This is a genomic window from Streptomyces sp. STR69, assembly GCF_024519455.1.
GTDB lineage: Bacteria > Actinomycetota > Actinomycetes > Streptomycetales > Streptomycetaceae > Streptomyces.
The window spans coordinates 55,641-145,427 of record NZ_JALJRY010000024.1 but is presented as its reverse complement, the minus strand read 5'-3'; the positions used below and the strand labels follow the sequence as shown (position 1 = coordinate 145,427).

At 69.9% G+C, this 89,787-nt stretch carries 90 protein-coding genes (1 of these 90 cut by a window edge); 40 read left to right on the top strand and 50 right to left on the bottom strand.

Annotated elements, in window-relative coordinates:
• Positions 1 to 2,083, bottom strand: a 2,083-nt coding sequence (locus OC490_RS36155) for a M4 family metallopeptidase (protein WP_262062277.1), incomplete at its 3' end; no start/stop codon positions are given.
• 283 nt (positions 2,084 to 2,366) lie between these two features.
• Here OC490_RS36155 and OC490_RS36150 point away from each other — a divergent pair.
• The 3 genes from OC490_RS36150 to OC490_RS36140 all read left to right on the top strand — a co-directional run bounded on the left by OC490_RS36150 (position 2,367) and on the right by OC490_RS36140 (position 4,972).
• Positions 2,367 to 3,611, top strand: a complete 1,245-nt coding sequence (locus OC490_RS36150) for an MFS transporter (protein ID WP_262062276.1) — start codon at positions 2,367 to 2,369, stop codon at positions 3,609 to 3,611.
• A gap of 113 nt (positions 3,612 to 3,724) precedes the next feature.
• On the top strand, positions 3,725 to 3,907 hold the full coding sequence (locus OC490_RS36145; protein ID WP_262062275.1) for an antitoxin: 183 nt from the start codon (positions 3,725 to 3,727) through the stop codon (positions 3,905 to 3,907).
• 153 nt (positions 3,908 to 4,060) lie between these two features.
• Complete coding sequence (locus OC490_RS36140) at positions 4,061 to 4,972, top strand: MHYT domain-containing protein (protein WP_262062274.1); 912 nt, start codon at positions 4,061 to 4,063, stop codon at positions 4,970 to 4,972.
• A 7-nt stretch (positions 4,973 to 4,979) separates the two neighbouring features.
• On the opposite strand, the gene OC490_RS36135 is transcribed toward OC490_RS36140, so the two are convergent.
• Entirely contained in the window at positions 4,980 to 7,274 is a 2,295-nt protein-coding gene (locus OC490_RS36135) for a zinc-dependent metalloprotease (RefSeq protein WP_262062273.1), read from the bottom strand.
• 88 nt (positions 7,275 to 7,362) lie between these two features.
• On the opposite strand from OC490_RS36135, the gene OC490_RS36130 reads away from it, so the two are divergent.
• Entirely contained in the window at positions 7,363 to 8,871 is a 1,509-nt protein-coding gene (locus OC490_RS36130; RefSeq protein WP_262062272.1) for a metallophosphoesterase family protein, read from the top strand.
• A gap of 72 nt (positions 8,872 to 8,943) precedes the next feature.
• Positions 8,944 to 9,972, top strand: coding sequence for an LLM class flavin-dependent oxidoreductase (locus OC490_RS36125; RefSeq protein ID WP_262062271.1), 1,029 nt, complete (start codon positions 8,944 to 8,946; stop codon positions 9,970 to 9,972).
• Positions 9,973 to 9,980: 8 nt separating this feature from the next.
• Here the strand turns inward: OC490_RS36125 and OC490_RS36120 are convergent, their stop codons facing one another.
• The gene (locus OC490_RS36120) at positions 9,981 to 10,955 is read right to left on the bottom strand and encodes a TauD/TfdA dioxygenase family protein (RefSeq protein ID WP_262062270.1); all 975 of its coding nucleotides are present in this window, start codon (positions 10,953 to 10,955) and stop codon (positions 9,981 to 9,983) included.
• A gap of 159 nt (positions 10,956 to 11,114) precedes the next feature.
• Here OC490_RS36120 and OC490_RS36115 point away from each other — a divergent pair, with 159 nt between their 5' ends.
• The gene (locus tag OC490_RS36115; RefSeq protein ID WP_262062269.1) at positions 11,115 to 11,945 is read left to right on the top strand and encodes an aldo/keto reductase; all 831 of its coding nucleotides are present in this window, start codon (positions 11,115 to 11,117) and stop codon (positions 11,943 to 11,945) included.
• A 98-nt stretch (positions 11,946 to 12,043) separates the two neighbouring features.
• Positions 12,044 to 12,478: a cupin domain-containing protein gene (locus tag OC490_RS36110; protein WP_262062268.1), complete on the top strand. Its 435-nt coding sequence runs from the start codon at positions 12,044 to 12,046 to the stop codon at positions 12,476 to 12,478.
• A 9-nt stretch (positions 12,479 to 12,487) separates the two neighbouring features.
• Here OC490_RS36110 and OC490_RS36105 read toward each other — a convergent pair whose 3' ends face one another.
• The 3 genes from OC490_RS36105 to OC490_RS36095 all read right to left on the bottom strand — a co-directional run bounded on the left by OC490_RS36105 (position 12,488) and on the right by OC490_RS36095 (position 15,736).
• Positions 12,488 to 14,824, bottom strand: a complete 2,337-nt coding sequence (locus OC490_RS36105; RefSeq protein ID WP_262062267.1) for a SpoIIE family protein phosphatase — start codon at positions 14,822 to 14,824, stop codon at positions 12,488 to 12,490.
• A gap of 64 nt (positions 14,825 to 14,888) precedes the next feature.
• Complete coding sequence (locus OC490_RS36100) at positions 14,889 to 15,356, bottom strand: peroxiredoxin (protein WP_315986723.1); 468 nt, start codon at positions 15,354 to 15,356, stop codon at positions 14,889 to 14,891.
• Complete coding sequence (locus tag OC490_RS36095; protein WP_262062266.1) at positions 15,353 to 15,736, bottom strand: DoxX family protein; 384 nt, start codon at positions 15,734 to 15,736, stop codon at positions 15,353 to 15,355. Before OC490_RS36095 ends, OC490_RS36100 begins: the two co-directional genes overlap by 4 nt.
• A gap of 126 nt (positions 15,737 to 15,862) precedes the next feature.
• Between OC490_RS36095 and OC490_RS36090 the strand changes: the two genes are divergently transcribed.
• From OC490_RS36090 to OC490_RS36035, 12 genes are all read left to right on the top strand, one after another.
• Positions 15,863 to 17,029 (top strand): acyl-CoA dehydrogenase family protein, encoded by a 1,167-nt coding sequence (locus tag OC490_RS36090; RefSeq protein WP_262062265.1) that lies wholly within the window; start codon positions 15,863 to 15,865, stop codon positions 17,027 to 17,029.
• Positions 17,030 to 17,797 (top strand): SDR family NAD(P)-dependent oxidoreductase, encoded by a 768-nt coding sequence (locus OC490_RS36085; protein WP_262062264.1) that lies wholly within the window; start codon positions 17,030 to 17,032, stop codon positions 17,795 to 17,797.
• Positions 17,798 to 17,895: 98 nt separating this feature from the next.
• Entirely contained in the window at positions 17,896 to 18,699 is an 804-nt protein-coding gene (locus OC490_RS36080) for a FadR/GntR family transcriptional regulator (protein ID WP_262062263.1), read from the top strand.
• Between the two features lie 82 nt (positions 18,700 to 18,781).
• The gene (locus OC490_RS36075) at positions 18,782 to 19,582 is read left to right on the top strand and encodes an enoyl-CoA hydratase/isomerase family protein (RefSeq protein WP_262062262.1); all 801 of its coding nucleotides are present in this window, start codon (positions 18,782 to 18,784) and stop codon (positions 19,580 to 19,582) included.
• A gap of 2 nt (positions 19,583 to 19,584) precedes the next feature.
• On the top strand, positions 19,585 to 20,556 hold the full coding sequence (locus OC490_RS36070) for an acyl-CoA dehydrogenase family protein (RefSeq protein ID WP_262062261.1): 972 nt from the start codon (positions 19,585 to 19,587) through the stop codon (positions 20,554 to 20,556).
• On the top strand, positions 20,553 to 21,692 hold the full coding sequence (locus OC490_RS36065) for an acyl-CoA dehydrogenase family protein (protein ID WP_262062260.1): 1,140 nt from the start codon (positions 20,553 to 20,555) through the stop codon (positions 21,690 to 21,692). The genes OC490_RS36070 and OC490_RS36065 overlap by 4 nt, the downstream gene beginning before the upstream one ends.
• 15 nt (positions 21,693 to 21,707) lie before the next feature.
• Complete coding sequence (locus tag OC490_RS36060) at positions 21,708 to 23,291, top strand: FadD3 family acyl-CoA ligase (RefSeq protein WP_262062259.1); 1,584 nt, start codon at positions 21,708 to 21,710, stop codon at positions 23,289 to 23,291.
• 1 nt (position 23,292) lies between these two features.
• Positions 23,293 to 24,492: a CaiB/BaiF CoA transferase family protein gene (locus OC490_RS36055; RefSeq protein WP_262062258.1), complete on the top strand. Its 1,200-nt coding sequence runs from the start codon at positions 23,293 to 23,295 to the stop codon at positions 24,490 to 24,492.
• Positions 24,489 to 25,319, top strand: coding sequence for an enoyl-CoA hydratase/isomerase family protein (locus OC490_RS36050; protein ID WP_262062257.1), 831 nt, complete (start codon positions 24,489 to 24,491; stop codon positions 25,317 to 25,319). The genes OC490_RS36055 and OC490_RS36050 overlap by 4 nt, the downstream gene beginning before the upstream one ends.
• Positions 25,319 to 26,470, top strand: coding sequence for a thiolase family protein (locus tag OC490_RS36045; RefSeq protein ID WP_262062256.1), 1,152 nt, complete (start codon positions 25,319 to 25,321; stop codon positions 26,468 to 26,470). Before OC490_RS36050 ends, OC490_RS36045 begins: the two co-directional genes overlap by 1 nt.
• 11 nt (positions 26,471 to 26,481) lie before the next feature.
• Positions 26,482 to 27,630, top strand: coding sequence for an acyl-CoA dehydrogenase family protein (locus OC490_RS36040; RefSeq protein ID WP_262062255.1), 1,149 nt, complete (start codon positions 26,482 to 26,484; stop codon positions 27,628 to 27,630).
• Positions 27,631 to 27,676: 46 nt separating this feature from the next.
• Positions 27,677 to 28,402 (top strand): SDR family NAD(P)-dependent oxidoreductase, encoded by a 726-nt coding sequence (locus OC490_RS36035; RefSeq protein WP_262062281.1) that lies wholly within the window; start codon positions 27,677 to 27,679, stop codon positions 28,400 to 28,402.
• 3 nt (positions 28,403 to 28,405) lie between these two features.
• On the opposite strand, the gene OC490_RS36030 is transcribed toward OC490_RS36035, so the two are convergent.
• Positions 28,406 to 29,662, bottom strand: coding sequence for an amidohydrolase family protein (locus OC490_RS36030; protein ID WP_262062254.1), 1,257 nt, complete (start codon positions 29,660 to 29,662; stop codon positions 28,406 to 28,408).
• Positions 29,656 to 30,642, bottom strand: coding sequence for a CoA transferase (locus OC490_RS36025; RefSeq protein WP_262062253.1), 987 nt, complete (start codon positions 30,640 to 30,642; stop codon positions 29,656 to 29,658). The genes OC490_RS36030 and OC490_RS36025 overlap by 7 nt, the downstream gene beginning before the upstream one ends.
• A gap of 133 nt (positions 30,643 to 30,775) precedes the next feature.
• On the opposite strand from OC490_RS36025, the gene OC490_RS36020 reads away from it, so the two are divergent.
• The gene (locus tag OC490_RS36020; protein WP_262062252.1) at positions 30,776 to 31,741 is read left to right on the top strand and encodes an enoyl-CoA hydratase/isomerase family protein; all 966 of its coding nucleotides are present in this window, start codon (positions 30,776 to 30,778) and stop codon (positions 31,739 to 31,741) included.
• Between the two features lie 59 nt (positions 31,742 to 31,800).
• Here OC490_RS36020 and OC490_RS36015 read toward each other — a convergent pair whose 3' ends face one another.
• The 7 genes from OC490_RS36015 to OC490_RS35985 are packed head-to-tail and all read right to left on the bottom strand — an operon-like array spanning position 31,801 to position 38,020.
• Positions 31,801 to 32,529: an enoyl-CoA hydratase-related protein gene (locus OC490_RS36015; RefSeq protein ID WP_262062251.1), complete on the bottom strand. Its 729-nt coding sequence runs from the start codon at positions 32,527 to 32,529 to the stop codon at positions 31,801 to 31,803.
• On the bottom strand, positions 32,526 to 33,821 hold the full coding sequence (locus tag OC490_RS36010; protein WP_262062250.1) for an amidohydrolase family protein: 1,296 nt from the start codon (positions 33,819 to 33,821) through the stop codon (positions 32,526 to 32,528). Before OC490_RS36010 ends, OC490_RS36015 begins: the two co-directional genes overlap by 4 nt.
• A gap of 26 nt (positions 33,822 to 33,847) precedes the next feature.
• A complete protein-coding gene (locus OC490_RS36005) occupies positions 33,848 to 34,165 on the bottom strand; it encodes a hypothetical protein (RefSeq protein WP_262062249.1) in 318 nt (105 codons plus the stop codon).
• Complete coding sequence (locus OC490_RS36000) at positions 34,131 to 34,514, bottom strand: hypothetical protein (RefSeq protein WP_262062248.1); 384 nt, start codon at positions 34,512 to 34,514, stop codon at positions 34,131 to 34,133. The genes OC490_RS36005 and OC490_RS36000 overlap by 35 nt, the downstream gene beginning before the upstream one ends.
• Positions 34,511 to 35,218: an ABC transporter ATP-binding protein gene (locus OC490_RS35995; protein ID WP_262062247.1), complete on the bottom strand. Its 708-nt coding sequence runs from the start codon at positions 35,216 to 35,218 to the stop codon at positions 34,511 to 34,513. Before OC490_RS35995 ends, OC490_RS36000 begins: the two co-directional genes overlap by 4 nt.
• Positions 35,215 to 35,925, bottom strand: coding sequence for an ABC transporter ATP-binding protein (locus OC490_RS35990; protein ID WP_262062246.1), 711 nt, complete (start codon positions 35,923 to 35,925; stop codon positions 35,215 to 35,217). Before OC490_RS35990 ends, OC490_RS35995 begins: the two co-directional genes overlap by 4 nt.
• A complete protein-coding gene (locus tag OC490_RS35985) occupies positions 35,906 to 38,020 on the bottom strand; it encodes an ABC transporter permease (RefSeq protein ID WP_262062245.1) in 2,115 nt (704 codons plus the stop codon). Before OC490_RS35985 ends, OC490_RS35990 begins: the two co-directional genes overlap by 20 nt.
• 210 nt (positions 38,021 to 38,230) lie before the next feature.
• Between OC490_RS35985 and OC490_RS35980 the strand changes: the two genes are divergently transcribed.
• Genes OC490_RS35980 through OC490_RS35965 form a run of 4 tightly spaced genes read left to right on the top strand, consistent with a single transcriptional unit; the run spans position 38,231 to position 41,350 of the window.
• Positions 38,231 to 38,626, top strand: a complete 396-nt coding sequence (locus OC490_RS35980) for a nuclear transport factor 2 family protein (protein ID WP_262062244.1) — start codon at positions 38,231 to 38,233, stop codon at positions 38,624 to 38,626.
• The gene (locus tag OC490_RS35975; RefSeq protein WP_262062243.1) at positions 38,623 to 39,738 is read left to right on the top strand and encodes an acyl-CoA dehydrogenase family protein; all 1,116 of its coding nucleotides are present in this window, start codon (positions 38,623 to 38,625) and stop codon (positions 39,736 to 39,738) included. Before OC490_RS35980 ends, OC490_RS35975 begins: the two co-directional genes overlap by 4 nt.
• Positions 39,739 to 39,740: 2 nt before the next feature.
• A complete protein-coding gene (locus tag OC490_RS35970; protein WP_262062242.1) occupies positions 39,741 to 40,526 on the top strand; it encodes an acyl-CoA dehydrogenase family protein in 786 nt (261 codons plus the stop codon).
• A gap of 20 nt (positions 40,527 to 40,546) precedes the next feature.
• Positions 40,547 to 41,350, top strand: a complete 804-nt coding sequence (locus OC490_RS35965) for an acyl-CoA thioesterase (protein ID WP_262062241.1) — start codon at positions 40,547 to 40,549, stop codon at positions 41,348 to 41,350.
• A 21-nt stretch (positions 41,351 to 41,371) separates the two neighbouring features.
• Here OC490_RS35965 and OC490_RS35960 read toward each other — a convergent pair whose 3' ends face one another.
• From OC490_RS35960 to OC490_RS35950, 3 genes are read right to left on the bottom strand one after another with little or no spacing between them, the layout of a single operon-like run.
• Positions 41,372 to 42,133, bottom strand: a complete 762-nt coding sequence (locus tag OC490_RS35960) for an SDR family NAD(P)-dependent oxidoreductase (RefSeq protein WP_262062240.1) — start codon at positions 42,131 to 42,133, stop codon at positions 41,372 to 41,374.
• 57 nt (positions 42,134 to 42,190) lie between these two features.
• Entirely contained in the window at positions 42,191 to 43,339 is a 1,149-nt protein-coding gene (locus OC490_RS35955; RefSeq protein WP_262062239.1) for a thiolase family protein, read from the bottom strand.
• Entirely contained in the window at positions 43,332 to 44,747 is a 1,416-nt protein-coding gene (locus tag OC490_RS35950) for a class I adenylate-forming enzyme family protein (RefSeq protein ID WP_262062238.1), read from the bottom strand. The genes OC490_RS35955 and OC490_RS35950 overlap by 8 nt, the downstream gene beginning before the upstream one ends.
• 66 nt (positions 44,748 to 44,813) lie before the next feature.
• On the opposite strand from OC490_RS35950, the gene OC490_RS35945 reads away from it, so the two are divergent.
• The 3 genes from OC490_RS35945 to OC490_RS35935 all read left to right on the top strand — a co-directional run bounded on the left by OC490_RS35945 (position 44,814) and on the right by OC490_RS35935 (position 46,649).
• A complete protein-coding gene (locus OC490_RS35945) occupies positions 44,814 to 45,575 on the top strand; it encodes an SDR family NAD(P)-dependent oxidoreductase (RefSeq protein WP_262062237.1) in 762 nt (253 codons plus the stop codon).
• A gap of 23 nt (positions 45,576 to 45,598) precedes the next feature.
• Positions 45,599 to 46,342, top strand: a complete 744-nt coding sequence (locus OC490_RS35940; protein WP_262062236.1) for an SDR family NAD(P)-dependent oxidoreductase — start codon at positions 45,599 to 45,601, stop codon at positions 46,340 to 46,342.
• A 124-nt stretch (positions 46,343 to 46,466) separates the two neighbouring features.
• Positions 46,467 to 46,649, top strand: a complete 183-nt coding sequence (locus OC490_RS35935; RefSeq protein ID WP_262062235.1) for a hypothetical protein — start codon at positions 46,467 to 46,469, stop codon at positions 46,647 to 46,649.
• Between the two features lie 12 nt (positions 46,650 to 46,661).
• On the opposite strand, the gene OC490_RS35930 is transcribed toward OC490_RS35935, so the two are convergent.
• Genes OC490_RS35930 through OC490_RS35890 form a run of 9 tightly spaced genes read right to left on the bottom strand, consistent with a single transcriptional unit; the run spans position 46,662 to position 56,144 of the window.
• Positions 46,662 to 47,480, bottom strand: a complete 819-nt coding sequence (locus OC490_RS35930) for an SDR family oxidoreductase (RefSeq protein ID WP_262062234.1) — start codon at positions 47,478 to 47,480, stop codon at positions 46,662 to 46,664.
• Positions 47,477 to 47,932: a VOC family protein gene (locus OC490_RS35925; protein ID WP_262062233.1), complete on the bottom strand. Its 456-nt coding sequence runs from the start codon at positions 47,930 to 47,932 to the stop codon at positions 47,477 to 47,479. The genes OC490_RS35930 and OC490_RS35925 overlap by 4 nt, the downstream gene beginning before the upstream one ends.
• On the bottom strand, positions 47,929 to 48,987 hold the full coding sequence (locus OC490_RS35920) for a CaiB/BaiF CoA transferase family protein (RefSeq protein ID WP_262062232.1): 1,059 nt from the start codon (positions 48,985 to 48,987) through the stop codon (positions 47,929 to 47,931). The genes OC490_RS35925 and OC490_RS35920 overlap by 4 nt, the downstream gene beginning before the upstream one ends.
• Entirely contained in the window at positions 48,984 to 49,940 is a 957-nt protein-coding gene (locus OC490_RS35915; RefSeq protein WP_262062231.1) for an LLM class F420-dependent oxidoreductase, read from the bottom strand. The genes OC490_RS35920 and OC490_RS35915 overlap by 4 nt, the downstream gene beginning before the upstream one ends.
• A 31-nt stretch (positions 49,941 to 49,971) precedes the next feature.
• A complete protein-coding gene (locus OC490_RS35910; protein ID WP_262062230.1) occupies positions 49,972 to 50,370 on the bottom strand; it encodes a cobalamin B12-binding domain-containing protein in 399 nt (132 codons plus the stop codon).
• A complete protein-coding gene (locus OC490_RS35905; protein ID WP_262062229.1) occupies positions 50,370 to 51,971 on the bottom strand; it encodes a methylmalonyl-CoA mutase family protein in 1,602 nt (533 codons plus the stop codon). Before OC490_RS35905 ends, OC490_RS35910 begins: the two co-directional genes overlap by 1 nt.
• The gene (locus tag OC490_RS35900; RefSeq protein ID WP_262062228.1) at positions 51,968 to 53,395 is read right to left on the bottom strand and encodes a FadD3 family acyl-CoA ligase; all 1,428 of its coding nucleotides are present in this window, start codon (positions 53,393 to 53,395) and stop codon (positions 51,968 to 51,970) included. The genes OC490_RS35905 and OC490_RS35900 overlap by 4 nt, the downstream gene beginning before the upstream one ends.
• Positions 53,392 to 54,570, bottom strand: coding sequence for an amidohydrolase family protein (locus OC490_RS35895; protein WP_262062227.1), 1,179 nt, complete (start codon positions 54,568 to 54,570; stop codon positions 53,392 to 53,394). The genes OC490_RS35900 and OC490_RS35895 overlap by 4 nt, the downstream gene beginning before the upstream one ends.
• A 35-nt stretch (positions 54,571 to 54,605) precedes the next feature.
• Complete coding sequence (locus tag OC490_RS35890) at positions 54,606 to 56,144, bottom strand: AMP-binding protein (RefSeq protein WP_262062226.1); 1,539 nt, start codon at positions 56,142 to 56,144, stop codon at positions 54,606 to 54,608.
• A 64-nt stretch (positions 56,145 to 56,208) separates the two neighbouring features.
• On the opposite strand from OC490_RS35890, the gene OC490_RS35885 reads away from it, so the two are divergent.
• From OC490_RS35885 to OC490_RS35875, 3 genes are read left to right on the top strand one after another with little or no spacing between them, the layout of a single operon-like run.
• Positions 56,209 to 57,237, top strand: coding sequence for a ferredoxin--NADP reductase (locus OC490_RS35885; RefSeq protein WP_262062225.1), 1,029 nt, complete (start codon positions 56,209 to 56,211; stop codon positions 57,235 to 57,237).
• Between the two features lie 4 nt (positions 57,238 to 57,241).
• On the top strand, positions 57,242 to 57,961 hold the full coding sequence (locus OC490_RS35880) for an enoyl-CoA hydratase/isomerase family protein (protein ID WP_262062224.1): 720 nt from the start codon (positions 57,242 to 57,244) through the stop codon (positions 57,959 to 57,961).
• Positions 57,954 to 58,751 carry an alpha/beta hydrolase gene (locus OC490_RS35875; protein WP_262062223.1) on the top strand — a complete coding sequence of 266 codons (798 nt, stop codon included), beginning with the start codon at positions 57,954 to 57,956 and terminating at the stop codon, positions 58,749 to 58,751. Before OC490_RS35880 ends, OC490_RS35875 begins: the two co-directional genes overlap by 8 nt.
• Here OC490_RS35875 and OC490_RS35870 read toward each other — a convergent pair.
• From OC490_RS35870 to OC490_RS35810, 13 genes are all read right to left on the bottom strand, one after another.
• On the bottom strand, positions 58,717 to 59,289 hold the full coding sequence (locus OC490_RS35870) for a TetR/AcrR family transcriptional regulator (RefSeq protein WP_262062222.1): 573 nt from the start codon (positions 59,287 to 59,289) through the stop codon (positions 58,717 to 58,719). The two genes, OC490_RS35875 and OC490_RS35870, sit on opposite strands and share 35 nt — an antisense overlap.
• Positions 59,290 to 59,384: 95 nt before the next feature.
• Complete coding sequence (locus tag OC490_RS35865) at positions 59,385 to 59,573, bottom strand: ferredoxin (protein WP_262062221.1); 189 nt, start codon at positions 59,571 to 59,573, stop codon at positions 59,385 to 59,387.
• Positions 59,570 to 60,865, bottom strand: a complete 1,296-nt coding sequence (locus OC490_RS35860) for a cytochrome P450 (RefSeq protein ID WP_262062220.1) — start codon at positions 60,863 to 60,865, stop codon at positions 59,570 to 59,572. Before OC490_RS35860 ends, OC490_RS35865 begins: the two co-directional genes overlap by 4 nt.
• A gap of 70 nt (positions 60,866 to 60,935) precedes the next feature.
• On the bottom strand, positions 60,936 to 61,787 hold the full coding sequence (locus OC490_RS35855; protein ID WP_262062219.1) for an NAD(P)-dependent oxidoreductase: 852 nt from the start codon (positions 61,785 to 61,787) through the stop codon (positions 60,936 to 60,938).
• Positions 61,787 to 62,347 (bottom strand): DoxX family protein, encoded by a 561-nt coding sequence (locus tag OC490_RS35850; protein WP_262062218.1) that lies wholly within the window; start codon positions 62,345 to 62,347, stop codon positions 61,787 to 61,789. Before OC490_RS35850 ends, OC490_RS35855 begins: the two co-directional genes overlap by 1 nt.
• Positions 62,344 to 63,261: an alpha/beta hydrolase gene (locus tag OC490_RS35845; RefSeq protein WP_262062217.1), complete on the bottom strand. Its 918-nt coding sequence runs from the start codon at positions 63,259 to 63,261 to the stop codon at positions 62,344 to 62,346. Before OC490_RS35845 ends, OC490_RS35850 begins: the two co-directional genes overlap by 4 nt.
• Positions 63,258 to 64,919: a thiolase C-terminal domain-containing protein gene (locus OC490_RS35840; RefSeq protein ID WP_262062216.1), complete on the bottom strand. Its 1,662-nt coding sequence runs from the start codon at positions 64,917 to 64,919 to the stop codon at positions 63,258 to 63,260. Before OC490_RS35840 ends, OC490_RS35845 begins: the two co-directional genes overlap by 4 nt.
• The gene (locus tag OC490_RS35835; RefSeq protein ID WP_262062215.1) at positions 64,916 to 66,292 is read right to left on the bottom strand and encodes a cytochrome P450; all 1,377 of its coding nucleotides are present in this window, start codon (positions 66,290 to 66,292) and stop codon (positions 64,916 to 64,918) included. Before OC490_RS35835 ends, OC490_RS35840 begins: the two co-directional genes overlap by 4 nt.
• Before the next feature lie 35 nt (positions 66,293 to 66,327).
• On the bottom strand, positions 66,328 to 66,522 hold the full coding sequence (locus tag OC490_RS35830; protein WP_262062214.1) for a ferredoxin: 195 nt from the start codon (positions 66,520 to 66,522) through the stop codon (positions 66,328 to 66,330).
• 60 nt (positions 66,523 to 66,582) lie between these two features.
• Complete coding sequence (locus OC490_RS35825; protein ID WP_262062213.1) at positions 66,583 to 67,950, bottom strand: ABC transporter substrate-binding protein; 1,368 nt, start codon at positions 67,948 to 67,950, stop codon at positions 66,583 to 66,585.
• 41 nt (positions 67,951 to 67,991) lie between these two features.
• Positions 67,992 to 69,197 carry a CaiB/BaiF CoA transferase family protein gene (locus OC490_RS35820; protein WP_262062212.1) on the bottom strand — a complete coding sequence of 402 codons (1,206 nt, stop codon included), beginning with the start codon at positions 69,195 to 69,197 and terminating at the stop codon, positions 67,992 to 67,994.
• Positions 69,194 to 70,633 carry an aldehyde dehydrogenase family protein gene (locus tag OC490_RS35815; RefSeq protein WP_262062211.1) on the bottom strand — a complete coding sequence of 480 codons (1,440 nt, stop codon included), beginning with the start codon at positions 70,631 to 70,633 and terminating at the stop codon, positions 69,194 to 69,196. Before OC490_RS35815 ends, OC490_RS35820 begins: the two co-directional genes overlap by 4 nt.
• Positions 70,630 to 71,361: an SDR family oxidoreductase gene (locus OC490_RS35810; RefSeq protein ID WP_262062210.1), complete on the bottom strand. Its 732-nt coding sequence runs from the start codon at positions 71,359 to 71,361 to the stop codon at positions 70,630 to 70,632. The genes OC490_RS35815 and OC490_RS35810 overlap by 4 nt, the downstream gene beginning before the upstream one ends.
• A gap of 236 nt (positions 71,362 to 71,597) precedes the next feature.
• Here OC490_RS35810 and OC490_RS35805 point away from each other — a divergent pair, with 236 nt between their 5' ends.
• From OC490_RS35805 to OC490_RS35785, 5 genes are read left to right on the top strand one after another with little or no spacing between them, the layout of a single operon-like run.
• Positions 71,598 to 72,302 carry an SDR family NAD(P)-dependent oxidoreductase gene (locus tag OC490_RS35805; protein ID WP_019069971.1) on the top strand — a complete coding sequence of 235 codons (705 nt, stop codon included), beginning with the start codon at positions 71,598 to 71,600 and terminating at the stop codon, positions 72,300 to 72,302.
• The gene (locus tag OC490_RS35800) at positions 72,299 to 72,931 is read left to right on the top strand and encodes a carboxymuconolactone decarboxylase family protein (protein ID WP_262062209.1); all 633 of its coding nucleotides are present in this window, start codon (positions 72,299 to 72,301) and stop codon (positions 72,929 to 72,931) included. The genes OC490_RS35805 and OC490_RS35800 overlap by 4 nt, the downstream gene beginning before the upstream one ends.
• A gap of 4 nt (positions 72,932 to 72,935) precedes the next feature.
• Complete coding sequence (locus OC490_RS35795) at positions 72,936 to 74,201, top strand: aromatic ring-hydroxylating oxygenase subunit alpha (protein ID WP_262062208.1); 1,266 nt, start codon at positions 72,936 to 72,938, stop codon at positions 74,199 to 74,201.
• Entirely contained in the window at positions 74,188 to 74,508 is a 321-nt protein-coding gene (locus tag OC490_RS35790) for a hypothetical protein (RefSeq protein ID WP_262062207.1), read from the top strand. Before OC490_RS35795 ends, OC490_RS35790 begins: the two co-directional genes overlap by 14 nt.
• 6 nt (positions 74,509 to 74,514) lie before the next feature.
• Positions 74,515 to 75,735 (top strand): metal-dependent hydrolase family protein, encoded by a 1,221-nt coding sequence (locus OC490_RS35785; protein ID WP_262062206.1) that lies wholly within the window; start codon positions 74,515 to 74,517, stop codon positions 75,733 to 75,735.
• Between the two features lie 31 nt (positions 75,736 to 75,766).
• Here OC490_RS35785 and OC490_RS35780 read toward each other — a convergent pair whose 3' ends face one another.
• Positions 75,767 to 76,363 (bottom strand): TetR/AcrR family transcriptional regulator, encoded by a 597-nt coding sequence (locus OC490_RS35780; RefSeq protein ID WP_262062205.1) that lies wholly within the window; start codon positions 76,361 to 76,363, stop codon positions 75,767 to 75,769.
• Between the two features lie 118 nt (positions 76,364 to 76,481).
• Here OC490_RS35780 and OC490_RS35775 point away from each other — a divergent pair, with 118 nt between their 5' ends.
• The 4 genes from OC490_RS35775 to OC490_RS35760 are packed head-to-tail and all read left to right on the top strand — an operon-like array spanning position 76,482 to position 79,683.
• Positions 76,482 to 77,504, top strand: a complete 1,023-nt coding sequence (locus tag OC490_RS35775; RefSeq protein WP_262062204.1) for a zinc-binding dehydrogenase — start codon at positions 76,482 to 76,484, stop codon at positions 77,502 to 77,504.
• 8 nt (positions 77,505 to 77,512) lie between these two features.
• A complete protein-coding gene (locus OC490_RS35770; protein ID WP_262062203.1) occupies positions 77,513 to 78,040 on the top strand; it encodes a nuclear transport factor 2 family protein in 528 nt (175 codons plus the stop codon).
• Positions 78,037 to 78,858, top strand: coding sequence for an NAD(P)-dependent oxidoreductase (locus OC490_RS35765; RefSeq protein ID WP_262062202.1), 822 nt, complete (start codon positions 78,037 to 78,039; stop codon positions 78,856 to 78,858). Before OC490_RS35770 ends, OC490_RS35765 begins: the two co-directional genes overlap by 4 nt.
• A 24-nt stretch (positions 78,859 to 78,882) precedes the next feature.
• Complete coding sequence (locus tag OC490_RS35760) at positions 78,883 to 79,683, top strand: SDR family NAD(P)-dependent oxidoreductase (protein ID WP_262062201.1); 801 nt, start codon at positions 78,883 to 78,885, stop codon at positions 79,681 to 79,683.
• A gap of 19 nt (positions 79,684 to 79,702) precedes the next feature.
• Here OC490_RS35760 and OC490_RS35755 read toward each other — a convergent pair whose 3' ends face one another.
• From OC490_RS35755 to OC490_RS35730, 6 genes are read right to left on the bottom strand one after another with little or no spacing between them, the layout of a single operon-like run.
• Positions 79,703 to 80,512: an enoyl-CoA hydratase gene (locus tag OC490_RS35755; protein WP_262062200.1), complete on the bottom strand. Its 810-nt coding sequence runs from the start codon at positions 80,510 to 80,512 to the stop codon at positions 79,703 to 79,705.
• Between the two features lie 21 nt (positions 80,513 to 80,533).
• A complete protein-coding gene (locus tag OC490_RS35750; RefSeq protein ID WP_262062199.1) occupies positions 80,534 to 81,682 on the bottom strand; it encodes an acyl-CoA dehydrogenase family protein in 1,149 nt (382 codons plus the stop codon).
• Entirely contained in the window at positions 81,679 to 82,530 is an 852-nt protein-coding gene (locus OC490_RS35745; protein WP_262062198.1) for an acyl-CoA dehydrogenase, read from the bottom strand. Before OC490_RS35745 ends, OC490_RS35750 begins: the two co-directional genes overlap by 4 nt.
• The gene (locus OC490_RS35740; protein WP_262062197.1) at positions 82,520 to 83,491 is read right to left on the bottom strand and encodes an NADPH:quinone oxidoreductase family protein; all 972 of its coding nucleotides are present in this window, start codon (positions 83,489 to 83,491) and stop codon (positions 82,520 to 82,522) included. The genes OC490_RS35745 and OC490_RS35740 overlap by 11 nt, the downstream gene beginning before the upstream one ends.
• On the bottom strand, positions 83,488 to 84,510 hold the full coding sequence (locus OC490_RS35735) for a phosphotransferase family protein (RefSeq protein ID WP_262062196.1): 1,023 nt from the start codon (positions 84,508 to 84,510) through the stop codon (positions 83,488 to 83,490). Before OC490_RS35735 ends, OC490_RS35740 begins: the two co-directional genes overlap by 4 nt.
• A complete protein-coding gene (locus OC490_RS35730; RefSeq protein ID WP_262062195.1) occupies positions 84,507 to 85,787 on the bottom strand; it encodes an acyl-CoA dehydrogenase family protein in 1,281 nt (426 codons plus the stop codon). Before OC490_RS35730 ends, OC490_RS35735 begins: the two co-directional genes overlap by 4 nt.
• 145 nt (positions 85,788 to 85,932) lie before the next feature.
• On the opposite strand from OC490_RS35730, the gene OC490_RS35725 reads away from it, so the two are divergent.
• Positions 85,933 to 86,598, top strand: coding sequence for a TetR/AcrR family transcriptional regulator (locus tag OC490_RS35725; protein ID WP_262062194.1), 666 nt, complete (start codon positions 85,933 to 85,935; stop codon positions 86,596 to 86,598).
• A gap of 432 nt (positions 86,599 to 87,030) precedes the next feature.
• On the opposite strand, the gene OC490_RS35720 is transcribed toward OC490_RS35725, so the two are convergent.
• From OC490_RS35720 to OC490_RS35710, 3 genes are all read right to left on the bottom strand, one after another.
• Positions 87,031 to 87,459, bottom strand: coding sequence for a hypothetical protein (locus tag OC490_RS35720; RefSeq protein ID WP_262062193.1), 429 nt, complete (start codon positions 87,457 to 87,459; stop codon positions 87,031 to 87,033).
• Positions 87,460 to 87,787: 328 nt separating this feature from the next.
• A complete protein-coding gene (locus OC490_RS35715; RefSeq protein WP_262062192.1) occupies positions 87,788 to 88,309 on the bottom strand; it encodes a MarR family winged helix-turn-helix transcriptional regulator in 522 nt (173 codons plus the stop codon).
• Between the two features lie 109 nt (positions 88,310 to 88,418).
• A protein-coding gene (locus OC490_RS35710; RefSeq protein WP_262062191.1) for a carboxylesterase/lipase family protein crosses the window boundary here: on the bottom strand, positions 88,419 to 89,787 show its 3' portion. 284 nt of this gene lie beyond the right edge of the window; only the last 1,369 of its 1,653 coding nucleotides appear in the window; its start codon lies beyond the right edge, outside the window; the stop codon is at positions 88,419 to 88,421.

The window sequence follows — 89,787 nt, the reverse complement described above, 5'->3', positions numbered from 1 at the left end:
CGTAGCCGTCGAGCCAGGCCTTGTACGAACCGGTGCGGGCCGCCTCACCGGTGTCATTGGTGATGACACCGCTCGTCGCGGTCCAGGTGGTGTTCCCGGACTCGAAGCCCGCGTTGCCCAGCAACTGCGTCGAGGTGCAACTGCCGCCCCCGCCACTGGAACTGACGGTCCAGGTGAAGGACGCGGTACCGGTCGCCCCGGTGCTGTCGGTGACGGTCACGGTGGTGCTGTAGGTGCCCGCGGTCGTCGGGGTGCCGGTGATGGCGCCCGTGGTGCTGCTGATCGACAGGCCCGTCGGCAGTCCGGTCGCCGCGTACGTCAGCGAACCGCTGTTGGTGCTGCTGGCCGCGACCTGAAGGCTCACCGCCGTGCCGACGGTGGAGGACTGGCTGCCCGGGTTGGTGACCGTGACACCGCTGGTCGGCACGGTGATGTGGCTGCCGACGTTGATGCCGGCGAAGGCATTGCCGACTCCCGCGTACTGTGCGGACGTTGTGCCGTACAGCGCCCCGGCGGCGCTGAGCGCGGCGGTGCGGGCCCCGGCGTAGTTGGTGGTGGACGTCATGTACGTCGTCAGCGCCTTGTACCAGATCTGCAGGGCCGCGGCCCTGCCGATACCGGCGACGGCCACGCCGTCGGAGGTGGTGCTGGTGTAGGTGGTGCCGTTGATGACCTTGGTGCCGCTGCCCTCGGAGAGCAGGTAGAACATGTGGTTCGCCGGGCCCGAGGAGTAGTGGACGTCGAGGTTGCCGACTCCCGAGTACCAACTGTCCGCGCTGCCGCCGTCCTTGCTCGGCTTGTCCATGTAACGCAGCGGTGTGCCGTCGCCGTTGATGTCGATCTTCTCGCCGATGAGGTAGTCGCCCACATCGGTGGAGTTGTTGGCGTAGAACTCGACACCCGTGCCGAAGATGTCGGAGGTCGCCTCGTTCAACCCACCTGATTCACCGGTGTAGTTGAGGCCTGCCGTGTTCGACGTGACACCGTGGCTCATCTCGTGGCCGGCCACGTCCAGCGAGGTCAGCGCGTGCGTGGAGCCCGAGCCGTCGCCGTACGTCATGCAGAAGCAGCTGTCGTCCCAGAAGGCGTTGACGTACGCCGTGCTGTAGTGGACGCGCGAGTAGGCGGCGACGCCGTCGTTCTTGATGCCGCTGCGCCCGAAGGTGTTCTTGTAGAAGTCCCAGGTCGTCTGGGCGCCGTAGGCCGCGTCGGCGCCCGCGGTCTGGGTGTTGGAGCCCGCGCCGGTGCCCCAGACGTCGTCCGCGTCCGTCATCAGGGTGCCGGTGCCGGACGTGGCGTTGTTGAGGCTGTACGTCTTGTGACCGCCGCGCGTGGTGTCGTACAGCTGGTACGTCGAACCGGACAACGTGGTGCTCAGCGAGACCGCGCCGCTGTACTGGGTGTTGCCGGTGCCGGTCTCGATGCCCTGGAAGCGGGAGAGCTCCTTGCCGCTGGTGGCGTCGGTGATGACGTGCAGCTGGCTCGGGGTGCCGTCGTCCTGGAAGCCGCCGATCACCGTCTCCCAGGCGAGCTTCGGCGTGCCGTCGCCGGCCCAGATGACCTTCCGGGCGCTGTCGGTGCTCGGCGCCTTGGCGTCGAGGGCCTTCGCGGTGGTGAGCGCCTTGGTCTCGGCGGCCGACTTGGCGACGGACGCGGTGGTGGAGGGCACCGTGAGGGTGTGCTTGTTGTTGAAGGTCGCGCTCACCGTGCCGGTCGCCTGCGCGGCGGGCGGGGTGTGCACGACGAGGTCGCCGCCGAGGACGGGGAGACCGGCGTAGGTGCGCTCGTAGCGGGTGTGGACGGTGCCGTCGTTGTCCTTGACGACGTCCTTGACTACCAGCTTCTCCTTGGCGCCGAGGCCGAGGGTGCGGGCGGTCTTCGTGCTGTTCGCGGTGGCACTCTTCACCAGGGCGGTGCGCTGCGCCGGGGTGAGCTTGGCCTCCAAGCTGCCGGTGCGCACCGGGCTGGGGTGGGGGGACGCGGGCTTCGCGCTCGCCGGAACCGACTGGATGCCGACGGCGAGGAGCGCGGCGGTGGAGATCAGGGCTCCAACCGCGGTCCGCTTGCGGGGGATGCGTCTCACTCGTACTCCTCCTGCGACGGCCGCGGACGCGGCCGGTGACAGACCGGACAGCCGGGTCTGCTGTCCGGGAGAGCTGAGCTGTGCGGGGCCGACCGAACTTTGACCGATCCATGGAGGATCCGTGGGGTAACTGCGTGGAGGATGACAGCGTTGACCCGTCCATGTCACGCAGGGCTGGGGCACTCAAGGGTTTTCCCTCTGTCCCCCGGCCCAACTGGTGTCGCGGACCAGCCACTTGCGATCGCCGGAGGTGACGGGGGTTCTGGCCGGGTACGGTCCGATCATGCCGCGTCTGGTGGATGTTCCCGGGTACGCACGTTTCTGGACCGCCTCCGCGGTCTCGGCGTTCGGCTCCCAGGTGTCGGGGCTCGCCCTGCAGATCCTCACCGCCGTCACACTGAGCGCGTCCGCCACCGAGGTGGGTCTGGTCAACGCGGCCCGCTGGGCGCCCTACCTGCTCTTCGGCCTCGTGGCCGGGGTCCTGGTGGACCGTTGCCGGCGCAAGCCGATGATGGTGGCCATGGATCTCGGCCGGGCCGCTCTGCTCGGCGCGATTCCGCTGCTGTACGCACTGGACCGGCTCGACATCGCCACCCTGTGCGCGTGCGTCTTCGCCTTCGGGGTGCTCTGTCTCTTCTTCGACGCGGCCAACCACTCCTACGTGCCGCAGCTGGTCCCCGGGGAGCTCCTCAACGCGGGGTACGCCCGGGTGGGACAGGCCGACGCGGTGGCCGGATCGACCGGACCGCTGATCGCCGGCGTGCTGATCAAACTGCTGGGCGCACCGCTCGCCGTGCTCGTGGACGCGGCCAGTTATCTGGCCTCCGGTCTGCTGCTCACCTCGGTGCGCGCCCATGATCCGGTGCCCGACCGGGGGGCGCGGCGCGGTCTCCTCGGCGAACTGCGGGAGGGGGTGGCCTGGGTCTACCGTCACCGGACCCTGGCGTCGATCGCGCTGACCTCACACCTGATGCTCCTCTTCAACACCGTGGTCAGTACGGTCTTCGTCGTCTTCGCGCTGCGTGACCTGAGGATCGGGGACTTCGGTCTGGGGGTGGCCTACGCGTGCGCGGGGCTCGGCGGAGTGCTCGGCGGCGCGTTCTCTGGACGGGCGGCGAAGCGGTTCGACGTCGGTGCCACCCTGATCGCGGGCCGTCTCGTCGCCGCCGTCGGCTGGCTGCCGCTGGTCCTCGCCCACCGCGGGCCGTGGGCACTGGTCTCCGTATCGGCCGCCTTCTTTGTGGTGTCCGCGGCGATCTCGCTCGAAAGCCCGGTGGAGATGAGTTACCGCCAGGCGGTCACGCCCGACCGGCTGCGGGGCCGGACGAACGCCACGATCCGCTCGTTCAACTGGGGAATGGTGGCGATCGGGGCACCCCTGGGCGGGCTCCTCGCCGACCACGTCGGCTACCGGTTCGCCCTGTCCGTGGGTCTCACCGGAGCGATCCTCCAAGCACTCGCGCTCGCCGTGTCCCGCACCCGCGATGCCCGTGCCAGCGACGAACACGAACCGCTCGTGCCCGCCTGATGCCGGAACCGTCCGGGACCAGGGGCGACCGGCCCGCGCCCAGCACCGAAATGCGGCACGCGCGAACGCGGGGGATGCTGGGAGGGCCAACGCACGTCCGAAGGAGGACAGCCATGTCGTTCATGGAAAAGGTCAAGGGAATGCTCGGCCAGAACCCCGACAAGGCCAAGCAGGCCGTGGACAAGGCGGGCGACATGGTCGACGAGCGCACCGGCGGCAAGCACGCCAAGCAGGTCGACATGGCGCAGGACAAGGCCAAGGACTTCATCGACCGCGAGAAGCCCCAACAGCCCTGACCGCATCTGTCCGCGTATCGCCCTCGATGCGCCTCAAGTGGTCCATGAAAGTGGAGACTTCGTCAAGTACAGATGTGAAAGCGGTGCGCGGCCCGGCGCCGATTCGTACATACTCCCCCCACGGGAAGCCAGGACTCTGGGGGGAGTTGGCACATGCAAGGCACGATCGACGGGTTCCGCTACGGTGCGGTGACTCCGGTGGCGGCCTATCTGATGGCCTGCCTGGGAGGTGCTCTGGGACTGCGCTGCGTGGTGCGGTCCCTGCACAACGAACATTCCTGGAAGGCGGGTTGGCTCGCGCTGGGCGCGACATCCATCGGCACCGGCATCTGGACGATGCACTTCATCGCGATGATCGGCTTCCAGGTCGAGGAGACCCGCATCGGCTACGACGTCGGCCTCACAGTGCTGAGTCTGGCCGTGGCGATCGTCATGGTCGCCCTCGGGGTGTTCGCCGTGGGGTATCGCGGCGCCACCACCGGCACACTCTCCGCCGCGGGCGTGATCACCGGCCTCGGCGTAGCCGCGATGCACTATCTGGGCATGGCGGCCCTGCAGTTGAACGGCAGCATCGAGTACCGGACCAGCACGGTCGTACTCTCCATCGTGATCGCGATCGTCGCCGCGACGGCGGCCCTGTGGGCGGCCGTCTCCATCCGGGGCTTCCTCGCGAGTCTGGGCGCCAGCCTGGTGATGGGCGTGGCCGTGTCCGGGATGCACTACACGGCCATGGCCGCCGTGAGCGTCCATCTGCACGGCACCGGCGGGGCCTGGACGGGCGACTCGGCCACCTCGCTGCTGCTTCCCATGCTGCTGGGGCCGATCATCTTCCTGCTGCTGGCCGGGGTCGTCGTGATGTTCGACCCGCTGCTGGTGATGGGCGAGGGCACCTGGGACCGCTCCTTCGCCCGGCATCCCATCGACCCGAGAACCGCTGACAAGCACCCGGCACGGCAACCGGATTCGGCCTTCACCGCACGGGACGCCGGAACACCCGAGCGCGTGTCGACCAACAGCGGTCGCCACGGACCGAGTTCGACCACCGGCCGCCGCAGACCCCGATAGCGGCGCCTCAGTTGGGTGCGCCCGGCGGCACCCGGGGCGGCGGATCGAGCCGTACCGAGCCGGGGTCGGCGAGGAGGGCGCGGATCAACTCCCCTGCCTCACGGGCCTGTTCGTCGCCCTGGCAGCGCAGCTCCGTCGCGAGCCGCCGCACGGCGCCGCGCAACGACATGCGCACCGGCGTGTGCAGCGCGGTGTCGTCGAGCAGGGTCAGCAGCTGGTTCAGGAGGGTCCAGTCCGCCGCGTGCTGCACCGCGGCCCCGCCGGGCAGCTCCCCGGGCACGGGGTCGCTACGGCGCCAGGTCGCGTCCAGGAGCGCGTCGACGATGTCGGCGACACCGGGCATCCCGGGGTCGGCCGCGTGCTGCCAGGCCACCCGGTTGAGCCGGGCCGGATCCAGCAACTGCTGGGCCACCAGGGCGGTCGCGGCCCGTACGGCTTCGAAGGGGTCGAAGATCCGTCCGGCGCCCGTGTCGAGGTACTGCTCCGTCCGGCCGTAGCGGATCGCGGGCGGGGTGAGCGTGTCCAACACCGCGTGCGGCAGGGCGAGTTGTTCGGCGCGCAGCAGTTCGGCGAGTCGGGTCAGCGCCGTGTGCTGCGTGGCCGCGTCGACGGACTCCGCGCCCCGGCCTGCCTCACCCGCGAGGCCGTACGCGTAGCGCACCCCGCCCACCAGCCGGGCCACGGCCGCCGCCTCGTGCCGGTGCACCAGGTGCAACAGCGCGGCGCGTTCCTCCAGTTCACCGGTCTGCCGGTCGGGCGGCAGCACTCCTGGGGAGAACCCGTCGAGGGCGATACGGCGGACCCGCAGCATGGTCTCCAGTGACCGCAGGGCGTCCGCTCCGGTCACCCAGGGCACGGCGTCGGCGTGCGCGGCGTGCGGACCCTGCGCGTCCTCGTCGGAGATGTAGGTCAGACCGGCCTCGGCGGCTTCGCGGCGCAGTGCGGCGAGAGCGGTGTCCTCCTCGCCCTCGCCTTCGCCGAACCGTCCGTAGGCGTGCGCGACCAAGTAGTGGTCCCACGGCCCGAGTTCGGTGCCGTACGCGGCGGAGAGGTCGAGTTCGCCCTCCTCGGTGACGCGGATGCGGGCGTGCGGGTAGTCCATGACGGACGGTTCGGGGTGCCCCGTACCGGCGAAGTTGTGCATGAAGCCGAGTGCGTGGCCGATCTCGTGCGCGGCCAGCTGGCGCAGTCGGGCGAGCACCAACTCCTCGACGGTGGCGAGCCGTTCGGCCTCGTCAGGGTGGCCGTAGGGGGCGAGGAGTGCCTCGCCGAGCGCGCGGACCTGCTCGACGCGCTGGGAGCCGAGCCGTACCCGGGCGTGCAGGATCTCGCCGGTGCGCGGGTCGGTCAGCCCCTGCCCGAGGGACCAGCCACGGCCGGCCCGGTGCACCCAGACCACTCCGTTGACGCCGGGGTCGTAGGGGTCGAAGTCGGCGCCACCGGGCTCGACCCGGTAGGCGTCCGGGAGTCCGATCCGGGCGAAGGCCCGCTGCCACCAGTTGCCGCCCTCGACGACCGCCGAGCGGAAGGGCTCCGGGATGGCCGGATCGACCTGGAAGACGATCGGGTCGCCGCCGGGTTCCGCGCGGAAGCGGGGCTGGAACTTGACCTGGGTGCCCGCCCGGCCGACCAGGCCGTGATCGGCGTAGCCGATGCCGTAGCCGCCCGAGGCGGGGTGGTAGCGGCGGACGGGCAGCGGGGTCGCGGGCAGCCGCATCAGGTTGAGCTGCTGGACGACGGTGAGGGCTCGCGGGTCGGCGGCCACGGCCTGGACCGCCCGGCCCCGGCCGGGGCCCCGGAAGGTGAGGAGCGCGGGCAGCCGGACGGCGCGCGGGCCGGTGCGGCTGTCTGCGAGGAGCGGGAGGCTCGCGGACTCGTCGATCGTGTAGTCGCCCTGCTCGTGTGCGTGCAGATGCTCGGCGACCCGGTCGTGGTCGGCGACGACCAGGCCGGTCGCGTCGACGACCGCCGCCCCGTCCTCCTCCCGCAGCACGGGCCCGCTCCACACCACCGACAGCGCGAACGACTCGTCCCCGGCCCGTACGGCGGCCTCGTCGCCGGAGGTGAGGAAGTGCTTGTTGCGTACGGCGAACAGGACCCGGTCGCCGATCCGGCGGAACTCCGCGAGCCGCGCCTTGCCCGCCCTGCCCCGGTCCAGCCACAGGTCGCTGGAGCCCAGGCCCTGGGAGAGGGAGACGGTGACCAGGAAGGGTTCGTCGAAGTGGCGGATGCCCAACAGCAGCCGGTCCGACCGGAGTTCGGGGTCGGGGAGCACATCGATGAAGTCGGCTTCGCCGGGCATACGGGGGCCTTTCGGTTGAGCGTCGTCGAGTTGATGTTGCCAGGCCCCCGCCTCTCGCCCCGCCATGGCTCGTTGTTACGGTTCGCCGGTGTCTGAATCTTCACGCGATACCGCCGAAGGCGCCGGTTGGGGATCCCCGGAACGCGGCGCGTACCAGCAGCTCATGCCGTCCCATGTCGAGAAGGTCTCGTGGCTCGATCCGAGGACCCTGTGGGCCGCGCGCAACGGTGTGCTGGCCTCCTGGTTCGGGGACCCGACCGGCGACACCCGCAGCCGCTGGGTCGCGCAGCGCACGGCCGCCGGCGCCCCCGCCGACAAGGTGATCCGGCACGACGACGCGGACACCTTCTCCTTCATGGTCATCGGCGACACGGGCGAGGGCGACGATCCCCAATACGCCGTCGTGCCGGGCTTCCTGAAGGTCAGTCAGGGGACGGACTTCGCGGTCGTCACCAGCGATGTCATCTATCCCGTCGGCACCGCGGACGACTACGGCACGAAGTTCTTCCGTCCGTACCAGGACTATCCGGCACCCATCTACGCGATACCCGGCAACCACGACTGGTACGAGGGCCTCGGCGGCTTCATGCGCGTCTTCTGCGACGACGCGCCCGCGCTGCCTGCTCCGGAGTCGGGGCCGCGCCCGCTGACCCGGGCCTGGTGGCGCGCCCTGCTGTGGCACCACCCCCGCCCGACCGACGGCGAACACCTGGACAAGGAACGGGAGTTGCGCTCCTCCCCGCTCCAACAGGCGGTCCAGCCGGGCCCTTACTGGGCGATCGACGCGGGACCGGTGCGGATCATCGGTATCGACACCGGCCTGTTGGGCACGATCGACGCCGAACAGGGCGCCTGGCTGCGGGAGGTGGCGAAGGGGCCGACGCCGAAGATCCTCGTCACGGGATCGCCCCTGTACGTGGACGGCAAGTACGACCCCTGTGTCATCGAGGGCGGCGGCACGGTCGACGACATCGTCCGCGATCCGGACCACCACTTCGTGGCGGCGATCGGCGGCGACATCCACAACTACCAGCGCTATCCGGTGCGGTTGGACGACGGGCGCACGCTTCAGTACGTGGTCTCGGGCGGCGGCGGCGCGTTCATGCACGCGACCCACACCGTTCCGCGCGTCGATATCGGCAACGTCACCGAGCAGGACTTCCGCTGCTACCCCCTGCGCGGCGACTCCCTCGCCTTCTACAGCAGGCTGTACGGGCGCCGACTGCACCTGCGCCGCTTCTTCACCCTCACCGAGGCCGAGGCGTCGGCCGTGATCTGCGAGCGCCTCGGCATCCCGCCGACCCGCACCCCGGGCCCACCGGTCCGCGTCACCCGACGGATCCGGCTGGTCGCGAGTCTGCTGGGCGCCGGCGGCCGTCCCGACCGCACCTCGCGCTTCCGGCTCCCGGTGCGCAAGATCTACACGCAGCTCTTTTCGCCCAGCTCGGTGACGTACAGCCCGCCGTTCTTCAAGTGCTTCCTGCGGCTGGACGTCACCCCGGAGGCGGTCCGGCTGCGCTGCTTCGCGGCCACCGGCAACCGTGCCCAGGAGCTCGACCCGCCGGTCGAGGACGAGATCACCATCCCGCTGCGCTGATCACACGCCCGCAATGTTCACCTGTCACAATCGGGACAGAACAGAACTGACGTACGACCGCCGGAGGAGCCCGTGCCGCCCACCTCACGCCCGTTGCGGAAGCTGGGCTTCCTGACGATCGGCCTCTTCGACGAGGCCGATCCGCGCCGGGGCCACGAGTCGACGCTGGAGATCATCGAACTCGGCGAACGGCTCGGCTTCGACAGCGCCTGGCTGCGCCACCGCCATCTCCAGTACGGCATCTCCTCCCCCGTCGCGATCATGGCGGCGGCCTCGCAGCGCACCAGCCGCATCGAACTCGGCACGGCGGTGATCCCGCTGGGCTGGGAGAACCCGCTGCGGCTGGCGGAGGACCTGGCAACCGTCGACATCCTCTCCGGCGGCCGGATCAACCCGGGCGTCAGCGTCGGCCCGCCGATGCACTACGACCAGGTCAGGGAGGCGCTGTACCCGGACACGGCCGACGCCGAGGACTTCGGCTACGAGCGGGTGCGACGGCTCGTGGACTTCGTGCGCGGCAAGCCTGCCACCGACTTCAGCGGCGTCGAGGGCTTCGAGGTGTTCTCCGACCGGGTCCAGCCGCACTCCCCCGGTCTGGGCCGTCGCCTCTGGTACGGCGGCGGCAGCGCGGGCTCGGCGAAATGGGCCGGCGAGCACGGCATGAACTTCCTGACGAGCAGCGTCGTCAAGGCCGAAGGGCCGGACGAGTCAAGGGACTTCGCGGAGATCCAGCTCTCCCACATCCGTACGTTCCGCGCCCACCACCCGGACGGGGAGTCCGCCCGCGTCTCCCAGGGGCTGGTCGTGATCCCCACCGACTCCGCGTCGCCCGAACAGCGGTCGAAGTACGAGGAGTTCGCCCGCAGGCGCACTCCCCGTACGACGTCACCGCAGGGCCCGGCCCGACTGATGTTCGCGCCGGACATCGTCGGCACCTCGGAGGAGATCGCCGAACTCCTGGACGCGCACGCCGCGTTCAGGGAGATCGACGAGGTGGCGTTCGCGCTGCCGTTCACCTTCGAGCACGAGGACTACGTGCAGATCCTCACCGACATGGCGACCAAGCTCGGACCGGCGCTCGGCTGGCAGGCATCAGCCTGACCTCGGGCTCACCAGCGGCCCGGCTCGGTGCCGACGATCGGCTCGGACGGCTTGCCGTCGACGCCCACCGGAATGTCGCCGGTGAGCATTACCCGGTGCATGGTCCGGGGGAAGCCTAGGTGGGCGTTGTCGCTGGGGGCGAGGTGGATGGTGGCCCGGTTGTCCCAGAAGGCCACGCTGCCCGACTCCCAGCGGAACCGGACCGTGTACTCGGGCCTGGTCGCCTGGGCGAGCAGCAGCTCCAGGATCGCGGCGCTCTCCGCGCGGGAGATGTCGGTGATCTGCTCCAGGTAGTAGCCGTTGACGAACAGCACCCGCTCCCCCGTCTCGGGATGCACCCGTACCAGCGGGTGCACAGAGGCGACCTGGTGGTCCAGGAGGTGGCGGACGTACGCGTCGTCGCCGGGCCGCGGCTGGTAGCCGACGCCGAGCCGGTGCTCGGCCCGCAGCCCGTCCACGAACTCCCGTACCGGCTGGGACAGTCCGGCGTAGGCGGCGGCCAGGTTGGACCAGGTGGTGTCGCCGCCGTACGGCGGAACGGTCTCCGCGCGCAGGATCGTCGCGGCCGGCGGGTCGATACGGGCGCCGTGGTCGCAGTGCCAGCCGCGCAGCAGGGTGTGCCGACGGCGCTCCAGCCACTCGTCGTGCTCCATGCCGAACCTGCCGCCCAACTCCAGCCGGTCGGCGGTCGTTTCGACCTCGGGGAAGCCGGCCGGTGAGGCGCTGCCGCGACGGCCGAGCACGACCGGTTCGCCGAACCTGCGCGCGAACGCCACATGCCCGGCGTGGTCGAGCCGTTGGTCCCGGAAGAACACGACCTTCCAGCGCAGCACCGCCGCCCGGATCGCGGCCACCACGGCGTCGTCGAGTTCTCCGGCCAGATCGACGCCGGTGATCTCGGCCCCGATGTGCCCGGCGGCCGGCTTCACCTCCAGGCCGTCCACCCGCGCCGCCTCGTCCGTCGTCCCGCTGTCCGTCGTCATGCGCGCTCCGTCGTCGTACCTGCTCGGTCGGTCGTGCCTACCGGCTCGTACCCAGGTCGTACCGGGTTCAAGAAGATCGTGACAGCGATCACCGCACCGGGCGACAGGGCTCCCGGGCGCCCATACTGGCCGTACCGCACAGTCAAGGGAAGGTCGACCGTGATCAGCATCCCGACGCACACGCTCAACGACGGAACGCAGCTCCCCGCCATCGGCCTGGGCACCTGGCCGATGGACGACGCGACGGCCGAGGAGGCCGTCGACGGCGCGTTGCGCATGGGCTACCGCCTGGTGGACACGGCGACGAACTACCGCAACGAGACCGGCGTCGGCCGGGGCATCGCGCGCAGCGGTGTGCCGCGCGAGGAGATCGTCGTGACGACGAAGCTGCCGGGCCGCCACCACGGCCACGACGAGACCCTCGCGTCCTTCGAGGAGTCCCGGGCGCGGCTCGGCGTGGAGTACGTGGACCTGTATCTGATCCACTGGCCGCTGCCCCGCGTCGGCAAGTTCGTCGATTCCTGGAAGGCGATGATCGAGCTCCGCGAGGAGGGTCTCGTCCGGTCGATCGGCGTCTCCAACTTCACGCCCGGGCACATCGAGCGGCTGGAGAAGGAGACCGGGGTGCTGCCCTCCGTCAACCAGATCGAGCTGCATCCGCTGTTCGCGCAGGACGAACTGCGTGCTTTCGGCGCCGAGAAGGGCGTTCTCACCGAGAGCTGGAGTCCTCTCGGGCGCGGTTCCGAGCTGCTCAACGACCCGACTGTCGTGACGGTCGCGGAGGCCTTCGGTGTCACGCCGGCGCAGGTGGTGCTGCGCTGGCACACCCAGCTCGGGGCGGTCCCGATCCCCAAGTCGGCCGACCCGGAACGGCAGCGCGCCAACCTCGACATCTTCGGCTTCGAACTCGGCCCGGCCCAGCTGGCCGCCCTCTCCGACCACGCCCCGCAGCGGCTGGGCGCGGACCCGGAAACACACGAGGAATTCTGAGAGTTCCGGGGTGGAAGTTGCGTGTTTCCGCCCCCAACTCGCCTTCCCTGCCTCTATGTTCACGGCGGAGGCTCAAGATCTCACCGGAAGGTTCCCGTATGCGCACCGCGTTCCGTACCGCCGTGACCGGAGCGGTGGCCACCGCCGCCCTGCTGGCCGGTGGCACCGCCCAGGCGACCCCCGCCGGGCCCGGCGTCACCGCCAAGCTGATCAGCCAGACCACGATCGGCGACACCGACTACACGGTGCGCGAGATCACCATTCCGCCCGGTCAGGCCACCGGCTGGCACTACCACGACGGCCCCCTGTACGGAATCGTCAAGCAGGGCACGCTCAGCCACTTCGACTCCAGCTGCGCCTCCGACGGCGTCTACCGCAAGGGCAGCACCATCCAGGAGCCGGCCGGCGCGGGCAACGTGCACATCGGCCGCAACCTGGGGAAGACGCCTCTCGTCCTCGACGTGCTGTACGTCCTGCCGCACGGATCCCCGTTCTCGGAGGACGCGCCGAACCCCGGCTGCCCCTTCGAGTGAGCTGTCCGGTCAGTCGGGCGGCAGCGGCTGCTCCGCCCAGATCGTCTTGCCGCTGCCGGTCTGTCTGCTGCCCCACCGCTGGGTGAGCTGGGCGACGAGGAGAAGTCCGCGTCCGCCCTCGTCGAATGCGTGGGCGCGGCGCAGATGCGGTGAGGTCGAACTGCCGTCGGAGACCTCGCAGATGAGGGCGCGGTCGCGGATCAGGCGTAGCTGGATGGGCGGTTGGCCGTAGCGGATGGCGTTGGTGACCAGTTCGCTGACGACGAGTTCGGTGACGAAGGCCTCCTCCTCCAGTCCCCAGGCGGCGAGTTGGTCGGTGGCGGCCTGCCGGGCGCCGGCCACGCGGGCGGGGTCCGGTTCGATGTCCCAGGTGGCGACCCGGTCGCCGCCCAGCGCGCGGGTGCGCGCCAGCAACAGGGCCACGTCGTCGCTCGGTTCCTCCGGCATCACGGCCTTCAGCACCGAGTCGCAGAGCGCGTCCAGGGACTCGGCGGACGCGGTGAGCGCGCGGCACAGTTCGGCGGTGGCGTGGTCGACGTCGCGGTCCCGGTCCTCGATCAGACCGTCCGTGTAGAGGGCGACGACTGCGCCCTCGGGGAGCTCCAACTCGACCGCCTCGAAAGGGAGTCCGCCGACTCCGAGCGGCGGTCCCGCGGTCATGGGGACGAGGCTCGCGGTCCCGTCGGGCAGGACGAGGGCCGGCGGCGGGTGTCCGGCGGCGGCCATGGTGAGGCGGCGCGAGACGGGGTCGTAGACGGCGTAGAGGCAGGTCGCGCCGAGTTCCGCGACCTCGTCGCCGGTGTCGTCGGTCGCGAGGTGGGTGACCAGGTCGTCGAGGTGGGTGAGGAGTTCGTCGGGCGGCAGGTCCACATCGGCGAGTGTGCGGACGGCCGTGCAGAGGCGGCCCATGGTCGCCGAGGACGCGATGCCGTGTCCGACGACGTCGCCGACGACGAGGGCGACCCGGCTGCCGGACAGCGGGATCACGTCGAACCAGTCGCCGCCGATGCCGGCGAGCGAACCGGAGGGCCGGTAGCGGTGCGCCACCTCGACCGCGGCCTGGCCCGGTAGGCCTCTGGGCAGCAGGGTGTGCTGCAACGCCAGTGCGGTGCTGCGTTCGCGGGCGAAGCGGCGGGCGTTGTCGATGCAGACGGCGGCCCGGCTGGCCAGCTCCTCGGCGAGTACGGCGTCGTCCTCCGCGTAGTCGTCCGGGTGTGCCATGCGGACGGCCACCGCGACGCCGAGGGTGGTGCCGCGTGCCCGCAACGGCACCGCGATCATCGAGTGGACGCCCTCGCGGTGCGAACGGCCTTCGGGAGAGCGGGCGTTGCGGTCCTCCACCCAGCGGACGAAGTCGGGTTCGCCGGCCTGGCCGCGCACCGCCCGTCCCTCGCGCAGGGCCCGCACGGGTGGTGAGGAGAGCGGGTAGACGTCCGCCTGCCCGAGGTGCACGGCGGCGTCCGGCGCGCCCTCGGTCACGGAACCGTGGGCGACGCGGCGCAGCACGATCTCGTCGTCCGGGGCCTGCGGCGGTTCGTCGGCGCCGAGCACCCACGGCAGCAGGTCGACGCTGGCGAAGTCGGCGTAGCGGGGCACCAGCAGCTCCACCAGTTCCTCGGCGGTGCGCACCACGTCGAGGGTGGTGCCGATGCAGGTCGCCGCCTCGTTCAGCAGGGCCAGCCGCTGCCGGGCGAGATACTGCTCGGTGCTGTCGAACGCCGCGAGGGCGACCGCCGTCAGCTCACCGGAGGGGTCCCTGAGCGGCCACATCTCGATGCTCCAGGCGTGCTCCCGGTTCAGGGCGGGGGCGCCCGCCCAGCTGTCGTAGCGGACCGGTCTGCCCGTCTCGACCACCTGGCGCAGATTGTGGAGGAAGCCCCGGCTGTGTTCGGCGTCCTCGACGCTCTCCGGGAAGAACCGGCCGATCAGCACGTCCTCCGGGACTCCCATCACGCGGCAGGCGACGTCGTTGACGCGGAGATAGCGCTGCCCGGTGTCGAAGACGGAGAGTGACATCGACGCCTGCTCGAAGGCCTGCTCGGCGAGGGTGGGGCCGGCTGCGGGGGATTCGGCGGTGAGGACGTATCCGTCCGGTGCGCCGTCCGCGCCGAGCACCGCGCAGGCCCGCACGGTAAGCGCGAGCGGGGAGCCGTCCCGGTGCCGCAGGACCACCGGGCCGGCCAGTGCGGCCACGGACGTGGCGGCGGGGGGTTCGGCGAGCAGTGCCGCCACCGACCGGCCCACGGCCTCCTCGGCCGGGTATCCCGTCAGTGTGCGGGCACCCTCGCTCCACCCCGTCACGATGCCCCGGGCATCGATGACCGCCGCGGCGGAGGCCTGCTCCATATCGTCCAGGATGGTCCCTGTACCGCGCCGCATCAACCGCGATACGGCATTTGCGGCCCCTGTATCACTTCCGGTGGGCGCGAAGCGCGGCGAGGGCGCGGTCGGCGTGGGTGTTCATCCGGAGTTCGCTGGAGACGACCTCCAGGATGGTGCGGTCCTCGCCGATGACGAAGGTGGCCCGCTTGGTGGGTGCCAACGAGAACCCGCGCTTCACCCCGAACCGCTCCCGGATCGCTCCGTCGACGTCCGAGAGGAGGGGCATGCCGAGGGTGTTCTTCCCGGCGAACTCCTTCTGCTTGTCGACCGTGTCACCGCTGATGCCGACGGGCCGGGCACCGACGGCCGCGAACTCGGCCGCCAGATCACGGAAGTGGCAGGCCTCCGCGGTGCAGCCGGCGGACAGGGCGGCCGGGTAGAAGAAGAGCACCACGGGCCCCTCTGCGAGCAGTTCCGTGAGGCTGCGTTCCGCGCCGGTCTCGTCCGGCAGCGTGAAGTCCTCGACCTTGTCGCCGACGTTCAGGCGATCACTCATGACTGTTCCTCCCCATTGTTCTTCGCGACACTACGGGCCCACAGCACGAGGGGTATCTGCAGGGGCAGCCGTCCGAGGGCCGCCGCCTTCTGCGGGGCCGGGCGGTCCCGCCAGTCCAGCGCCATCTGCACATTGGCGGGGAACACGCCCACGAAGAACGCCGCCGCGGCCAGTGCGGCCGTACGCCGGGTGCGCGGCGCCGCGATCCCGGCGGCCAGCGCCAGTTCGACGGCACCGCTCGCGTACGTCCAGGCCCGGGGCGACCCCGGCAGCGCGCGCGGGATCGTCGCGTCGAACTGTTTCGGCGAGGCGAAATGGGCGACTCCCGCGGTCGCCAGCAGACCGGCGAGCAGCAGCGACGAGCGTTCGGACCGTGGCACGGTTCCTCCTCTGATGGCCTGCCGCGCGATATTACTCGACGGTAGGCGGCACCCATTGACGGGCCCTTACCCTTTCGGTCTGACCTTTGATATGTTTCGCAGCCGGAACCGGAGAAGGGTCCGTGCATGGACTTCGAACTGACCGAGGACCAGGAAACGATCCGCAAGTCCGTCGCCGGACTGCTGCGCGACTTCGACGACCAGTACTGGATGGAGAAGGACCAGGCGCACGAGTTCCCGACGGAGTTCTACGAGACCCTCGCGGGCGGCGGCTGGCTCGGGATCACGATCCCGGAGGAGTACGGCGGCCACGGCCTCGGCATCACCGAGGCCAGCCTGCTGCTGGAGGAGGTGGCGCGGTCGGGCGGCGGCATGAACGCGGCCAGCGCCATCCATCTGTCCATCTTCGGCATGCATCCGGTGGTGGTGCACGGCTCCGAGGAGCTGAAGCGGCGGACACTCCCGCGTATCGCCAACGGCGATCTGCACGTCTGTTTCGGCGTCACCGAACCGGGCGCGGGACTCGACACCGCGAGCATCACGACATACGCGCGACGGGACGGCGACCACTACGTCACGAGCGGCCGCAAGGTGTGGATCTCCAAGGCGATGGAGTCGGAGAAGATCCTTCTCCTGACCCGCACCAGCAAGGCCGACGAGGTCGCCAAGAAGACCGACGGGATGACGCTGTTCCTGACGGACATCGACCGCGACCGGATCGACATCCGCCCCATCCCGAAGATGGGCCGCAACGCCGTCACCTCGAACGAACTCTTCATCGACGACCTGCGCATCCCCGTCGAGGACCGCGTCGGCGAGGAGGGCCAGGGCTTCCGCTACCTCCTCGACGGCCTCAACCCGGAGCGCATGCTGATCGCGGCCGAGGCCCTGGGCATCGGCCGGGCCTCGCTCGACAAGGCGGTGCGGTACGCCAAGGAGCGGGTCGTCTTCGGCCGCCCGATCGGCATGAACCAGGGCATCCAGTTCCCGCTCGCGGACTCCCTGGCCCACCTCGACGCCGCCGAACTCGTGCTGCGCAAGGCGACATGGCTGTACGACAACGGGCGGCCCTGCGGGCGGGAGGCGAACACCGCCAAGTACCTGTGCGCCGACGCCGGGTTCACGGCCGCCGACCGCGCCCTGCAGACCCACGGCGGCATGGGCTACTCCGAGGAGTACGGCGTGTCCCGCTACTTCCGCGAGGCCCGCCTCATGCGGATCGCACCGATCAGTCAGGAAATGATCCTGAACTACCTGGGATCGCACACGCTGGGACTCCCAAGGAGCTACTGAATGACCGACAGCACAGGGCTGTTCGACCTCACGGGCCGGTCGGCGCTGGTCACCGGTGCCGGGGGCGGCATCGGTTCCGCGGTCGCCGAGGCGCTCGCGCGCGCGGGTGCCGCGGTGCTGGTGACCGACGTCGACGAGTCGGCCGCGGCGGCCGTCGCCGGGAAGATCAACGCGGCGGGCCTGACTGCGGACAGCGCCGCCCTCGACGTACGGGACCGGGCCGCAGCCGATACGGCGGCGGCACGCGCGGCGGCGCTCGCCGACGGGACGCTGCACATCCTGGTCAACAACGCCGGGGTCATCGCCCCGGCCATGTTCGACAAGCTGGAGGAGGAGGCGTTCCGGCGGGTCCTCGACATCCATGTGATGGGTACCTTCCACTGTGCGCAGGCAGCGCTGCCGTTCCTGCCCGACGACGGGAAGGGCCGGATCATCAACGTCACCTCGTCGGCGGGCCTGGTCGGCACGCTCGGGCAGGTCAACTACTCGGCCGCGAAGGCCGGGATCATCGGGCTGACCAAGTCCCTGGCCCGCGAACTGGCCCGACGGCGCGTGCTGGTCAACGCGCTCGCCCCGCTGGCGGCCACGCCCATGACGGAGACCATCCGCACCAACGAGAAGTTCGCGGCCCAGATGCTGGCGCGGATCCCGCTGGGCCGGTGGGCCGAGCCGGCCGAGATCGCGGGCAGTTTCGTGTTCCTCGCCTCGGACGCGGCCTCCTTCATCACCGGGCAGGTGCTGCCGGTGGACGGCGGCATGGTGATGTGACGGGCGGTCCGGTGATGTGACAGGGGGCGCGCGTGCTGTGTTGAATGGTTCAGCCAAAGAGGCCGAAGAGCGCGGCTTTCGACGAGAGGCCTGAACCTGTGCAGAGCGCCGAGCACCCTTCTTCCCGCACCGTCCGGGGGCGCGCCGCGGCCGGTGAGCCCCGGCCGCGCTTCGACACGCTCACGGTTCCCAAGGCCTCCGACGTGCTGGCGGCGGAGGTGCGCGAGCGGATCCTCTCCGGTGAGTTCACGGAGGGCATGGCGCTGCCGCCGGAACGGCAGCTGGTCGAGCAGACGGGGCTGAGCCGGGCGACGGTGCGCGAGGCGCTGCGGGTCCTGGAGGTCGAACGGCTCCTGGAGATCCGGCCGGGACGCGGGGGCGGCGCCTTCGTGCACCGGCCGGGCCGTGAATCGCTCGCGAACACCGTGCGATTGGTGATCCGGGGGCAGCGGATCCGGCTGGAGGACCTGCACGAGACCCGGGAGGCGATCGAACCGGCGTGCGCGGCGCTGGCGGCCAGGCGCCGCACGGACGCCGACCTCGCGGAGCTGGACGACGCCCACACGGAGCTTGTCGCGGCGGGCGCGGACATCCAACGGTTCCTGCGCGCCAACGTCCGCTGGCACAACGCCGTGGCGAGGGCCGGCGAGAACGAGCTTCTCATCGGTTTCATGAGCGCTCTCTCGCAGTCGATCCACGCGGCCACCGACATCGAGCAGTTCATGGACGCTGACATCCGCAAGCTCACCGCCCGCGCGCACGACCGGATCACCGAGGCGATCCGGGACCGCGACAGCGAGGCGGCGATGCGCCGTATGACCCGCCATGTGTGCGGCTTCGCCCGGGCGGCGGCCGAGGTGGACCGCCGGGACGGCGTGGAGCTGGCCGATCCCGAGAACTGAACCCATCGAGGATGAGAATGTGATTCTCTTCTTCATGCAACACCATTGACAGTTTCGGTCTGACCTTTAATACCATCGCGGTATGAGCAAGGTGAGTTCCGTGCTGACCGTGGCCGCCGACGGAGACGTCCGCATCGTCACCCTGAACCGCCCCGACCGGTTGAACGGCGTGTCCGAGGAGCTGCACCGACGGCTGTCGGAGGTGTGGCGCGAACTCGCTGACGACACCAAGGCCCGGGCCGTCGTCCTCACCGGCGCGGGACGGGCGTTCAGCGCGGGCGGCGACTTCGACCATCTCCTACGGCACCACACGGACCCGGAGCTGCGGGAGCGGTCCATCCGTATCGACCGCACCATCCAGACCGAGATGATCCGCTTCCCGCTGCCGGTGATCGCCGCCGTCAACGGCCCTGCGGTGGGCCTGGGTTGCAGCCTCGCCCTGGCCTGCGATCTCGTACTGGTCGCAGAGGACGCCTACTTCGCGGACCCGCATGTGTCGGTCGGCCTGGTGGCAGGCGACGGCGGAGTCACCCTGTGGCCGCTGCTCACCAGCCTGCTGCGGGTGAAGGAGTACCTCTTCACCGGTGACCGCATCCCGGCTGCCAAGGCGGTCGAGTTCGGCCTCGCCAACCGCACGGTCCCGCCCGACGACCTGATGCGCGAGGCGCTCGCCCTGGCCCACCGGCTCGCGGCCCAGCCCGCCGAAGCCCTCCGCGCCACCAAGCTGGCCCTCGCCGCCGTCGTCGAGCAGGTCTCGCGCGGCGGCATGGAGGCGGCCCTGATGGCCGAGCGGGCCACGATGACCAACCCGGACCACATCCGCATCATCACCGACCTCGCGGCCCGCGCCGAGCGGCGCGCGAACCCCCCTGAGGAGCGCTGAACATGGAGCGCGAGGAGTTCGTCCTCGTCCGCGACATGGTGCGCTCACTCGCACCCCGCTACGGCTTGACCTCGGCGGACGAGGTGAAGCCGGCCACCCGCTCGGCCGCCCAACAGGCCCTGCACGACATGGGTTTGAGAGATCTACGGCGTTCCTCTCCCCCGGCGGCGACCACCCAGGAGTGCGCACTGCTCGCGGAGGAACACGGCCGCCACCCGCTCACGACGTCCCTGCTCGGTACGGTCCTGCTCGCTCCGGAGCTGCTCCGGCTGCTCGGCGACGACACCTCGCGGGGAACCCCCACCGTCGCGCTCACCCGCGAACTCCGCTTCCCCGGGCAGGCGTTGGCAGATCTCGTCGCCTGGGACTGCGAGGGAGCCGACAGCGCGCTCTGCGTCACCACCGACGGGACCGTCTCCCGGGTCGAGTTGGGCCCGGCGGCACCGAGCACGGACCTGCTGCGTACGATCCGCGCCGTCCCCGCCGACACGCCCGTGGAGACCATCGGCCGTCTCACAGCACCGGACCGACTCCGTTGGCAGGCCTACGCACTCGTCCTCGTGACCGCCGAACTCGTCGGCGCTGCGGGCTCGTTCGTGGAGCAGGCGGTGCAATACGCCCGCGTCCGCCGCCAGTACGGGCAGGCGATCGGCTCCTTCCAGGCCGTGCAGCATCTCCTCGCGGACGCGACGGTCCTGGTGGAGGCGGGCACCAGTGTCACGCGCTACGCGGCCTGGTGTCTCGACAACGAACCGCCGGAGCGGGCCCTGACGGCCGCCCGCATCGCCAAGGCGGAGGTCAACTCCGCGGCGCTGGAGGCGGTGTACGCGGGGATGCAGGTCTTCGGCGGTATCGCCCAGACGTGGGAGCACATCGCGCACCTGTATCTGCGCAAGGTGCGTCTGGGCACGACGCTGCTCGCCACGACGGACGACCTGCTCCCCGCGCTGGCCGCACCGGAGGTGCCGCGATGACCGACACCCCGCTGGACTTCGGCGACCCGGCCGACCTGGACCGGCTGCGCCGCGAGTTCCGTGCCTGGCTGGCCCAACACCCGCTCCCCGAACGGGAGTCGGGCGAACCGGTACCGGTCTTCCTGCACCGCTGGCACCGGCTGCTGCACTCGGGCAGCTGGGTCGGCCTCGACGTCCCGGAGCGCTACGGCGGCCGGGGCCTGACCGCGCTGCACCAGGTCGCGATCAGCGACGAACTCGGCGCCTGCCGGGCCCCGGGCGTCCCCCGGATCGGCTATCTCGCCCACGCGCTGCTGGAGTTCGGCTCGGAGGAGCAGCGACTGCGGTTCCTGCCACGGATGTTGGCCGGTGACGAGGTGTGGTGCCAGGGCTTCAGCGAACCGGGAGCCGGCTCGGACCTGGCGGGCATGAGCACCTTCGCCGAACGGCACGACGGCCACTACACGGTGCGTGGCCAGAAGCTGTGGACCAGTTACGCCCAGTACTCCGGCCTGTGCCTGCTGCTGGCCCGCACCGACCGTTCGGCACCGGCCCACAAGTCGATCTCGGCGTTCGCCCTGCCCCTGGACCGCCCCGGCGTGACGGTACGGCCGCTGCGCGCGGCCAACGGCGACGACGAGTTCTGCGAGCTGTTCCTGGACGACGTCCGCATCGAGGAGTCCGAGCGCGTCGGCGCCGAGGGCGTCGGCTGGGCGCTGGCGATGACGACGGTGTCGTACGAGCGCAACGCCCTCGACACCGGGCACATCTCGAAGTACGGGCTGCTCGTCGAGCGGCTGCGGCGACACGCGGCCGAGCGGGGTGGCGACCTTCCCGACGGGCTGCTGTCCCGGATCGGCCGGTGTGTCGTGGACTACGAGGTCCTCGTGGCGCACGCCCGCCGCCGCACCGCCGAACGCCTCGCCGGACAGGTCGCCGGTCCCGAGTCGTCCGTGGACAAGCTGTTGATGACGAGGACCGAACAGCGGCTCTACGACACGGCACTTGAGGTGTTCCCGTCCGAACTGGCCGGTGAGGGCGGTGAGTTGTTCGGCGACTACCTCTACTCCCGTGCGGCCTCCGTCTACGGCGGCACCTCCCAGATCCAGCGGAACATCATCGCCAAGCGGATCCTGCATCTCCCCTCGAACGGCTAGCCCTGGAGCCAACTGATGCGCTACGACGACGAATTCCTGAGCATCCCCCACGTCATCAGGCTGGCGGCCGACCGCTTCGGGGACGCCACGGCACTCATCGACGGAGACCGCCGGTGGACGTTCCATGAGCTGGCGGAGCAGATGGTCGACACGGTCCGCGCCACCATCGCGCTCGGAATCAAGCCCGGGGACCGGGTCGGGCTGTGCGCCCCGAACTCGGCCGAGTGGATCTTCGCCGCGCTGGGCATCCACGGCGCCGGGGGCGTACTCGTGCCGCTGAACACCCGGTTCAAGGAGCGGGAGATCTCGTACATCCTGCGGAAGTCGGAGGCGGCCGCCGTGTTCGCCTCGCCCTTCCTGGGCAACGACTACATCGGCGAACTGCGGAAGGCCGATCCGGAACTGCCGGCCCTGCACAAGACGGTGTCGGTTCTCGGTCCGCAGGGGGCGGCCGAGCTGGCGTGGAGCGACTTTCTCGGTGCGGGAGAGGGCGTTTCGGCCTCCTCCGCCCATGAGTCGATCGACCGATTGACGCCGGACGACGTGTCCGACGTGATGTTCACGTCCGGCACGACGGGCCACCCGAAGGGCGTGATGCTCACGCACGGCCAGTCCCTGCGCGCCTACGGGTGGATGGCCGAGGAGTACACGTTCCGGGAGTCCGACACCTTCCTGGTGATCCCGCCGTTCTTCCACTGCTTCGGGTACAAAGCGGGGTGGCTGGCCTCCCTGATGCACGGGGTGACCGTCATTCCCATGGCCGTCTTCGACGCCGGGCAAGCACTGGACCTCATCGCACGGGAGCGGGTGAGCATCCTGCTCGGGCCGCCGACGATCTTCCACGACCTGGTCCATCACCCGGCCCGTGCCACGCACGACCTGACCTCGCTGCGGGTCTCCATGACGGGCGGTACGACGATTCCGGAATCGCTGATCCGCGCCATGAAAACGGAGTTGTCGTTCGACATCGTGATGAGCGCCTACGGCCTCACCGAGTCCACGGCGCTGGTGACCACGACCCGGGTCGGGGACTCGGAGGAGACTGTCGCCCACACCACGGGGAGCGCCATTCCCGGTGTCCAGGTCCGGATCGTCGCCGACGACGGTCTGGACGTCCCGATCGGGCTCGACGGCGAGATCCTCGTGCGCGGCTACAACGTGACCCGCGGCTACTGGGACGATCCCGACGCCACCGCTGCGACGATCGACGCCGAGGGCTGGCTGCACACCGGGGACATCGGACGGCTCGACGACGACGGCAATCTCTCCATCGTCGACCGCAAGAAGGAGATGTACATCGTGGGCGGCTTCAACGCCTATCCGGCGGAGATAGAGAAGCTGCTTCTCGGCTGTGAGAGCGTCCAGCAGGTCGCCGTGATCGGCGTTCCCGACGAACGCCTCGGCGAGGTCGGCTGCGCCTTCGTGGTCGCGTCTCCGGAACAAGCCCCGTCCGAGACCGACGTCATCGCCTGGGCCCGGGAACACATGGCCAACTTCAAGGTGCCCCGACACATCCGCTTCGTCGGCCAACTCCCGCGCAACGCAAGCCAGAAGGTACTGAAGGACGAACTCCGTGCCACTTTCACGGCCGTGGGCTGAGATGACGACAACGACCGGGCCACTGGCAGGAATCACCGTGGTGGCGTTGGAGCAGGCGATCTCCGCTCCCATGTGCACCCGCACGCTCGGCGACTTCGGCGCCCGCGTGATCAAAGTGGAGAACCCCCGGGGCGGAGACTTCGCCCGGCACTACGACGACGTGGTCAAGGGACTCGGGGCGCACTTCGTCTGGGTCAACCGGGGCAAGGAGTCGGTGGCCCTGGACCTGAAGACTCCCGGCGGCATGGGCGTCCTGCACCGCCTGCTGGAGCGCGCCGACGTCCTCGTCTCCAACCTCACACCCGGCACCACGGCCAAACTCGGCATCTCCCCCGACGACTTGACAACCCGTCACCCCGAACTGATCGCCGTCGAGATCGACGGCTACGGCCCCGGCGGCCCCCTCTCCCACAAGCGGGCCTACGACCTCCTCGTGCAGGCCGAGTCGGGCGCCTGCTCGGTGACCGGGCACCCGGGAGCACCGGCCAAACCCGGCCCGCCGATGGCCGACGTGTGCAGCGGCCTGTACGCCGCGCTGTCGGTCGTCGCGCTGCTCTGCGGCAGGGAACGCGGGATGGGACCGGCGGCCTCGTCCGTCGCGGTGAGCCTGTTCGACACGATGACGGAGCTGATGGGCTATCCGCTCACGTACACCCGCCACTCCGGTGTCGAGCAGCAGCCGCTCGGTCTGAGTTCGCCCGCCGTGGCACCGTACGGCGCGCATCGCACCGCCGACGGCCACACCGTGATCCTCGGGACGACGAACGACCGCGAATGGCAGCGCCTGGCAAGGGAGTTGCTCGACCGTCCCGACCTCGCGGACGACGCGCGCTTCCGGAGCAACGCGGGACGGGTGGAACACCGCGCCCTGCTGGAACCGGAGATCAGCGCCTGGTGCGCACGGCACGAGCTCGCCTACGTACAGGATCGCGCGGACGCGGCCGGGATCGGCAACTCCCGCTACAACACGACCAGTGATGTCATCGCCCACCCGCATCTCCAGGCGCGGAACCGGTGGCGTGAGATCGACACGCCGTCCGGTCCGGTGCCGGCGCTGCTGCCGCCCCCGGTCATCGCCGGGTACGACCCGCCGATGGGCGCGATTCCCGCCCTCGGCCAGCACACCGACGCCGTACTCACCGAACTCGGCCTCACGGACGAGGAGATCACCGTTCTCCGGGCACAGGGAGCGGTGCGATGAGCGGGCCGCCGGTGCTTCTGACGAGCGACGCCGACGGTGTTCGCACGCTCACCCTGAACCGGCCGGAGCGCAAGAACGCGATCGACGCCGAGCTGTGGGACGCCCTGCGATCGTCGCTCACCGCAGCGAGCGACGATCGTTCGGTGCGTGCACTGGTGCTGACCGGTGCCGGTGGTGCGTTCTGTTCCGGGGCCGACATCAGCAAGGGTGTCAGCGGCGAGCATCCGCTGTACCGGATGCGGACCTTGAGCGAGGTCACGCTGCTCCTGCACGAGTTGCCGATCCCCACGATCGCCAAGGTGCACGGCGTGGCGGTCGGCGCCGGCTGGAACCTCGCCCTGGGCTGCGACTTCGTCGTGGCCACCCCGGAAAGCACGTTCTCGCAGATCTTCGCGCGCCGCGCCCTGTCCCTGGACTGCGGCGGCTCGTGGCTGTTGCCGAAGCTGGTGGGGTTGCAACAGGCGAAACGGCTCGTGCTCCTGGCCGAGACGATCGACGCCGAGGAGGCCCGCGCGCTGAACCTGGTGACCTGGGTCGTGGACGCCGACAAGATCGACGCCTTCGTGGACGACCTGGCCGCCCGGCTGGTCGCCGGGGCCCCGGTCGCTCTCGCGCAGAACAAGGCGCTCCTCAACGAGAACGCCGATCGCACTCTGCGCGAGGCCCTTGCCGGTGAGGCTCGGGCACAGGCCATGAACTTCGCCACGGCCGACGTCCCTGAGGCGTACGCCGCGTTCACGGAGCGGCGTGCGCCGCACTACACCGGCCGCTGGGCGGTGCCGCGGACCGCGGCGCCGAAAGGGAGCAACGGAGGACAGGACACGTGATGCGTGAGGCAGTGGTGGTGGAGGCGGTCCGCACCGCCGTCGGCAAACGGAACGGCGGACTGGCAGCCGTGCACGCGGCCGACCTCTCCGCCGTCGTCCTCCAAGCCCTCGTCGACCGCACGGGCCTGGATCCCGAGGTCGTGGACGACGTGGTGTGGGGTTGCGTGGGCCAGCTCGGCGACCAGTCGAGCAACATCGGCCGCTACGCGGTGCTGGCCGCGGGCTGGCCCGAGACCATCCCGGGGACCACGGTGAACCGAGCCTGCGGATCGAGCCAGCAGGCCCTGGACTTCGCCGCCCAGGCGGTCATGTCCGGCCAGCAGAACGTCGTGGTGGCGGGCGGCGTCGAGGTGATGAGCCGGGTGCCGCTCGGTGCCTCGCGGGCCGGTGGGATGCCGTACGGTCCCCAGGTCCTCGCCCGTTACGAGGACTTCTCCTTCAACCAGGGTGTCTCGGCCGAGCTGATCGCGCGGAAGTGGGGACTGGGCCGGGGTGTCCTCGACGAGTTCGCCGCGCTGTCGCACGAGCGGGCGGCGACCGCGCAGGACGGCGGGGCGTTCGACGCGCAGATCGTGCCGGTGACCGCCGACACGGGCACGGACACGGTGACCGTGGACGAAGGCATACGGCGAGGTACCAGCAGCGCCACTCTCGCGAAGTTGAAACCGTCCTTCCAGGAGGACGGGGTGATCCACGCGGGCAACTCCTCCCAGATCTCCGACGGTGCGGCGGCCCTGCTGGTGACTACCCCGGAGAAGGCCCGTGAACTGGGGCTGACGCCGATCGCGCGCTACCGGGCGGGCGTGGTCACCGGTTCCGATCCGGTCCTGATGCTGACCGGGCCGATCCCGGCGACCGAGAAGGTCCTGCGCAAGGCCGGAGTGGCACTCTCCGAAGTGGGCGTCTTCGAGGTCAACGAGGCCTTCGCGCCGATCCCGCTGGCCTGGCTGGCCGAGACCGGGGCCGACCCGGCGCTGCTCAATCCGCTCGGGGGCGCCATCGCGCTCGGGCATCCGCTCGGCGCGTCGGGTGCCGTCCTGATGACGCGCATGCTCCACCACATGCGGGACCACGGGATCCGCTACGGCCTGCAGACCATGTGCGAGGGCGGCGGCACCGCCAACGCCACCGTCGTCGAACTCGCTTCCTGACAGGGGATGTTGTGCGCCGAGACGTCTTCACCGACGACCACGAGGCATTCCGCCGGCTCGCCAGGGACTTCATCGCGAAGGAGGTCGTCCCGCACTACGCCGAGTGGGAGGAGACCGGCCGGCTCCCCCGCACGCTCTTCGAACAGCTGGGCTCGCTGGGCCTGTTGGGCACGGCGGTCCCCGAGGAGTACGGCGGAGCGGGTCTCGCCGACTACCGCTACAACGTCGTCCTCCAGGAGGAATCGGCCCGCGCCCTGGTGACATTGGGCACCGTCCGCACCCAACTCGACGTCGTCCTGCCGTACTTCCTCACCTACGCCGACCGTGATCAGCGCGAACGCTGGTTCCCCGGCCTGGCCTCCGGGACGCTGCTGACGGCCGTCGCGATGACCGAGCCGGGCACGGGTTCCGATCTCGCCGGGATCCGTACGACCGCCGTGCGCGACGGGGACTCGTACGTCCTCAATGGTGCGAAGACCTTCATCACCGGCGGACTCCTCGCCGACCTGGTGATCGTCGTGGCCCGTACGTCGACCGACCCGGACAACCGCCGCGCGGGCCTCACCCTGCTGGTCGTCGAGGACGGCATGCCCGGTTTCACTCGGGGCCGGGTACTGCACAAGCTGGGCATCAAGGTGCAGGACACGGTGGAGTTGGCCTTCGACGACGTGCGGGTACCGGTCGCCAACCGGCTCGGCGAGGAGGGTGCCGCGTTCGGCTATCTCGGCCACAACCTCCCGCAGGAGCGGATGACGGTGGCGGTCGGTTCGGTCGCACAGTCGCGGGCCGCCCTGGACACGACGATCGCCTACGTCAAGGAGCGCAAGGCGTTCGGGAAACCGGTCGCCTCCTTCCAGAACACCAAGTTCGAACTCGCCGCCGTGGCCGCCGAGATCGAGGCCTCGCAGGCCATGCTCGACCGGGCGGTGCTCGAACTCGTCGCCGGTGAACTGAGCGGACCGGACGCCGCCAAGGTCAAGCTCTTCTGCACCGAGATGCAGGCCCGGGCGGTCGACCGCTGTCTGCAACTGTTCGGCGGCTACGGCTACATGCTGGAATACCCCATCGCCCGGCTCTACGCGGACGCACGCATCACCCGCATCTACGCCGGAACCAGCGAGGTCATGAAGGTCATCATCGCCAAGTCCCTCGGATTGTGAGGCGGTTACGGTGCCGGACTTCTCCAGCAGACCAGGTGTCGCGTTCGTGGCGGGCGGCTCGGGCGGTATCGGGGCGGCGGTCGTACGGCTCCTCGCCGAGCGGGGCAGCGACATCGTCCTCACCTACCGGGCCAACCAGGAGGCGGCGGACGCCGTCGCCGCCGAGGTCACGAAGCTGGGCCGTCAAGTGCGGTCGATACAGCTGGACTTGACCGCCGAGTCCGCCACTGCCGAGGCCGTGTCCGAGGTGGTCCACGGCATCCACACGCTCGTGTACGCGTCGGGCCCGCACGTACCGATGAGGCACCTGAGCAGGGTCTCGCCGGGCGAGTACCGCGCCCAACTCGAAGGCGACGCCGTGGCGTTCTTCAATCTGGTGCATCCCGCGCTGCCGTTGCTGCGCAGGAGTCGCGGCAACATCGTCGCCGTGACGACCGTGGCCACCCGCCGCTTCCCGGTACGGGACGGGCTGTCGTCGGGCGCGAAGGGCGCGGTCGAGGCGGTGGCCCGGGCACTGGCCGCCGAGGAGGGCCGCTACGGCGTCCGCGTGAACTGCGTGGCGCCCGGCATGCTCAACGACGGTATCGCCGGCCGTCTGATCAGCTCCGGCGAACTCGACGAGGACGCCCTTGCAGTCACCCGGCGCAACATTCCGCTGCGCCGTTTCGGCGACGCCACGGACATCGCGGAGGCGGTCGCGTTCCTCGCCTCGGACCGGGCCGGGTTCATCACCGGGCAGGCGTTGGGAGTTGACGGCGGCTACAGCGTGTAGGGGTCATACGGGCGCGATGCGGCGGCCCGACACGTATGCGGCGCGCACCAGTTCACCGGACAGCGCGTCGAGGGCCGCGCGCAGTGGTGCGTGGAGCAGGCACAGGTCGGCGAGCGCGCCGACTGCCACCGTCCTTGTCCGGGCGGGGTGTTGAGGCTCGCCGGTGAACAGCCGCAGCGCCGCCTCGGGTTGGAGCCGCTCGACGTCGTCCCGTTCGGTCGCCGCCCGCATGACCGCCCAGGGGTCCGGGGTGCCGTAGGGCGCGTCGGTGCCCGCGGCGACGGGGATACCGGCCTCGGTCAGGGTCCGGCAGCGGTAGAGGTGGGGTCGGTCGTCGGCGTCCACGTCGGTGGCGTACGCATGGCCCCGTTCGGCGGGGAAGTGCGGCTGGGTCACGACTGTCACCCCGAGCCGTCGCAGCCACGGGATCGTCTCGGCCGGGATGACCGACCCGTGCTCGATCCGGTCGCCGTCCGCCGGACCCACCTCGTCCAGGGCGAGCAGCGTCACCAGCAACTGCACCCGGGTCACACAGTGCACGGCGACCGGTCTGGGCCTGATCTCCCCTATGGTGCCGGCGAGTTGGGCGGGGGTGGGGAGCGTCGGATCGTCGAGCATCAGCTTCACGGGCTCGTCGACGCCCATCACCAGGAGGCGTTGCGGGAGGACCGACAACATCTGGGTGAGTCCGCCGGCCGGGTGCGGGTCGGCGTTGGTGAACCCTGTGACGCCGAGTGCCGCCGCCCGCCTCCCGACGCCCTCCAGATCCAGCCGTACAGGCGGTACGAATCCGCGCAGCCGCTCGTCCTCGCGCCAGAACCGTCCGTCGCCCTCCAGCCCGGCCGCCCGGAGCGCGGCGCTGTTCCACACCCACAGCGCGCCGGTGCGATGCTGCACCCGCACCGGGCGATCGGGGACGAGCACGTCCAGCGTCCACCGGTCCAACTCCCCCGCGACGCCCTCGTGGTAGCCGACGGCCCGCACCCACTCCCCCGGCGGCCCGCTCGCCAAGGCTGCCGCGAACGCCGTACGGTCTCGTACGTCCGTCGGCCCGACGCGTACGGAGGCGGCTTCGGCGGCCAGTGCCGCGAGGTGGACGTGATGGTCGTGCAGGCCGGGCAGCAACGCACCGCCACGACCGTCGACGTCACCCTGACCCCGTCCCGTCAACCCCGGCCCGATCTCGGCGATCCGCCCGGCCGCGATCCGTACGTCCACCGCCACTCCGTGGCCCGCGACCTCCACGTTCCTGATCAGCACGGCGGGCGGACCCCTGTGTGCGCCTCGGCGAGGGTCGCGGCGCAGGCGGCCATGGAGACGCAGAGGAGTTCTCCGCCGCCCGCGGCGAGGGAACGGGCCACGGCGTGGGCGGCGAAGACGCCGGTGACGGGGTCGGCGAGCGCATCACCTAGGAAGACGGGGTCCCCGTCCGGGTCGAGGCCGGTCAGTCCGCCGGCGACGGCAGCGTCGTCCCCGAAAGCGATACGGTCGTTCTCGCGTCCGTAACCGGTGATGCCGACCCAGACCCGGCCGGGCCGCGCGGCGAGGAACTCCTCGGCCCGGAGGCCGAGTCGGCGCAACGCGCGTGGTCGTGACGCCTCGATGACGATGTCGGCCTCGGCGACGAGTTCGTCCAGCGCACCGGGGGCGAAATCCACGACCATGTTGTCGTGCCCGTCGTGCAGCCAGCGGTAGAAGGCGGGGGTCCCCAGGCGGGCGCCGTCCGGTCGCGTCTCGCTCTCCACCTTGACCACCCGCGCGCCCGCCAGCCCCAGCAGCCGCGCGCACAACGGCCCCGCCCAGAGCGCGGAGAAGTCGACGATCCGCAGACCGGCCATCTCGCGCACACGCCGTTCACCCCACCGCTCGATGCGCACCGCAGGCCGTCCGCCCAGGGCCGATCCGGGCACCGCGGCGGCAATGCCGATCAGCCACGCGGCCTCGGCAGCCTCGGCAGTCGTGACCCGTCTTACGGCCGTGGCCAGGCCCCCGGTCTCGGCGACCGGCGAGCCGAGCAGTGACAGCAGTGCGGGTACGGCGGCGAGGTCGTCGGGGCGGGCGAGGTTCACGGCGGTCCAGCCGTCGGCGGCCTGGAGGAGATGGCAGGAGCCATTGGCCGAGGTCCTCCCCGGACGTTCCAGACCGGCGAGTTGGGCCCTGCGGAACAGCGCGCTCGACAGATCCACCGGTACGCCCGTCAGGTCGGTGAACGAGCGGGCGACGTCAGAGAGGGGGACCACGTAAGGCTCGACTGTGTCCATCCAATCGCGGAGAGCACGATTCTCCATGAGCCGAACCCCCTTCTCTCCACAGGTGATCTCAAATTACACTCCGGTCCACGCCTGGAGGGAGATCACCGTGGAGTCGCCCTTCGTGACAGTCGATCTCGACCGGATCCCCGCGCGGGAGCCGGCCGCCCGTGACCGCGACCGGGATCGTGTCGTCATCGGCGTGACCGCAGAACCCAGGAACGCGGTCGAGGGGTACGACGTACTGCTCACCGACATCCCCGATCCCCCCGCGCCGTGGGTGTGGTGCGCGGATCCCCATGCCACGGCTCGGGAGCTGGGGCATGTCGTCCGGAGTCGGCCCGCCGCGGCCGTCGCGCTGGTGCAGGTACTGAGGATGGGCAGCGGGCTCTCGGTCCCGGACAGGCTGGTTCTCGAATCCCTTGCCTATTCGACACTGCAGGGCGGAACGGACTTCCGGTCCTGGCTGGCCGCCGCTCCCCGGCGTACACACCGCCCTGCCGAGACTCCCGTACGGCTCGACCGTGCCGGGTCCCGATTGTCCATCACGCTGGACCGGCCCTGGGTGCGCAACGCCTTCGACGCGGCGACGCGGGACGCACTGTGCGAGGCGCTCCACGTGGCCGTGGCCGACCCGTCGATCACCCGTGTCGACCTGTACGGCAACGGTCCCGCGTTCTGCAGCGGGGGCGACCTCGCCGAGTTCGGTACGTCCCGGGATCCGGCCCGGGCCCATCTGGTGCGGGTCCGTCGCAGCCCGGCCACGCTGCTGCACCGGTGCGCTCCACGTGTGACCGCGCATCTGCACGGCGCCTGTGTCGGCGCGGGAATCGAGCTCGCGGCATTCGCGGGGAGGGTCGTCGCCGCGGACGACACGGTGATCCGGTTGCCTGAGATCGAGATGGGGTTGATTCCGGGAGCGGGCGGCACGGCGAGCATCCCGATACGGGTCGGCCGGGAGCGAACTGCGTATCTCGCCCTGTCCGGGGCGGAGTTGGGCGCCGAGCAGGCGCTGCGTTGGGGGCTCGTCGACGAGATCAGCGACAGTGACGACATGACTGCCGACCCGCAGCAGGCGGTCCGTTCCTGAGCTTCACTCCGGTGTCCCCGACAGCCACCAGGACGGTCGTCGAAGACACCGGAGTTCGGTCACTTCCCGGTCCACACAGGACTACGGCGTTCGGCGAAGGCTCGTGCCCCCTCCGCCGCATCGGCGCTCCGGAACACCGCCTCGACCTCTCCCGGTTCGGCCCAACGGCGTTCCCGCATCAGCTTCTTCGTCATCGCGACACCGAGAGGACCGTTCTCGGCAATGCGTCCCGCCAGAGCCAGCGCCGTCTCCCGCACCTTCTCGGCCGGTACGGCGCGGTTCACCAGGCCGAACTGCTTGGCGTCTGCTGCCGTGACGAGTTCACCGGTCAGCCCCATCTCCAGGGCGACCGCCAGCGGCACCCGGTCGGCCAGGGTCGTACCGCCACCGGCCGCGAACAACCCCCGCCTGACCTCGGCGATCCCCAGCCTGGCGTCCTCCGCGGCGACCACCAGATCGCAGGCCAGGGCGAGTTCGAAGCCACCGGCGAGTGCCGAGCCGTTGAGGGCCGCGATCACCGGGGTGGCGATGCCCTCGCGGAAGAACCACACCAGCCCGTCGAACCTGCCGCCGCCCTTCGCGAACGCCTTCAGATCCATGCCGGAGCAGAAGACCGTTCCGGCACCCGTCAGGACGATCGCCCGGACCGCCGGGTCGGCGTCCGCCTCCCGCAGCACAGCTGACAAGTCGTCAATCAGCTCCGGGCTCATGGCATTTCGGACCTCGGGACGGTTCAGGGTCGCCACGAGGACGGCACCGACCCGTTCCGTCAGGACCAGGTCGCTCATCGGGCCGCCGCCACGGCCGCCCGCGCCTTGGAGCGGAAGGCCTCCAACTTCTCGGCGGGCTCGATGAGTTGGTGGCTGCGGGAGCGGGTGGTGACGTCGTGCCCCCCGGCCGCCTTGCGGAGCGCGCCCACAGTGGCCTGTTCGCGCGGGATGTGGGCGAAGGGGTCGAAGGAGTACCAGCGCATCGCGTTCTCGAAGGTGATCTTGCGGGCGTCGTCGTCGGGCACGTCGCAACTCGACAGCACGTCGTGCAGCTGCTCGGGGGCGTCCGGCCACAGGGAGTCGCTGTGCGGGTAGTCGCCCTCCCAGCAGATGTTGTCGATGCCGATGTCGTGGCGCAGCCGTACACCCAGCTTGTCGGTGATGAAGCAGGTCAGGAAGTGCTCCCGGAAGACCTCGGAGGGCAGCTTGCCGCCGAAGTCCTGGAGGGTCCAGGTGGAGTGCATCTCGAAGGTGCGGTCGAGGCGCTCCAGGAAGTACGGGATCCAGCCCGTTCCGCCTTCCGAGAGGGCGATTTTCAGATTCGGGAACTGCTTCACCGGCTGCGACCAGAGCAGGTCTGCCGCGGCGGAGACGATGTTCATCGGCTGGAGCGTGATCATCACGTCGGGCGGCGAGTCGGCGGCCGGGACGGCGAGCCGGCCGGAGGAGCCGATGTGCACCGACATGACGGTGTCCGTGTCGGACAGCGCGCGCCACAGCGGGTTCCAGTACGGGTCGTGGAAGCTCGGGTAGCCGAGGACGGCGGGGTTCTCGGTGAAGGTGAGGGAGTGCACGCCCTTCTCGGCGACCCGGCGCACCTCGGCCGCGCACAGCTCCGCGTCCCAGATGGCGGGCAGCGCCATCGGGATGAAGCGGCCCGGGTAGGCGGCGCACCACTCGTCGATGTGCCAGTCGTTGTAGGCCCGGACGAGTGCGAGGGAGAAGTCGGCGTCCTCGGTGGCGAAGAGCCGGGCCGAGAAGCCGGGGAAGGACGGGAAGTTCATCTGGGCGAGGATGCCGCCCGCGTTCATGTCCTTGATCCGCTCGTGCACGTCGTAACAGCCGGGGCGGATCTCGTCGAGGCCCTGCGGTTCGACGCCGTACTCCTCCTTGGGCCGGCCGGCCACGGCGTTGAGCGCCGAGTTGGTGATGGTCGTGCCGCGGAACTGCCATACGTCGGTTCCGTCGTCCCGGTGCACCAGTTGCGGCGCGTCTTTCTTGTAGCGCTCGGGCAGGTGGTTCACGAACATGTCGGGCGGCTCGATGATGTGGTCGTCGACGCTGATGAGGATGAGGTCGTCGCGGTCCATGACGGCTCCTTACGGGGGTGGGTCGGTCAGTCGGAGGCGGGCAGCGGCTTGGCCGCCTTCAGGGTCATGGGGGCGCCGTCACAGGTCAGTTCGCCCGCGCCGGAGGCGGTGCAGAGCAGTTCGAGCGTCCCGGTGGCGTCGACGTACCGCTTGCCGATCAGGGTGGTGGTGCCGGCCGGTCCGGACTTCGCCGGGGGCGCGTCGGCCGCGGGCACCAACGGGCTGCCGCCGCAGGCCAGTTGGGGCTGCACGTCGGCGGGTGCGCGGATGACGACCACGCGGGTGCCGCAGACGGTGCTGGCGAGTTGGTCACCGGGGCGCGGCGTCGGTGCCGGTGGGGTCATGGCGGAGTTCCCTTTCGAGCAGGCGGTCGGCGAGGAGTTCCACGTCGTAGGACTGGCGGGCCATCCAGTACCGCAGGAAGCCGGTCAGCGAGTACCGCAGGAAGAGCGCGGAACCGACGACGCTTCCGGCGACCGCGGCCAGGCCGAGGGTGAGAGCGTCGTTCTGCACCAGCGGGTCGCTGGTGTTGTGCGAGATGAAGTAGGCGCACACGCCGAGGACGACGCCGATCGTCATCAGGGCGGCGCCCGCGCGCAGCCAGAGAACGGCCCTTCCGGCGGCCGGGTCCGGGATTTTCAGGACGGTGAGTTCGCGGACGAAGCGGTCCGCTCGCGTCTCGGTGGACGTCATGTGGAACTCCCCAGATAGAGAGCGGACAGTTCGGCGCGCAGGCCTCCGTCGGGGTGGCCCTGCCGTTCGACCCGGCCGCGTACGAGGACGGCGGCATGGTCGCAGATGTCGAGGACTGCGGCGGCGAACTGCTCGACCACCAGGACTGCCACGCCCTGCCGGGCGATTTCGCCGACCTGTTCGTAGAGCCGGCCGACGACCAACGGGGCGAGCCCCATGGAGAGTTCGTCGAGCAGCAGTACGGCGGGGTCGGTGGCGAGGCCGCGGGCGAGGGCGAGCATCTGCTGTTCGCCGCCGGAGAGGGTGCCCGCGGCCTGTCCGGCGCGCCGGGCCAGGACGGGGAAGCGGGTGAACGCGATCTCCTCGATCTCTTCGCGGCTGCGGCCGGTGAAGGTCATCATGAGGAGGTTGTCGCGGACGGACAGGTTCGGGAACACGCCTCGTCCTTCGGGGATGAGGCAGACCCCGGCGCGGGCCAGGTCGCGGGGGTCGGCGCCGGTCATGTCCCGTCCGCCGAGCACGAGTTGGCCCGATTCCACGGGGTGGACTCCGGCGGCGACGCGCAGGGTGGTGGTCTTTCCGGCGCCGTTCGGGCCGAGCAATGCCACCACCTGTCCGGCGGCGACGTCGAGGTCGACGCCGTGCAGGACGGTGATGCGTTCGTGGGCGGCGCGGATGCCGCGCAGTTCGAGAAGTGCGCTCACGCGTCCCCCAGATAGGCGGCGAGAACCGTTTCGTCGCTGCGGATCACCTCGGGCGGGCCGACGGCGATGATCTTGCCGAGGTCGAGGACGTACACCTCGTCGCAGACGGCCATCACGAGGCTCATGTCGTGCTCGACGAGGACGACGGCGGTGCCGTCGTCGGTGAGGGCGCGCAGGAGTTCCGCGAAGCGTTCGGTCTCCTCCGCGTCCTGTCCGGCGGCGGGCTCGTCGAGGAGAAGCACCTTCGGGCGGATCGCGAGGGCCCTGCCGACTTCGACGAGGCGGCCGACTCCGGTGGGGAGGGCGTCGGGCGAGGTGTCGGCGAGGCCGGTGAGGCCGAGGCGGTGCAGGATCTCGGTGACGACCATGTCGGCCCGGCGGCGTTCGGGGCCCAGTTCGGCGGCGACGAGCAGGTTGTCGCGCACGCTGAGCCGGCCGAAGAGCTCCAGGCGCTGGAAGGTGCGGGCGAGTCCGTGCCGGGCGCGGGCGGAGGGCCGGGCCCGGGTGACGTCCCGGCCGTCCAGCCGGACCTGTCCCGAGGACGGTCTGCGCAGTCCGGACGCGACGTCGAACAGGGTGCTCTTCCCTGCCCCGTTGGGTCCGATGAGTCCGGTGACCCGGCCCGCCTCGGCGGTCAGGGCGACCCCGTCGAGAGCACGGTTTCCGCCGAAGAAGACGGTCACTCCACTAACCTGCAGCGATGCCACGGGCCAACACCTCCTCGTCCTCGGGGCGCCAGTCACGCCGTAGGCCCCACCACTCGACGGGGATCTCCGGCTCGACCGGAACGGCCTGCCGGGCGTCCGCCCAGGTGCGCAGCGCGAAGGCGAGAACGAGTGAACTTCCGTAGTACGTCCAGTCGTTGATCACATCGCCGAAGCGCAGCGCCCAGGCCAGGGCGAGGACGCAGAGCAGGGCGGGCAGTGCGATGCGGTCGCGGGCGAGGGGCTCCCACTGGCGGCGGAAGCGGGAGACGATGCCGTCGGGGTTGTGGCCGAGCCCCACGCCGGCGAGGCCCGGAAGCAGGGCGACCAGGTTCGCGGTGCCCGGGGCGATGGCGATCAGGGCGTTCGTCGGGCCGACGAAGGCGGTGCCGGCGAAGAGTCCGTTGCCGACCGCGCCGAGTCCGCCGACCACGGCGACGAGGAAGATCGGCAGTCCTGCGATGAGGCTGAACTGGTCGGCCGTGACGGTGCGTTGCTGCATTCCGTACAGCGCTCCGCCGAGTCCGGCGATACCGGAGGCGAGGGCGAACACGGCGACCTTGGCGACCAGCAGGTTGCCGCCGAGGGTGGCGTACGCGGCCTCGCTGTCGCGCAGGGCGATGAGCCGCCGTCCGAAGCGGCTGCGCCGCAGGGCCGCCACACAGATGGAGGCGAGGGCGAGGCAGACGGCGGCGAACACCATCAACTCCCGCCCGCTGTCCAGCCGTAGACCGAGGAGGTGGGGTCCTGAGATGTCCACCGAGCCCTGGTCGAACAGGGCGATCCGCAGGCCGAAGACGTGGAAGGCCGGGATGGTGAAGATCCAGCGGTCGAGGATCACGGCGAACGCGGCTGTGCCCAGGGCGAGATAGACACCGGAGAGCCGTAGTGCGGGCAGTGCGACCAGTGCTCCGGCTGCCGCCGAGACGAGGATCGCGGCGCCGAGCGCCCACAGTTGGCCGTGGGCGCCGAGGTGTCCCCAGACGACCGCGCCGATGCCGGCCATGCTCAGCTGACACAGGGAGACCTGTCCGGCGTACCCGGCGAGAGGGACGTACGAGAGTGCCACTACGCCCAGCGAGAAGATCGCTCCGTAGGTGATGAGGTCGGCTTCTCCGAGCAGGGAGGCCAGTACCGCGCCGAAGGCGATGACCACCGCGGCGAACACGAGTGTGCCGCGCGCGCTCGGCACCGGTACGCGGGCGAGCCGTCGTTCCCGGCCGCGCAGGCGTCGGTGCGGGAAGACCAACAGGGCGAAGAAGAGCAACAGGGCGGGGGCGGCGAGCCGTAGTCCGGGGAGGTATTCGTTCTGCGGCAGGTAGCCCGTCAGATAGCTCTCCATGCAGCCGACGACGACGGCGCCGAGGAAGGTGAGCGGCAGGCTGCGCAGTCGGCCGAAGACGGCCGCTGTGTAGGCGCTGACGATCAGCAGGGAGAGCTGGGCTGCGTCGAGCGTGACGGTCGGGGCGATCAGGATGCCGCCGATCGCGGCCAGTTGGGTGCCGAGGACCCAGGAGATCCGGCCTGCCCGGACGGGGTCGGCGCCGGTGAGACCGACGAGTGCCCGGTCGTCGACGGCGGCGCGCATCTCGGCTCCGGCGCGGGTGCGGTAGAGCAGGATGCGCAGGCCGATCGCGACGGCGACGGCCACCCCCATGGTGATCGCCTGGTGCCAGGTGATGACGGCCGGCCCGAGGTGGAACGGCTTGCGGCCGGCGAAGAACATCGGCAGCGGACGGGCGACGTTCGGGTCCCAGATCCAGCGCGCCGCCGCGATGAGTCCGCTGAGCAACGCGACCGTCATGACCAGCCGTTCGGCTTCGCCGAGGGCCTGGACGGGGCGCAGTACGAACCGCTCGACGAGCAGCCCGAAGCCCGGGGCGAGCACGAGCAGCACCACGACCAGGGCGACCGGAACGGGCCAGCCCCAGCCGACGGTCAGCTGCCAGTACATGAACGCGGACAGCATGCCGGCCGCGCCGTGCGCGAAGTTGAACACACCGGTGGTGGTGTAGGTGAGCACGAGCCCACTGCCGATGACGGCATAGATCGCGGCCGTGCTCAGGCCGACGATCCCGAAGGTGAGGAACTGGTCCATCGCGTCGGATCTCCCCTCTCCATCGCTGGAAACTAGCTTCTCATCTACGGAGAATCAACCATTCAGACAGAGACTGTTGACGTCGCCTCACGCGTCGTGGAAATCTGCCACTCATCTGAGAGAATGCCATTCTCGCTCATGGTGAAGGGTGGAAAGTCCTTGTCCTCCTTGCCTGTTCCGGCTCCTCCCCCTGGTCCGACCGACGACCTGATGGAGATCCAGCAGCTCCTGGCCCGCTACGCGGTGTGCATCACGCGCGGCGACCTGGACGGGGTGCTGGGTGTCTTCACGCCCGACGGCACGTACAGCGCCTTCGGGGACTCCTACGGCCTCGACGAGTTCCCGGCGCTCGTAGCCGCCGCCCCCAAGGGGCTGTTCCTCACGGGCACGCCGGCCGTCGACCTGTCCGGCGACACGGCCACCGGCACCCAGCCGCTCTGCTTCGTCGACCACGCCACGCACGACCTGCGGATCGGCTACTACAACGACACCTACGTCCGCACGGACGCCGGGTGGCGGCTGCGCACCCGCGCGATGACGTTCATCCGCCGCAGCGGAGCGCACGACTCGGGCCGCCCGCACGCCTATCAGCGTCCGGGAACATGAACGCCGCCTCCGCGCCCGAGTACGCGAACGTCGCCGACTTCCGCTCGGACCTGCGCGGCTGGCTGGACGAGCACGACCTGTCCCCCGGCCCCGACCACTCCCTGGACGCCCAGGTCGCTCAACTGGCCCGGGTCCGCCGGGCGTTGTACGACGCGGACTGGATGCGGTACGGCTGGCCCGCCGAGGTGAGGGGGCTCGGCGGGCCCGCGGTGCTGAGGGCGGTGCTCGGCGAGGAGGTCGCCACCCGCGAGTTGGCCGAGCCGGGGATCTACTCGATGATCGAGGTCCTCGCGCCGACGATGATCTCCTACGCCCCTCCCGCGCTCGCCGCCGAGATGGTCCCGCGCCTGCTCAGCGGCCGTGAGCAGTGGTGCCAGGGCTTCTCCGAACCCGGCTCCGGCAGCGACCTCGCCTCCCTCACCACGCGGGCCGTTCCGCGCGACGACCACTGGGTGATCAGCGGACAGAAGGTGTGGACCAGCCTGGCCCAATTCGCGTCCCGCTGCGTCCTGTTGACCCGCACCGCGCCGGGCCACAACGGGATCACCGCGTTCCTCCTCGACATGGACACCCCCGGCATCACCGTCCGGCCGCTGCGCACCATGCACGGCGTGGACGAGTTCGCCGAGGTGTTCTTCGACGACGTGATCGTGCCCGCCGAGCGGATGCTCGGCCGCCCCGGCGACGGCTGGCGCCTGGCGATGGACCTGCTCCCGCACGAGCGCTCCACCTGCTTCTGGCACCGGATCGCCCATCTCTACACACGACTTGACCGGCTGCTGGCCGAGACGAGCATCCCGGACGACGCCGAACTCGGCACCGCCTACCTGGCGTTGCACACCGTCCGCTGCCGCTCCCACGCAACCCAGCGACGCCTGGGCGAGGGCGAGCGGCTGGGCGCGGAGACGTCGGTCGACAAGGTGCTGCTGGCCACCGCCGAGCAACGGCTCTTCGAGACCGTGCGCGATCTCCTGCCCGGCGTACTGGAGTTGACGGACACGCCGTGGCGCTCGGAGTACCTGTATGCGAAGGCGGCGACCATCTACGGCGGTACGGCCGAGATCCAGCGGAACATCATCGCGCGCCGACTGCTCGACCTGGGGAAGGAGTAGCCGTGGACGCAGCCGAGCGGGACCTGCTCGCCGAGACGCTCCGCAAGACGATGACGGCGGCCTCGGGGCAGGCACTGGACACCGCCCTGGCCCACCTCGGCTGGACCGAACTCCTCGCCGAACAGCCGGACATCGCCGTACCGCTCACGTTCCGCCTGCTCGGCGAGACGGGTGCCCACGCGCCCCTCCTCAACGACGTCCTGCTCGGCGCGGCGGGCCGTCCGCTCGGCGGCACACTGCCGCTGCCGTACACCGGCGGTACGTGGGTCGTCTGGGAGCGCGACGACAGTGCGGCCGGGGCCGCCCTGGACGCCGAACTGCCCCTGTGTTCCGTAGCCGCGGGAGCCCCCGTCCAACTCGCCGCCGGTCGGGCGGCGCTCGGCTGGTGGCTGCTCGGGACGGGCCGCGCCATGCTCGCGCTGGCCCGCCAACACGCCGTGGACCGCACACAGTTCGGCCGCCCGCTCGCCTCCTTCCAGGCCGTACGGCACCGGCTCGCCGAGACCCTCGTGGCGCTGGACGGCGCCGAGGCCACCCTCGTGGCCGCCACCGACGATCTGGGCGCGCTGCTGGCCAAGGCCGCGGCCGGGCAGGCGGCCCTGACCGCGGCCCGGCACTGTCAGCAGGTTCTGGGCGGGATCGGTTTCACCGCAGAGCACGATCTGCACCGGCATGTGCGGCGGGCCGTGGTCCTGGACGGGCTGCTGGGCAGCGCACGGGAGTTGACGCGCGAGGCGGGGGCGTTGCTGCGGGCCGGCGGGTCGGCGCCGCGGCTCGTCCACCTGTGATCGACCGAGGAGTGACTTCAGTGACCGATCTGTGGAGCGACCTGCTCTCCTGCCTGGACCTCGACGCCCGGCCCGGTGCCGTGTTCGAGGGCCGCAACCAACAACTCGGCTATCACCGCATCTTCGGCGGGCAGTTGCTGGCGCAGAGCGTCCGGGCCGCCCAACTGGCCTGCCCCGACAAGGCGGTCAAGAGCCTTCACGTGCAGTTCGCACGGGCGGGACGGCCGCAGGAGCCGGTGCGCTACGAGGTGACGTGTCATCACGAGGGGGGTTCCTTCGCCACGTTGACGGTGGTGGCGCGCCAGACACAGGGTGTCGCGGCCGTTGCGGCCGTGTCGCTGCACTCCCACGAGGAGGGCCCGGACCAGCAGATCGCGTTCCCGATGCCGTCGGTTCCGGGGGTGGAGCACGACGTGGACCTCTCGCTGCTTCCCTGGGACACCCGGGCCACCGTGGACGTGGACTCGCCGAAGTCGGAGCCGCCCGAGTACGACCTGTGGATGCGCACGCCGTGGGTCGCGCCTGAACTCGCGCCCGCGTTGACGGCGTACGCGAGCGATCTGAGTCTGATCGGTACGGCGCTGCGCCCGCTGGAAGGGGTCACCCAGCACGATTCGGGAACGACGTTCTCGTCCGCCGTCACCGCGCACACGGTGTGGTTCCATCGCCCTTTCACGACGGACGACTGGCTTCTCCTGCGCCAGCAGAGCCCGCTGCTCGCCCACGGCCGCTGCTACGGCCGGGGCGATGTGCTCACCGCGCAGGGGTCCCTGGTCGCCTCCTTCGCGCAGGAGGCTCTGCTGCGCTTCCGTACGGTCGCGTAGCGGCCCGTTGCCGCCGCGCGCTCAGCGCATCACGGTGCCGCCGTCGACGTTGATCACCTGGCCGTTGATCCAGGCTCCCGCGTCGGACATGAGGTGGGCCACCATCGCGGCGATGTCGTCGGCCCGGCCGTGCCGGGTACTGCGGGTCCGGGCGAGCAGTGCCTCCAGCAGGTCCGGCGCGGCGCCCTCCTGGATGGCCGGGGTCAGGATCAGACCGGGGGCTACCGCGTTGGCCCGGATGCCCTCCCTGCCCCAGCGGGAGGCGACATGGCGGGCGAGGGCGTTGATGCCCGCCTTCGTCGCCGAGTAGGCGGGGCGTGCGGCCTCGCCGGTGAAGGCCGCGATGGACGAGGTGTAGACGAGCGCGCCGCCGCCCCGGGTGAGGAGTTCGGGAACGGCGTATCGCGTGACGAGCATGTGGCCCCGCAGATTGACGGCGAAGGTCCGGTCCCAGACCGCGAGGTCCATGTCGACGACATCGGTGTCCTTGGAGACCGCGCCCATGTCTCCCGCGTTGATATGTACGGCGTCCAGGCCGCCGTATGTCCGCACGGTGGTCGTCACCAGGTCGCCGACCGAGGCCTCGTCGGCGATGTCGAAGCCCACCGCGACCGCCTCGCCACCGGCGTCTCCGATGACCGAGGCGGTCCGCCGGGCACCCTCGACATCGAGATCGGCGACGACGACCCTGGCGCCCTCGTCCGCGACCCGCCGGGCTGACGCGGCGCCCAACCCAGTGGCCGCGCCGGCCACGAGAACGACCTTCTCCTTCAAACCCTCCATGACATTCCCCTCATCGCATCGACTCCCCGCCCCCACTGACACCTGAGCACCCGGGCGTTACGGCGCCAGCACCTCGACAACCGTGGCCGAGCCCATCCCACCGCCTGCGCACATCGCGGCGACGCCGATACCGCCGCCTCGGCGGCACAGTTCGTGCACCAGCGTGACCAGCATCCGGGCCCCGGTCGCGGCGACCGGGTGGCCGAGGGAACAACCGCTGCCGTTGACGTTCACGCGGTCGGGGTCGAGCCCGAGCAGCTTCACCGCGGCGACGGGCACGGCGGCGAAGGCTTCATTGATCTCGAAGAGGTCGACGTCGGATGTCGAAAGTCCCGCGCGGGCAAGGGCTTTGGGGATCACCTTCACCGGGGTGAGGCCGGTCTCGGCGGGGTCGGCGCCGACCGAGGCCCAGGAGCGGACGACGGCGAGTGCCGGCAGGCCCAGTCGGTCGCTGGCCACCACCAGTGCGGCGGCACCGTCGTTGGCGCCGCCCGCGTTGCCCGCCGTGATGGAGAAGCCGTCGATCTCCGGGTGGAGCGGCTTGAGCGAGGCCAGCTTCTCCAGGCTCGTGGTGCGGCGGGGATGTTCGTCGATGGAGAACAGGCCGTGCGGTGTGTCGATGGGCACCAGCTCGGCGTCGAAACGCCCTTCGTCGATGGCGCGAATCGCGTTCTGGTGCGAGCGCAGCGCCCAGGCGTCCATGTCGGCGCGGCTCAGGCCCGCTCGTACGGCGGTGTTCCAGCCGACCGTGATCGACATGTCCAGGTTGGGGGCGTCGGGGCGGTCGGGATGCGTGGGCGGACTCCACGGCTCGACCCACTCCCCGTCCACGCGGAAACGCTGTTTCGGGGAGGTGGAAGCCGAGTTGACGCCGCCGGCGATGACGAGTTCGTCCATGCCGGCGCGAATGCTGCCCGCCGCGCTCTGCACCGCCGCGAGGCCGGCGGCACAGTGGCGGTTGTGAGCGAGGCCGGGTACGGCGGTGAGTCCGACGGTCAGTGCCGCGTGCCGGGCCACGACCCCGCCGCCGTACAGGCCCTCGCCGAGGATGACGTCGTCGACCGCGTCCGGATCGAGACCGTCCGTGGCGGCAGCGGCGGCGACGATGTGGTGGGCCAGGTCGAACGCGGTGGTGTCGCGGAGGGTGCCCTTGACGGCGGTGCCGACAGGGGTACGCAGGGCGGACACGAGGACTGCTTCAGGCATGGGTGGTCTCCAACTCGGCCAGCAGGGTGCGGCGCAGCAGCTTTCCGGTCTCGGTCTTGGGCAGTTCGGCGCGGAAGACGATCGTGTCGGGGGTCTTGGAGGAGCGCAGCCGGTCCCTGACCCACTGGCGGACCTCCGCCGGATCGCCCTCACCGACCACGACGGCGACGATCCGCTGCCCCCACTCGGGGTCGGGCACGCCGATCACCGCGGCCTCCACGATTCCGGGGTGGGCGACGAGAACGTCCTCTATCTCGGCGGGAGCGATGTTCTCGCCGCCGCGAATGATGGTGTCGTCGGCACGCCCCTCGATGAACAGGTAGCCGTCGGCGTCCAGGCGGCCCCGGTCCCGAGTGGGGAACCAGCCGTCCGCGTCCAGGGCGCTGCGTCCGCCGTATTCGCCGGAGATCTGATCGCCGCGCACGAAGACGAGCCCGGTCTCCCCGGCACGGGCCGGTTTCCCGTCCTCCCCGCGGATCTCGATCTCCACTCCGGGCAACGGCCGCCCCACGGAGCCGAGCCGGTCCCGTACGGCCGGGTCGGCCGATGCCAGCGCCTCGCGGTGGTCGTCGGGCCCCAGCACCGCGACCGAAGAGGCCGTCTCGGTCAGACCGTACGCGTTGACGAACCCCGTTCCGGGGAAGATCCGCAACGCCCGCTCCACGACGGGACGGGGGGTCCTGGCACCGCCGTAGGCCAGGCTGCGGAGTGTGGGCGTGCCGGCGTCGTCCGCCGGGACCTCGGCGACGATGCGGGCCAGCATGGTGGGCACGACGAGTGCGTGCGTGACCTGCTCGCGGCGTGCGGTCTCCAGCCACTCCCCCGCGTCGAAGGCGGAGAGGTACACGAGGCGGCGGCCCGAGTAGAGGTTCGTCAGCAGGTTCATCAACCCCGCCACGTGGTACGGCGGGACCGCCACCAGCGCCGCGTCGCCTTCTTCGGCGGAGGCGAACTCCTGGGTGTTGAGCACGTATGCCAGCAGGTGCCGGTGGCGCAGCAGGGCCGCCTTGGGTTCGGCGGTCGTACCGCTGGTGTAGAGGACCACCGCGACGGAGTCCTGGTCCGGGACCAATTCCGGTACGGCGGTGTCCTCTTCGGCGCTCAGCAGGGCGTCGAGGCCGGCGGGGCGCAGCACGAGGGCGCCGGGGTGGCGGGCCAGGAGTCGGTTCAACTGGTGTTCGCCGAGGCGGTAGTTGAGGGGGATGAACGGGATGCCGGCCAGAGCGGCACCGAACAGGGCCACCGGGTAGGCGAGGTGACTGGGGCTCAGATAGAGCACGGCCGGGTGGCCTTGGAAGCGGTGCGCGGCGGTGCGGGCGCGGGCGAGCAGTTCCGAGGCGGTCAGGGAGCGGCCGTTCGCCGTGACCACCGGTCGGTCGCCGCCCGAGGCCACCATCTCGAGAATCATGGTTATATTCATGAGAATGCTATTCTCGTCTCACTAGAGCGCTGTTCGCAAGAGAGGAAATCCTTGATGCAGATCAGTGGGAGCTCCGCGGTCGTCGTCGGCGGGGCGGGCGGCCTGGGCGAGGCCACCGTCCGTCGGCTGCACGCGGCGGGAGCGAAGGTCGTCGTAGCCGATCTGGCCGACGAGAAGGGCAAGGCCCTGGAGCAGGAGTTGGGTGTGCGCTACGTGCGCACCGACGCCACCGTCGAGGACGACGTCCAAGCGGCGCTGGCCGAGGCGGAGTCGGCGGGACCGCTCAGGATCTCGGTGGACGCGCACGGCGGCCCGGCGAGCGGTGGCCGACTGGTCGGCAAGGACGGTTCTCCCCTCGACCTCGCGGGCTTCCGCACGACGATCGACGTGTACCTCACCGGCGTGTTCAACGTGATGCGCCTGGCCGCCGCCGCGATCGCCCGTCAGGAGCCGTTGGACGGCGGCCGGGGTGTCATCGTCAGCACGGCGTCGATCGCCGCGTACGAGGGCCAGATCGGCCAACTCCCTTACGCCGCCGCCAAGGGCGGGGTCGTCAGCATGACCCTGGTGGCCGCGCGCGATCTGTCCCCGCTCGGCATCCGGGTCGTCACGATCGCGCCGGGCACCTTCAACACACCGGCCTACGGCAAGGCGGGCGACCAGTTGGAGGCCTACTGGGGGCCGCAGATCCCGTACCCGAAGCGCATGGGACTGCCGGTCGAGTACGCGGGGCTGGTGCAGCACATCGTCGAGAACGACTATCTCAACGGCGAGGTCGTCCGTCTCGACGGCGCCCTCCGGTTCCCGCCGAAGTGACCGGCGTGGGTGAACTTACCGGTGTGAGCGGCTCGTTGAAGGGCAAGGTCGCGTTCGTCGCGGGCGCCAGCCGTGGCATCGGCCGTACGGTCGCGCTGGCGCTCGCCGAGGCGGGCGCCTCGGTCGCGGTCGCCGCGCGCTCCGAGCGGGAGGGCCGGCTGCCCGGGACGATCCACTCGGTCGCGGACCGGATCGTGGCGACGGGCGGGCGTGCGTTGCCGGTGCCCTGCGATGTGAGTGACGAGGCGTCGGTCGACACGGCCGTCGCCGCCACGGTCGCGGAGTTCGGCGGAATCGACATTCTCATCGCCAACGCCGGGGTGCTGTGGCTCGGCCCGGTCGAGTCGACACCGCTCAAGCGTTGGCAGCTGTGTCTGGACGTCAACCTGACCGGGGTGTTCCTGGTGACCCGGGCGGTGATTCCCCACGTACGCGCGCGTGGCGGTGGGTCGTTGGTGGCCGTGACGACCGGCGGAGTGGGCATGACGGACCGGGGCGCCAACGCGTACTGGGTGTCCAAGGCGGCGGTCGAGCGACTCTATCTGGGGCTCGCCGCCGACCTGCGGCAGGACAACATCGCTGTCAACTGCCTTGCCCCGTCACGGGTGGTGCTGACGGAGGGATGGCAGGCCGGCGGTGGAGGCCGGGAGATCCCGCCGGAGATGGTGGAGCCGCCGGAGGCGATGGCGAGGGCCGCGGTTCTCCTCGCGGGTCAGGACGCCACGGGCCTCACGGGTAGCGTCCAGCGCTCGGAATCCCTTGCCTGAACGGCAGTTGGGCCGGAACGCGCGAGACGCGGCGGGCACGACTGATCGGCGCCATCGGGGGCACACGGAACGACGAGCCGCCGGGGTCACCGGTGGCTCGTCGTCCATTCGTAGGGGTTTTCAAATGCTTGCCTTCGTGGCTGCCGCGTTCTTCGTCATCGCCTTCCTCATCCGTGTCACCGAGACATCGACCCAGCTGGTCTTCACCCCGACGAGCCTCATGCTCCTCGGACTGGCCTTCCTCGCCGCGCACTCGGCCGGCCTGGGGACTGGCTGGTCCGCGCGCCGCAGCGGGCGTCGGCGCTGACGTGGTAGGGCGTTACCGGACCGCCGCACACACCCCACCGTCGACGAGAACGTCGATCCCGGAAATGAAGGCGGCCTCGTCTGACAGCAGGAACGCCACCGCCGCCGCGACGTCCTCGGCTCGCCCCGTCCGGCCGAGCGGCGTCCGTTCGACGAGCGCGGCCATCGCGGGCTGGGCCTCTGCCTCCTGCCGCCCCTGAGGGGTGTCGATGACACCCGGTGAGACGGAACACGCGCGGGCACCGTACGGCCCCAGCCGTACCGCCTCCCGTCGTACGAACCGGTGCACTCCGTGCTTGGCCCACGCGTAGGCGAGCCCGGTGTTCTCGACGGCGGGCCCGAGGGCGTCCCGGAGCCGGTCGAGGAAGTCGTCCTGGAGCGGGTCGTCGAGGATCGCCGCTACGGCGGCATCGGCCTCCAGGTTGCCGAGCAGCGGGGCCATCGAGGCGAAGCACACCAGTGCCGTTCCCTCGGTGGCGAGCGGGCGGAGGGCCTCCGCGAGCCGGGCGGTGCCGACGAGGTCGACCTCGAAGATGCGCCGCCAGTCGGCCATCGTGGGCGAGATCCCGGCGGCGTGGGAGACGGCCCGGAGTGTGCCCAATTCAGCAGTACGGGAAGCGAGTTGGCCGAGTCCGGCGGGGTCGGTGATGTCGAGGACGAAGGGTTCGATCCGCACCTCCCCGTCCGCGGCGGACAGTTCCTTCGCCGCGGCGGTGACGGCCGACTCGTCCCGGTCCACCAGCAGCAGTGCGTCCACCAGGTCGGTGAGGCGCCGCGCACAGGCCAGTCCCATGCCGCGCCCGGCCCCGGTCGCGATGCCCACGGTCGTCATGCGGTCCCTCCTGTGTGGCTCCAGTACTTCTCCAGTCCCGGCCGCGCCACCCGGTCCACGAGTTCCACGAGCAGACCGCTCGGACCGCGCAGGAAGGCGAAGGGCGCGCCCCCGGAGCCGGCCCGGCGTGCCTCGGTCACGAAGCCCTGCCGGGTGAGTTCGGCGGCGTCGGCGGCGACGTCGTCGGACCAGTAGCCGACGTGGTGCACTCCCCCGCCGGCCGCCGGTTCCCACAGGGTGCCCGGTATCCGGCGGATGATCTCCAGGCGAGGGAGTGTCCGGGAGTAGGCGCAGCTGATGTCGAGAACGGCGTTTCCGGTCGGCAGGGTCAGCGGAACCGCTCCCCCGATCTCGGCGCACCACTCGTACCCGAACGCGCCCGAGAGCTCGGCCAGGGTCGCTTCGAAGTCCTCGACGACAAGCCCGAGATGGAACTGGTCCTCGGCCCTCACGACTCCACCACCGCTCCGGAAGCGTCATGCTCCCCGAGGCGGGGCGGCGGCCCGTAGTCGGGCTCGTATCCGGCCACCCTGACGGGGCTGCGGACCAGTAGGAAGTCCCCGGCCGTCACCACGGCCTCCGGGGTGGCCGCCAGCGCCTGCGGCAGTGTCCGTACGGCGGCGGCCGGCACCCCGAGGGGACGCAGCCGTGCCTCCCAGGACGCGGCGGTGTCGCCGGCCAGGGCGTCCGTGACGGCGGCGAGTACTTCCTCCCGGCGCTCCGCTCGTTCGGCCATGGTGGGGAATCCCTTGAGGCCGGCCTCGGTGGCGAAGGACTTCCAGAATCCGTCGTGGGTGATGAAGAGCGCCAAGTAGCCCTCGGACGTGGGGAAGAGCTGGGCCGGTACGTAGAAGGAGTGCGCGCCGAGCGGCAGTCGGCGGGGCTCGACGCCTTCGTTGAGGTAAGCCGAGGCACGGTAGTTGAGCTGGGACAGCATCACGTCCCGTAGCGATACCTCTACTTGGCCGCCGCGACCGGAGACGATGTGGGCGAGGAGTCCCAACGCGGCTGTCAGACCTGAGGAGTTGTCGGCGGAGGAGTATCCGGGCAGGGTCGGCGGACCGTCCGGGTCGCCGGTGAGGGCGGCGACGCCGGTGGCCGCCTGGACCACGTAGTCGAAGGCGGGTTCGTCGCCCGCAGCCAGTCCGTATCCGGTGAGCGCGACGCACACGATCCGCTCGTTCCACTTCCGCAGCGTGTCGTACGTCAGCCCCAGCCGGTGGATCGCCGACGGCTTGAGGTTGACGAGCAACGCATGGGCGTCTGCGACGAGTTCACCGAGTCCGGTCTGTCCGTCGGCGGTCGTGAGGTCGAGGCGGACGCTGCGTTTGCCGCGGTTGAGGCTGGCGAAGTAGGCGTCGCTCACCTGGCGCGAGATGTCCCCGCCGGGCGGCTCGATCTTGGTGACCTCGGCGCCGAGGTCGGCGAGCATCATCGTGGCGTAGGGGCCGGCCAGCATGTGGCCGACCTCCAGGACGCGGATGCCGTCCAGCGGTCCGGCGGTCATCGCAGGTCCGCGGCGAGGGTGGCGAGCATGTCGCGGGTGCGGTACTTGGAGGCGACCAGCTCGTCGCGGTTGTCGCCGATGGGCAACAGCCGTACGGACAGGTCGGTCACCCCAGCGTCCGCGAACCGTTTGAAGCGGGCGGCAATCGCGTTCTCGTCACCGGCCGCGCACAGGTCGCCGACGTCGCGGGCGTCGCCGTAGTCCAGCAGGCGTTGGTAGTTGGGCGAGATCTCGGCCTCGCCGAGGATGCGGTTGGCGCGCTCGCGTGCCTCGTCGACGCGGTCGGGTGCGCACAGGCAGACCGGGATGCCCGCGACGATCCGGGGTGCCGGGCGTCCGGCGCTCTCGGCGGCCTTGGTGATGCGGGGCACGACATGTTCGGCGACCGCGCGTTCGTCGGCCATCCACAGCACGGTTCCGTCGGCCCGTTCCCCGGCGAGGCGCAGCATGACCGGGCCGAGGGCCGCGATCAGGACCGGGAGCCGGGAGACGGGGGTGAGGGTGAGTGGGTTGTGGACGGTGAAAGTGTCGTTCTCGACATCGACAGCGCCCGTTCCGGCGAACGCGGCGTCCAGGACGTCCAGATGGTCGCGGGTGAGCGCGGCAGGTTTCTCGTAGGGCAGCCCGAGCATGTCCCGGATGATCCAGTGGTGGGACGGGCCGAGGCCCAGCGCGAGACGTCCGCCGGTGGCGGCCTGGGCCGAAATGGCTTGCCGGGCAAGGGCGATGGGGTGCTGGGCCTGCAACGGCACGACAGCGGTGCCCAGTTCGATCCGCTCGGTCCGCGCGCCCATGAGCGCGATCGCGGTGAGGGCGTCGAAGTCGGTCGGGATCTGCGGCACCCACACGGTGTCGAAGCCGGCCTTCTCGGCCCATGTCACGTCGTCGATCATGCGCGTGACCTTGCGGACCGAGTCCCCGCGCTCGGGCCCGATCATCACTCCGATGCGCACGCTGCCTCCAGGTTTTCGGGTTGCTGCCGGGTCATGGCGAGGTGACGGATGTCAGGGCGCGCATCCTGGTGACGAGGGCGTCGAGCGGTGTGCCCGTGGGGAAGACCGCGGCGGCTCCGGCCGTGAGGAGTTTCGGTACGTCGACCGGTGGGATGGTGCCGCCCACCACGACGGCGATGTCCTCGGCACCCGTGGCGCGCAGCGCCTCGATCACGCGGGTGGTGAGAGCGAGATGTGCGCCGGAGAGAATGCTGAGGCCGACGACGGCCACGTCCTCCTGGACGGCGACGGCCACGATGTCGTCGACGCGCTGCCGGATCCCGGTGAAGATCACCTCGAAGCCCGCGTCGCGCAGTGTCCGCGCGACGATCTTGGCTCCGCGGTCGTGCCCGTCGAGACCCGGTTTGGCGACCAGTACACGGGAGTTCATCAGAACACCACCGGCTGCTGGAACTCGCCCCAGACCGCCTTGAGCGCGGCCACCATCTCGCCGACCGTGCAGTAGGCGTTGGCGCAGTCGATCAGGATGGGCATGAGGTTGTCGGTACCTGCCGCGGCGCGGGCCAGTTCGGCGAGGCGTTGCCGTACGAGGGTTGCGTCGCGGGTGGCCTTGACGTCGGCGAGCCGTTTCAGCTGCCGGTCACGGCCCTCCGCGTCGAGTTCGTACGTGGCGAGGTCGGGCGGTGGTTCGTCGGAGACGAAGCGGTTGACGCCGACCACCGGCCGGGTACCGGCCTCGACCTCGCGGTGCAACTGGTAGGCCTCGTCGGCGATGAGGGTCTGCAGATAGCCGTCCTCGATGGCCCGGACCATGCCGCCGTAGCGTTCCAGGTCCTCCATGATCTCGACGATGCGCGCTTCGGTGGCATCGGTGAGGGCCTCGACGAAGTACGAGCCGCCGAGCGGGTCCGCGACTCTGGCAACGCCCGTCTCATGGGCGAGAATCTGCTGCGTGCGCAGCGCGAGCGTCGCCGACTCCTCGCTGGGCAGGGCGAACGGCTCGTCCCAGGCGGCCGTGAACATCGACTGGACGCCGCCGAGCACCGAGGCGAGTGCCTCATAGGCGACCCGGACGGTGTTGTTCTGCGCCTGGGGTGCATAGAGGGAGGCGCCTCCGGCGACACAGCCGAAGCGGAACATGGCCGCCTTGTCACTGTCCGCGCCGTACCGCTCGCGCACGATGGTCGCCCAACGCCTGCGTCCGGCACGGTACTTGGCGATCTCCTCGAAGAAGTCGCCGTGCGTGTAGAAGAAGAAGGAGACCTGCGGGGCGAACTGATCGATCGTCATACGGCCCCGGGCGAGCACCGTGTCGCAGTAGGTGACCCCGTCGGCGAGGGTGAACGCCATCTCCTGGACGGCGTTGGCGCCGGCGTCGCGGAAGTGCGAGCCGGCGACGGAGATCGCGTTGAAGCGCGGCACCTCGGTCGCGCAGAACTCGATGGTGTCGGCGATGAGTCGGAGGGACGGTTCGGCCGGCCAGATCCAAGTGCCCCTGGAGGCGTACTCCTTGAGGATGTCGTTCTGGATCGTTCCGGTGAGTTTCGCCCGAGGCACGCCCGCCCGTTCGGCGGCGGCGACGTAGAAGGCGAGCAGGATCGCCGCCGTGCCGTTGATGGTGAAGCTGGTGCTGATCCGGTCCAACGGGATGCCCTCGAAGAGGACTTCGGCGTCGGCGAGCGTGTCGACGGCGACGCCCACCCGGCCGACCTCCTCGCCGACTTCGGGGTCGTCGGAGTCGTAGCCGCACTGGGTGGGCAGGTCGAGCGCCACCGACAGTCCGGTGCCGCCCTGTTGGAGGAGGTAGTGGTAGCGGCGGTTGGACGATTCGGCGGTGCCGAAGCCGGAGTACTGGCGCAGTGTCCACAGCCGCCCCCGGTAGCCGGTGGCGTAATTGCCGCGCGTGAAGGGGAAGTTGCCCGGCGCGGGCGGATCGGCCTTGACGTCGTCGGGACCGTAGACCGGTTTGAGGGGCAGGCCGGACGCGGTCCGGACAGGGTCGTCGCCCTGGGGCGGTGTGGGAGGCGTCATCGCAGGAGGTCCTTCATCACCTTTCCGGTGGCGTTCAGCGGCAGTTCCGTCAGGAACTCCACGGACCGGGGCACCTTGAACCCGGCCATCCGGAGCCGGCTCCACTCGATCAACTCGTCGGCGGTCAGCGGTTCCCGCAGGACGACGAAGGCCTTTCCGACCTGCCCCATCCGTTCGTCGGGGACGCCGATCACCGCGGCCTGGGCGACCGCCGGGTGTTCCATCAGGAAGCCCTCGATCTCGGCCGGGTAGGCGTTGAAGCCGCCGACGATGAACATGTCCTTCTTGCGGCCGACGATTCTCAGATAGCCGCGCTCGTCGAGCGTGCCGAGGTCCCCGGTGTGCAACCAGCCGTCCTCGTCGATGGCTTCGGCGGTCGCCTCGGGGTCGTTGAAGTAGCCGCGCATCACGCTGTAGCCGCGGACCAGTACCTCGCCGTCGTCCGCGATCCGGACCTCGACGCCGTCGCACGGGGTGCCGACAGTGGTGGCGACGTCCTCGAAGGAGTCGCCGGGGCGGGTGGCGGTGGCGGTACCCGCCTCGGTCAGGCCGTAGCCCGTCATGATCGAGGTGAAGGGCAGTTCGGTCATCACCCGGCGGATCAGTTCGACGGGGATGTCGGCGGCCCCTGTCACCGCAACTCGCAGCGAGGACAGGTCCCTTGAGCCTCGGTCGGTGAGCAGGGAGTGGTAGAGCGTGGGCGGGCCGGGCAGGACCGTCACCCGCTCGCGCTCGACCAGTTCGAGGACGTGGTCCACGTCGAAGACGGGCACGGGCAGGATGGTCATGCCGCGGATGAGCGACGCGACCATGCCCGCCTTGAAGCCGAAGATGTGGAAGAACGGGTTGACGATCAGATAGCGGTCGCCCTCCCTGACCCCGGCCAGGTCGCACCACTCCGCGTACAGGCGGAGCGTCTGGGCGTGGGTCATCAGCACGCCCTTGGGCCGGCCGGTGGTGCCGGAGGTGAAGACGATGTCGCTGACCTGGTCGCCGGTCACCTTCCGCTCGAAGGGTGAACCGCTCGCCAGGAAGCCGGACTTGAGGTCGATGACCGGCACACCGGGCGGTGCCTTGAAGTCCAGGCCGAGGAAGCCCTCCTGGACGAGAACGGCCTTCGCACCGCTGCGCACGATGATGTCGTGCGCCTCGTCCGCCTTGAAGCGGGTGTTGACGGGCACGACCACACCGCCCGCGGTCATCAGACCGAAGGCGGCGACGATCCACTCGGCGGAGTTGGGCGCCCAGATCGCGACCCGGTCGCCCTGCTCCACTCCGGCCGACGCGAACGCTCCCGCAGCCACACGCACCCGCTCGACCAGCTCGGTGAACGTGAGGCGGAGCGGGCCGTCCACCACGGCTTCGGCGTCACCGAAGCGGTCGGCCGCGCTCAGTACCATCTGCGGGATGCTCTCCCAGGTCATACGCCGATCAGGCGGGCGAGGTTGCCGCCCATGATCTTGGCCTGGTCGGCCTGCTTCATGCCCTGGATGGCGTCGATGTAGGAGACCGGGTCGGCCAGTCCCTCGGGGTGGGGGTAGTCGGACCCGAACAGGACCCGCTCCACGCCGACGACCTCGGAGAGGGCGGCCATGTCCTCCTCCCAGAACGGGCTGATGTGGATGCGGTTCCTGACCTCTTCGACCGGGTCGCCCAGGAAGCCCTTCGGCTGCTTCTTGTAGGTGCTGGCCAGCTGGTCGAGCAGCGGGAGCAGCCACGAAGAGCCGTTCTCGATGACCGAGACCTTGAGCTCCGGGAAGCGGAACAGGGCTCCATGGCAGACCCAGGACGCCACCGCGTCGGTGACCGGGCGCCACTCGGACATCATCCGGAAGACCTGCGCCTGGAAGGGCGTCATCTCCTGGCTCTTGCCCTCCCAGTCGCTGGAGTAGCGCGAGTAGCCGCTGTCGGAGGAGTGCATGGCGACCAGCACGCCCGCCTCCTCGACACGCTTCCAGAACGGGTCGAACTCCGGCAGCGCGAACGACCGCGAGCCGCCGTAGCCGGGGACGGGTGCGGGCCGGACGAGAATCGCCCGTGCTCCGCGCTCCAGGCACCACTCCAGTTCGGCGATCGCCTTGTCCAGGATCGGCAGGCTGATCACCGGGGTGGTGAAAATGCGGTTCTTGTAGTTGAACTGCCAGGTCTCGTGCAGCCATTGGTTGAGGGCGTGGACGACGACATGGATCAGCTCCGGATCGTCCCGCATCCGCTCCTCGACGAGGCTGGCGAGCGTGGGGAACATCAAGGTCTGCTGGATGCCCAGGTCGTCCATGAGGGCCAGGCGCGGCCCGGGTTCGCGGAACGCGGGTATCGACCGCATCGGCTCGCCGAACAGCTCCCGGTGGGACTTGCCCTCCGGGTTGCCCTCGCGGAAGTAGTCCTCCCAGGCGCCGGGGCGGGCGACGACCTCGAACGTGGGGTTGGGGATGTAGTCGCTGATCTGACCACGGATGGCGATCTTCGTACGCCCCTTCACCTGCACGTACTGGATGGCGCTCGCGTACTGCTTGGGCAGGTACCGGGTGAGCGCGTCCTCGGTCTCGTACAGGTGGTTGTCCGCGTCGAACAGCGGATACGGCGGCACACGCGATGGCATGAGATCCTCCTTCGCAGATTGCGAGAATCCTATTCTCACTCTTGATGGGCGGCAATATCCTTGCGGAGAACGAACTTCTGGACCTTGCCGCTGGCGGTGCGCGGGAAGTCCTCGACGACGTGCAGTTCCTCCGGCCACTTCTGGCGGGCCAGGCCCGTCGCGGCGAAGTGGACACGGAGATCGTCGAGGGTGGGTTCGGGGTGGCCGGTCCGCAGTCGTACGACGGCTGCCGCGTGCTCGCCGAGGCGGGCGTCCGGCGCCGCCACGACCGCGGCCTCGGCGACGGCCGGCAGGGCGAGGAGAACCTCCTCCACCTCCAGCGCGCCGATGTTCTCGCCGCCGCGGATGATGATGTCCGCCTTGCGGTCGGTGATGGTGAGGTAGCCGTCCTCGTCGAGGCGGCCGATGTCGCCGGTGCGGTACCAGCCGTCCGCGTCGAAGGCGCGCTCGGTGAGGGCGTCGTCGGTGTAGCCGAGACACAGGTCGGGTCCGCGGCTGAGGATCTCGCCGTCCTCGGCGAGCCGGATCTCCACTCCGGCCAGCGCGTCTCCGTCGGTGTAGAGCCGCTTGTCCTCGGGTGCGGTGTGGCTGGAGGCGGTGATCGAGGGGTGCTCGGTGCTGCCGTAGGCCCGGAAGACCGTGATGCCGAGGTCCGCGAGTCGCCTGGTGACCGCGTTGGGGACGGCCGCGCCACCGAGTCCCGCGTACTTCATTCCTGCCAGGTGGGCGGCAGTGAAGTCGGGATGGTCGAGCAGGCTCGTCATGTAGTAGGAGGCGCCGCCTCCGACGGTGAGTCCGTCGCGGGCCATCAACTCCAGTGCCCGGCCCGGGTCCCAGGTGTCGGCGAGGTTCACCGGGCTGCCGTCGAGGACGGGGATCAGGAAGGCGTTGACCATGCCGATGAAGTGGCCGACGGGTGCGGAGGTGAGCTGGTCGCCGCGGTCGGGCGGGTAGCGGCCGGCGAGTTGGCGGGTCTCGAAGCCCAGGGTGTGGTGGCTGTGCACAACTCCCTTGGGATCGCGGGTCGTTCCGGAGGTGAAGGCGATCAGCGCGGGGCCGGACGGGTCCGTGGGCAGGACACCGGGCAGCGGTTCGTCGGCGAGGAGTTCGCCGAAGTCCCGCCCGACTACGCCGACCACGGGGATCTTCGCGCTCAACTCGGGGTCGTGGCGCAGATGTCCGAACCGTTCGGCGGTGACGAAGACCTTGGGTTCGACCGTGTCCAGGATGTAGCCGACTTCCTTGCGTCCGTAGAAGTGGACGATCGGCACCACGACCGCGCCGAGGAACGCCGAGGCCCAGAAGACGGCGGCGGCCTCCATCCAGTTGGGCAGCTGGAGTGCCACCACGTCGCCGGGGGCGACACCCCGCTCGCGCAGTCCGGCGGCCAGTCGGCGGGCCGTCAGTTCGACCTCGGCGAAGGTGCCTTCCCACGGCCGTACCGCCGAGTGCACCCGGAACACGGCTCCCGGAGCGGCCTCCAGTCCCCGCGCGAGCAGGTCACCGATCGTCTCCCCGGTCCACCACCCCTCCGCCTCGTAGCGCCTGACCAGTTCAGCGGGGACAGTTCGCACGACAGGAACTTCCTCTCGTCATTGAGAATTGCACTCTCTCAGAGCGAGAAGGTAAATTCCATACATGGGACGAGACCACGGGTTCCACCCGGTCCGGATCACCCGGATCATCCAGGAGACGCCCGACACCCGGACGTACGTACTCGACGCGCCCTTCCCGTACCGGGCGGGCCAGTTCGTGACGATCAAGGCCTGCGGCACGCTGCGCAGTTATTCGATGTCCAGTTCGCCGGAGACGGACGCCGAGTTGATGACGACGGTGAAGCGGGTTCCGGGCGGTCTGGTGTCCAACTGGATGCACGACCATCTGGCCCCCGGCGACGTCCTCGAAACCACGCTGCCCGCAGGGGTGTTCTGTCTGCGGGAGGGCGGCGAGGCGGCCTCCGCCCACGAGTTCACCGCTCCGGTGGTGGCGTTCTGCGGGGGCAGCGGGATCACTCCGGTCCTGTCGCTCGCCAAGTCCGCGCTGGCCGGCACCGGTCGCACGGTGCGGGTGCTGTCCGCCGACCGGGACGCGGGCGCCGTCATCTTCGGCTCCGCACTGGGCGAGTTGGCGCAGCGGTACCCCGGACGGTTCGAGATCCGGCACCACCTCGACGACTGGGAGGGCTTCGTCACGGCGGACCAGGTACGGGAGTTCGCCGGCGGCGACACGGACGCGGATTTCTACCTCTGCGGGCCCGCGCCCTTCATGGAGCTGGTCGAGAACGCGCTTCTCGCCCATGGCGTCGCCCCGGAGCGGATCTTCATCGAGCGGTTCGCGCAGGCCACCGATCCACCACCCGCGAACACTCCCGAAGACGACACTCCTGAGCACGAGGGCACCCTCACGCTCGTGCTCTCCGGCAGGCGGCACACGCTCGCGCAGCGTTCCGGCGAGACGTTTCTGGAGAGCGCGCGTCGGGCGGGTCTGGCCCCGCCGTTCTCCTGCGAGGCGGGCAACTGTGCCACCTGCATCGCCCAAGTCACCGAAGGCGAGGCCAAGATGCGGGTCAACAACGCGCTCGACGAGGACGAAATCGCCGAGGGCTGGGTCCTGACCTGCCAGGGCGAGCCGAGCACTCCGCACGTCACTGTCGTATACGAGGACTGAGGCCATGGACGTAGATCTCGAACTCGACGAGGGCCTGGCGGTCATCACCATCGACCGCCCACAGGCCCGCAACGCCATCGCCCCCACCACCATGGACGAACTCGACAAGGTGCTCGACGCGGCTGCCGGCGCCAAGGCCCTGGTCGTCACGGGCGCGGGCGACCGGGCGTTCGTCTCCGGCGGGGACCTGAAGCAGCTCAGTGCGATCCGGACCGAGGAGGACGCGATGGCCATGGCCCTGCGGATGCGGGGGATCTGCGATCGCATCGCGAACTTCCCGGGACCGGTGATCGCCGCGCTGAACGGGCACGCGTTCGGCGGCGGTGCCGAGGTCGCGGTGGCCGCCGACATACGGGTTGCCGCCGACGACATCAGGATCGGCTTCAACCAGGTCGCCCTGGCCATCATGCCGGCGTGGGGCGGTGCCGAGCGTCTGGCCCAACTCGTGGGCCAGGGACGGGCGTTGATGCTCGCCGGTGCCGGGACCGTACTCGGCGCGGCCGAGGCTCAGCGCGTCGGGCTGCTCGATCTGGTGCTGCCCCGGGCCGAGTTCGCCGAGGGCTGGCGGACCCTGGCCAGGTCGCTGGCGACCAACCCGGCGCGGGAGATCAAGCGCGTGATGAGCGGAGCCGTCCCGGAGGAGGAGGCGGCCCGCGCCTTCGCCCGCCTCTGGGTGTCCGACGAGCACTGGCAGGCAGCGGAGAGGGTGATGTCCCGTGGGTGACACACGAGTTGGGGCGACCGGAGCGAGCACGGACCTGGCCGACGTACGAGCGCGGACGGCCCGGGCGGGGGCCGACGACGGGCGGGTGCGGGTCGAGTCGAGCCCGGTCGGGCCGATCGTACGACCGCCGGACGCGTCCGATCTCGTCGTCCTGTATCTGCACGGGGACCGGCAGTTGTCGGGCTCGCCGGAGTCGGCGGTGGATCTGGCCGAGCGGCTCGCGCTGCGGACGGGGGCCGTGGTGGTGTGTCCGCGCTACCGTTCGTCGTTTCCGGGGGCGCTCGACGACGTGCACGCCGTGTACAGCTCGTGCCAGGCCCGTGGTCCGGTGGCGCTGGCCGGTGAGCGGCTCGGGGCCGGGCTCGCGGCCTCGCTGCTGGTGCGGCTGCGGGACATGGGGGCTCAGGAGCCGGACTGCGCGGTGCTCAGTTCCGCGCTGCTCGATCTGACGCTGGACGCGCCGAGTCTGCTGTTCAACGCGGCGGCCGATCCGGGCTTCGACATCGACGAACTCCGGTTGCACGCGGCCCGGTTCGCGGCCGGCGCCGACCGGACCAACCCGTTGTTGAGTCCGCTGCACGCCAATCTGCACGGGCTGCCGCCGATCCAACTGCTGGTGGCGGGCACCGATCCGCTGCTGGACGATTCGCTGTCGTTCGCGGCCCGCGCGGCCCGTTCCGGTGTCACGGTGGATCTTCGGGTTCGGCCGGACGCGGTGAGTCTGCATCCCGAGAGCGTGACGGCGATGGCCGATTTCATACAGGCGCGGGCCCGAGCAGCACGCCCATGACCTCGCGGATGATCTCGGGGTAGTCGGTCTGCTCCTCGTCGAGCATCCACTGCTGCTGGACCCCGTCGAGCATCGCCACCACGGCGGTGGCGGCGGCTCGCGGGGTCAGACCGCTGGGTACGCGGTCGCCGTAGAGCGCGGTGAGGTGCTCGACGGTGTGCTCCTGGATCGACCGGTAGTAGTCGTGGCAGAACCGCTGTGCCTCGTCGCTGCCGGTGACGCCCTCAGCTACGAGAACGCTGTGGATCTGGGCGAGACCGGGGTTCTTGTGGTCGTAGGTGATGACCTCGGCGAGCAGCCCGGGCAGGTCCTCGCCGGCGTCCGCGTGGAGGGCGGCGAGGTGTTCGCGGGCGAGGTCCTCCCGGAGCTGGACCAGGGCGAGGAGCAGCCGTTTCTTACTCGGGAAGTAGTGCAGGACGCCCTGTCTGGTCAGACCGGCACGCTCCGCCACGGCGTCGATGGACGCCTTCTTGTAGCCGCGCTCGGCGAACACCGCCAGCGCGGCGACAAGGATCTCCTCGTATCGGGCCGTCGTCATTGGGGACCCCTCTCACCGCGGCAACACCGATGTGACACTACGGTTGCCGTGACGATAGGGCGACCCTTCCGGCCATCGACGGACGCGCGAGCGGGCTAGGTGACCGTGATGGCACGCTCGGGGCAGCTGCTGATCGCCTCGCGGACCTGGGCCTCGTACTCGGTGGGGACTTCCGGGGTCAGGACCTCGGCGTAGCCGTCGTCGGTGAGGTCGAAGACCTCGGGGCAGATCGACCAGCAGATTCCGTGGCCCCGGCAGCGGTCCGTGTCGACGACGGCCTTCATCGGGCGGACTCCTCGGCGAGCGTGAACTCCAGGTTCAGATGGGTGAGTCCGCGCAGGATGTACGTCGGCAGGTAACGGTAGTTCCGTGCCCCGGCAGGGCCGTGCACGCTCTCCGAGATCCTGATGTCGGTCGTACGGTCGAGGATGCGCTCGATGCCCACGCGGGCCTCGGCGCGGGCCAGCGGGGCGCCGGGGCAGGTGTGGGGGCCGCGGCCGAAGGCGAGGTGGTGGCGGGCGTTGGCGCGGGCCGGGTCGAAGGTCTCGGGGTCCTCGAAGTGGCGCGGGTCGCGGTTCGCGGCGCCGTTGAGGACCATGAGGGTGGTTCCGGCCGGGATGTCGACGCCGCCCACCGTGGACGCCACGCGCGACAGCCGGAAGTCGCCCTTGATCGGGCTCTCGGTGCGCAGCGTCTCCTCGATGAAGTTCGGGATGCGGTCGCGCTCGGTGCGCAACAGGTGCTGCAGATCGGGGTCTTCGGCGATCAGCTTGAGGGCGTTGCTCAGCAGCCGGACGGTGGTCTCCTGGCCCGCCGCGAACAGGTTGGTCGCGACGCGGGCCACGTCCGCGACGTCGGGGGTCGAGCCGTCGGCGAACTTCGCCAGGGCGAGACCGGTGATCACATCCTCGCGTGGTTCGCGGCGGCGCTCCTCGACGTAGGCCGAGAACTGCGCGTACAGGTACTCCAGCGGCGAGTACGACACCTCGCCGTCCGTGTTGCCGATGCCCGCCTGCGGCCGGTGTTCGAGGCCCTCCACGAAGGCGTTGCGATCCTCGTCGGGCACACCGAGCAGGTCGGCGATGACCCTCAGGGTGAAGGGGCCGGCGAACCCGCTGATGAAGTCGCCCTCACCGGCGGCGAGATACCCGTCCAGCTGGGCGTCGGCGAGGTGCCACATCGACGCCTCGTTCTCCTTGAGGCGGCGCGGGGTGATCATCCGCATCAGCAGACCACGGTGGTCCGTGTGCATGGGCGGGTCGAGCGTCGGCAGCTGGTCGCTCATCGGGAGCTGGTCGCGGTACTGCTCGATCAGCGCGCTGACGTCGACATCGCCGTCCAGCGGGACCGGGAACCCGGGGAAGGGGCCGGTCACCGAGAGGCAGGACGAGTACGTGTCGGAGTCGTTGAGGACCTGGATCGCCTCGTCGTACCCCGTCACCATCGTCACGTCGTGGTGGCTCTCGCGCTGCACCGGGCACTTCCCGCGCAGGGCCGCCAAGTAAGGGTACGGATCCGCGACGACCTCGTCGTCCTGGAAGAAGTCGATCGCCTCGAAGTCCTTCACGGTGTGCACGGTTCCCTTCCGTCACCAGTCTGACGACGAGCGACGATATCAATCTTCTCCGCTGACGAGAAGGCCGTTTTCACTTTCGTGGAGCGGGAGTTGGGGCTGCCGTCAGGCGCCCTTGGCCCATCCGGTCGAGGGCCGCGTCGGCCGCCGCAAGTGCGGTGCCCGTCGTGGCGCCCGTCGTCTCGGCGAGGTCGGCCAGGAGTCTCACGTCCTTGCGGAGCAGCGGTCCCGCGCGCTCCGCCAAGGGGTCGAGCGTGCCGCCGGCCGACTTCACGCGGTCGAGGGCAAAGCTCGCTCCGCTGCCATGGAGCACGGCTTCGGCGAGAGCGCCGCGGTCGATGCCGAACTCCGGTGCCAGCGCCAGCGTATCGGCCGCGGTCGCCAAGTTGGCAGTGAACAATAGGTTGTTGAGAAGTTTGGCGATCTGTCCCGAGCCGAGCGGGCCCATGTGCAGCACTGGATCGCCGAAGGTCTCGAACACCTTGCGGCAGTAGGCGACCGTGCCGGACTCGCCGCCGGTCATCACCAGCAGCCGGCCTTCCGCGGCGGCTCGTCCGCCGCCGCTGACCGGAGCGTCGACCACGGACACGCCGTGCACCTGGGCCCGTTCGGCCAGCCGTCGACAGGTGTCGGGGTGGACGGTGCTGTGTACGGCGATCACACCGCCCCGGCGCAGCCCTCTCAGCACGCCCTGTTCGCCGGTGACGACCTGCTCGACGTCGGCGTCGTCGACGACACAGACGCACACCAGGTCGCTGGCCGCGGCCAGTTCGACGGGGGACGCGGCCCGCCGGGCGGCGGTGTCCGCGAACGCTGCGAGGGTGGCCGGGCGGCGCGCCCAGAGCGTCGTGGCGAAGCCCGCCTCGACGATCCGGCGTGCCATGGGAGCGCCCTGACTGCCCAGCCCGATGAATCCGACGCGCATCAGCGGGCCTCCTGGTCGACTTGCTCGGGGGTGTTCTCGGACCCTGCTTCCGGCTCGGGCTCCGCCTCGGGCTCGGGTCGCCAGAACGTGCCCAGCAGTCCCCCGGTCGCCACCACGGCCGCGCCGAGCGCGATCGCGCCGCCGGTCCAGCCGGTCGGGTCGATGCCCGCCGCGTGGTCCAGGGACCAGCGGCCGGGGCCCAGCACCGCGACGGCCAGGGCGACCACGGCGAGCGTGAGGACGTACTCGTAGCCGTCCTTGAAGACGAAGAACCCGTTGGGCCGGTGGGCGAGCAGTCCCGCGACCAGCATCACGGAGATCACGGCGGCGCAGGCCAGCGGCGTGAGCAGGCCGAGGACGAGCAGGAGGCCCGCGCCGACCTCGGTGAGCACGCTCATCCAGGCCTGCAGCACGCCCTGTCTCAGGCCGAGTCCGGTGAACCAGCGGGCGGTGCCGCCGATCCTGCCGCCGCCGCGCCAGTGATTCAGCCCGTGCATGATCATGACGAGTCCGACGACCACTCGTACGAGCAGCAGTACGGCGTTGTCGGCGTCGCTCATCCGGCCCTCCTCGGCAGGCGGTCGATCCCGTCGCTCTCCCGGCCGAGAACACACTCCTCGACGAACGAGAGGATCTTCAGGTGGTATCCGGTCGCGGTGCGTCCGATGCTCAAGTTGTGGCCGCTGTCGGCCTGTTCGTCGGTGACGACTCGCGGGGAAGCGGTGAACAGGCCCGCGATGTCGGCCATGGCCTGGGGCCCGGAGCTCCAGACCCGCTCGTGGTCGCCGAGCGTGTAATGCACGGGAACCCGTACGTGGGCGGCGACTTCGGCGAACTCCAGCGGCCAACGGCGGGCCACGGTGCCTTCGTACGGCGGGCCCGGCGACTGGATGCGGGACGCGCCGACGACTTCGGCCGGATACAGACGCGACGGTTCCCACAGCAGCTCGCGCAGTCCGGGTCCGGACCGTCTCGGCACGGCCGGGTCGCGCTGCCGGAAGTCGAGGATCTCGACGGCGCCGGGTGCGTGGTGGCGTCCGGTACCGGCGATCTCCAGGCCGAGAAGGTCGCTCCGCCGTTCGTCACCGGCCATGCGCACGCCCAGGGCGCAGCCGATCGAGTGGGCCCACAGGAACAGGCCCGCTCCGCGCGGACGCGAGGCGAGCAGTCGGTCCACCACTCCGTAGGCGAGGTCGACACGTCGCGCGGGGGAAGCCATGCTCTCGCCGTACGGAGCCGAACTCCCGTATCCGGGACGGTCGATGGCCACAGTGGTGAAGCCGAGTGCCGCCGCCGTGCGCAGGAGGGACAGGCGGGGCTGGTCGGGGTAGTCGAAGTAGCGGGAGGTCACCGCTCCCCCGTGCAGCGCGACGAGGACCGCGCGCGGTTCGCGGGCCTCGCACAGCAGCGCCGACATGGGGATGCCGTCGACGTCGACGACGCGCGAAACGACCTCCGTGGTACGTGGGTTCATCCGTCCGCCCGGAAGAGGATCACGCCGCTGGGGGTGAGTCCGCCACTGCTCGCCACCGCCACCCGGGCACCGGACACCTGTCGTGGTCCGGCCGCGCCACGCAGCTGGGTGATCGCCTCGTGGACCAGTCCCATGCCGTGGGTGCGGCCGTGGGAGAGCTGTCCGCCGTGGGTGTTCAGCGGCAGTACGCCGTCCCGCGCGATGTTCTTGCCTCCGTCCAGGAAGTCCTTCGACTCGCCGATGCCGCAGAACCCCAACCCCTCCAGCCAGGAGAGGCAGTTGAAGGTGAAGCCGTCGTAGAGTTCGGCGACGTCGACGTCTTCGGGGCGCAGTGCGGTGCGGGACCACAAGTGCGCGGACTGGCCCAGCACTTGGGGCTCGTGGGTCAGCGTGCTCTGGTCCCATTCGAGCCGTTCCAGGATCTGGGTGCCAACCGCCTCCACCATCACGGGTGGTTGGGCGAGGTCCCGGGCCGCGTCCACGGCCGACACGATCACGGCGACCGCTCCGTCGCAGGGAACGTCACAGTCGTAGAGGCCGAACGGGGTGGTGATGGGGCGGGCGTTGAGATAGTCGTCCATGGTCAAGGGGTCGCGGTAGACCGCCGTGGGGTTGAGTGCGGCGTTGGCCCGCTGGTTGAGGGCGATCCAGCCGAGAGTCTCGCGGGTGGTGCCGTAGCGGTGGAAATGGCGTTGGGCGTTCTGGGCGAGGGTGTGCGCTGCCGAGGTCGCTCCGAACGGCTTCATCCAGCCGTCCAGTCTGCGCGGTGGGTCCTGCGCGATCCGGCCGCGGCGCACGAGTTCGCCGTACGACGCCTCCCAGACCGTACGGAAGCACAGGACGTGCCGGGCAAGTCCCCCTGCGATGGCGAGCATTGCGGAGATGAGGGAGCCGCAGGGGCCGAAGGTCTCGCTGCCGCCGTTGTACCAGGTCGGTTCCAGGCCGAGGGCGGATTCCAGTGCGGTGACCCCGCCTTCGCCGAAGCCGCCGTACGCGGTGCCGGCGCCCGGGTAGGTGGCCAGGCCGTCGATGTCGTCGACGGTCAACCCGGCGTCGGCGATGGCACGTTGGCAGGCCTGGACGGTCAGGGACACCGGGGGGACCAGCAAGCGGCGGCCGATCTCCGACATGCCGATGCCGGTGATGGCGACCTTGTCCTCGAACTTGTCGGTCGACACCATCGGCCGTACCCGGCGGGCGAGTTGGGGGGTGTCCACCTCGGCGAGCGGCAGTGGGTCCGGGGCCGGGCGTTCGCTTGCCGGGCGGAACAGGGGCAGCCAGGCGTCCTCGACCTGTTCGAAGACGACCTCCATCCGCATGCCCAACTCCAGCTCGTCCGGGGTGCATTGGACGGCGTTGGTGGTGAGGCGGACGCGGGGGTCCTCCTCCAGGGCGACCTGGGCCACGACGTAGGGCGCGGGCAGGCCGGGCAGGGCGAAGCGGTGGTTGACCGTGAAGCCGATCAGCGTCGCACGGCCGGAGACGGCCCGGACGCCCATGTCGTGGCCGTGGCAGTACCGGCAGACCGGCTGCGGCGGGTGGATGAGGGCCTGGCAGGACCCGCACTCCGCCAGCCGCAGCCGGCCGTCCGCGCCGGAGGTCCAGAAGAACTCGTTCTCCTCCGTGACCACCGGGCCGAGGCGTTGACTCTCCGTCATGTGTCGATCCGCGCCGTGGACTTGCGGACGGTGACCGGTTCGGCGAGTCGCTGTTCGTCGCAGACCTTCTGGAGTTCGGCGAGGGTTTCGTCGAGTCCGGCGCCGAGCCGCTCGCCCGGGGTGAAGGTCGCCGGGAGGTGCCGCATGCCCTGGATGACGCCGATGGTCTCGTAGTGCACGGCGCCTTCGGGGTCGCACTCGTAGTCGGGCATCCGGTCGAGTACGGCGGTCACCATCCGCTTGAACACGGTACGGGCGACGTTGGAGCCGATGCAGCGGTGGATGCCGAGGCCGAAGCTGCTGTGCCGGTTGCCCTTGCGTTCCATGTCGATGCGGTCCGGGTCGGGGAAGACCGACGGGTCCCGGTTGGCCATCGCCCAGGACAGCCAGAGGCGTTCGCCCTCCTTGAATTCGGTGCCTGCGATCTCGCAGTCGGCGGTGATGGTGCGGCCGTCTCCGGGAGCCGGGGTGTAGAAGCGCAGGAACTCCTCCGTCGCGGAGTCCAGCAGGGTCTTGCGCTCACGGCTCAACCGGGCCCGTTCCTCCGGGTGTTGGGAGAGCCATTCGAGGGAGTGGGCGGTGAGCGCGGTCGTGGTGTCGAAGCCGCCGCCGATCAACAGGGCGCAGACGCCCAGGAGTTCACCGTCGTCCGGGTTACGGCCGTTGATGTCGGCGCGGACCAGCGCGTCCACGAGGCCCGGGCGGGGGTTCTTGCGGATCTCCGCGAGCTGGGCCATGAGGTCCATGCCCATCTTGCGGCTCAGATCCAACACCCGTTGCATGTCGGGCGAGTTGGGCGGGGTGTAGACGGAGGCGTGGGCCGGTTCGTTGTAGATCGTCCAGTGCTCCAGCGGGATGCCCATCATCGCCAGGGTGAGCACGGCGGGGACGATGTTGGCGAGGTCGTCGACGAAGTCGATGCGCCCGGACTCGATCTTCTCGTCGAGGCTCGCGCGGACGACCTCGTCGACGAAGGGGATCCAGCGCTGGATCGCGGCCGGCGACAGGTACGGGTTGAGGGTCTGCCGGTAGTGCCGTTGGTCCGGCGGGTCCATCTCCAGGAAGCCGCCCTGGGCCTCGCGGGCGCGGAGCGGCGGGGGGATGGAGATGCCCTTGTAGCCGCGCCGTTCCCCTTTCACGTCATGGTCGTTGGAGAGGAACTCCGCAGACCGTGCGAGTTCGAAGACCTCACGGTTGCCGCTGGCGACCCAGTGGCCGCCGTGGGCCTCCGTCCAGGCGATCGGACACTGGCCGTGCAGTTCGTGGGTGATGTCCTCGAACCGGTCGCGGTAGTCGGGGGTGTGCCGGTCGAAGTGCACCAGATGGTGCTTGCGGCCACCGTCGTCGTCGACGGCCGCTTCTTCCGTGGTCATGCGGAGTCCTCTCCCGCTCGGTGGCTGAGGTGGGGTCAGGAGATGAGGGAGATCGCCCGTTCCGGACAGGACAGGACCGCCTCGCGGACGGCCTCCTGCTGGTCGGTGGGGACTTCTTCCTCGACGACCGAGGAGTGCCCGTCGATCTCGCTGAGTTCGAAGGTGTCCGGAGCGCGCATCGCGCAGAGCGTGTGGCCCTGACAGCGCTCCGGGTCGACTCGTACCTTCACGGTCCTTCCTTCCTGCCGCGGTCGGTGGGGTGACGCGCCACAAGTGGCGCGCCGTGCGGGCTACTTGAGGTCGGCGAGCGACTTGCCGACGTCCGCCAGGGTCGGCGGCTTGCCGTAGTTGCCCTTGAACTTGTAGGCGGGCGCGTTGCAGCGGTAGGCACCGTCGGTGGGCTTGAAGTCGGCGGGCACCCAGCCGCTGGTGGTGGCCTTCTCGACGTTGAAGCACTTCAGGGGCTCGTCGGGCGAGGACAGGTTGACCGAGGCCTGGAGCCCTCCCCCGGTCCAGTCGGTCTGCTTCTTGGCGTTCTCCAGGACACAACTGCGGGTCAGTTCCGCGCAGTCGCGGGCGGAGGTGGCGAACAGCAGCCAGGTGGAGAAGGCCTGCATGGCAGGCAGGGTGATCTGCGCGTCGGGCGCGTACTTCTTGAACAGGGCGACCATCTCCTTCGTCGCCGGGTTGCCGTCGGCCTTCTCCAACGGGTAAGCGCCGTTGATGGAGGCGAAGTTGGTCTGTGTGCCGAGCGCGGGGCCGGCCAGCTTGAGGAAGGCGGGACCGTAGGCGTTGCTGTTGGCGTCGATCCAGTCGAGCTTGTAGTCGATGTTGGTGAGCGCCTGCTCCAGCTTCGCCAGCTGGGTGAAGTCGCCCAGGAAGACGAGTCCCTTGACCTTCTTCGTCTTGATGGACTGGGCGTACGGCGTCCAGTCGGAGACACCCTGCGCGGGGTAGAGGTCGGAGTAGGTGACCTTGCCGCCCATCGCGGTGAGGACTTCCTTGTCCTGGGCCGCGAGGACCTTGGTGACGGGCACGTCTCCGGTGATGATGCCGACGCCGCTCGCGGACGACGGGTACGCCTCCTTCAGCAGCCAGGAGAAGTAGCCGGCGTAGGGCGAATAGCCACTTGAGGCGCCCTGGGCCATCACCTGGAGGTCCGCGCCGATCTCGGAGGTGACCTGGGCCGGGAACTCGGGGAGCAGGCACTTCAGGCGGGTCTTGACGCCCAGGCCGTCGAGGGCGGCGCCGCCGCCCACCTCGAAGAAGTCGGTGCGGCAGGCCTCGATCATCTTCTGGTTGACCTGCATGAGCGCTGAGTCGTGCGTCACGGGTGTGATCTTGCGGCCGTTGATGCCGCCGGCCGCGTTGCACCAGGAGGTGAAGACCTTCGCCGCGTTCGCGAACTCCGGGTTCTTGGTGAACCCGACGTCGGTGAAGACGCCGACCTTGATGTCGGAGCTGGTGACGCCCTGGCTGGTGACGGTCTTGGCCGTGCCCTTGCCGCAGACGGACTTCAGCGTGCCGAAGTCCGCGGTCGCCGTATCGGCGGCTCCGGTGGTCGAAGGGCTGGTGGTGTCCGCGGACTTGGTACGGCCGGAACATCCGGCCGCGGCCGCGAGGGCCAGGACCAGCGCGGGGATGAGCAAGCGTCTCATCGGTTCTCCTCGTTGAGAATGTGAGTCCCGCTGTCGGGTGATCAGGTGACCGCGCCCGCCGCCTTGAGCGCGATGATGCGGTCCCAGTCCAGGCCCAGTTCGAGGAGGATCTCCTCGGTCTGGGCGGCGAACTCGGGGGCGGGCCCGAGTTCGGGGGCTTGCACGTCGAACTGCACGGGGCTGGCGACCAGTTCGAGTTCTCCTGCGCGGAGCAGGTACTCGTTGGCTCTGATCTGCGGGTCGTCGCCCACTTGCAGGGAGTCCTGGACCGGGGCCCAGGGTCCGGCCAGGGTGGCGAAGCGCCGGCTCCACTCCGCGAGGGTGCGGGTGGCGATGACTTCGCGCAGGATCTTGACGGCCTCCGCCGTGTTGGCCACGAGGTGCTCGGCCGTGTCGAAGCGGGGGTCGTCGGCGAGTTCGGGGCGGTCGATGTGCCGGCACACATCGGCCCAGAACTTGCCCGGCTGCATCATGACGAACGCCAAGTGGTGTCCGTCGGAGGTCTCGTACAGCCCGGACAGCGGGTTGGCGATCGAGCCGTGGGTGCCGACGGGCGGCGGGATCCAGGGCTTGCCGAGGTGCAGGGAGAGCGCGGTGGCGTGGCCCATTGCCCACAGTCCGCTGCCGAGCAACGAGACGTCCACGACCGACGGTTCGCCGGTGCGTTCGCGTTTCAGGAGCGCCGCCGCGATGCCGCCGGCGAGGTTGGTGCCGGAGATGGTGTCGCCGTAGGCGGGCGACGGCGGGTTGATGATGCCGTCGGTGCCGGCCGGGGTGATGCTCGCGGCGGTGCCGGCGCGGGCCCAGAACGCCGTCATGTCGTAGCCACCCTTCCCCGCTTCCGGTCCGCGCGGCCCGAAGGCACTGCCCCGGGCGTAGATGATGCGGGGGTTGACGGTACGGATGTCGTCGACGTCGATGCCGAACTTGTCCCGGTGGCCGGGAAGGAAGCTGGTCAGGAACACGTCGGCGTGCCGGGCCAGTTCGTACAGGACCTCCTTGCCCTCGGGCCGGGAGATGTCGAGGCCGAGGCTGCGTTTGCCGCGGTTGGCGTGCTCGACGTTGGGGTTGGGGTCGCCCTCGACGCGCATGGTGCCGGTCTGGCGGAGACCGCGTTGCGGGTCGCCGGTAACGGCGTGCTCGATCTTGATGACGTCCGCTCCCCAGTCGGAGAGGACGGCTCCCGCCGAGGGCACGAAGCCGTACATGGCGACTTCGAGGACGCGGATTCCGTCGAGCGGCATCATGACCGGACCACGACCGCGAAGGACTTGTACTCCAGGAACTCCTCCAGGCCGGGTACTCCGCTCTCCCGGCCGATGCCCGACTGCTTGTAGCCGCCGAACGGGACGTCCGCCGCGAAGTAGTTGCCTCCGTTGATGCTGAAGGTGCCGGTGCGGATCCGGCGGGCGAGGGCGATGGCCCGCTCGTCGTCGCCGCTCTGGATCCCGCCGGAGAGGCCGAAGATGGAGTTGTTGGCGATGCGGACGGCGTCGTCATCGTCGTCGTACGGGATCACCACGAGCACGGGTCCGAAGACCTCGTCCTGGGCGATCTCGCTGTCCGGGTCGACGTTGGTGAGAAGAGTCGGCTTGTAGAAGAAGCCGGGATCGACCTTCTCGCCACCGGTGACGAGGTTCGCGCCTGCCGCGACGGCCCGCTGCACCATCCCGTCGACCTTCTCGCGCTGACGCTCGCTGATGAGCGGGCCCGCGAAGGTCTTGGGGTCGGCGGGGTCGCCGAGCGGAATACGGGCGAGGCCCGCCGCCACCTTCTCGACGAGCTCGTCGTGGTGTTCCCGGGGCACGAGCAGCCGGGAGGTGAGCGCACAACCCTGCCCGGAATGCGAGCAGATGGTGCCGGCCGCGAACATGGCGGCGGTGGCGAAGTCGGCGTCGTCCAGGACGATCATGGCGGACTTGCCGCCGAGTTCCAGGAAGACCTTCTTCACCGTGCGGCTCGCGGCCTCCATGATGCGGCGGCCGGTCGCGGTGGAACCGGTGAACGTGATCATGTCGACGTCGGGGTGTGTGGTGAGCGTCTCGCCGACATCGGCGCTGGAGGACGTGAGGACGTTGACCACGCCGGGCGGGAAGTCCGTGTGCTCGGCGATGAGTTGACCGAGGAACAGGGTGGTCAGCGGGGTGTCCGGGGCGCCCTTGAGGACGACCGTGCAGCCGGCGGCGAGCGCGGGGGCGAGCTTGGCGAGGGCCAGTTGGTTCGGGTAGTTGTAGGCGATGATCGCGGTGACGACCCCGGCGGCCTCCTTCTCCACCCAACGACGGTGGCGCTGGCCGCGGATCTCGACCTCGCCCAGCTCCTCCGTCAGCGGGTACTTGCGCAGCAGGTCCGCGTAGAACCGCACCAGCTTGACGGGGTCGTCGAGTTGGGGGCCGTAGGTGAGCATGCGGGGCGCGCCGACCTCGGCGATCGTCAGCTCGCGCAGCTCCTCGACGTGATCGAGGAGCGCCTGATGCAGCTGGTCGAGACAGCGGATGCGCAGCTGTACGTCGGTGGACCAGGTGGTGGTGTCGAAGGCGGTGCGGGCCGCCGCTACGGCGGCTTCGGCCTGGGCGGTGGTGGCTTCGGGGGCGTGGCCGTACACCTCGCCGGTGGCGGGGTTGAGGGAGGGGAACGTCCGCTCCCCTTCGACCAGTTGGCCGTTGATGAGGAGGCGGGTCACAGCCGCACCACCTGTCCGCCGTCGACGCTGATGGTCTGACCGGTCAGCCAGCCCGCGTCGTCGGAGAGCAGGAACAGCACGGTGGGGGTCAGGTCGCCGGGGGTGCCCATCCGTTTGATGGCCAGGGCCTGCGTCATCCGCTCCTGGAACTCGACCGGTACGACGGTGGCCGTGGCCTCGGTGTCGGTGGGGCCGGGGGCTATGCCGTTGACGCGGATGCCCCGGCCGCCGAGTTCGGCGGCGAGGGACGCGGTGAGGTGGTTGATGCCGATCTTGGCCAGGCCGTAGTAGCCGCTCGCCATGTAGGCGGCGGCGGAGGACTGGTTGACGATCGCGGCACCCTCGGTCAGGTGCGGGACGACGGCCCTGGTGACGTACAGGGCGCCCATCAGGTTCACCTGGATGAAGCGGTTGAGGTAGTCGAGGTCGACGGTGGTCAGGCCCTCGCGCCGCATGCTGTGGTAGATCGCGGCGTTGTTGATCAGGTAGTCGATGCGGCCGAACTCGGCGACGGTGGCGGCGGCCAGCGCGTCGGCCGAGGCGGGGTCTCCGACGTCGACCTTGACGAAGAGCGCGGAGTCCAGCTCCTTGGCGACCCTCTGCCCCTGCTCCTCGTTGATGTCCGCGACCACGACCCGTGCGCCCTCGGCGGCCAGCGCCCGGGCGTAGTCCTCGCCGATTCCCTGTCCCGCTCCGGTGACGATCGCCACCTTGTCCTGGAACCGCATCCTGTTCTCCTCGCGTGGATGGGCGGCTTGCTCCAATGCAGCGGAAACTACATTCTCCTTATACGCGAATCAACCATCCGGAAGCGAGAATGTCATCCTGACCGATGGCTGACAGCTACACGGAGGGCGGCGAACAGCCCCCGCCTGCGCGGGACTTCCGGAAGCACCGGAGACGAGAATACGCTTCTCAGATCTGGAAGGGAGATTTTCATGATCGAGACGAAGGGGGTTCCGGCATGAGGACAGCCCTCGTCACAGGCGGCGGCTCCGGCATCGGACTGGCCATCGCACAGCGCCTGGAGGCCGACGGTCTCCAGGTCGCCACCCTCGACCTCAATCCGTCCGACAGGGGCTTCTCCCGAAAGGCCGACGTCTCCGACCGGGCCCAGGTGGACGAGGCCCTGACCGAGATCCGGGAGCAGCTCGGCCCGGTCACGGTTCTGGTCAACGCGGCGGGAATGGAGGGCTACAAGCGCTTCGCCAACCTGACCTTCGAGGCCTGGCAGCGGGTGATCGACGTCAACCTCAACGGGGTCTTCCACTGCGTCCAGGCGGTCCTGCCGGACATGGTGGAGGCCGGCTGGGGGCGGATCGTCAACATTTCCTCGTCCAGCGCACACTCCGGCCAGCCGTTCATGACGCACTACGTGGCCGCCAAGTCGGCGGTCAACGGGCTGACCAAGGCCCTCGCCCTGGAGCTGGGCCCGCAGGGCATCACCGTGAACGCGGTGCCGCCCGGTTTCATCGACACGCCGATGCTGCGCCGTTCCGAGGAGCGCCAACTGCTCGGCGGGACGGTCGAGGAGCACATCCAGCGCACTCCGGTCCGGCGCGTCGGCCGCCCGGAGGACATCGCCGCGGCCTGCGCCTTCCTCGCGTCCGAGGAGGCCGGTTACATCACCGGCCAGATCCTGGGCGTGAACGGCGGGCGGAACACATGAGCGAGAACGGCGATCACGAGCAGGGCAAGAACGGCGCCGCGCACGGCGAGAACGGCAGGACCGCCACCGAGAACGGCGTCCGCATCCCCCCGGTCCCGTACGACGAGTGGGACCACGACGTCTTCTCGGTCATCAACCCCCACCGGAAGCTGCCGGAGGCCAACGTCCTGGGGATCTTCCAGCGGCATCCGGCCCTGGCCCGGGCGTTCCTGACGTTCAACATGCACCTCAACACCACGACCCTGCCGGTGCGCGTCCGCGAGCTGGCAGTGATGCGGGTGGCCTGGCGACGGGGCAGCAGGTACGAGTGGGCGAGTCACGTCCTGATCGGCCGGAAGGCCGGGGTGACCGAGGCGGAGATCGAGGAAGTCCGCACGGGCGCCGACACGTTGCTCAACCGGGCGGTGGACGAACTGGACACCGACTCGGGCCTGTCGGACGCGACCTACGCGGCGCTCGCCGTCGACCTGGACGAACACCAGCTCATGGACCTGGTCTTCACCATCGGCGCCTACACGATGCTCACGATGGCCCTCAACACCTTCGGCGTGGAACTCGATCCTGTGATCTCGGAAGAGAACTTCAGTTTCCCAAAACGAGAATGGTATTCTCACAAGCGAGAGGGGTGATCCCATGCCACACTTCGCCAAGCCGGCGGCCGGGAGCTGGACCGAGAACTACCCCGAGCTGGGCACGAGCCCGGTGAACTACGAAGACTCCATCGACCCCGCGTACTACGAGGCGGAGAAGGAAGCGATCTTCAAGAAGACCTGGCTGAACGTCGGCCGCGTCGAGCAAGTGCCCAAGGTCGGCAGCTACTTCACGAAGGAGCTGGCCGTCGCCGACACCTCACTGGTGATCGTGCGGGGCAAGGACAAGGAGATCCGCGCCTTCCACAACGTCTGCCGCCACCGCGGCAACAAGCTCGTGTGGAACGACTACCCGGGCGAGGAGGTCAAGGGCACCTGCCGCCAGTTCACCTGCAAGTACCATGCCTGGCGCTACAGCCTCGACGGCGATCTGACCTTCGTCCAGCAGGAGAAGGAGTTCTTCGACCTCGACAAGGCGGACTACGGCCTCAAGCTGGTCCGCTGCGAGGTCTGGGAAGGCTTCATCTTCGTCAACCTCGACCCCGACGCCCAGCCGCTCAAGGAGTATCTGGGCGAGTTCGCCAAGGGACTTGAGGGCTACCCCTTCCACGAGATGACCGAGGTCTTCACCTACAAGGCGGAGATCGGCAGCAACTGGAAGCTGTTCATCGACGCGTTCGCGGAGTTCTACCACGCCCCCGTCCTGCACATGAAGCAGGCCGTCAAGGACGAGGCCGACAAGCTCTTCAACGTCGGGTACGAAGCGCTGCACTACGAGATCCACCCCCCGCACTCGATGATCTCCTCCTGGGGAGGCATGTCCCCGCCCAAGGACCTGACCATCGTCAAGCCCATCGAACGCGTCCTGCGCAGCGGCCTGTTCGGGCCGTGGGAAGCGCCCGACATCGAGGGCCTCGACCCTCTGCCCCCCGGCCTCAATCCTGGTGGGCACCGCGCGTGGGGCAACGACTCCTTCGAGTTCTTCCCGAACATGACCCTGCTGATCTGGAAGCCCGGCTGGTACCTGACATACCACTACTGGCCGACGGCGGTGGACAAGCACCTCTTCGAGGCCAACCTGTACTTCGTGCCCGCGAAGACGGCGCGCGAGCGGCTGAAGCAGGAACTGGCGGCGGTGACATTCAAGGAGTACGCGCTCCAGGACGGCAACACGCTGGAGGCCACCCAGACGATGCTCAAGAGCCGGGTCGTCACCGAATTCCCGCTCTGCGACCAGGAGTTGCTGCTCCGCCATCTGCACAAGACGGTCGCCGACTACGTCAAGGAGCACACCGATGCTGCCCAGTGAGTTCGCGGCACTCGAACCGTTCAGCGAGTGGGTCCTGGAGTCCGAGCGCGACCGGTACAGCAAGCGCCTGGCCAGCTCCATGGAGGAGATGCAGGCCTTCTACGACGCCGCGTTCCCGCTCCTGGAACAGGCCTCCGACCACCTCGACAAGTTCCCGCTCTCCGAACTCCCGGAGCAGGAGCGCAACTTGCTGCTCCTGCTGTTCTCCCTGGTGAACGTGTCGTTCCCGGTCGAGGTCTGGAAGCAGGCCCGGGTGCCGGACAGCGGGGCCGCCTACATGGACCTCGTCGTCGAGCCGAAAGTCTGACCGGTCGTGCTCACGCTCAAAGCGGCGCGTGTACTGCACGTGGAGACGGGCGAGTTCGAGGCACCGGGCCTGGTGACGGTCGACGGCGACCGCATCACGCGGGGCGGCGACGACAACGGCGAGAACGAGGTTCTCGATCTCGGTGACGTGACCCTCCTGCCCGGTCTCATGGACATGGAGGTCAACCTTCTGATGGGCGGCCGGGGAGAGACGCTCGCGTTCTCCCCCGTCCAGGACGATCCCCCGCTACGGATGCTCCGCGCGGTGGGCAATGCCCGGCGGACCCTGCGCGCGGGCTTCACCACGGTCCGCAATCTCGGGCTGTTCGTGAAGACGGGCGGCTACCTGCTGGACGTCGCGCTGGCGAAGGCCATCGACGCCGGCTGGATCGACGGCCCGCGCATCGTCCCGGCCGGACACGCCATCACACCGACCGGCGGCCATCTGGACCCGACGATGTTCGCCGCGTACGCCCCCGGAATCATGCCTCTCTCCCTGGAAGAGGGCATTGCCAACGGTGTCGACGAGGTGCGCAAGGCCGTCCGCTACCAGATCAAGCACGGGGCCCGGCTCATCAAGGTCTGCGCGTCCGGGGGCGTGATGTCGCACACCGGCCTCCCCGGTGCGCAGCACTACTCCGACGAGGAACTGCGCGCCATCGTCGACGAGGCCCACCGGCGCGGACTGAAGGTGGCGGCCCACACTCATGGGGCCGACGCCGTCCGGGCGGCGGTGGAGGCGGGCATCGACTGCATCGAGCACGGCTTCCTGCTCGACGACGACACCATCGCGCTGATGGCGGAGAGGGGCACTTTCCTGGTGCCGACCACCGCTCTCATCGATGGGATGGACATGTCCCGCTCCGCACCCGAACTGGTGGAGAAGGCCGCCGAGATCTTCCCCCGAGCCAAGACCGTGGTGTCCAGGGCCGGAAAGGCGGGTGTCCGGATGGCGCTGGGCACGGACGCGCCGGCGATTCCGCACGGACGCGGCGCCCAGGAGCTGATCGCCCTGGTCGACCGCGGGATGACTCCCCTGGAAGCGCTCCAGGCGGCGACCGTCAACGCGGCGGAACTGATCGACGCCGACGACCGGGGCCGTATCGCGGAAGGTCTGCTGGCCGACCTGATCGCGGTGCCGGGCAATCCGCTGGAGGACGTCTCCGTGATGGCGGACGTCCGGTTCGTGATGAAGGGCGGGAAGGTGTTCCGCGACGAGCGCCGCTGACACCAACACCCGGGCGGGCCGGACGACTTGATCAGATCGGCGGCCCGTCGAGCGGCCGTAGCATCCGCAGGACCATCTCCACCGTGCGCTCGACGGGGCGCTCGCGGGCCGTGACCGTGGACAGGAGGGTGCGGGTCAGCACGGCACCGAGGAGCATGTCGAAGACGTCGTCCGGGTCCACGGCGGGGTCGACGGTCCCGGTCGGCGCGGCGCGCAGGATGTCCTGGAACTGCGGTCGCGCCGACACGCGCAGCAGCATCTCCGGCGGTCGGGGGCGGTTCGACGTCCGGGAGTGCGCGAAGAGTCCGGCCGCCGCGGCTCGGGCGGCGGGGGCGCCGAAGGCCGCCAAGTAGGCGCGGACGAACCGGCGTAGGTCACGGTGGAGGTCGCCCGTCGGCCGGACGCTCAGCGGGCTGAGTCCGGGGAACGTGGCCTCCTCGATCAGTTCGATGCGCGAGGGCCAGCGGCGGTAGATGGCGGAGGCGTGCACGCCCGAGCGCTCGGCCACCGCCTGGATCGTCGTCGCGTCGAAGCCGCGCTGGACCAGCAGTTCGCGCGTTGCCGCGAGCGCCCGTTCGTTGATGCTCGTGTCACGTGGACGGCCCGGGGCGCGGCGCGGTTCTGCCATACCGGTGATTGTAGTGACCGGGCCATGTCCCGCCAATTATAGGAGACGGTCTTCTGTAATTCCCGCTGTGTGGCTACAGTCCGAAGGGGACGGACCTCGAAGATCGGAGGAGAGTCTGATGCGTGCTGCTGTGCTTCGTGGCGGGACGGTCGAGGCGCGGGTCGTCGACGATCCGGTCCCCGGACCGGGCCAACTCCTCGTCCGCTCGCTGGCGTGCGGGATCTGCGCATCGGATCTGCACTTCATGGATCATCCGGAGGCGGGCGCCGACGACGACAGCGGGATGTCGACGTACGACCAGGACGTCGACATCGTGATGGGTCACGAGTACTGCGCCGAGGTCGTTGACTACGGCCCCGGCACCGAACGGCGGATCCCGGTCGGGACGCGGGTGAGTTCGCTGCCTGTGCTGAACACGCCCGCCGGCCGCCTGATCATCGGCCAGAACCCCGAATCACCCGGCGGATTCGGCGAGTTGTTCTTGTTGACCGAGGCCGTCACCCGGGTCGTGGTGTCGGATCTGCCGAGCGAGATCGTGTGTGTCGCCGACGCGATCTCGGTGGGCTGGTCGACCGCGTCCCGCGCCCAACTGGCCGCGCGGGAGGTGCCGTTGGTCATCGGCTGCGGTGCCATCGCCCTGTCGGCGATCGGTCGGCTCAAGAGCCTCGGCGTCGGCCCGATCGTGGCGGCCGACCTGGTCGCGTCGCGTCGTGCGACCGCGCTGGCGATGGGTGCCGATGTCGTCGTCGACCCGGGCGAGGTCTCCCCGTACGAGGCATGGCGCAACGCCGCCGGTCCGCAGGCGAGTTGTGTCGTGTTCGAGTGCGTCGGCGTCCCGGGAGTCCTCGACTCGATCATCAAGGGGTGTGAGCGCGGCACCCGGATCTTCTCCGTCGGCGGTCCGCCCGAGGGCGACCGTCTGCACACCCTGACCGCGAAGCGGAAGGGGCTCAACATCCAGTTCGGGGGTGGTCCGTCGATGAACCACTGGGACGAGGCGTTCCAGGCGGTCTGCTCCGGTCGCCTCGATGTCGGTCCGATGCTCGGCCACACCGTCGGGCTCGACGGAGTCCCGGCGGCGCTCGACGCGGCGCGGGACGCCGACGGTCCGGCCCGCATCATCGTCGTACCAGGGAGTTGAACCCACTCATGAGCGACACCGACGAACTTGCCCAACTGCGTGCCACCGTCGAGGCGTTGGCGGCGAAAGTGCGCGCCTTGGAGGACCAGGTCGAGATCACCCAGCTCGTCGCCCAGTACGGGCCGGCGGTCGACAGCGGTTCGGGAGAGGCCGCCGCGGCGCTCTGGACCGAGGACGGTGTCTTCGACGCGATCCCCCATCTGCGGATGGAAGGCCGGGAGGGCATCGTCGGCATGGTGCACGGCCCGGGCCACCAGAGCGTGATCCGCAACGGGTGCGGTCATGTACTGACCGCGCCGCACGTCGTCGTGGACGGCGACCACGCGACCGGCCGCAGCCATGCGCTGCATCTGCGGTGGGACGCCGACGCCGGACGGTTCTGGGTGTTCCAGGTCTCCGCGAACACCTGGCGTTGGGTGCGCACTTCGGAGGGGTGGCGGATCACCGAGCGGATCAACGCCAACCTCGACGGCACCGAGGGGCCACGCGCGATGCTGGCGCCGTCCTCCGACTCGCTCCATCTGGAGGAGAGTTGAGGATCGGGTTCATCGGGTCGGGCCGTATGGGGCAGCCGATCGTCGACCGTCTGATGGCCGCCGGTCATGACGTCACGGTCCACGTACGCCGTCCGGAGACGCAGGCCGGCGCCCGGGCGGCCGGGGCGAGTTGGGCCGAGACGATCGAGGCGACCGTGCGTGACGCCGACGTGGTGTTCGTCGTCGTCCTGACGGACGAGCAGGTGCGGTCGGTGTGCCTCGGCCCGGGCGGCGCCATCTCGGCCATGAGGGCAGGGTCGACGCTCGTCCAGCACACCACCTCCGATCCCGCCACCGCGCGAATGCTCGCCGAGGCGGGCGCGGAGCGCGGTGTCGGAGTCCTGGACGCCGCGCTCTCGGGCGGCCCGCACGATATCGCCGCGGGCCGCCTCACGCTGTGGGTCGGCGGCGAAGAGACCCAACTGGAGGAGATGCGCCCGCTGTTGGAGACGTACGCCTCGCCGGTTATGTTCGTGGGACCAGTCGGCAACGGTCAGCGGGTCAAGCTCGTCAACAACGCCCTGTTCGTGGCCCAGGTCGGGCTCGCGGTCGACGCTGTCCGGGTGGCGGGTTCGCTGGGGATCGACGAGAAGGCGATTCTCGCGGCCCTGCAGCACGGCAGTGGTGCCAGTCGGGCGCTCGGTGTCGTCGCCGGTGGGGGCTCGGTCGACGCGGTCGCGGAGCGGCTGGCGGAGCTGATGAGCAAGGACGTCCGCGTGGTGCGCGAGGTGGCTCGCCGCACCGGTGCCGACCTTGGGATCATCGGGACGGTGCTGTCGTCGGACGCTGTCGAGAAGAAGGTTCTCCGGTCGTCCTAGATGAGCCTATCGAGGAGTAACGAAGTGACTGAATCCCTCACCACCAAGTATGGGCCGTGGGGTGTTGTCGCCGGCGGTTCGGACGGGGTGGGTGCCGCGTTCGCCCACCGGATGGCCGCCCAGGGAATGAACGTCGTGCTGGTGGCCCGGCGGCTGCCCGTACTGGAGGAGTCCGCCGACGAGATCCGCGCCCGGTACGGCGTCGAGGTCCGCGCTGTCGCGCTCGACCTCAGCTTCCCCACTGCCCTCTCGGAGTTGGAGCAGGCGACCGCCGGTCTGGAGGTCGGTCTGTTCGTGTACAACGCGGGCAGCGACGACCGCAGTGTTCCGTTCCTGGACAAGGACCTCGACACCCATCTGGGGCTGGTGCGGCGCAACTGCACGGCCGTACTGGAAGCGGCCTACCGTTTCGGCGCCCCGATGGTGGCGCGCAAGCGGGGCGCCGTGGTCCTGGTGACCTCGGGCGCGGCCTGGGCGGGTGGCGCCACGCTCGCCGCCTACGGTGCCACGAAGGCATTCGACCTCATCCTCGCGGAGAGTCTGTGGGCGGAGTGGCAGGACAGCGGGGTGGATGTCCTGGGGCTGGTGCTCGGCAGGACCGACACCCCGTCCCTGCGGCGGACCGAAGGCGTCCAAGGGGGCTCGTACGGCGGCGACTTGGCCGATCCGGACGACGTGGCCGCCGAGGCGCTCGCCCACCTATCCGACGGCCCGACGTGGATCTGCGGCAGCCCCACCCCGACCGGCGGTTCACCGTTCGGGGCACTGAGCCGCCGTGACGCGGTCCTCGCGATGAGCCGGGGCGCGACCGCACATCGCGAGTGATGCGCGGTCGGGCCACCGCCTACTGCTCCTTGAGGCGTTCCTTCATGCCGTCGAGCTTCGTGAGAATGGGATATCCGGAGACGCTCAGCGCGTTTCCGTGTCCCGTCTCATGGATGTCGAACACGGACTGGATGGCCGCGTAGAACCCCTGGACGTCGAGGCTCTGATTGACGGCGCGCTTGGCCTGGCGGAGTCCGAAGGACGGCATGCGGGCGATCTTCCGGGCCAACTCCATTGCCTCGGTGTCCAGTTGGTCGAGGGGGACGACCTTGTTCACCATGCCGACCTTCTCCGCCTCCTCGGCGGTGACGGCCCGTCCGGTGAAGAGGATCTCCTTCGCCTTGCGCGGGCCCAGCTCCCAGGTGTGGCCGTGGTATTCGACTCCCCCGATGCCCATGTGCACGACGGGGTCGGAGAATTCGGCGTTCTCGGCGGCCACGATCAGATCGCAGGGCCAGCAGAGCATCAGTCCGCCCGCGATGCACTTGCCCTGGACTGCCGCGATCGACGGCTTGGGTACGTTGCGCCAGCGCAGCGTGTATTCCAGGTAGCGGCGGGACTCGGCGCCGTAGATCCACTCCAGGGTGATCTCGTTCGGGGCCGGCCAGCGGTCCTTGAGGTCGTGGCCGGAGGAGAAGTGTTTGCCGTTGCCCCGCAGGAGGATCACCTTGACCTCCTCGTCGGCGGCGGCCCGGCGCCAGGCGGCGTCCAACGCGTCTAGGAGAACCGAGTTCTGGGCGTTGGCGACCTCGGGCCGGTTCAGGGTGATGACAGCGACCTTGCTGTCGACCTCGTAGAGGACCTCGTCCTTGTCCGCTGTGTCTGTCATGGGTCCCGTCTTCCGTCGGCTCTATCGGGGCAGGCCGAGGATGCGCTCGGCGATGATGTTGCGCTGGATCTCGGAGGTGCCGCCGGCGATCGTCCCGCCGAAGCTGCGCGCGTACCGCTCGAACCAACTGGCGGTGAACGCCGGCAGGTTCATGTGGTTGTACGGCCCGGTCTGCACCGGGTGCAGCAGTGACTCGGTCCCATGGTGTTCGAGGGCGTGCAGTTCGGCGCTCTGCGCGGCCTCGGAGCCGAGCAGCTTGAGCACCGAGATCTCCACCGGGTTCCGGTCGGGGCCCAGCAGTCGGTAGCCGAGCAACCGCAGTGCCTGGAGGTCCATTTGGAGCGTCGCGTACCACTCCTCGGCGCAGGGCGAGTCCTGGATCAGGCCGTCCATCCGCTCGGCGTAGTGCACCCAGAGCAGGGTCCGTTCGTGCCCGAGCGAACCGTTGGCCACCCGCCAGCCCTCGTTGAGGGGGCCGACGAGGTTCTCCTTGGGGACGCGGACGTCGGTGAAGAACACCTCGTTGAAGTCGAGGTCGTCGGGTGCGGCGAAGGAACCGAACGGCCGCCGGACCAGGCCTTCGGAGTCGGTGGGGATGAGCAGGACACTGATCCCCTTGTGCTTGGGCGCGTCGGGGTCGGTGCGGACGAACGTGAGCAGGACGTCGGCGTCGTGCGCGCCCGAGGTCCACACCTTCTGCCCGTTGACGACGAAATGGTCGCGGTCGAGGGTCGCGCGGGTGCGCAGCCCGGCCAGGTCGGAGCCGGCTCCGGGCTCGCTCATGCCGAGCGACGCGGTGATCTCGGCCCGTAGTAGCGGTATGGCCCAGTCGCGTTTCTGTTCCTCCGTGCCGAAGGTGAGCAGCGAGGCCGCGATGATGTTGAGGCCCTGCGGGTTGAAGCTGTGGTAGATCCGCCGCCTGGACAACTCCTCCAGGTGGGCCACGACTTGAGGCAGGGTCGCGTTGCGCCCGCCGTACTCGGGCGGCTGGGAGGGCAGCAGCCAGCCCTCGTCGAAGAGGGTGCGCTGCCAGCGCCGGGCCCAATCCGGTATGTCCGCGCTGGACTTGGAGCGGACGGCGGCCTCTTCGGGGGTGGGCAGGTGGGTGTCGAGGAAGGCGCTGAAATCGGCGCGGAACTTCTCGACCTCGGGGTCGGGGGCCAGCCTCATACCAGCAGCGCCTTCCTGTGCTCGGACGCCGTGCCGAGGAGCAGGTCCCCGGCCTTGGCCCGCTTGAGATGGATCTGCAGTTCGTTCTCCCACGTGTAGCCCATGGCCCCGAAGAGCTGGAACCCGTTGCGGAAACAAACCCGTTGGCAGTCTCCGGCGGCGGCCTTGGCCATCGCGGCGGCCCGGCCGCGCCGCGGGTCGTCCTCGGCGATGGTGAGCGCGGAGAAGTAGGCCAGCACCTTGGCGCGTTCGATGGCGACGTACATGTCGGCGGCCTTGTGCTTGACGGCCTGGAACGAGCCGATGGGCACGCCGAACTGGTGTCGTTCCTTCACATGGGCGACGACCAGGTCGAGGATGCGCCGGCAACTGCCCACTGTGCTGACCGCCAGGCCCATCAGGGCCAGGTCCGGCACGCCGGCGACCAGGTCCGGGGCGTCCACCCGGGCGATGTGCAGAGTCGGGTCGAACACGGAGAGCCGCTCGGCCGCCAGGTCCTTTCCGTCCCGTACGACCACGCCCTCGGAGGTGAGAAGGGCGATCTCGTCCGCGCGGTCGGCGTCGAGGACGAAGCGGCCCGCCCCGTCGAAGACACCAGCGCCCGAGCCGCGCGGCAGCCGTCCGGCCAGCGGCGCGAACCAGGTGGCGGTGGCGAGGAAGGGCGTCGGGTCGGCGGCGTAGCCCAACTCCTCCAGGATGATGGCAAGTTCCACCGGTGGGGCCTCCAGCCAACCCAACTCCAGGTAAGTGTCCCAGAGTTGGTCCTCGGGCAACGACCGTGACCTGGTGACCGTTTCGCGGACCACTCGCTGGAGCAGCCGCTGCTCGTCGTCGAACTCAAACTCCATGCGCGACCTCCAGAAGGACCTTGCCGATGGCGCGGCGCCCCAGGCTGAGGGCTGCGGCGACTTCGGCGAGCGGATACACGGCGTGGACGCGGGGCCGGATCCTTCCAGCGGCGAACAGTCCGTGGAGTTCGGTGCGGGCGGCGACCAGGTCGTCCCGCTGGTGCCGCGCCCAGCCGCCGAGGTCGAAGCCGTGGACGCTGATGCCCTTGAGCATCGGAAGGTTGAGCGGGATACGCGGGATCTCCCCGCTCGCGAACCCCACGCTCACGAACCGTCCGCCCCAGCGCATCGCCCGCAACGCATCCTCCGCGTGGGGTCCGCCGACCGGGTCGATCACGACATCGGCGCCGCCCGCGTCCCGCAGACTCCGCTTCAGATCGTCGTACGGCAAAGTGACCCGCGCGCCCTGTTCGGCGCACACCGCCCGCTTCTCCTCCGTGGAGGCGACGGCGACGACCTCCGCGCCGAGCAGCACGGCGAGTTCGACGGTCGCGAGGCCGACCCCGCCGGCCGCGCCGAGGACGGCCACCCGCTCGCCGTGCTGCACGTCGGCGACCAGGCGGAGCGCGTCGAAGGCGGTGGCGTGGCTGACCCCGAAGGCCGCCGCACGCTCGGTGGGGATTCCCTCCGGGATGCGACTCAGGCCGGCGGGGCGGGCGGTGACGCGTTCGGCGAAGGCGCCGACGAACATCGAGCCGAAGACCCGCTCGCCCTTCTCGAATCCGTGCGCGGAGGCGGCGACCACGCCCGCGAACTCGCTGCCCGGCGTGAAGGGCGGCTCGGCCTTCACCTGGTAGGCGCCGTCAATCACGAGGACGTCGGCGAAGTTGACGGCGGCGTAGTGCACGTCGACCGCTATGCCGCCGTCTCCTTCGGTGAACTCCGGTCCGGGGAAGGGTGGTTCGGGGATGTCCTCGACGACCACCGGGCCGCCGACGGCGTTGCAGCGGGCGGCTCTCATAGCCGGGTCGTGGCGGCGAGCTCGGCCGCCTGGGCGGCCATCTGCAGGACGACGTCGCCGTAGTGGGCCATCTTGGGGTTGCCGCCGTCGCCCCTCACATGCCGGGCGTAGCCGCCCTCCAGGACGACGGCCATCTTGAACCGGGCGAGGATCACGTAGTAGTCGATCTCGCCGACGTCCCGCCCGCTGACCTTGGCGTAGTGCTCCAGCAGGTCGGCGCGGTCGGGCATGCCGGTGTAGTCGACGTATCCCTTCTGGGTGCGGTCCTCGTCGGCGTCCGGCCAGCCCATGATCACCCAGCCGAGGTCGAGCAACGGGTCGCCCACGGTGGCCATTTCGAAGTCGACCAGGGCCGCGAGTTCGGCGGGCGCGCCGTGCCGGAACATGACGTTGGCGAACTGGTAGTCGCCGTGGATGATGCCCGGTGTCCAGTGGGCGGGACGGTGTTCCCGAAGCCAGGCGGCGGCCTTCTCCAGGCCGGGTATCTCGCGGAACTTGAACTTGGCGAGGTGGGCGAGCCAGCGGTCGACCTGCCGGTCGTGGAAACCGTCCGGGCGGCCGAAGCCCTCAAGCCCCTGGGCCCGCCAGTCCACGTTGCCCAACTTGGCGATGCCTTCGACGAGTTGGTACGCGAGGCCGGGCCGCAGGGTGGGGTCGCTGAGGAACGGCTCGGGCCAGCCGCCGGAGTTCATGGGCGACCAGCCGTCGACGTGCGCCATGAGGTAGAAACAGGAGCCGAGCACGCTCGTGTCGTCGCACACGGCGATCGCCTCGGGGTGCGGGACGTCGGTGCCGTTGAGGGCGTTGAGAACGCGGTATTCGCGCAGCATGGTCTCGTTGCGCCCCGGCGGAACCTTCTCCGGCGGCTTGCGCAGCACCATGCTCACTTCGCCGCGCCGGATACCGTAGATGTCGTTGGAGGTGCCTCCGGAGATGTACGACGTCTCGACGGGTTCGCCGGGGGCGATGCCCTGGTCGTCCAGCCAGCGAGCGAGGGATTCCGTGTTGGCGAGCGTCACAGCAGGTCCTCCAACTGCTTCCGGGCCCATTCGCGGCGGGTGGGCAGGTGCTGGGTGGGCCACAGGCCGGGGGCGGCCTCGTAGCCGCGCAGGACGTCACGGGCGACGGTGATCTTGTGGACCTCGGTGGGTCCGTCGACGACGGCCATGACGGCTGCGCCGTTCCACATGTCGGAGAACGGCATTTCGTTCGAGACACCGAGAGCGCCGTGCAGGTGCATCGAGCGGTACACGATGTCGTGCAGCACCTTCGGGGTGAGGAACTTGATGGCGGCGATGTCCTTACGGACGCGCTTGTAGTCCTGGTAGCGGTCGATCTGCCAGGCGGTGTAGAGCACGAACAGCCGGAACTGGGCGAGTTGGGCGTAGGAGTCGGCGAGGTCGGCGCGGACGAGTTGCTTGTCCGCGAGCCGCTCGCCCTGGGTCTCGCGGGACAGGGCCCGCTCGGCCATCATGTCCAGCGCCTTCTGGCTCTGGCCGACGACCCGCATCGCGTGGTGGACTCGGCCGCCGCCCAGCCGGGTCTGGGCTATCGCGAAGGCCTGGCCCTCGCCGCCGAGCAGTGCGTCGGCGGGGACGCGGACGCCGTCGTAGGCGATGAGCGCGTGCATGCCCTCGTCGGTGGCCTCGCCCATGATGCCGAGGTGGCGCTCGATGCGGACGCCTGGGGTGTCGCTGGGCACGAGGAACATCGACATGCCCTTGTAGGGGCTGACGTCGGGGTTCGTCACGGCCATCACGATGACGAACCTCGACGTGCGGGCGTTGGAGGAGAAGAACTTGCGGCCGGTGATGACCCAGTCGTCGCCGTCGCGTTCGGCGCGGGTGGTGAACATCGTGGGGTCTGCGCCGGCCTGGGGTTCGGTCATGGAGAAGCAGGAGAAGCACTCGCCCTCCAGCAGCGGCTGGAGGTAGCGCTCCTTCTGCTCGTCGGTGCCGTAGCGGGCGATGATCTCGGCGTTGCCGGTGTCGGGAGCGGCCGTGCCGAAGATGACGGGGGCCCAACTGGACTGACCCAGGATCTCGTTGATCAGTGCCAGCTTGACCTGGCCGAAGCCGCGTCCGCCGAGTTCGGGGCCGAGGTGCGGTGCCCACAGGCCCTCGTCGCGGACCTGTTGCTTCAACGTCCGTACGACGGGGCCGAGTTCATCGTCGAGCGGGTGGTAGGCCCGGTCCGGATACAGGAGGTCCAGGGGTTCGACGCGCTCGGCGCGGAACCGCCTGATCCACTCCAGCTTCTCCTCGAACTCCGGCTCGGTGGAAAAGTCCCATGCCATGTCAGACGAACCTCCTGCCAACCCGGACGGATACCGGTGAGAATATCATTCTCATCTCACGCAAGTAAGAGTCTCGAAACTTGCAGTGCGGTCTTCGGTAGGGGAAGCCGGGGTGTTACCGCTGAAGTGGAGTATCGTTCTTCATGTGACAGCTGTCCCCGAAGAACAACCAGCCTGGCGCCAGCGCGCCGTTGAGCGTTCCACCCGTGCCGCCAAGCTCCGCGCCGAACAACGGGTGCAGCGCTTCCTGGACGCGGCACAGGAACTGATCGCGGAGAAGCGGACGACGGACTTCACCGTCCAGGAGGTCGTGGACCGCTCCAAACAGTCACTGCGCAGCTTCTACCAGCACTTCGACGGCAAACACGAGCTGCTGCTCGCCCTATTCGAGGACGCGTTGTCCAAGTCGGCCGCCGAGATCCGTGAGACCGCCGGCTCCCAGTCGGATCCGCTCCAGGCACTGCGGCTCGCGGTGGAGATGCTGTTCGAGCAGTCGCTCTCCAACCCCGGCGTGGAGCGCCCGCTGTTCAGCGACTTCGCGCTGCAGCTCCTCGTGAAGCACCCCGCACAGGTGGCGACCGCCCACCTCCCCCTGCACCAGGTGTTCACGGAGTTGGTCGAGCAGGCCGAGGACGCCGGTGTCATCCCCGCCGGGAAGCCTCGCCGTCAGGCCTCGATCCTGATGCAGACGGTCATGTTCGTCGCGCAGGGCAACGGCGTTCCGGCCGGCAGCCACGCCGCGGCGGTCAGCGCCGAGGAGGTCTGGCAGTTCTGTCTCGGCGGCCTCTCGGGCGTCCCCGTCCGCAATTGACGGTTCGTCGGACTCGGCTGACGGCTCCCTCTGTGTAATTGACGCTCTCCATGGCGGAGAGTACGGTTCTCGCCCACCGAACGGGAGGTGGGCGATGACCGAGCCGCTACGCCATGGAGTGCAGCGCTACCGGGTCGTGCAGTGGGCCACGGGGAACATCGGTGCCCGCACGATGCGCGCCGTACTGGAGCATCCGCACCTGACCCTGGCCGGCGTGTATGTCCACACGCAGGCCAAGTCGGGCCTGGACGCGGGTGAGTTGAGCGGCGGGGAGTTCGGCACGACCGGGATCCTCGCCACGCACGACATCGACGAGATCCTGGCGCTCGACGCCGACTGTGTTCTCTACACCCCACGCACCTGCGACTTCGACGAAGTGTGCGCGCTGCTCTCGTCAGGCGTGAACGTCGTGTCGACGCGCGGCGAGTTCCATCACGCGCCCAGCCTCGACCCGGTCACGCGGAAGCGGATCGAGGACGCGTGCGCGGAGGGCGGAACCTCCGTCCACAGCACGGGCAGCAGCCCGGGATTCATCACGGAGGCCCTGCCGATCGTCCTCACCTCGATCCAGCGGCGGCTCGACGCGCTGACGATCGACGAGTTCGCGGATCTCTCCCAACGGGACTCCCCCGGGCTGCTGTTCGAGGTGATGGGCTTCGGGCAGCCCCCTGCCGAATTCGGCGAGCAGCGGCTGACCGGACTGCGCGACAGCTTCGGCCCGTCGTTGCGACTGCTGGCCGAGGCGCTCGGGACACCGCTCGATTCGGTGGAGGCGACCGGCGAGGTCGCGCTCGCCCGGCGCACGACCACGATCGCGGCGGGCACCCTGCCGGTCGGCACGGTGGCCGCGCAGCGGATCACCGTCTCCGGGCTGCGGAAAGGGCAATCCCTGCTGCGGTTCCGCGCCAACTGGTACTGCACCACCGACCTCGACCCCGCCTGGGACCTGCGCGCCACCGGCTGGCATGTGTCGGTGGAGGGAGACGCGCCGCTCGACATCGACCTGCGCTTCCCCGTCCCCCTCGACCGGATGGCCGCGATGTCCCCCTCCTACACCGCGAACCGCGCGGTCAACGCCGTCCCCTTCGTCTGCGCCGCGCCCCCGGAATCCGCACCACGGCCGACCTGCCGCAGATCGTCGCCGACCTCCGCTGAGGTCGGCCCGATCCCCACCCGATACTCGGGATGCTCAGGCGGTGGTCGCCGGTGCGGCGGCCTCCGGCTCGCTCTCCTCGTCGATCGCGTAGTTCAGGAAGTCGTCGACCATGCGGTGGAACAGCGTTGCCAGTTGCTGGAGTTCGTCCGTCGACCACCCGGAGAGGGCCATCTGCATTCCGCGCGCACCGGCGTCCCGGACACTGGCGACGGCCTTCTCACCGGCCTCGGTCAGCTCGATCCGCTGGGCGCGGCGGTCGTCGGGGTCGGGCACGCGGGTGACGTACCCGGACTTCTGCAGCTGCTGCACCGTACGGGTCACATGCGAGGCCTCGACCCCGAGGCGGTTCGCCAGCTCCCCCGGGCGTAGCGGCTCGGAGTCGGCGACCTGTCGCAGCAACGCCACCGCCGCACGGTCCAGGGGCACACCGGCGAGGGACATGAGCCGGTCGTGCTGGCGGGCGCGCGTGCTCAGGTAGGTGATCCGAGTGAGGGCTCGCTCGATCTCGGTCACCTCCGGGGAGGCGGGGGCGGTGGGGACCGGAGGTGTGGACATGAGACCCACTTTACCATATTGTTGCGTAACTCAAGTAAGTTACGGCGTGCGTTTACCCCGTCTACGGCGCAGAGAGTACGTCACCCGCAGGACACCATCGACGCCGACGTCACCAGCGCTTCTGGCTTGCGAAGAATCGCCCGAAGAAGTCCGCCTTGGCCGCGTCCGCCAGGGCGAGCGGGCCGAAGCGGTCGCCGAGTTCCATCGTGATCGGGAAGCGACGGTTCGCCGCGGGCCAGCGGGTGAGGCCATGGCCGTCGGGGTCGCCGTGGGTCGCGAAGTTCACCACGTAGTCGGACAGGGTGTCGGCGACCGTGCGGTCCACGTCGGTCCAGGGCAGGTTCGTGGCGTAGAGGTTGTCGAAGACGTAGTTGATCTCCGAACCGTGGTAAGCGCCATGGGAGTTGGGCCCGGTTGCCGTCGGCGGGACGTGCTCCCAGTAGTACGTGAACACCGGGCTCTTGGCCGTCTTCGCCCACTCGGCCGCCCACAGGTTCGCGGAGACGCGTGAGCCCTCACGGGCGGAGGCGTTGCGGGCCCGGCCCGCCTCCGCGTCGGTGGTGGCGGGGTAGAGAGTCAGGAACTCGTCGGCAAGAGTGCCGTATCCCTTCTGGGCGGTGGCGAGGTAGTCGGCGAGCTTCACTGTCGGGCTCGGGGAGGCGCCGTTCTCGTCCTTGTTGCCGCCGGCCAGTACCGGTACGTCGTTCAAGTGGCCGCCCGCCAGGGCCTGTTCGTACGTCCACGGCTTGACCCAGCCGTCGAGGACCGGGCGGAACTCCGGCGGGTTGCCGTTCACCGGGCCGCTGACCGTGGTGTCGTTGGCGTTCTGACCCGCCATCAACTTGTCGCTCGCCACGGCCCGGAGAGCGTCGAGCGAGGTGGCGCCGAGCGCGGCGGCGTATGCGGTGCCCTGGCTCTCTGCGGTCTCCAGAGTGCGGTACGACGCTGCCAGCGCGGCGATTTCGGGGTCACCGGTGGCACGGGCGCCGGCGCTCTCGGAGATCGCGCCCTGGAACAGGCCCTTGGCGAGCGGGGAGTAGATGAGGTGCATCACGGAGGCGCCGCCCGCCGACTGGCCGGCGATCGTCACCCGGTCCGGGTCGCCGCCGAACGCGGCGATGTTGCGCCGTACCCAGCGCAGGGCCGAAATCTGGTCGAGCAGACCGTAGTTGCCGGACGCCCGGTGGCCGGACTCGGCGCTGAGTTCGGGGGTGGCGAGGAAACCGAACGCGCCGGTGCGGTAGTTGAGAGTCACCACGACCAGACCCTTGGCGGCGAGACCGGCGCCGTCGAAGCCGGGGTCGGAGGCGTAACCGCCGGTGAACCGGCCGCCGTAGATCCATACCAGGACCGGGCGCTTCTTCCGCGAACTCGCCGCCCCCGTCCAGACGTTGAGGTTGAGGCAGTCCTCGCTCATCGTGACCGGGGCCGAACCCATCGTCTGCTGCGGGCAGATGTCCCCGAAGGTGTCCGCGACG

Excerpts from the sequence above, each read along its gene's own strand:
- OC490_RS36150 (WP_262062276.1), top strand. The coding sequence starts at position 2,367 with ATGCCGCGTCTGGTGGATGTTCCCGGGTACGCACGTTTCTGGACCGCC.
- OC490_RS36145 (WP_262062275.1), top strand. The coding sequence starts at position 3,725 with ATGTCGTTCATGGAAAAGGTCAAGGGAATGCTCGGCCAGAACCCCGAC.
- OC490_RS36140 (WP_262062274.1), top strand. The coding sequence starts at position 4,061 with ATGCAAGGCACGATCGACGGGTTCCGCTACGGTGCGGTGACTCCGGTG.
- OC490_RS36135 (WP_262062273.1), bottom strand. The coding sequence starts at position 7,274 with ATGCCCGGCGAAGCCGACTTCATCGATGTGCTCCCCGACCCCGAACTC.
- OC490_RS36120 (WP_262062270.1), bottom strand. The coding sequence starts at position 10,955 with ATGACGACGGACAGCGGGACGACGGACGAGGCGGCGCGGGTGGACGGC.
- OC490_RS36110 (WP_262062268.1), top strand. The coding sequence starts at position 12,044 with ATGCGCACCGCGTTCCGTACCGCCGTGACCGGAGCGGTGGCCACCGCC.
- OC490_RS36105 (WP_262062267.1), bottom strand. The coding sequence starts at position 14,824 with ATGGAGCAGGCCTCCGCCGCGGCGGTCATCGATGCCCGGGGCATCGTG.
- OC490_RS36100 (WP_315986723.1), bottom strand. The coding sequence starts at position 15,356 with ATGAGTGATCGCCTGAACGTCGGCGACAAGGTCGAGGACTTCACGCTG.
- OC490_RS36090 (WP_262062265.1), top strand. The coding sequence starts at position 15,863 with ATGGACTTCGAACTGACCGAGGACCAGGAAACGATCCGCAAGTCCGTC.
- OC490_RS36085 (WP_262062264.1), top strand. The coding sequence starts at position 17,030 with ATGACCGACAGCACAGGGCTGTTCGACCTCACGGGCCGGTCGGCGCTG.
- OC490_RS36075 (WP_262062262.1), top strand. The coding sequence starts at position 18,782 with ATGAGCAAGGTGAGTTCCGTGCTGACCGTGGCCGCCGACGGAGACGTC.
- OC490_RS36070 (WP_262062261.1), top strand. The coding sequence starts at position 19,585 with ATGGAGCGCGAGGAGTTCGTCCTCGTCCGCGACATGGTGCGCTCACTC.
- OC490_RS36065 (WP_262062260.1), top strand. The coding sequence starts at position 20,553 with ATGACCGACACCCCGCTGGACTTCGGCGACCCGGCCGACCTGGACCGG.
- OC490_RS36060 (WP_262062259.1), top strand. The coding sequence starts at position 21,708 with ATGCGCTACGACGACGAATTCCTGAGCATCCCCCACGTCATCAGGCTG.
- OC490_RS36055 (WP_262062258.1), top strand. The coding sequence starts at position 23,293 with ATGACGACAACGACCGGGCCACTGGCAGGAATCACCGTGGTGGCGTTG.
- OC490_RS36050 (WP_262062257.1), top strand. The coding sequence starts at position 24,489 with ATGAGCGGGCCGCCGGTGCTTCTGACGAGCGACGCCGACGGTGTTCGC.
- OC490_RS36045 (WP_262062256.1), top strand. The coding sequence starts at position 25,319 with ATGCGTGAGGCAGTGGTGGTGGAGGCGGTCCGCACCGCCGTCGGCAAA.
- OC490_RS36015 (WP_262062251.1), bottom strand. The coding sequence starts at position 32,529 with ATGAGCGACCTGGTCCTGACGGAACGGGTCGGTGCCGTCCTCGTGGCG.
- OC490_RS36010 (WP_262062250.1), bottom strand. The coding sequence starts at position 33,821 with ATGGACCGCGACGACCTCATCCTCATCAGCGTCGACGACCACATCATC.
- OC490_RS36005 (WP_262062249.1), bottom strand. The coding sequence starts at position 34,165 with ATGACCCCACCGGCACCGACGCCGCGCCCCGGTGACCAACTCGCCAGC.
- OC490_RS36000 (WP_262062248.1), bottom strand. The coding sequence starts at position 34,514 with ATGACGTCCACCGAGACGCGAGCGGACCGCTTCGTCCGCGAACTCACC.
- OC490_RS35985 (WP_262062245.1), bottom strand. The coding sequence starts at position 38,020 with ATGGACCAGTTCCTCACCTTCGGGATCGTCGGCCTGAGCACGGCCGCG.
- OC490_RS35980 (WP_262062244.1), top strand. The coding sequence starts at position 38,231 with ATGGAGATCCAGCAGCTCCTGGCCCGCTACGCGGTGTGCATCACGCGC.
- OC490_RS35975 (WP_262062243.1), top strand. The coding sequence starts at position 38,623 with ATGAACGCCGCCTCCGCGCCCGAGTACGCGAACGTCGCCGACTTCCGC.
- OC490_RS35960 (WP_262062240.1), bottom strand. The coding sequence starts at position 42,133 with ATGGAGGGTTTGAAGGAGAAGGTCGTTCTCGTGGCCGGCGCGGCCACT.
- OC490_RS35955 (WP_262062239.1), bottom strand. The coding sequence starts at position 43,339 with ATGCCTGAAGCAGTCCTCGTGTCCGCCCTGCGTACCCCTGTCGGCACC.
- OC490_RS35950 (WP_262062238.1), bottom strand. The coding sequence starts at position 44,747 with ATGATTCTCGAGATGGTGGCCTCGGGCGGCGACCGACCGGTGGTCACG.
- OC490_RS35945 (WP_262062237.1), top strand. The coding sequence starts at position 44,814 with ATGCAGATCAGTGGGAGCTCCGCGGTCGTCGTCGGCGGGGCGGGCGGC.
- OC490_RS35935 (WP_262062235.1), top strand. The coding sequence starts at position 46,467 with ATGCTTGCCTTCGTGGCTGCCGCGTTCTTCGTCATCGCCTTCCTCATC.
- OC490_RS35930 (WP_262062234.1), bottom strand. The coding sequence starts at position 47,480 with ATGACGACCGTGGGCATCGCGACCGGGGCCGGGCGCGGCATGGGACTG.
- OC490_RS35920 (WP_262062232.1), bottom strand. The coding sequence starts at position 48,987 with ATGACCGCCGGACCGCTGGACGGCATCCGCGTCCTGGAGGTCGGCCAC.
- OC490_RS35910 (WP_262062230.1), bottom strand. The coding sequence starts at position 50,370 with ATGAACTCCCGTGTACTGGTCGCCAAACCGGGTCTCGACGGGCACGAC.
- OC490_RS35905 (WP_262062229.1), bottom strand. The coding sequence starts at position 51,971 with ATGACGCCTCCCACACCGCCCCAGGGCGACGACCCTGTCCGGACCGCG.
- OC490_RS35900 (WP_262062228.1), bottom strand. The coding sequence starts at position 53,395 with ATGACCTGGGAGAGCATCCCGCAGATGGTACTGAGCGCGGCCGACCGC.
- OC490_RS35895 (WP_262062227.1), bottom strand. The coding sequence starts at position 54,570 with ATGCCATCGCGTGTGCCGCCGTATCCGCTGTTCGACGCGGACAACCAC.
- OC490_RS35885 (WP_262062225.1), top strand. The coding sequence starts at position 56,209 with ATGGGACGAGACCACGGGTTCCACCCGGTCCGGATCACCCGGATCATC.
- OC490_RS35880 (WP_262062224.1), top strand. The coding sequence starts at position 57,242 with ATGGACGTAGATCTCGAACTCGACGAGGGCCTGGCGGTCATCACCATC.
- OC490_RS35870 (WP_262062222.1), bottom strand. The coding sequence starts at position 59,289 with ATGACGACGGCCCGATACGAGGAGATCCTTGTCGCCGCGCTGGCGGTG.
- OC490_RS35865 (WP_262062221.1), bottom strand. The coding sequence starts at position 59,573 with ATGAAGGCCGTCGTCGACACGGACCGCTGCCGGGGCCACGGAATCTGC.
- OC490_RS35855 (WP_262062219.1), bottom strand. The coding sequence starts at position 61,787 with ATGCGCGTCGGATTCATCGGGCTGGGCAGTCAGGGCGCTCCCATGGCA.
- OC490_RS35850 (WP_262062218.1), bottom strand. The coding sequence starts at position 62,347 with ATGAGCGACGCCGACAACGCCGTACTGCTGCTCGTACGAGTGGTCGTC.
- OC490_RS35845 (WP_262062217.1), bottom strand. The coding sequence starts at position 63,261 with ATGAACCCACGTACCACGGAGGTCGTTTCGCGCGTCGTCGACGTCGAC.
- OC490_RS35840 (WP_262062216.1), bottom strand. The coding sequence starts at position 64,919 with ATGACGGAGAGTCAACGCCTCGGCCCGGTGGTCACGGAGGAGAACGAG.
- OC490_RS35835 (WP_262062215.1), bottom strand. The coding sequence starts at position 66,292 with ATGACCACGGAAGAAGCGGCCGTCGACGACGACGGTGGCCGCAAGCAC.
- OC490_RS35825 (WP_262062213.1), bottom strand. The coding sequence starts at position 67,950 with ATGAGACGCTTGCTCATCCCCGCGCTGGTCCTGGCCCTCGCGGCCGCG.
- OC490_RS35820 (WP_262062212.1), bottom strand. The coding sequence starts at position 69,197 with ATGATGCCGCTCGACGGAATCCGCGTCCTCGAAGTCGCCATGTACGGC.
- OC490_RS35810 (WP_262062210.1), bottom strand. The coding sequence starts at position 71,361 with ATGCGGTTCCAGGACAAGGTGGCGATCGTCACCGGAGCGGGACAGGGA.
- OC490_RS35805 (WP_019069971.1), top strand. The coding sequence starts at position 71,598 with ATGAGGACAGCCCTCGTCACAGGCGGCGGCTCCGGCATCGGACTGGCC.
- OC490_RS35800 (WP_262062209.1), top strand. The coding sequence starts at position 72,299 with ATGAGCGAGAACGGCGATCACGAGCAGGGCAAGAACGGCGCCGCGCAC.
- OC490_RS35795 (WP_262062208.1), top strand. The coding sequence starts at position 72,936 with ATGCCACACTTCGCCAAGCCGGCGGCCGGGAGCTGGACCGAGAACTAC.
- OC490_RS35790 (WP_262062207.1), top strand. The coding sequence starts at position 74,188 with ATGCTGCCCAGTGAGTTCGCGGCACTCGAACCGTTCAGCGAGTGGGTC.
- OC490_RS35780 (WP_262062205.1), bottom strand. The coding sequence starts at position 76,363 with ATGGCAGAACCGCGCCGCGCCCCGGGCCGTCCACGTGACACGAGCATC.
- OC490_RS35775 (WP_262062204.1), top strand. The coding sequence starts at position 76,482 with ATGCGTGCTGCTGTGCTTCGTGGCGGGACGGTCGAGGCGCGGGTCGTC.
- OC490_RS35770 (WP_262062203.1), top strand. The coding sequence starts at position 77,513 with ATGAGCGACACCGACGAACTTGCCCAACTGCGTGCCACCGTCGAGGCG.
- OC490_RS35755 (WP_262062200.1), bottom strand. The coding sequence starts at position 80,512 with ATGACAGACACAGCGGACAAGGACGAGGTCCTCTACGAGGTCGACAGC.
- OC490_RS35750 (WP_262062199.1), bottom strand. The coding sequence starts at position 81,682 with ATGAGGCTGGCCCCCGACCCCGAGGTCGAGAAGTTCCGCGCCGATTTC.
- OC490_RS35745 (WP_262062198.1), bottom strand. The coding sequence starts at position 82,530 with ATGGAGTTTGAGTTCGACGACGAGCAGCGGCTGCTCCAGCGAGTGGTC.
- OC490_RS35740 (WP_262062197.1), bottom strand. The coding sequence starts at position 83,491 with ATGAGAGCCGCCCGCTGCAACGCCGTCGGCGGCCCGGTGGTCGTCGAG.
- OC490_RS35730 (WP_262062195.1), bottom strand. The coding sequence starts at position 85,787 with ATGGCATGGGACTTTTCCACCGAGCCGGAGTTCGAGGAGAAGCTGGAG.
- OC490_RS35715 (WP_262062192.1), bottom strand. The coding sequence starts at position 88,309 with ATGTCCACACCTCCGGTCCCCACCGCCCCCGCCTCCCCGGAGGTGACC.